Annotated in this window: 81 protein-coding genes and 1 pseudogene (1 of these 82 only partly in view); 51 read left to right on the forward strand and 31 right to left on the reverse strand. The window is 72.0% G+C overall.

From position 1 onward, the window contains the following. Both ABZ453_RS25115 and ABZ453_RS25120 read right to left on the reverse strand, forming a co-directional pair. Positions 1-778, reverse strand: partial view of a GNAT family N-acetyltransferase gene (locus ABZ453_RS25115; protein ID WP_359017893.1) — the 5' portion only. Its footprint begins 1,652 nt before the window's first position; the window shows 778 of its 2,430 coding nt (coding positions 1-778); the start codon lies at positions 776-778; the stop codon falls past the left edge of the window. 23 nt (positions 779-801) lie between these two features. Next, a complete protein-coding gene (locus ABZ453_RS25120; protein ID WP_359017895.1) occupies positions 802-1,881 on the reverse strand; it encodes an amidohydrolase family protein in 1,080 nt (359 codons plus the stop codon). 158 nt (positions 1,882-2,039) lie between these two features. Here ABZ453_RS25120 and ABZ453_RS25125 point away from each other — a divergent pair, with 158 nt between their 5' ends. The 8 genes from ABZ453_RS25125 (at position 2,040) to ABZ453_RS25160 (ending at position 9,490) form a co-directional block, all read left to right on the forward strand. After that, entirely contained in the window at positions 2,040-3,362 is a 1,323-nt protein-coding gene (locus ABZ453_RS25125; RefSeq protein ID WP_359017896.1) for a phenylacetate--CoA ligase family protein, read from the forward strand. Continuing rightward, positions 3,362-4,081, forward strand: coding sequence for a hypothetical protein (locus ABZ453_RS25130; RefSeq protein WP_359017898.1), 720 nt, complete (start codon positions 3,362-3,364; stop codon positions 4,079-4,081). Before ABZ453_RS25125 ends, ABZ453_RS25130 begins: the two co-directional genes overlap by 1 nt. A gap of 14 nt (positions 4,082-4,095) precedes the next feature. Then, positions 4,096-5,007 (forward strand): SDR family oxidoreductase, encoded by a 912-nt coding sequence (locus ABZ453_RS25135; protein ID WP_359017900.1) that lies wholly within the window; start codon positions 4,096-4,098, stop codon positions 5,005-5,007. Between the two features lies 1 nt (position 5,008). Further along, positions 5,009-5,452, forward strand: coding sequence for an OB-fold domain-containing protein (locus ABZ453_RS25140; protein ID WP_359017902.1), 444 nt, complete (start codon positions 5,009-5,011; stop codon positions 5,450-5,452). Beyond that, on the forward strand, positions 5,449-6,597 hold the full coding sequence (locus ABZ453_RS25145; protein ID WP_359017904.1) for a thiolase family protein: 1,149 nt from the start codon (positions 5,449-5,451) through the stop codon (positions 6,595-6,597). The genes ABZ453_RS25140 and ABZ453_RS25145 overlap by 4 nt, the downstream gene beginning before the upstream one ends. A gap of 16 nt (positions 6,598-6,613) precedes the next feature. After that, on the forward strand, positions 6,614-7,837 hold the full coding sequence (locus ABZ453_RS25150) for an acyl-CoA dehydrogenase family protein (RefSeq protein WP_359017906.1): 1,224 nt from the start codon (positions 6,614-6,616) through the stop codon (positions 7,835-7,837). Beyond that, the gene (locus ABZ453_RS25155; RefSeq protein ID WP_359017907.1) at positions 7,834-8,949 is read left to right on the forward strand and encodes an acyl-CoA dehydrogenase family protein; all 1,116 of its coding nucleotides are present in this window, start codon (positions 7,834-7,836) and stop codon (positions 8,947-8,949) included. The genes ABZ453_RS25150 and ABZ453_RS25155 overlap by 4 nt, the downstream gene beginning before the upstream one ends. A 103-nt stretch (positions 8,950-9,052) precedes the next feature. Further along, positions 9,053-9,490, forward strand: a complete 438-nt coding sequence (locus ABZ453_RS25160) for a glutaredoxin domain-containing protein (protein ID WP_359017909.1) — start codon at positions 9,053-9,055, stop codon at positions 9,488-9,490. Positions 9,491-10,237: 747 nt separating this feature from the next. On the opposite strand, the gene ABZ453_RS25165 is transcribed toward ABZ453_RS25160, so the two are convergent. From ABZ453_RS25165 to ABZ453_RS25190, 6 genes are read right to left on the reverse strand one after another with little or no spacing between them, the layout of a single operon-like run. After that, positions 10,238-11,395, reverse strand: a complete 1,158-nt coding sequence (locus tag ABZ453_RS25165) for an acyl-CoA dehydrogenase family protein (protein WP_359017911.1) — start codon at positions 11,393-11,395, stop codon at positions 10,238-10,240. A gap of 14 nt (positions 11,396-11,409) precedes the next feature. Beyond that, positions 11,410-11,928: a DoxX family protein gene (locus ABZ453_RS25170; RefSeq protein WP_359017913.1), complete on the reverse strand. Its 519-nt coding sequence runs from the start codon at positions 11,926-11,928 to the stop codon at positions 11,410-11,412. Further along, on the reverse strand, positions 11,925-12,836 hold the full coding sequence (locus tag ABZ453_RS25175; protein WP_359017915.1) for an SDR family NAD(P)-dependent oxidoreductase: 912 nt from the start codon (positions 12,834-12,836) through the stop codon (positions 11,925-11,927). The genes ABZ453_RS25170 and ABZ453_RS25175 overlap by 4 nt, the downstream gene beginning before the upstream one ends. Before the next feature lie 34 nt (positions 12,837-12,870). Beyond that, positions 12,871-14,025 (reverse strand): CoA transferase, encoded by a 1,155-nt coding sequence (locus tag ABZ453_RS25180; RefSeq protein WP_359017917.1) that lies wholly within the window; start codon positions 14,023-14,025, stop codon positions 12,871-12,873. 27 nt (positions 14,026-14,052) lie between these two features. Next, on the reverse strand, positions 14,053-14,832 hold the full coding sequence (locus ABZ453_RS25185) for an enoyl-CoA hydratase/isomerase family protein (RefSeq protein WP_359017919.1): 780 nt from the start codon (positions 14,830-14,832) through the stop codon (positions 14,053-14,055). 1 nt (position 14,833) lies between these two features. Then, positions 14,834-15,589: a 3-oxoacyl-ACP reductase family protein gene (locus ABZ453_RS25190; protein ID WP_208778146.1), complete on the reverse strand. Its 756-nt coding sequence runs from the start codon at positions 15,587-15,589 to the stop codon at positions 14,834-14,836. A 100-nt stretch (positions 15,590-15,689) separates the two neighbouring features. On the opposite strand from ABZ453_RS25190, the gene ABZ453_RS25195 reads away from it, so the two are divergent. The 10 genes from ABZ453_RS25195 (at position 15,690) to ABZ453_RS25240 (ending at position 26,486) form a co-directional block, all read left to right on the forward strand. After that, on the forward strand, positions 15,690-16,832 hold the full coding sequence (locus tag ABZ453_RS25195; protein WP_356766595.1) for an acyl-CoA dehydrogenase family protein: 1,143 nt from the start codon (positions 15,690-15,692) through the stop codon (positions 16,830-16,832). Positions 16,833-16,906: 74 nt separating this feature from the next. Further along, positions 16,907-18,397 carry an aldehyde dehydrogenase family protein gene (locus ABZ453_RS25200; protein ID WP_359017922.1) on the forward strand — a complete coding sequence of 497 codons (1,491 nt, stop codon included), beginning with the start codon at positions 16,907-16,909 and terminating at the stop codon, positions 18,395-18,397. Positions 18,398-18,422: 25 nt separating this feature from the next. Beyond that, positions 18,423-19,997 (forward strand): AMP-binding protein, encoded by a 1,575-nt coding sequence (locus ABZ453_RS25205; protein WP_359017924.1) that lies wholly within the window; start codon positions 18,423-18,425, stop codon positions 19,995-19,997. Next, entirely contained in the window at positions 19,994-21,154 is a 1,161-nt protein-coding gene (locus ABZ453_RS25210; RefSeq protein WP_359017926.1) for a thiolase family protein, read from the forward strand. Before ABZ453_RS25205 ends, ABZ453_RS25210 begins: the two co-directional genes overlap by 4 nt. Next, positions 21,151-21,570 (forward strand): OB-fold domain-containing protein, encoded by a 420-nt coding sequence (locus tag ABZ453_RS25215; RefSeq protein WP_359017928.1) that lies wholly within the window; start codon positions 21,151-21,153, stop codon positions 21,568-21,570. Before ABZ453_RS25210 ends, ABZ453_RS25215 begins: the two co-directional genes overlap by 4 nt. Positions 21,571-21,704: 134 nt before the next feature. Beyond that, the gene (locus tag ABZ453_RS25220) at positions 21,705-24,227 is read left to right on the forward strand and encodes a nitrate- and nitrite sensing domain-containing protein (protein ID WP_359017930.1); all 2,523 of its coding nucleotides are present in this window, start codon (positions 21,705-21,707) and stop codon (positions 24,225-24,227) included. Between the two features lie 2 nt (positions 24,228-24,229). Continuing rightward, a complete protein-coding gene (locus tag ABZ453_RS25225; protein WP_359017931.1) occupies positions 24,230-24,664 on the forward strand; it encodes a roadblock/LC7 domain-containing protein in 435 nt (144 codons plus the stop codon). A gap of 17 nt (positions 24,665-24,681) precedes the next feature. Further along, positions 24,682-25,050 (forward strand): DUF742 domain-containing protein, encoded by a 369-nt coding sequence (locus tag ABZ453_RS25230; RefSeq protein ID WP_356349086.1) that lies wholly within the window; start codon positions 24,682-24,684, stop codon positions 25,048-25,050. Further along, the gene (locus ABZ453_RS25235) at positions 25,031-25,624 is read left to right on the forward strand and encodes an ATP/GTP-binding protein (RefSeq protein WP_359017933.1); all 594 of its coding nucleotides are present in this window, start codon (positions 25,031-25,033) and stop codon (positions 25,622-25,624) included. The genes ABZ453_RS25230 and ABZ453_RS25235 overlap by 20 nt, the downstream gene beginning before the upstream one ends. 85 nt (positions 25,625-25,709) lie before the next feature. Further along, positions 25,710-26,486, forward strand: a complete 777-nt coding sequence (locus ABZ453_RS25240; protein WP_356766581.1) for an FCD domain-containing protein — start codon at positions 25,710-25,712, stop codon at positions 26,484-26,486. A gap of 3 nt (positions 26,487-26,489) precedes the next feature. Here the strand turns inward: ABZ453_RS25240 and ABZ453_RS25245 are convergent, their stop codons facing one another. From ABZ453_RS25245 to ABZ453_RS25255, 3 genes are read right to left on the reverse strand one after another with little or no spacing between them, the layout of a single operon-like run. Then, positions 26,490-27,512, reverse strand: a complete 1,023-nt coding sequence (locus ABZ453_RS25245) for an LLM class F420-dependent oxidoreductase (protein ID WP_359017936.1) — start codon at positions 27,510-27,512, stop codon at positions 26,490-26,492. Next, the gene (locus ABZ453_RS25250; protein WP_359017937.1) at positions 27,509-28,645 is read right to left on the reverse strand and encodes an acyl-CoA dehydrogenase family protein; all 1,137 of its coding nucleotides are present in this window, start codon (positions 28,643-28,645) and stop codon (positions 27,509-27,511) included. The genes ABZ453_RS25245 and ABZ453_RS25250 overlap by 4 nt, the downstream gene beginning before the upstream one ends. An 18-nt stretch (positions 28,646-28,663) precedes the next feature. After that, positions 28,664-29,431 (reverse strand): enoyl-CoA hydratase/isomerase family protein, encoded by a 768-nt coding sequence (locus tag ABZ453_RS25255; protein WP_359017939.1) that lies wholly within the window; start codon positions 29,429-29,431, stop codon positions 28,664-28,666. Between the two features lie 96 nt (positions 29,432-29,527). Between ABZ453_RS25255 and ABZ453_RS25260 the strand changes: the two genes are divergently transcribed. After that, the gene (locus tag ABZ453_RS25260) at positions 29,528-30,394 is read left to right on the forward strand and encodes a crotonase/enoyl-CoA hydratase family protein (protein WP_359017941.1); all 867 of its coding nucleotides are present in this window, start codon (positions 29,528-29,530) and stop codon (positions 30,392-30,394) included. A 132-nt stretch (positions 30,395-30,526) separates the two neighbouring features. Then, the gene (locus ABZ453_RS25265) at positions 30,527-31,927 is read left to right on the forward strand and encodes a family 1 glycosylhydrolase (RefSeq protein ID WP_359017943.1); all 1,401 of its coding nucleotides are present in this window, start codon (positions 30,527-30,529) and stop codon (positions 31,925-31,927) included. On the opposite strand, the gene ABZ453_RS25270 is transcribed toward ABZ453_RS25265, so the two are convergent. Continuing rightward, positions 31,906-32,406, reverse strand: coding sequence for a MaoC/PaaZ C-terminal domain-containing protein (locus ABZ453_RS25270; protein WP_359017945.1), 501 nt, complete (start codon positions 32,404-32,406; stop codon positions 31,906-31,908). The genes ABZ453_RS25265 and ABZ453_RS25270 overlap by 22 nt on opposite strands. Before the next feature lie 25 nt (positions 32,407-32,431). Beyond that, positions 32,432-33,253, reverse strand: coding sequence for an enoyl-CoA hydratase/isomerase family protein (locus ABZ453_RS25275; RefSeq protein WP_359017948.1), 822 nt, complete (start codon positions 33,251-33,253; stop codon positions 32,432-32,434). A 122-nt stretch (positions 33,254-33,375) separates the two neighbouring features. Here ABZ453_RS25275 and ABZ453_RS25280 point away from each other — a divergent pair, with 122 nt between their 5' ends. The 4 genes from ABZ453_RS25280 to ABZ453_RS25295 are packed head-to-tail and all read left to right on the forward strand — an operon-like array spanning position 33,376 to position 36,964. Continuing rightward, positions 33,376-34,494, forward strand: coding sequence for an acyl-CoA dehydrogenase family protein (locus ABZ453_RS25280; protein ID WP_359017950.1), 1,119 nt, complete (start codon positions 33,376-33,378; stop codon positions 34,492-34,494). A gap of 27 nt (positions 34,495-34,521) precedes the next feature. Continuing rightward, positions 34,522-35,700, forward strand: a complete 1,179-nt coding sequence (locus ABZ453_RS25285) for an acyl-CoA dehydrogenase family protein (RefSeq protein WP_359017952.1) — start codon at positions 34,522-34,524, stop codon at positions 35,698-35,700. Further along, on the forward strand, positions 35,697-36,209 hold the full coding sequence (locus tag ABZ453_RS25290; protein ID WP_359017954.1) for a nuclear transport factor 2 family protein: 513 nt from the start codon (positions 35,697-35,699) through the stop codon (positions 36,207-36,209). The genes ABZ453_RS25285 and ABZ453_RS25290 overlap by 4 nt, the downstream gene beginning before the upstream one ends. Continuing rightward, on the forward strand, positions 36,209-36,964 hold the full coding sequence (locus tag ABZ453_RS25295) for an SDR family oxidoreductase (protein WP_359017956.1): 756 nt from the start codon (positions 36,209-36,211) through the stop codon (positions 36,962-36,964). Before ABZ453_RS25290 ends, ABZ453_RS25295 begins: the two co-directional genes overlap by 1 nt. Before the next feature lie 10 nt (positions 36,965-36,974). On the opposite strand, the gene ABZ453_RS25300 is transcribed toward ABZ453_RS25295, so the two are convergent. After that, positions 36,975-38,171, reverse strand: a complete 1,197-nt coding sequence (locus ABZ453_RS25300; protein WP_359017958.1) for a CoA transferase — start codon at positions 38,169-38,171, stop codon at positions 36,975-36,977. Positions 38,172-38,316: 145 nt separating this feature from the next. Between ABZ453_RS25300 and ABZ453_RS25305 the strand changes: the two genes are divergently transcribed. From ABZ453_RS25305 to ABZ453_RS25330, 6 genes are read left to right on the forward strand one after another with little or no spacing between them, the layout of a single operon-like run. Beyond that, positions 38,317-38,853 (forward strand): PaaI family thioesterase, encoded by a 537-nt coding sequence (locus ABZ453_RS25305; RefSeq protein WP_359018041.1) that lies wholly within the window; start codon positions 38,317-38,319, stop codon positions 38,851-38,853. 4 nt (positions 38,854-38,857) lie between these two features. Beyond that, positions 38,858-39,706: an enoyl-CoA hydratase-related protein gene (locus ABZ453_RS25310; protein WP_359017960.1), complete on the forward strand. Its 849-nt coding sequence runs from the start codon at positions 38,858-38,860 to the stop codon at positions 39,704-39,706. An 18-nt stretch (positions 39,707-39,724) separates the two neighbouring features. Continuing rightward, positions 39,725-40,177: a MaoC family dehydratase N-terminal domain-containing protein gene (locus ABZ453_RS25315; protein WP_359017962.1), complete on the forward strand. Its 453-nt coding sequence runs from the start codon at positions 39,725-39,727 to the stop codon at positions 40,175-40,177. Beyond that, positions 40,174-40,596, forward strand: a complete 423-nt coding sequence (locus ABZ453_RS25320; RefSeq protein WP_359017964.1) for a MaoC/PaaZ C-terminal domain-containing protein — start codon at positions 40,174-40,176, stop codon at positions 40,594-40,596. Before ABZ453_RS25315 ends, ABZ453_RS25320 begins: the two co-directional genes overlap by 4 nt. A gap of 4 nt (positions 40,597-40,600) precedes the next feature. Further along, positions 40,601-42,091, forward strand: coding sequence for a class I adenylate-forming enzyme family protein (locus ABZ453_RS25325; protein WP_359017966.1), 1,491 nt, complete (start codon positions 40,601-40,603; stop codon positions 42,089-42,091). Next, on the forward strand, positions 42,084-43,181 hold the full coding sequence (locus ABZ453_RS25330) for a serine hydrolase domain-containing protein (RefSeq protein ID WP_359017968.1): 1,098 nt from the start codon (positions 42,084-42,086) through the stop codon (positions 43,179-43,181). The genes ABZ453_RS25325 and ABZ453_RS25330 overlap by 8 nt, the downstream gene beginning before the upstream one ends. 50 nt (positions 43,182-43,231) lie before the next feature. Here ABZ453_RS25330 and ABZ453_RS25335 read toward each other — a convergent pair whose 3' ends face one another. Together ABZ453_RS25335 and ABZ453_RS25340 are read right to left on the reverse strand one after the other, a co-directional pair. Next, positions 43,232-44,413 (reverse strand): amidohydrolase family protein, encoded by a 1,182-nt coding sequence (locus ABZ453_RS25335; RefSeq protein WP_359017970.1) that lies wholly within the window; start codon positions 44,411-44,413, stop codon positions 43,232-43,234. 127 nt (positions 44,414-44,540) lie between these two features. Beyond that, positions 44,541-45,344, reverse strand: a complete 804-nt coding sequence (locus ABZ453_RS25340) for an FCD domain-containing protein (protein WP_359017972.1) — start codon at positions 45,342-45,344, stop codon at positions 44,541-44,543. Between the two features lie 168 nt (positions 45,345-45,512). On the opposite strand from ABZ453_RS25340, the gene ABZ453_RS25345 reads away from it, so the two are divergent. Together ABZ453_RS25345 and ABZ453_RS25350 are read left to right on the forward strand one after the other, a co-directional pair. After that, the gene (locus ABZ453_RS25345) at positions 45,513-46,340 is read left to right on the forward strand and encodes an enoyl-CoA hydratase-related protein (RefSeq protein WP_359017974.1); all 828 of its coding nucleotides are present in this window, start codon (positions 45,513-45,515) and stop codon (positions 46,338-46,340) included. Continuing rightward, positions 46,337-46,909: a DUF2889 domain-containing protein gene (locus ABZ453_RS25350; protein ID WP_359017975.1), complete on the forward strand. Its 573-nt coding sequence runs from the start codon at positions 46,337-46,339 to the stop codon at positions 46,907-46,909. Before ABZ453_RS25345 ends, ABZ453_RS25350 begins: the two co-directional genes overlap by 4 nt. Here ABZ453_RS25350 and ABZ453_RS25355 read toward each other — a convergent pair. Continuing rightward, positions 46,896-48,122, reverse strand: coding sequence for an acyl-CoA dehydrogenase family protein (locus ABZ453_RS25355; RefSeq protein WP_359017976.1), 1,227 nt, complete (start codon positions 48,120-48,122; stop codon positions 46,896-46,898). The genes ABZ453_RS25350 and ABZ453_RS25355 overlap by 14 nt on opposite strands. Positions 48,123-48,246: 124 nt before the next feature. Between ABZ453_RS25355 and fabG the strand changes: the two genes are divergently transcribed. The 5 genes from fabG to ABZ453_RS25380 are packed head-to-tail and all read left to right on the forward strand — an operon-like array spanning position 48,247 to position 53,714. Then, complete coding sequence (fabG, locus tag ABZ453_RS25360) at positions 48,247-48,993, forward strand: 3-oxoacyl-ACP reductase FabG (RefSeq protein ID WP_359017978.1); 747 nt, start codon at positions 48,247-48,249, stop codon at positions 48,991-48,993. 33 nt (positions 48,994-49,026) lie between these two features. Next, positions 49,027-50,256: an acetyl-CoA C-acetyltransferase gene (locus tag ABZ453_RS25365; protein WP_359017980.1), complete on the forward strand. Its 1,230-nt coding sequence runs from the start codon at positions 49,027-49,029 to the stop codon at positions 50,254-50,256. A 1-nt stretch (position 50,257) separates the two neighbouring features. Then, positions 50,258-51,697, forward strand: a complete 1,440-nt coding sequence (locus ABZ453_RS25370; protein ID WP_359017982.1) for an OB-fold domain-containing protein — start codon at positions 50,258-50,260, stop codon at positions 51,695-51,697. Beyond that, positions 51,694-52,902: an acetyl-CoA acetyltransferase gene (locus ABZ453_RS25375; RefSeq protein ID WP_359017984.1), complete on the forward strand. Its 1,209-nt coding sequence runs from the start codon at positions 51,694-51,696 to the stop codon at positions 52,900-52,902. The genes ABZ453_RS25370 and ABZ453_RS25375 overlap by 4 nt, the downstream gene beginning before the upstream one ends. 17 nt (positions 52,903-52,919) lie before the next feature. Beyond that, positions 52,920-53,714 (forward strand): glucose 1-dehydrogenase, encoded by a 795-nt coding sequence (locus tag ABZ453_RS25380; RefSeq protein ID WP_359017985.1) that lies wholly within the window; start codon positions 52,920-52,922, stop codon positions 53,712-53,714. A 28-nt stretch (positions 53,715-53,742) separates the two neighbouring features. Here the strand turns inward: ABZ453_RS25380 and ABZ453_RS25385 are convergent, their stop codons facing one another. Further along, entirely contained in the window at positions 53,743-56,439 is a 2,697-nt protein-coding gene (locus ABZ453_RS25385; protein ID WP_359017987.1) for a branched-chain amino acid ABC transporter permease/ATP-binding protein, read from the reverse strand. Positions 56,440-56,565: 126 nt separating this feature from the next. Here ABZ453_RS25385 and ABZ453_RS25390 point away from each other — a divergent pair, with 126 nt between their 5' ends. The 4 genes from ABZ453_RS25390 to ABZ453_RS25405 are packed head-to-tail and all read left to right on the forward strand — an operon-like array spanning position 56,566 to position 61,297. After that, a complete protein-coding gene (locus ABZ453_RS25390) occupies positions 56,566-57,804 on the forward strand; it encodes an ABC transporter substrate-binding protein (protein WP_133048081.1) in 1,239 nt (412 codons plus the stop codon). Positions 57,805-57,820: 16 nt separating this feature from the next. Continuing rightward, positions 57,821-58,546, forward strand: a complete 726-nt coding sequence (locus tag ABZ453_RS25395; protein WP_359017990.1) for an ABC transporter ATP-binding protein — start codon at positions 57,821-57,823, stop codon at positions 58,544-58,546. 10 nt (positions 58,547-58,556) lie between these two features. After that, positions 58,557-59,900, forward strand: a complete 1,344-nt coding sequence (locus ABZ453_RS25400) for a hypothetical protein (RefSeq protein WP_359017992.1) — start codon at positions 58,557-58,559, stop codon at positions 59,898-59,900. Beyond that, positions 59,897-61,297, forward strand: a complete 1,401-nt coding sequence (locus ABZ453_RS25405; RefSeq protein WP_359017994.1) for an acyl-CoA reductase — start codon at positions 59,897-59,899, stop codon at positions 61,295-61,297. The genes ABZ453_RS25400 and ABZ453_RS25405 overlap by 4 nt, the downstream gene beginning before the upstream one ends. Here the strand turns inward: ABZ453_RS25405 and ABZ453_RS25410 are convergent. Both ABZ453_RS25410 and ABZ453_RS25415 read right to left on the reverse strand, forming a co-directional pair. After that, the gene (locus ABZ453_RS25410) at positions 61,272-62,357 is read right to left on the reverse strand and encodes a HAMP domain-containing sensor histidine kinase (RefSeq protein ID WP_359017996.1); all 1,086 of its coding nucleotides are present in this window, start codon (positions 62,355-62,357) and stop codon (positions 61,272-61,274) included. The genes ABZ453_RS25405 and ABZ453_RS25410 overlap by 26 nt on opposite strands. Positions 62,358-62,367: 10 nt before the next feature. Then, positions 62,368-63,063 (reverse strand): response regulator transcription factor, encoded by a 696-nt coding sequence (locus ABZ453_RS25415; protein WP_359017998.1) that lies wholly within the window; start codon positions 63,061-63,063, stop codon positions 62,368-62,370. Positions 63,064-63,150: 87 nt separating this feature from the next. Between ABZ453_RS25415 and ABZ453_RS25420 the strand changes: the two genes are divergently transcribed. Continuing rightward, a complete protein-coding gene (locus tag ABZ453_RS25420; protein WP_359018000.1) occupies positions 63,151-63,825 on the forward strand; it encodes a M15 family metallopeptidase in 675 nt (224 codons plus the stop codon). A gap of 23 nt (positions 63,826-63,848) precedes the next feature. Further along, positions 63,849-64,928: an endonuclease/exonuclease/phosphatase family protein gene (locus ABZ453_RS25425; protein ID WP_359018002.1), complete on the forward strand. Its 1,080-nt coding sequence runs from the start codon at positions 63,849-63,851 to the stop codon at positions 64,926-64,928. A gap of 130 nt (positions 64,929-65,058) precedes the next feature. On the opposite strand, the gene ABZ453_RS25430 is transcribed toward ABZ453_RS25425, so the two are convergent. Next, the gene (locus tag ABZ453_RS25430; RefSeq protein ID WP_359018004.1) at positions 65,059-66,234 is read right to left on the reverse strand and encodes an SPFH domain-containing protein; all 1,176 of its coding nucleotides are present in this window, start codon (positions 66,232-66,234) and stop codon (positions 65,059-65,061) included. Between the two features lie 11 nt (positions 66,235-66,245). After that, positions 66,246-66,494, reverse strand: coding sequence for a hypothetical protein (locus ABZ453_RS25435; protein WP_208779198.1), 249 nt, complete (start codon positions 66,492-66,494; stop codon positions 66,246-66,248). Between the two features lie 191 nt (positions 66,495-66,685). On the opposite strand from ABZ453_RS25435, the gene ABZ453_RS25440 reads away from it, so the two are divergent. After that, positions 66,686-67,867, forward strand: coding sequence for an acyltransferase (locus ABZ453_RS25440; RefSeq protein ID WP_359018007.1), 1,182 nt, complete (start codon positions 66,686-66,688; stop codon positions 67,865-67,867). 5 nt (positions 67,868-67,872) lie between these two features. Here ABZ453_RS25440 and ABZ453_RS25445 read toward each other — a convergent pair whose 3' ends face one another. Next, the gene (locus ABZ453_RS25445; protein WP_359018009.1) at positions 67,873-68,346 is read right to left on the reverse strand and encodes a helix-turn-helix domain-containing protein; all 474 of its coding nucleotides are present in this window, start codon (positions 68,344-68,346) and stop codon (positions 67,873-67,875) included. Positions 68,347-68,439: 93 nt separating this feature from the next. Between ABZ453_RS25445 and ABZ453_RS25450 the strand changes: the two genes are divergently transcribed. The 5 genes and pseudogenes from ABZ453_RS25450 to ABZ453_RS25470 all read left to right on the forward strand — a co-directional run. Next, on the forward strand, positions 68,440-68,934 hold the full coding sequence (locus ABZ453_RS25450; protein ID WP_356766496.1) for a PaaI family thioesterase: 495 nt from the start codon (positions 68,440-68,442) through the stop codon (positions 68,932-68,934). Positions 68,935-69,387: 453 nt separating this feature from the next. Beyond that, positions 69,388-72,144: a glucosidase gene (locus ABZ453_RS25455; protein WP_359018011.1), complete on the forward strand. Its 2,757-nt coding sequence runs from the start codon at positions 69,388-69,390 to the stop codon at positions 72,142-72,144. Then, a complete protein-coding gene (locus ABZ453_RS25460) occupies positions 72,141-73,589 on the forward strand; it encodes an alpha-amylase family glycosyl hydrolase (RefSeq protein ID WP_359018013.1) in 1,449 nt (482 codons plus the stop codon). Before ABZ453_RS25455 ends, ABZ453_RS25460 begins: the two co-directional genes overlap by 4 nt. A gap of 56 nt (positions 73,590-73,645) precedes the next feature. Then, the gene (locus ABZ453_RS25465; protein ID WP_359018015.1) at positions 73,646-74,311 is read left to right on the forward strand and encodes an NUDIX domain-containing protein; all 666 of its coding nucleotides are present in this window, start codon (positions 73,646-73,648) and stop codon (positions 74,309-74,311) included. Between the two features lie 74 nt (positions 74,312-74,385). Continuing rightward, positions 74,386-74,608 (forward strand): annotated as a pseudogene (locus tag ABZ453_RS25470) (aldo/keto reductase); the annotation flags it as partial. Here the strand turns inward: ABZ453_RS25470 and ABZ453_RS25475 are convergent. Then, positions 74,578-76,506 (reverse strand): hypothetical protein, encoded by a 1,929-nt coding sequence (locus ABZ453_RS25475; RefSeq protein ID WP_359018017.1) that lies wholly within the window; start codon positions 76,504-76,506, stop codon positions 74,578-74,580. The pseudogene ABZ453_RS25470 and the gene ABZ453_RS25475 overlap by 31 nt on opposite strands. 321 nt (positions 76,507-76,827) lie before the next feature. On the opposite strand from ABZ453_RS25475, the gene ABZ453_RS25480 reads away from it, so the two are divergent. Continuing rightward, the gene (locus ABZ453_RS25480; RefSeq protein ID WP_359018044.1) at positions 76,828-77,556 is read left to right on the forward strand and encodes a hypothetical protein; all 729 of its coding nucleotides are present in this window, start codon (positions 76,828-76,830) and stop codon (positions 77,554-77,556) included. A gap of 294 nt (positions 77,557-77,850) precedes the next feature. Here ABZ453_RS25480 and ABZ453_RS25485 read toward each other — a convergent pair whose 3' ends face one another. Both ABZ453_RS25485 and ABZ453_RS25490 read right to left on the reverse strand, forming a co-directional pair. Beyond that, entirely contained in the window at positions 77,851-78,408 is a 558-nt protein-coding gene (locus ABZ453_RS25485; protein ID WP_359018019.1) for a dihydrofolate reductase family protein, read from the reverse strand. Between the two features lie 55 nt (positions 78,409-78,463). Then, a complete protein-coding gene (locus ABZ453_RS25490; protein WP_359018021.1) occupies positions 78,464-79,405 on the reverse strand; it encodes a sigma-70 family RNA polymerase sigma factor in 942 nt (313 codons plus the stop codon). Between the two features lie 18 nt (positions 79,406-79,423). Here ABZ453_RS25490 and ABZ453_RS25495 point away from each other — a divergent pair, with 18 nt between their 5' ends. Beyond that, positions 79,424-80,242 (forward strand): DUF427 domain-containing protein, encoded by an 819-nt coding sequence (locus ABZ453_RS25495; RefSeq protein ID WP_359018023.1) that lies wholly within the window; start codon positions 79,424-79,426, stop codon positions 80,240-80,242. Here the strand turns inward: ABZ453_RS25495 and ABZ453_RS25500 are convergent. From ABZ453_RS25500 to ABZ453_RS25520, 5 genes are all read right to left on the reverse strand, one after another. Beyond that, entirely contained in the window at positions 80,205-80,741 is a 537-nt protein-coding gene (locus ABZ453_RS25500; protein ID WP_133048061.1) for an NUDIX hydrolase family protein, read from the reverse strand. The genes ABZ453_RS25495 and ABZ453_RS25500 overlap by 38 nt on opposite strands. A 15-nt stretch (positions 80,742-80,756) precedes the next feature. Beyond that, positions 80,757-81,893 carry an amidohydrolase family protein gene (locus tag ABZ453_RS25505; protein WP_359018025.1) on the reverse strand — a complete coding sequence of 379 codons (1,137 nt, stop codon included), beginning with the start codon at positions 81,891-81,893 and terminating at the stop codon, positions 80,757-80,759. 1 nt (position 81,894) lies between these two features. After that, positions 81,895-83,298 (reverse strand): glutamine synthetase family protein, encoded by a 1,404-nt coding sequence (locus ABZ453_RS25510; RefSeq protein ID WP_359018027.1) that lies wholly within the window; start codon positions 83,296-83,298, stop codon positions 81,895-81,897. Between the two features lie 25 nt (positions 83,299-83,323). Further along, positions 83,324-84,136: an SAM-dependent methyltransferase gene (locus ABZ453_RS25515; RefSeq protein WP_359018029.1), complete on the reverse strand. Its 813-nt coding sequence runs from the start codon at positions 84,134-84,136 to the stop codon at positions 83,324-83,326. A gap of 114 nt (positions 84,137-84,250) precedes the next feature. Then, on the reverse strand, positions 84,251-85,081 hold the full coding sequence (locus tag ABZ453_RS25520) for a hypothetical protein (RefSeq protein WP_359018031.1): 831 nt from the start codon (positions 85,079-85,081) through the stop codon (positions 84,251-84,253). Between the last annotated feature and the right edge of the window lie 388 nt (positions 85,082-85,469).

Here is an 85,469-nt window from a genome sequence, read left to right on the forward strand (position 1 = left end):
CGGGAAGGTCTCGCACGCCCGCGTAGGCCCGCACCCCGGCGATGCGCTCCGCCCGCGGGTTGACCGGGAAGACGCCGCCGTCGAAGCCGCCCCGCAGCAGGTTGGCCACGATCTCGTGGCCGATCGTCAGGGGGCGGCGGTTGGCGCCGATCACGGCGACCGAGCGTGGTTCGAGCAGGGGCCGCAGGGAGCGTCGTACGGCTGTGTGTTCGCGGCGTTCGGCGCGTGCGACGGCCTGGGCCTGCGGGTCGACGGCGATCTCGAAGTGGATGATCTGGCCGGGCGGTCCGGCCTCCACCCGGTAGCCGGAGCCGAGGAAGACGTTGATCATCCGGGTGTTGTCGGCGAGGACGTCGGCCTCCAGCACCCGGATGCCGCGGGCGCGCGCGGCGGCCGCGATGTGCTCCAGGAGCAGCCGGCCGAACCCCTCGCTCTGGTGGTCGTCCCGGATGGTGAACGTGACCTCGGCGTGCTCCGGTTCGGCGGGGTCGCGGACATAGCGGACCAGGCCGGCGATCTCGTCGCCGGCCAGGGCGACGAGGGCCAGCTCGTTGAGGTAGTCCACCTGGGCGCCGCGCCGGATGACGTCGTCGCGGGCGCGGACCACCGGGCCCAGGGAGCGGTAGGCCAGGGTCGCCCGGGAGAGGCTGCCCACGAAGGCGACCAGGCGGTCGGAGTCCTCGGGCCGGATGGGCCTCACGAAGGTCGACCGCCCGGTCCTGACCAGCCCGGGCCGCTCCAGGTCGTCCGGGTACGAGGGGTACGGGGGAGTGCTCACCGGTGTCCCGTCGCCGGCGCCGGTCAGACGGCCGCCTCCTGGGGGGTCGGGTCCGGCAGGCCGAAGAGTTCGTTGAAGGTGCCGCGCGTGACACGGTCGCGGACGTCGTCCGGCACGCCGTCGAACAGGTCGTGCAGCGTGGCCTGGGTGTGGCCGTAGGTGCCCTCCAGGTGGGGGTAGTCGTCGCCCCACATCACGTTGCGGTAGCCGGTCGACTCGACGATCTCCACCGAGCTCTTGTCGTGCTGGAAGGACGCGTACACCTGCTGCCGGATGATCTCGCTGGGCAGCCGGCTCAGCTTCGGCCGGACGAACATGCCGTGCTGGCGGTAGGCCTCGTCCATGCGGTCGCCGATGGCCGGCACCCAGCCCGCGCCGCCCTCCGCGATGAGGATCCTCAGGTCCGGGTGGCGGTCGAGGGCGCCGCCAGCGACCAGGTGGGACACCACCCGCATGCCCGGGTAGGTCGTCTCCATGTAGTTGACGACCGCGCCGCCGGGCCCGCGGAAGACGACGTTCTGGCCGCCGGTGCCGATGTGGAAGCCGAGCACGATGCCCGCCCGCTCGGCCGCGGTCCACAGCGGTTCCCAGCGGTCGAGGGCGTACTCCTCGCCCTCCCGGGTCGAGCAGGGCAGGAAGACGGCCTTGAAGCCCATCTCGGCCGCCCGCTCCAGCTCGGTGACCGCGTCGCCGATGTCCGCCGTCGAGACACAGGCGGTGGTGATCACGCGCTTGTTCTTGCTGAGGATCTCGTCGTACGCCCAGTCGTTCCAGGCGCGCACGGTCTCCCGGGCCAGCTCCCGGTCGGTGATCGACACGAGCCAGAACCCCATGGAGGGGAAGGCGAGTTGGGACCAGACGCCTTCCTGGTCGAGGTCCTTCAGCCGGACCTTCAGGTCCCAGGCGCCCGGCGGGCGCATGGCGTCCATGAAGTCGCCGAGCTGGCGGTCGATGCGCTCGCCGTCGATGTAGAGCATCTCGTACTTCTCCCCGCGCTCGCTGCGCGGGGCCCGGGCGCCGAGCCGCGCGGGCAGCCGCTCGGTCCACACGTCGGCGGGTTCCATCACATGGGAGTCCCCGGAGTTGACCCAGATCTTCGTCATGACACTCCTCGACACAATGGATGTAATCAGTTAGCGATTTTAGGTGTATGGGGCGCCGAAGGGAAGGCGGTGCCGACCTTCCGGTTGAATCCGTCGAAATAGTTGACTGATTGCGCTAATAGCTGCAAGATCTGGGCACTGAGCCGCGAGGAGGCGCCATGGCCGGTGACAGCGACACCGCTGACAGGTACTTCGAGCCCCAGGTGGAGACCATGCCCCGCGAGGAACTGCGGGCACGGCAGGAGGAACGAGTCCTGGAGCTCGTCGAGTACGCCTACGCGGGCTCGGCCTTCTACCGCGAGCTGTGGGACGAGCACGGGGTCCACCCGCGGGACGTCACGTCCCTCGAGGACTTCCGGGCACGCGTCCCGTTCATCACCAAGGACATGGTGCGCGCCTACCGGGCCCGCACCGGCGACCCCTTCGGCGGTCTGCTGTGCGTGCCGCCCGAGGAGCTGACGTCGGTGTCCTCCAGCTCGGGCACCACCGGCGACCCGGAGTTCTTCGCCGAGATCTGGCAGGACGCCCCGCCACTGGTCACCGCCCAGGTGCGGGACCTGTGGGAACTCGGCCTCCGCCCCGGCGACCGGGTGCTGAGTCCGCCCGGCACCTTCCGCAACCTCATGGACCCCGGCTACCAGGCGCTCGGCGCCGTGGTGATCGAGGTGGACACCTGGATGGGGAAGATGCACGAGGTCGTCGAGGCGCTGCGCACCTACCGGCCGGCCTATCTGCAGATGATGTATCCGCAGATGGTGGAGCTGGAACACCTGGCGGAGAAGACGGACCTGAAGGAGGCCTTCTCCTCCCTCAAGGGCGCCTCCTGCGCCGGACAGCCGCTGAGCCGGCGGATGCGCGAGCGCATCCGCAACGACTGGGGCATCGACGTCTACGAGTACACCAGCGCCGCCGACACCGGCACCGCCTGGGAGTGCCGCGAGCACGACGGCTTCCACCTCTGGGAGGACACCGTCTTCGCGGAGTGCGTCGAGGTGACCGAGGACGGCTGGCACGACGTCCCCGAGGGCGAGCTCGGCGAACTGGTCGCCACCGACCTGGACAACCGGGCCGCCCCGCTGATCCGTTACCGCAGCGAGGACCTGGTCCGGCTGTCCGGGGAGACCTGCGGCTGCGGCCGTACCCACGCCCGGATGTGGGTGGCCGGCCGACGCGGTGACGAGACGGTGGTCCGGGGGCGGTCCGTGGTGCTGCGGGACGTCTGGCAGGCGGTCGAGGACCAGCCGGAGACCGTCGCCGGGGTCTTCCAGATCGTCCGCGAGAGCCGCGAGGTCGACGAACTGCGGCTGCGCGTCGGCTACGACCCCTCGCTCACCGGCGACGTCGACGCGCTGTCCGGCCGGCTGACCGAGGCCGTGCGCGAACGCACCGGGGTCAAACCGGTGCTCGACCTGCGCCCCGAGGAGGACCTGTTGAAGACCATGACCAGCGTCGCCAAGTTCCCCCGGGTGGTGAAGAGCTGATGGCCCGCGCCGACACCCTGACCCGGGCGAGGGAGCTCGACCGCCCCGAACTCGCCTACGTGGTGCGCTTCTTGGCCGCCGGGGGCACCCGGGAGACCGAGCTGACCCGGGCCGAACTCGCCCGGGACACCGACTGGGCCACCGCCCGCCTGCGCCAGCACGGCCTCGCCCCCGGACAGCGGGCCCTGCTGACCGCGTCCGGCTTCGAGGGCTTCTGGGGCCACGCCGTGATCGGCGCCCTGCGGGCGCTGAAGGTGACGTACGGCATCGCCGAGGCGATGGGCTGGGACCACCGCCGTACCTCCGTCTTCCACCGCGAGCTGCGCCCGCACGCCGTGATCGGTCTGTCCGCCGAGACCCTGGAGGGCCTCGCCGGGGGCGCCGACATCGGCGAGATGTTCCGGGCGACACCGGTCGTGCTGGCCCGGCCGGCCGCCGTGCCGGTGCTGCGGGCGGTGGGCGTGTCCGCCTGTCTGCTCTCGCCCGTCGGACCCGCCCTCGCCCTGGAGTGCCCCGAGCGCGGCGGCGCGCATGTCAACGGCGCCGAATGGCGGGTGGGCGACCGCGACGGGGAACTGTTCGTGGCCGCGGGGGAGCAGCGCACATCGCCCCTGCCCGAGACCCCGCTCGGCATCGCGGGCAGGGTCCTCTCCGGCCGGTGCGGCTGCGGCAGCGAGGACCCGCGCGTGCTGCTCGCCGAGACCGACCGGCCTTCCTGATCGAGGAGTTGAGGATGTCCGAAGAAGTGGTCGACGGCCGAGTCGTGGTCGTCACCGGAGCCGGCAACGGCATCGGCCGGGCCCATGCCCTGGCCTTCGCCGCGCACGGGGCCAGGGTCGTGGTCAACGACCTCGGCGGCGGGCGCGACGGCGCCGGAGCCTCGGCCGGCCCCGCGCAGGCCGTGGTGGACGAGATCGTCGCGGCGGGCGGCGAGGCCGTCGCCAACACCGACGACATCTCCACCTGGGACGGCGCCGGCCACCTGGTCCGGCACGCCGTGGACACCTACGGCGGCCTGGACGTCCTGGTCAACAACGCCGGCATCCTGCGCGACCGGATGATCGTGTCGATGACCGAGCAGGACTGGGACAGCGTGCTCGCCGTCCATCTCAAGGGCAGCTTCGCCACCCTGCACCACGCGGCCGCGTACTGGCGCGAGCGTGCCAAGGCCGGTCACGCCAACGACGCCCGGGTGATCAACACGACCTCTCCGTCCGGCATCTTCGGCAACCCCGGACAGTCCAACTACGGCTCGGCCAAGGCCGGCATCGCGAGCCTCACGATCATCGCCGCCGCCGAACTCGCCCGCTACGGCGTCACGGTGAACGCCATCGCGCCGACCGCGCTCACCCGGCTGACCGAGGACATCGAGATGATGCGGCAGGCCGCCGAGAGCCAGGACCTCACCCCGGAGGCCATCTCGCCGCTCGTGGTGTGGCTGGGCTCGGCGGCCTCGCGCGAGGTCACCGGCCGGGTCTTCGGCGTCGTCGGCAACCGCATCACCGTGCTGGAGGGCTGGGTCAACGGCCCCGGCGTGAGCGCCGAGACCCGCTGGACACCCGAGGAGCTGTCCTCGGTCGTCCCGAACCTGGTCGCCAAGGCCGCGCCCAACGCCGACGCGCTCGGCAACCGGAACGGGGCGTGAGATGACGACGACGCAAACCCCGGTCGCCGAGGGCCTGTTCACCTGGCCGGCCGGCCCCGACGACCCGCCCCGGCTCATCGGCTCCGAGTGCGCGGACTGCGGCCTGGTCAGCTTCCCGGCCGCCCCGGACTGTGTGCGGTGCGCGAGCACGGAGTCGAAGCGCCGGCTGCTCGCCGACCGCGGCACGCTGTGGACGTACACCACCCAGGACTTCCGCCCGCCGTCCCCGCCGTACGACGGCCCCGAGAGCTTCGAGCCCTACGCCGTCGGTTACGTCGAACTCCCCGGCGAGCTGCTGGTGGAGGCACGCCTCACCGAACCCGACCCCGGCAAGCTGCGCATCGGGCAGCCCATGCGGCTCACGCTCGTGCCCTACACCACCCAGGACGACGGCACCGAGGTCGTCACGTTCGCGTTCGCCCCGGCCGAGGAGGAGACACCGTGACCGAGGCCGTCATCATCGGAGTCGGGCTCCACCCCTTCGGCCGCTTCCCCGGCAAGCCGGCACTCGACATGGGCGCGGACGCGGTACGGCTCGCGCTCGCCGACGCCGGCGTGAACTGGCCGCAGATCCAGGGCGGTTACATCGGCAGCTACGAGGTCGCCAACCCGGACGCCATCGTGGGCCGCCTCGGCCTGACCGGCGTCCCGCTGCGCGGGGTGTTCAACGGGTGCGCCACGGCGGGTACCGCCCTCGCGCTGGCCGCCCGCGCCATCGAGACCGGCGAGCACGACCTGACCGTCGCGATCGGCCTGGACAAGCACCCGCGCGGCGCCTTCGCGGCCGATCCCTCCGTGGCGGGCATCCCCTCCTGGTACGGGCAGACCGGGCTCTTCCTCACCACGCACTTCTTCGGCATGAAGATCAACCGCTATATGCACGAGCACGGCATATCCCACGAGACGCTGGCCCGCGTGGCCTCGAAGAACTTCCGCAACGCGGCCGCGAACGACAAAGCCTGGCGCCGCACTCCCCTCACGCCGGAGGAAGTTCTCGCCTCACCGGTCCTCAACTACCCCCTGCGCCAGTTCATGTACTGCGGCCCCAACGAGGGCGCGGCGGCACTCGTGCTGTGCCGCGCCGACCAGGCCCACAGGTACACCGGGAAGCCGGTACGGGTCCGTTCCACCTCCCTGCGCAGCCGCCGGCTCGGCGCCTTCGAGGTGCAGAGCCCGTCGTTCCCGGTCGGCGAGCCGGTCGACAGCCCGACCGTGGACGCCTCCCGGGCGGCCTACGAGCTGGCGGGCCTCGGCCCGGAGGACGTCGACGTCGCTCAACTGCAGGACACCGACGCCGGGTCGGAGATCATCCACATGGCCGAGAACGGTTTGTGCAAGGACGGGGAGCAGGAACGGCTCGTCGCCGAGGGCGCGACCGAGATCGGCGGCCGGATCCCGGTCAACACCGACGGCGGCCTGCTCGGCAACGGGGAACCGATCGGCGCGTCCGGACTGCGCCAGATCCACGAGATCGTCCTCCAACTGCGCGGCACCGCCGGGACCCGGCAGATCCCCGGCACCCCCCGCGTCGGCTACACCCACCTGTACGGCGCGCCGGGCGCGTCGGCGGTGACGATCCTGTCGACCTGACAGCGGAGCGAACGCGATGACATCCGACGACCCGCAGGACTTCGCCGCCGAGGCGCGCCGCTTCCTCGACGCGCACGCGGCGAAGGCCCCCGACCGCGCCACCGTCGCCTGGGGCGAGGGCGACGACTCGATGGCCTACTTCAGCAGCCTCCCGCCCGAGGAGGAGGCGGAACAGGTGCGGCGGGCCCGCGCCTGGCAGCGCGTCCGCCACGAGAACGGCTTCGGCTGGATCACCGGCCCGCCCGAGTACGGCGGCCGGGGCCTGACCCCCGTCCACGAACTGCTCTACGCGTCCGTCGAGTCCGAGTACGACGTCCCGGACACCGGCGTGCTCGGCGTGGTCGGACTCGGCATGATCGGACCGACGATCCTCGCCCACGCCCAGCCCCACATCAAGGAGCGCTGGTTGCCCGCGATGTACCGCGGGGACGCCATCGCCTGCCAGCTGTTCAGCGAGCCCGGCGCAGGGTCCGACCTGGCGAGCGTGGCGACCCGGGCCGTCCGTGAGGGCGGGGAGTGGGTGCTGAACGGGCAGAAGGTGTGGACCTCGGTCGCCCACCACAGCCAGATCGGCCTCGCGCTGACCCGGACCAATCCCGACGCTCCCAAGCACCGCGGCATCACCGCCTTCCTCGTCCCCATGGACGCCCCGGGCGTCGAGGTACGGCCCCTGCGGCAGATGACCGGCGGCGCCGACTTCAACGAGGTCTTCCTCACCGACGTCCGCATCCCCGACGACCACCGTCTCGGCGAGGTCGACGGCGGCTGGACGGTCGCCCTGACCACCCTGATGAACGAGCGCGACACCGTCGGCAGCGAGGGCGCAGGACCGGTGGCCGCCGCCCTGTCCCCGGACCACCTCTCGGCGCTCATGCGCGCCACCTGGACCTGGGACGACCGCGCCCTGCGCGCACGCCTCGCCGAACTCCTCGTCGACGCCATGGCCACCCGGTACCTCAACACCCGAGCCCAGCGGACCCTGCGAGCGGGCTCCGCCCCCGGCCCCGAGAGGTCCGTCGCCAAGCTGATGTACGGTCAGAACCTCACCCGCGCCGCCCACTTCGTCTCCGAGTGCCTCGGCCCGCGCATCATCGCCGACACCGGGCGCTGGGGGACGTACTCCTGGGCCGAACTCCTGCTGGCCACCCCGGCGTTGCGCATCCTCGGAGGCACCGAGGAGATCATGAAGAACATCCTCGCGGAACGTGTCCTCGGCCTGCCGAAGGAGGCACGCGCATGATCGCCGACGACAGCGGGCTGAAGGAACTGCGGTCATCCGTGAGGGAGTTCTTGGAGGCCAAGTCAGCGGAAGAGGCCGTGCGCAAGCTCATGGACAGCGAGCCGCGCTTCGACCCCGAGGTGTGGGCCCAGGCGTCCGACCAGCTACGGCTGCCGGGGCTGGCCATCCCCGAGGAGTACGGCGGCGACGGCTTCGGCCTCGTCGAACTCGGCGTGGTCCTGGAGGAGATGGGCCGCGCCCTGTTCTGCGCGCCCTTCTTCTCCACCGTCCTGCTGGCCGCCCAGGCGCTGCTGGCCTCCGGCGACCGGGACGCCTGCGCCCGCCATCTGCCGGGCATCGCCGACGGCCGCACCACGGCCACCCTCGCCGTCGCCGAGGACGACGGCTCCTGGGACCCCGCCCTGATCACCGTGCGCGCACGGCCCGACGGGGACGGCGGCTGGCGGCTGACCGGCCGCAAGTGCTTCGTGATCGACGGCACCACGGCGGACCTGGTCCTGGTCGTCGCCCGCACGGTCGCAGGTCCGTCCCTTTTCGCGCTCGACCGGTCGGCGCCGGGTCTGTCCGCGGAGCCGCTCACCACCCTGGACGCCACCAGGGCCATGGCCCGGCTGACCTTCGACGCCGTGCCCGCGGTGCTCGTGGGCACGGACGGGGCGGGCGGGCGTGTCATGGCCCGGGTCCTGGACGTGGCGTCGGTGGGGCTGGCCGCGGAGCAGGCGGGCGGGGCGCGCCGGTGCCTGGAGATGAGCGCGGAGTACGCCCGCACCCGGCACCAGTTCGGCCGGCCGATCGGCTCCTTCCAGGCGGTCAAGCACAAGTGCGCGGACATGCTGGTCCAGGTCGAACTCGCCGAGGCCGCGTCACGGGAGGCCGCGCTGCTGGCCGCCGAGGGCTCCGCCGACTTCCCCGTGGCCTCGGCGGTCGCCCACGCGAGCTGCTCCAAGGCGTACATGATTGCCGCCATGGAGAACATCCAGGTCCACGGCGGCATCGGCTTCACCTGGGAACACCCGGCGCATCTGTACTTTCGCCGGGCGAAGTCCTCCCAACTGCTCTTCGGTGGACCGGCGATCTACCACGAACGCCTCCTGGACCGGCTCGGCATCTGACGATCGAGCTGTGGAGAGGGCCCCGGGGCTTCGGACGTCCCCGGGGCCCTCTCGACGACCCCGTCCGTGGCACGTTCCGGCTCCTCGCATAGCCTTCGTTCCCATGACGCGTGTCTGGCTCCCGCCGATCCTGTTCCTGCTCTGCGGCACGGGCCTCGCGGTCGGGGCACTCCTCGAGGGAACCCCTGCTACGGCCGGCGTACTCCTGCTGGCGTTCGTCCTGCTCGCGGGGGTGAACTCGCCCCTCGTCTTCCCCAGGTCGGTCGGAGCGGTGGAGGCGCTGCGCCGGAGCGCGACCGACGGCCGGCCGGTCGTCTACTGGCGGCCGGGCTGCGCCTACTGCCTCCGGCTGCGCATGCGCCTGGGCCGCCGGGCCCGCCGGGCGCACTGGGTCGACATCTGGCGCGACCCCGAGGGCGCGGCGGCGGTGCGGGCGGTCAACGACGGCAACGAAACCGTGCCGACCGTCGTCGTGGCCGGCCGGCCCCACGTCAATCCCGACCCCGCGTGGGTACGCGAACAGCTCTCCCACCCCGCGTGACGGCGAGGCCGGATGCCCGCGAGGCCGCGGGTCCGGTTCAGCCGGGTGGCCGCGAGGCCGCGGGTCCGGGTCAGCCGGGTGCTGCGTGCCGGTGCCGGTGCCGGTGCCGGGTGGCCGCGGGTCCGGGTCAGCCGCATGTCGGGTGACCGCGTGGCCGGGTTGCCCGCGTGCCCGCGTGCCTGCGCGCCTGCCAGGCCGCAGGTCCGGTTCAGCCGGGTGCCGAGTGACCGCGAGGCTGCGGGTCCGGTTCAGCTGCGTGCTGCGTGCTGCGTGCTGCGTGCTGCGTGCTGCGTGCTGCGTGCCGGGTGCCGGGTGGCCGCGAGGCCGCGAGGCCGCGGGTCCGGTTCAGCCGGGTGCTGCGTGCCGGTGCCGGTGCCGGGTGCCGGGTGCCGAGTGGCCGCGGGTCCGGGTCAACCGCATGTCGGGTGACCGCGTGGCCGGGTTGCCCGCGTGCCCGCGTGCCCGCGTGCCTGCGCGCCTGCCAGGCCGCAGGTCCGGTTCAGCCGGGTGCCGAGTGACCGCGAGGCTGCGGGTCCGGTTCAGCTGCGTGCTGCGTGCTGCGTGCTGCGTGCTGCGTGCTGCGTGCCGGGTGCCGGGTGCCGGGTGCCGGGTGCCGGGTGGCCGCGAGGCCGCGAGGCCGCGGGTCCGGTTCAGCCAGGGGGCCGCGCGCCCGCGTGGCTGCGGGGCCGCGGGTTCGGGTCAGCCGTGTGTCGGTGACCGCGCGGCCTCGTGGCTGCCGGCGTCAGGTCAGCCGCGGGCCGCCTCGCCCAGTAGGGCCTTCGCGATGATGACCTGCTGGATCTGGCTGGTGCCCTCGTAGATGCGGAACAGGCGCGCGTCGCGGTAGAAGCGCTCCACGGCGACACCGCGCATGTAGCCCGCGCCGCCGTGGATCTGCACCGCCCGGTCGGCGACCCGCCAGACCATCTCGCTGGCGAAGTACTTCGCGCAGGACGGGCCGATCTTGGTGTCGGTCCCCGCGTCGAAGGCGCTCGCCGCCTCCAGGACCGTGGCCCGGCCGGTGTAGTAGTCGGTCTGCGAGTCGGCGATGAGGCCCTGGACGAGCTGGAAGGAGCCGATGAGCTGTCCGGACTGCCTGCGGGTGCTCGCGTACGCGACCGACTCGTCGACCAGCCGCTCCGCCATGCCGACCATCAGCGCCGAGATGTGGACGCGGCCGTGCGCGATGCAGCCCATGGCCGTGGAGAAGCCCCGGTTGAGCCCGGCCTCACCGCCGACCAGCGCGGAGGCCGGGACGCGTACGTCGTCGAAGTACACGTCCGCGGTCCAGGCCCCGAACTGGCCCATCTTGTGGTCCCGGGCGGCCACCGTCAGACCCGGCGTACCGGCGGGGACGAGGAAGGTGGAGATGCCCCGGGTGCGCGGGGCGTCGGGGTCGGTGCGGGCGAAGACCATGAAGACGTCGGCGAGCGGGGCGTTGGTGATGTACCGCTTGGCGCCGTTGATCACCCAGGTGTCTCCGTCGAGATGGGCGCGGGTGGTCAGCGTCGACGGGTCGGACCCTGCCTCGGGTTCGGTGAGCGCGAACGACGCCAGGACCTCGCCGGAGGCGATCCGCGGCAGCCACTCGGCCTTCTGTTCCTCCGTGCCGCCGACCATCAGGACGTGCCCGGCGATACCGTTGTTCGTCCCGAACATGGAGCGCAACGACGGTGTGGTGTAGCCCAGTTCGAACATCAGCCGGGCCTCTTCGTGCATCGACAGACCCAGCCCGCCGTACTCCTCGGGCAGCGCGAAGCCGAACAGCCCCATCTTCTTCGCCGCCTCGCGGATGTCCGCGGGCATCTCGTCCTTCTCGTCGATCTCCGCCTCGAGCGGCACGACGCGTTCCCGGACGAAACGCCGGACCTCGGACAGCACCGCGCTGAAGTCAGCCGCGTCCATGTCGACTCCCTTACCTAGTGATCCGTTTGTGTCTCGTCCGGCTTCCGCCGCGGCCGGTAGCAGGCCGCCAGCAGGGCCGCCGCGCTCGCCGTGCCGAGTCCGGCGGCGAGCAACGCCGGTCCCGCGCCCGCCCGTTCGCGGTGCAGCAGCCCGTCGAGGGAGTACCGGCCGTGGCCGAGTGCCGCCAGGGCGACGGCCGCGCCGCCCACCACGCCGACGTACTCCCAGCCGCCCTTGAACACGAAGAAACCCTTGCCGCGGTGGTCGGTCCGGGCCGCGACGGTCATCAGTCCGACGGCCGCCGCCGCGGGCAGGGGGCCCGCCGCGCCGAGGGCGATGCCCACGCCCGCCGCCATCTCGGTCCCGGCCGCCATCCGGGCGTGCACGGCCGCCGGCCGTAGGCCGAGCGCCTCGAACCAGCCTGTCGTGCCCTCCAGCCCGCCCGGCCCCGCGACCTTGTTCCAGCCGTGGGCGAAGAGCATGGGGCCGAGGGTGGCCCGGAGGACGAGCGCGGCGGCGTCATGGCCTTTCACTGGCCTGCCCCCGTGGCCCGGCCCGCGGGTGAGACACCGTACAACTGCGGTACGGCGTCCACGAGTTCGTCGTACGTGAGGGCCTGTCCCGACCGGCTGGGGTGGACCGCGGCGACGGTCCAGCCCGTCAGCCGGTTCAGCCGGTTGCCCTCGATGCGCAGGACCTGCCCGGTCAGCCAGGCCGCGCTGTCGGAGGCGAGGTAGACGACGACCCCGGATGCGTTGGCGGGATCGCGCGGGTCGAAACCGTCGGTGGCCGCGAGGGACGCGCCGACCTCGAGCCCGTCCGTCATCCGGGTGGCCGCGATGGGCGAGATGGCGTTCGCGGTGACGCCGTACTTGCGCATCTCCAGGGCCGTGAGCACGGTCAGCCCGGCTATCCCGGCCTTCGCGGCACCGTAGTTGGACTGCCCCTGGTTGCCGAACAGCCCTGTTCCGGACGTGGTGTTGATGATCCGGCCGGTGACGCGCTCACCCCGCTTGGACGCCTCGCGCCAGTACGCGCACGCGTGCCGGGTGAGGGCGAAGGTGCCCTTGAGATGCACCGCGATCACCGAGTCGAACTCGGCCTCGGTCATCGAGAACAGCATCCGGTCGCGCACGATGCCCGCGTTGTTGACGACGACGTCCAGCCGGCCGAACTCCGCGACCGTGTCCGCCACCATCGCCTCCGTGGCCGCCCAGTCGGTGACCGAGGCGTGGTTGGCGACCGCCCGGCCGCCCAGCTTGGTGATCTCCGCGACCACGTCGTCGGCGGGGGAGTCCCCGGTCCGCTCGCCGTGCACGCCCGAGCCGAGGTCGTTGACCACCACGGTCGCCCCGGCCTCGGCGAGCGCCAGACAGTGCGCCCGGCCCAGCCCCCGGCCACCGCCGGTCACGATGGCGACCTTGTCGTCGAGGATGCCCACGCCGTACCTCCAGAAGAAGAGCTGATGTGTCGGGTCAGTCGAGTTCGCGCAGTACGTCGTCGGTGTGCTCGCCGAGCGTGGGCGCGCCCGTGCGCGGCTTCTCGTCCACGCCCCAGAAGCGCACCGGGGTCGCCACCGTGCGCAGGGGCGGCGCGTCGCCCATGCCGGGCTGCTCGACGAACGCCCCCACGGCCTCCGCCTGCGGGTCGGCGGACACCTCGGCGAGGGTCTGCACGGGTGCCCACCACACGCCCTCGGCGTCGAACCGCGCCGCCCACTCCTCCAGCGGCCGCTTGGCGAACTCCTCGTCGAACACGGCGATCAGCTCCCGTACATGGCCCCGCCGGGCCTTGCCGGTGGCGAACCGTTCGTCCTCCGACAGGTCCTCCCGGCCGAGCGCCTTGACCACGCCGGGCCAGTGCCGGCCACCCTCCAGACCGACCAGCCAGAACCAGCGGTCGTCGGCGGCCTGGTAGCAGTTGTAGAGCGGCGACTCGTGCTCGGTGCGGGGGCGGGTGCGCCCACGCTTGCCGAAGAAGTTCTGCAGGGCGAGGTCGTTGCCGTTCGCGTACGTCCCGGACCGCAGCAGCGACACGTCCACCACGCCGCCCTCGCCGGTGCGTTCGCGGCGCAGCAGCGCGGCGAGCACACCGGCGACCAGGTTGGCGGCGGCCGTACGGTCGCCGAGGCCGGGGCGGATGCCGGGCGGCGGCTCGCCGGCCGGGTTGAGCATGGCGGCGATGCCCGGCCGGGCCCAGAAGGCGGAGACGTCGTAACCGGCCCGGTCGCGCTCGGCGCCCGCCCAGCCGTAGCCCGTCAGCGTGCCGACGACCAGTCGGCGATGGCGCTCCCGCAACTCCTCCGGGTCCAGCCCCAGCCGCTCCAGGGCACCGGGCCGGAGGTTGGTGACGAAGACGTCGGCGCGCTCCAGCAGCCGCTCCAGGACCGCTCTGCCGTCCTCGGAGCGCAGGTCGAGGACGATGCCGCGCTTGCCGCGGTTGTCGGTCTCGAACGGGGGCGCGCTGTCGATGTCCTGGCCGACGTGCCGCAGCGTGTAGCGGTTGGGGTCGCCGGTGGGTGCCTCCACCTTGATCACGTCGGCGCCCCAGTCGGCCAGCATGGTGGCGGCGGCCGGTGCGGCCACCCACATGCCGAGCTCGACGACGGAAATGCCTTCCAGTGGCCGCACGGCCCACCTCCAGGTGTGTCGGTAGGCCTACACGCCGCGGAACGCGCCGGGCCGGCGCTCGCGGAAGGCCTTGAGTCCCTCGATGCGGTCCTCGGTGCAGAAGAGCACCGAGACGGTCTCCCGCTCGTAGGCGATCGCGGTCTCGAGGCTCATGGCGAGCCCCTGGTCGATCAGCCGCTTGCCCGCGGCGAGCGCGAGCGGTGCCCCGGCCGTCAGACCGCCGGCCAGCTTCTCGGCGGCGGCGAGCGCTCCGCCGGGTTCGGCCAGCTCGTTGACCAGCCCCAGCTGCCAGGCGCGCTCCGCGTCGATCGGTTCCCCGGTGAGGATCATCTGCTTGGCGACCGCCGTCGGCAGCAGACGCGGGAGCCGCTGCGTGCCGCCCGCGCCCGGCAGCACGCCCAGCTTCATCTCGGGCAGCCCCAGACGCGTCCCGCGCTCGGCCACCCGCAGGTCGCAGGCGAGCGCCAGCTCCAGACCGCCGCCGAAGGCGAACCCGTGGACGGCCGCGACCGACGGCTTGGGGAAGTCCTCCAGGAGCGCGAACGCCCGAGTCAGCCGCCCCACGAAGGCCCGGAACTGCCCGGGGGAGGTGAAGGACTCGATCTCGCCGAGGTCGGCACCGGCCGAGAAGGCGCGGCCGGCTCCGGTCACGACGAGGGCGCGTACGTCGTCGTTGTCGCGTATCCCCTCGAGTGCGCGGGTGAGCCGGTCCACGGTCTCCGAGCCGACGGCATTGAGCCGTTCCGGCCGGTCCAGTGTCAACACGGCGATGTGGTCCCGTAGTTCGACACGCAGCACGGCGGTCACCTCAGACCATCGTCAGGCCGCCGCTGACCGAGAGCGTCTGCCCGGTCATGTAGGCGGCGTCGTCGGACGCGAGGAAGGCCACCACGCCGGCGATCTCGGCGGGCTGGGCGACGCGGCGCAGCGGAATGGCCCGCACGGTCGCGTCGTACATCTTCCGGCTGTACTCGGCGACCTGCCCGAGCAGTGCGGTGTCGGTCGGCCCGGGGCAGACGCTGTTGACGGTGATGCCGTGCCGGGCGACCTCGCGGGCCAGCGCCTTGCCGAAGGCGATGACACCGCCCTTCGTCGCGGAGTACACGACCTCGCCGGAGGAACCGACCCGGCCGGCGTCCGAGGCGATGTGCACGATCCGGCCGCCGCCGCGTTCGATCATCGAGTCGAGCACCGCCCGGGTCATGGTGATCGTCCCGCGCAGGTTGACCGCGATGATGCGGTCCCAGGTCTCCTCGTCGCTGTCCACGAACCGGCCGATGACGTCCACGGCCGCGTTGTTCACCAGCACGTCCACCGGGCCGAGTTCGGCCGCCACCCGCTCCACGGCCGCGTGCACGGCCGAGCGGTCGGAGATGTCCGCGCCGACTCCGGCCGCGCGCACCCCGTAGCGCTCCGCGAGCCGCGCCGCCACCTTGCCCGCGGCCTCGGGGTCCAGGTCGCAGACGGCGACCGCGGCTCCCCGGTCGGCGAGCCGGTCGGCGATCGCCTCGCCGATGCCACGCCCCGCTCCGGTGACGAGCGCCACCTTGTCCCGTACGCTCACGCGCCCTCCCTGTCCCGGCTCCGAAAACAGCGCTATCGTATAACTACTTCAGCTAAATAAGCGAGATGCAGGGTATGTGACACGCAGGAGTGGAGTCGAGATGCGCCGTACGATCTTCGCCGAGGAGCACGACCTGTTCCGCGAGACCGCCCGCTCCTACTACCTGCGGGAATGTGTCCCGTACAGCGCGGAGTGGGAGCGCGAGGGGCAGGTCGGCCGGGCCGCGTGGGCGGCGGCGGGCAAGGCCGGACTGATCGGCTGGGAGTTCCCGGAGGAGTACGGCGGGCAGGGCGTCCGCGACTTCCGCTACAACGCCATCATGGCGGAGGAGATGGCCGCCACCGGCGCCGTCGGCATCGGGCTCGGCCTGCAGAACGACGTCGTACCGCCCTACCTCATGAACCTCACCACCGAGGAGCAGAAGGCGCGCTGGCTGCCCGGGGTGATCGCCGGCGAGACCATCTGCGCGCTCGCCCTGTCCGAGCCGGCCGCCGGATCCGACCTCAAGGGCATCCGCACCACCGCCCGCCGGGACGGCGACGAGTGGGTGATCGACGGCTCCAAGACCTTCATCACCAACGGCATCCTCGCCGACCTCGTCATCGTCGCCTGCAAGACCGACCCCGCGGCCGGGCACAAGGGCATCAGTCTGATCGTCGTCGAGCGCGGCGCCGAGGGCTTCGAGCGCGGACGCAAGCTCGACAAGGTCGGGATGAAGGCCCAGGACACCGCCGAACTTTTCTTCCACGAGGTGCGCGTCCCCGCCGAGAACCTGATCGGGCAGGAGGGGCGCGGTTTCTACCACATGATGGGCAACCTCCCCACCGAGCGGCTCGCCATCGCCGTCGCCGCGCTCGCCTCCGCGCAACGGGCCTTCGACGTGACTCTTGAGTACGCCAGGACCCGCACCGCCTTCGGCCGGCCGATCGGCGAGTTCCAGGCCAACCGGTTCGCCCTCGCGGACATCAAGGCGAAGCTCGCCGCCGCCCGGGTCTATGTCGACGGCTGCATCATGGCCCTGGTCCAGGGCGAGTTGACGGCCGAGGAGGCCGCCGCGGCCAAGTACTGGACCACGGAGACCGGCTGGGCGGTCATCGACCGCTGCATGCAGCTCTTCGGCGGCTACGGCTACGTCAACGAGTACGAGATCGCCCGCATCTGGCGCGACAGCCGGGTGCAGCGGGTGTTCGGCGGCACCTCGGAGATCATGCAGGAGATCGTCGGCCGCTCGCTGGGTCTGTGACACCGGCACTGTCATTGACTGCCACCGATAAATAGGTTAGCTATTTAAGCGAAGTGTACGGACAGGAGGCAACTGTGGTCACCGTCGACGTAGCACTGCACCGACAGCGGGCCGAGCAGGTTCTGCCGCGCCCACGCCTCGTCATCGGCGGCAAGGAGCTGTCCGACACCAGCGGGGGGCTCTTCGAGCACGTCAATCCGGCGACCGGTCTCGTCCAGGCCGAGATCCCGCTCGCGGGCCCCGGCGAGGTGGACCAGGCCGTCGCCGCGGCCCGGACCGCGTTCGAGGTCTGGGGCGGCATGCGACCGGCCGAACGGCGCCGTCTGCTCACCCGCTTCGCCCAGCTGATCCGCGAGCACATCCCCGACTTCGCGGCGATCAGCCCGCTGGAGAACGGAGTCTGCGTCGGCGGCTGGGCCGAGAACGTCGGAACGCACATCGCCGAGTGGACCGAGTACTACGCGGGCTGGGCCGACAAGATCGAGGGCATGGTCGGCGCGGCCTACAGCCCCCACGAGAACGTCGAGTACACCCTGGCCGAGCCGTACGGCGTGATCGGCCACATCATCACCTGGAACTCGCCCGCGCTGTCCCTGGCGATGAAGATCCCGCCCTCGCTCGCCGCCGGCAACACCGTGGTGATCAAACCCGCCGAGTCCACCCCGTTCTCCGCGCTGCTCTTCGCCGACCTGGCCCGCGAGGCGGGCATCCCCGACGGCGTGATCAACGTCGTCACCGGCCTCGGCGACGCCGGATCGGCCCTGGTGACGCACCCTGGCGTGGACAAGATCTCCTTCACCGGCGGCCCGGCGACCGCGCGCCGCATCATGGCCGACGCGGCGCTCAGCCTCAAGCCCGTCCTGTTCGAACTCGGCGGCAAGTCCGCCAACCTGCTCTTCGCCGACACCGACCTCGACACCGTCGTGCCGTACTGCGCGGCCTTCGCCATGAGCAACACCGGCCAGGGCTGCGCGCTGCCCACCCGCCTGCTGGTGGAGCGGCCGATCTACGACGAGGTGGTCGCCCGGGTCACCGGGGTCGTCGCCCACCTCCCCGTGGGCGACCCGCTCGACCCGGCGACCTACATCGGGCCCCTGATCGACGCGGCCGCCCGCGACCGCGTCGAGGGCGTGATCGACAAGGCGGTGCAGGACGGCGCGGGACGGCTGGTGTACGGCGGTGAACGCCTCGACGCCGACGGCTGGTTCGTCTCCCCCACCGTCTTCGCCGACGTCGACAACAACAGCGACCTCGCCCAGCGGGAGATCTTCGGCCCGGTCCTCGCCATCACCCCGTTCGACACCGAGGACGAGGCGGTCGCCCTCGCCAACGACACCGAGTACGGCCTGTCCGCCTACGTCCAGTCCCGCGACATCGCCCGCGTGAACCGCCTGGTGCCGCGCCTGAAGGCCGGCACGGTGTACGTCAACCCCGGCCCGAACCCGATCACCTCGCCGGCCACGCCCTTCGGAGGCGTCGGCCTCAGCGGGTTCGGACGGGAGGGCGGCAGGGCCGGACTGGAGGAGTTCATCCACGTCAAGGGCGTCGGCGTCGGCCGCGTCTGACGAGATCCCACAGGAGCGAACCACCGTGAATCCCGCCCGCCGCCTGACGTTCGGCGACCTCATCCGCGAGCACCGCAGGTCCTACCCCGACGGCGTCGCCCTCGTCGACGGCGACATCCGGCTGACCTGGCCGCAGCTCGACGAGCGCACCAACCGCCTCGCGAACGCCCTCACCGAGGCGGGCGTCGGCCCCGGCGACCGCATTCTGTGGCTGGGGCAGAACTCCTTCCGCATCTGGGAGCTGCTCGGTGCCGCCGCGAAGACCGGTGCCATGGTCTGCCCCGGCTACTGGCGCTGGGCCGCCCCCGAAATGGCCTTCGCCGTCGAGGACTTCGACCCCCGGGTCGTCGTCTGGCAGGACGAGGAGATCGGCGACACCGTCGGCAAGGCGCGAGCCGAACTCGGCAGCGACCACCGGGCGTTGTGGCTGCGGCACGACACCGAGGGGCCCGACTCGTACGAGTCCTTCCTGGCCGCCGGTTCGCCCGAGGACCCGGATGTCGACGTCGATCCCGACACGGCGCTGCTCGTCATCTACACCGCGGCGATCTCCGGACGCCAGTCCGGCTCGATGCTCTCGCACCGCAACCTCCTCGCCATGGGCGCGGGCGCCGCCTGGATGGGGGACATCGGCACGGAGACCGCCTTCCTCGGCGCCGGGCCCATGTTCCACATCGGCAACTACCAGTTCTGGGGCGTCCCGGCCTTCGTCCACGGCGGCAAGAACGTCATCGTGCGCCGGGTCGTCGCCGAGGAACTGCTGCCGCTGCTGGCGGCCGAGAAGTGCACCCACGCCTATCTGATGCCACCGACCATCGCGCAGCTCGTCGCGCTGAACCGCGAGGCGGGGCACGACCTCTCGCATCTGCGGGCGAGCGTCGCCGCGCCTCTGTGGCAGGGCACCGTGCCCACCGACACCAGCCGCTTCACCCGCAACGGCGGTGGAGAGGGCCGCGGTTACGGACAGACCGAGGTGACCGGCTTCGCCGTGACGGGCGCCTACGGCGGCACGGGCACCGGCAACGCGGGACGCCCCGGCCCGGGCACCGCCGTGCGCGTCCTCGACAGCACCGGCGCGGAGTGCGCGACCGGGGTGGCCGGCGAGATCTGCGTCCGCGGGGACCTCGTGCACCTCGGCTACTGGAACCGGCCCGAGATCAACGAGGAGCGCTTCCGCTTCGGCTGGTGGCACACCACCGACCTCGGCCGCCGCGAGGCCGACGGCACGATCAGCTTCCTCGGCACGACCACCCGCATGCTCAAGTCGGCCGCCGAGAACATCTTCCCCGCCGAGGTGGAGAACTGCATCGAGTCCCATCCGGCGGTGAAGGAGGCCGCCGTGATCGGCGTGCCGAACGAGCGCTGGGCGCAGGACGTCAAGGCCGTCGTGGTGCTGCACGCCGACGCCGGACCGGTCACCGCCGAGGACGTCGTCGAGCACTGCCGGGCGCGGATCGCCTCGTACAAGAAGCCCAAGACGGTGGAGTTCGTCGACGCGCTGCCCCGCACGAAGGACTTCGCGAAGGACTACGAGGCGCTCGACGAGCGCTTCGGCGGCGGCGGTTACCCGGGCGGCGACACGCTCGGCGCGGGACGGTGAACCCCGCGGACCGCCGTCTGCCGGTCGTCGTCGGCGTGTACGCCACCGAACAGGCGCTGTCCCTCCCGGACCGGGACGCCATGGACCTCGCGCTCGAAGCGGTGAGCGGCGCGCTCGCGGACGCCGGGCTGGCGCCGTCGGACGTCGACGGCGCCCAGGTCGACTGGCCCGGCCCGGGCGGTGTGCCCGGTGAGGGCAGCTCCTGGGCGCGCGTGCTCGGCCGGGACCTGCGCTGGACCAGCGACTCGATGCTCGACAACGCGGGCTCCCGCGGCCTGCTGAAGGCGGCGGCGGCCGTGCGGGCGGGGTTCGCCGAAACCGTCGTGGTCGGCGGCTGCAAGCTGGTCTCGCGGGGGACGGGCCCCGTCGGGGCCGGGGTGGCGCTGGAGTTCGCGGACGTGTGGGGCAGTTATGTCGTCGCCCAGTTCGCCCTGGTGGCCGCCCGGCACATGCACGAGTACGGCACGACCTCCCGCCAGCTCGCGGAGGTCGCCGCCACCATCCGCAACAACGGCACCACCAACCCGGAGGCGATGATGTACGGGCGCGGCCCGTACACCGCCGACGACGTGCTCGCCTCCCGCATGGTGGCCACCCCCTTCCATCTGCTGGACTGCTGCATCGTCGGCGAGGGCGGCGCGGCGCTCGTCGTGACCACCGCCGAGCGGGCCCGGGACCTGCCGCACCCGCCCGTCGCCGTCCTCGGCGGCGGCATGCAGTACCACCAGGCCGCGTACGCCAACCCGGCGCTGTACCGGGAGGTCGGCGGGCTCGGGCGGGAGGCCGCCGAGCGCGCCTACGCGATGGCCGGCATCGGCCCGCACGACGTGGACGTGTTCTCCCTCTACGACCCCAACTCCTTCGAAGTCATCCGCCAGTTGGAGATCCTCGGTCTGTGCGGCGAGGGCGAGGGCGGCCCGCTGGCCGCGAGCGGCGCCATCGCCGTCGGCGGCAAGCACCCGGTCAACCCGGACGGCGGCTGCCTGGCGTACGCCTGGAACGGCACCCAGCAGATGACTCTCAAGGTCGTCGAAGCGGTGCGGCAGTTGCGCGGCACGGCCGTGCACCAGGTGGAGGACGCGGAGCTGGCGGTCGTCGGCAACGCCGGTTCGGGGGCGCAGCATTACGAGATGAGCGTGCTGGGGAGGATGCGATGAGCCGGCCCGTACCCGTCCCGACGCAGCTGTCCCGGCCGTTCTGGGAGGCGGCCCGGCGCGGCGAGCTGGTTGTCCCGCAGTGCCCGACCTGTGGTCTGCGCTTCTTCGTCCCCGAACCCGCCTGCCCCGGCTGCATGGCGCGCGACTGGCGGTACGCGCCCAGCGCGGGCCGGGGAACCGTCTACTCGGTGACCGTCGTCCACCGCGCCCCGGGCCCAGGCTTCGACACCCCCTTCGCACTGGCCGTGATCGACCTCGACGACGGGGCCGCCCTGCTGGCGCACGTGGACGCGGGCGACCCCGGGGACGTCGTCATCGGACTGCGCGTCCGCGTGGACTTCCGCGCCCTCACCGACGAGATCACATTGCCGTACTTCGTACCGGACGACCGACTGTCCCCGTCGATCACGGAATGACTGCCGCCTCATCATAATTTAAACACTGATTGCTCTCAGTGTATTGAGTTAGCGGTTTCCGTCGATAGCATCACCCGCATCGCGCGGGCACCGCTGGGGTGACCCGCCTCTGTGAGCATCGCTGAGGACCTGAAGTGGCAGTGCATGCGCGAGCGTCGAAGAGACAGGGCGGCAGGCGGGAACCCGGAGCCGAACGGCAGCCGGCGCTGCGTACGGTCCTGCTCGTCCTGGCCCTGGTGCCCATCGTGACCCTGGTGGCGCTGTGGGCGGTCGACTCCGCGCAGCTCTACACCGACTGGCGGCGCCAGCAGGACCGCAACGACGTGTCCACCCAGGCCGCCCGGCCGGTCCTGGGCGCCTTCTTCTCCCTGCAGGAGGAACGCCGGCTCAGCGAGGCGGCCCAGGCCGACCCCGCCGCCTTCCAGGAGCAGTTGCGCACACAGCGGGCCCGCACCGACGCGGCCGTCAAGGCCGTCGAGGCGCTGCCCGCCAGCGGGTGGAACGCGCCGGCCGACATCCGCGGCGACGTCGTCGAGCTGAGCAGGGCCCTGCGGAACCTGGCCGACTACCGCGCGGGCGTGGACGGGCGGACCTCCTCGCCGCAGCAGACCTTCGACCGCTACACGGGTCTGATCTCCCTGCACCTGAAGGTGTTCAACACACTCAGCACCGTCGGCCTGCCCGGCATCGACCACCTCGTCCGCCCGGTCATCGACGAGGACTGGGGCATGGAGATGATCTCGCGCGAGGACGCGCTGCTCACCCGCGCCTCCGTCACCGGCAGGCTCTCCGGCACCGACCGGGGACAGCTCGCCTCCTGGATCGGCGCTCAGCAGTTCATCTTCGACGACAAGGTGGTGCCGCTGGTCTCCGCCGACGAGGCGCGGCAGTTCCGCGAGCTCATGGCGGGCAGCGGGTGGAAGAAGAAGACCGCCGTCGAACAGGGCGTGCTCGCGGGCGCCGCCTCCGGAAAGGAATCGGACCCGTTCTCCAAGGGGCTCGGCCGGACCTGGCGCGACAGCGTCCAGCAGGTCACCGCGGGGCTCCAGCAGCGCAACACCACCTACGCCAAGACCCTGACGGCCGCCACGGACAAGCAGTTGCGGTCGATGGAGACCCGGCTGACCGTCACCAGCGTCAGCAACGCCGTCGCCGTGTTCGTGGTCGCCCTGATCACCCTCCTGTTCACCCGCGTGCTGCGCCGCCGGATCTCCGCCCTGCGCACCGCGGCCCTGGACCTGCAGAGCCGGCTGCCGGACGTGGTGGACCGCATGCGCCGGGGCGAGGTCGTCGACCCGGACGCCGAACTCCCGGCGATCCCGCACAGCGGCGACGAGCTCGGCCAGCTGGGCCAGGCCCTCAACCTCGCCCGTCACACCGCCCTCGACACCACGGTGGCCCAGGTGGGCCAGCTCCACGGATTCGAGAAGCTGCTGCAGCGCATCGCCCGCCGTACCCAGCTGCTCATCGGCCTGCAGATGAAGAAGCTCAGCGAACTGGAACGCAAGCACGAGGATCCCGAGGTGCTGGAGGACCTGTTCGACCTCGACCACCTCACCGCGAGGCTGCGCCGCTACGAGGAGAACCTGGTCATCCTCGGTGGCGGCCAGCCCCAACGGCGCTGGCGCAAGCCGGTGCTGGTGCTGGACGTGCTGCGCTCCGCCCAGAGCGAGGTGCAGGACTACCGGCGGATCCAGATCGAGGTGCAGGGCCGGGTCTGGCTGTCCGAGCGTGCCGTCGGTCTCGTCATCCACGTCCTGGCCGAACTCATGGAGAACGCGGTGGGCTTCTCCCGGCCGCCGACCCCGGTGGAGGTGTACGCCGCCCAAGTCGGGCGCGGTCTCGCGGTGGAGATCGAGGACCGCGGGGTGGGCATGGACGACGCGCAGTACGAGGCGGTCAACCTGATGATGGCCGACCCGCCCCGCATGGACGTGATGTCGCGGGCCGACGACGTCAGGCTCGGGCTGTACGTCGTCGCCCGGCTGGCGCAGGGCCTCGGTATCCAGGTGGAGCTGCGGCCCTCGGCGTTCGGCGGGACCCGGGTGGTCGTCCTCATCCCCGACGAACTGGTCGTCGTCGATACCTCCGGGCCCGCGGAGGAGGTCGTCGCCTCCTGGCCGCCGGTCCCCGACCTGGTCGCGGCGGCCGCGGAGGCGGGACCGGGGGAGGCGCACGATCCGGACCCGAACGCGCACCGGCCGGCCACGAACGGCGTACCGACCGGCCAGGCCGTCCCGCGGGACAGGCCGCGGACCGGCCCGCCGCCATCCGCCGCACCGGGCCCGAGCGAGGGATCGGAGGTGGTCCGCCCGCCGCGCCGCCGTCTGCCGTCCCAGCCGTTCGGCCCCCCGCCGCCCCGCACGGCACCGGACGCGGTCGGCGCGGCGCCATGGGCCGCAGCCCCCGCAACCGTGCAACCGCTGCCCAAACGGGTGCGCCAGGCCAGCCTCGTCGACGAGTTGCGCGACCCGGGCGTGGCCGCGCGGGCCCGACCCGACGAGCGGGAGGCCGGCCCCCGGCCCACGCCGGCCCGTTCCGGCGCCACCGTCGGCGCCTTCCAACGCCAGTCCCGTATGGCCAGGAGTACGAGTCCCACAGCCCACGACGCCGCAGACACCTTGCCGACCCGCAGAAGTTTCCCGACGGAAGACTGACCATGACACTGCGCACGACCGCCACTCATCAGGATCTCGACTGGCTGCTGGACGGCCTCGTCGAACAGGTCCCGGGCACCCGGCACGCCATCGTGCTGTCCGACGACGGTCTGGTGGTGAGCCAGTCCAGCACCATCGCCCGTGGCGACGCGGAGCGCCTCGCCGCCGTGGCGACCGGCCAGCAGAGCCTGGCCCGCGGGGTCGGGACACTCTTCGACGGCGGGCCGGTGCACCAGGTGATCGTCGAGCTGGCCGACCTGTGGCTGTTCGTCTCCGCCGCGGGCCGGGGCACGCACCTGGCCGTCGTGGCCTCCCAGGAGGTGGACGCCGAGCTGATGGCCGTGGCCATGCACACCCTCATGCAGCAGGTGGGCCGGCGCCTCGGCGCGGAGACACGCGTCGTCATGCCCACGGTCGAGGGCGGTGTACGTGAGTGAGCCACTGGACGGACGGCATGGAGGCGGACGACGCGGACACCCAGTCCGTCCGGCCCTACACGATCACCCAGGGCCGTACCGCCCCCGCCCGTGACGACCTGACCCTGATCACCCTCGTGACCACCGTCGAGCCGGAGGTTCCCGGCCGGTCCTCGCGCGGTCTGCAACCCGAGCACCGCGCCATCCTGCGGCAGTGCCGCGCGCCGGCGGCGGTGGCCGAGATCGCCTCCGCGCTGGACCTGCCGATCTCGGTGGCGAAGATTCTCATCGACGACCTGGTGGCCCTCGGCAGGGTGGCCACCCGTCCGCCGCTCGCAGTCGCGGCAGGAAGCACCATGGACATGAACCTACTTCGGGCGGTGAGGGATGGCCTCCGCAGACTTTGACCTCGCCCCGCGCACCCTGGGCGCGGCTCCCGCCGCCGTCAAGATCCTCGTGGCCGGCGGCTTCGGCGTCGGCAAGACGACCCTGGTCGGCGCGGTGAGTGAGGTGGCGCCGCTGCGCACCGAGGAGTACCTCACCGTGGCCAGTGTCGGCGTCGACGACGTCGAGGGCGTCGAGCGCAAGTCGACGACCACCGTCGCCATGGACTTCGGCCGCATCATGGTCAGTCCCCGGCTGGTGGTCTACCTCTTCGGCACCCCCGGCCAGGAGCGCTTCTGGTTCATGTGGAACGACCTGGTGCACGGCGCCCTGGGCGCGGTCGTCCTGGCCGACACCCGCAGACTGGAGACCAGCTTCGCCTCCATCGACTTCTTCGAGAGCCGCCGCATCCCCTTCGTGGTCGGTGTCAACTGTTTCCACGGGCGTCGGGACCGCGGTGAGCGGGAGGTACGCGAGGCGCTCGACCTCGATGACGAAGTCCCGCTGATGATGGGTGACATGCGTGAACGGTCGGTCGGCCGCGACCTGTTGGTGACGCTGGCCGATCACCTCATTCGGACGAACTCGATTACCTAGCTTAAATAGTTATCTAGTTCTAGTATGGGGCCACCGGGTTGAGGCGCGCCGCGCGCCTGCCGGCCGGACGGAGGTGGTCCCCGCGATGAGTGAGACCGGGAGACGCGGCGGGATCGGCGGCGCCCAGGTCCGGGTCCCCAAGATGGCGGAACTGGTCGCGGCACGGCTGCGCCGCATGATCGTGCGCGGTGAGCTCGTGGAGGGGGACGCGCTGCCGTCCGAGACGGCGCTGATGGAGGAGTTCGCCGTCTCCCGGCCCACCCTGCGCGAGGCGTTCCGGGTGCTGGAGTCGGAGTCGCTGATCGACGTGCGCAGGGGCGCCCGGGGCGGGGCGCGGGTCCAGGTCCCGGAGGGCACGGTGGCCGCCCGCTACGCCGGTCTGGTGCTGGAGTACCGGGGCACGACGCTGAAGGACGTGTACGACGCCCGTACGGTGATCGAGGCGCCGTGCGCGGGTCTGCTGGCCGAGCGGCGCACCGACGAGGACCTGCGCAGACTGCGGGCCGCCGTCGCCGAGGCCGAGCGGCTCATGGACGACCCCTCGGCCTTCATCCGCGCCCACATGGAGTTCCACGCCCTGGTCGTGGAACTCGCGGGCAACGAGACGCTCGGCGTCCTCAACGGCATGGTCCGCCACATCATCGACCAGGCGAACTGGTCGCACGTCGACCTCGACGCCGGCAGCCCGGAGAACATCCGGGCCAACCGCCGGGGTTTCCGCGCCCACGGCGCGCTCGTGGACCTGGTGGCCGCGCGCCGCGCCGAGGCCGCCGAGGAGCTGTGGCACCTGCATCTGCAGGAGGCGGAGGACTATCTGCTGCAGAGCAGGTCCATGACCACCGTCCTGGACCTGCTCGGCTGACGGTCAGCTCTCGCGCAGCTCCGCCACGATCGGCTCCCACACCTCGGCACGGGTCTCGTAGGCGGTGTAGAAGGACACGCGGTCGACCAGCGCCCCGTACCGGCGCCGGATCTCGCCCGCCACCCGATCCGGCTCCGCCACCACCGCGAAGGTGCCCAGGACCTCGTCGTCGACGAGCCGGGTCATCGCCTCCCACTTGTCCTCGCGCCGGGACGTCGACAACGCGTGCAGTTCGTCGCCGAGTTCGCCCCAGCCGTGCAGCTCCAGGACCCCGCGATAGGCGGGCGTGCTGCCGTAGAAGGCGACCTGGGCGCGGGTGCCGTCGATCGCGCGGGCCATCTCCTCCTGTGTCCCGCCGGTCGCGGTCAGCAGCAGATGGGAGACGGAGAAGTCGGCGCGGGTGCGGCCCGAGGACGCAAGGCCCGCCTCGACGGTCGGCAGGGTGACCTCGCGCAGATACCGCTCGGTGGTGAAGCCGTGGGCCAGCAGACCGTCGGCCACCTCGCCCGCGACCCGCGTCATCGCCTCCCCGACGGCGGCCACGAACACCTTGGGCGCGCCGCCGGTGGCGGGCGGCGGGGAGAAGAACGGGGACATCAGCGTGTGCGAGTAGAAGTCGCCGCGGAAGTCCAGCCGTTCGCCCTCGTTCCAGGCGGCCCAGATGGCGCGCAGCGCGCTGACGTACTCCCGCATGCGGGCGGCGGGCCGGCTCCACGGCATCGCGAAGCGCCGCTCGATGTGCGGCTTGATCTGGCTGCCCAGGCCGAGCGAGAAGCGCCCACCGGAGTACGTCTGCAAGTCGTGGGCGGTGTACGCCAGTTGCATGGGGGAGCGGGCGAAGGCCACCGCGATGGCGGTGCCGACCTCCAGCCGGTCGGTGTGCTCGGCGGCCAGCAGCAGGGGCAGGAACGGGTCGTGTTTGGACTCCGAGGCCCACAGCCCGTCGTATCCCGCCTTCTCGTGCTGGCGGGCCTCCTCCACGACCTCCGCCGTGCTCCACACGTTGAGCTTGCCGTCGACCTTCATGCCGCTCCTTCGCCCGCTTCCATGCCGATGCGCTGTGCGAGCAGTTCGCGGTGGTACGCGGGATCGCCGAACAGCAGCTGTGACGTCTTGGCCCGCTTCAGATAGAGGTGGGCCGGATGTTCCCAGGTGAAGCCGATACCGCCGTGGACCTGGATGTTGTCCGCCGTCGCCCGCACACACGCATCCGAGCAGAACGCCTTGGCCAGGCTCGCCACGGCGGGCAGGTCCGGGGCGTCGTTCTCGGCGGCGAGCAGGGCGTAGTGCGCGGCGGCGCGCGCCGACTCGACCTCCAGCAGGACGTCGGCCAGCAGATGCTTGACGGCCTGGAAGGAGCCGATCGCCCGGCCGAACTGATGGCGGACCTTGGCGTATTCCACGGCCATGTCGAGCGCACGGGACGCCACCCCGACCTGCTCGGCGGCAAGCTGGACGGCGGCCCGGTCGAGGACCTGGGCGACCAGGTCCCAGCCGTCGCCGTGCGTCCGCAGCCGGGTCGCCGGAACCTCGCGGTACTCCAGGCGGGCCTGCCGGCGGGTCGGGTCCAGGGTGGGCAGCGGCGCACGCGTCAGACCGGGCGCGTCACCCTCCACCACGAAGACGCCGATCCCGTCGGCGGCCCGCGCAACGGTGAGCACGACATCGGCGGCCGCCCCGTCGAGCACGAACGTCTTGTGCCCGGTCAGCAGCCAACTGCCGTCCGACTCACAGGCGGTGAGCCCGACCCCCGCCTCGTCCCAGCGTGCCGAGTCCTCGGTCAGGGCCAGTGTCGCGACGAGCTCTCCTGCCGCCAGCCCCGGCAGCAGACGCTTGCGGGCCTCCTCGTCGGCGCAGCGCAGCAGCGTGGTCGTCGCCAGGACGGTGGAGGACAGGACGGGCGCGCACAGCAGGGCGCGGCCCGTCTCCTCCATGACCACGCCCACCTCGACCGGCCCGCACCCGGCCCCGCCGTACTCCTCGGGCACGGCGAGCCCCTGCAGGCCCAGCTCCGTGCCCATCCGGCGCCACAGCGCGCGGTCGAAGCCCTCGGGGGTCTCCATCAGACGCCGTACCTCGGTCTCCGGCGAGGTGTCCGCGAGGAACGCCCTCACCGTGCGGCCGAGTTCCTCCTGCTCCTCGCTGAACGCGAAGTCCATCCCGTGCTCCTTAGCGGTTCAGCGGCGGCCGCGTGCGGCGATGATCCGCTCGACGGCGGCGATGTGGTCCGGCGCGTGCATGGTGTCCCGCTCGGCGAGCAGGGCCGGCTCCATCACCGTGTCGAGGGCCTGCTCCAGATGCCGGTTGACGGCGCGCTTGGTCTCGCGCAGCGCCTGCGCGGGCAGGGCCGCCAGCCGTCCGGCCAGGTCCATGGCCTCGTCCATGAGCTTGTCCCTGGGCACGGCGCGGTTGGCGATGCCCAGCCGGACCGCGTCCTCGGCGCTCACCCGGTCGCCCAGGAAGAGCAGCTCCTTCGCCCGGGTCAGGCCCACGAGCAGCGGCAGCACGTACGCGCCGCCGTCGCCCGCGACGAGTCCGACCTGGACGTGGGGGTCGGCGACATAGGTGTCGTCGGCGATCAGCACGAGGTCGCTGAGCAGGGCGAGGCTGCAACCGAGGCCCACGGCGGGGCCGTTGACCGCCGCGACGACGGGCAGGGGGCAGCGGACCAGGCCGGTGATGATCCCGCGCGCCTCGTCGACCTGCCGTTGCCGGAAGGCGCCGTCGCGCTGGACGCGGGTCATGGTGTCGAGGTTGCCGCCGGCGCTGAACGCCCGGCCGCGCCCCGTCAGGACGATCACCCGTGCCTCCGGATCGGCGGCGAGGTCGTCCCAGACCGACGCGAGGCCGGTGTGCAGCTCGTCGCTCATCGCGTTCAGCTGCTCGGGCCGGTTCAGCTCGACCAGCCGGATGGGCCCGACGGCCGTCACCACCAGATCCGTCATCTTCGCCGCCCTCGTCCAGGGATCCGTCCTTAGAGTTGAATGCTATAACTAATTAAGCTTTCTGGAAACCGGGTCGCGGAGTGACGGAGGACGCGCATGCCGCAGCAGGAGTACGAGACCGTACGGGCCGAGCTGGCCGACCGGATCCTCACGGTCACCCTCGACCGGCCGGAGAAGCTGAACGCCTTCAACCCGCGCATGATGCAGGACCTGCTCGACGTCCTGGACGCGGCGGACGCGGACGACGGGGTGCGGGTGATCGTGGTGACCGGCGCCGGACGCGGTTTCTGCGCGGGCGCCGACGTCAGTTCCGGCGGTTCGTCGTTCGACCACCGCAAGGCGGGCGCCTGGCACCGGGACACCGGCGGCCGGGTCGCGCTGCGGGTCTTCGCCAGCACCAAGCCGGTCATCGCCGCGATCAACGGCCCGGCGGCGGGCGTGGGGGCCAGCATGACCCTGCCCATGGACATCCGGCTGGCGTCGACCACGGCGAAGTTCGGTTTCGTGTTCGCCCGTCGCGGCATCGTGCCGGAGTCCGCCGCCAGCTGGTTCCTGCCCCGGGCGGTCGGCATGCAGCGAGCCATGGAGTGGGTGGCCACCGGCCGCGTCTTCGGCCCCGAGGAGGCGCTGGCGGCGGGGCTGGTCCGCTCCGTCCACGCGCCGGAGGAGCTGCTCCCGGCGGCGTACGCCCTGGCCCGGGAGATCGCCGAGAACACCTCGGCGGTCTCCGTCGCCCTGTCCCGCCAGATGATGTGGCGCATGCTCGGCGAGCCCCACCCCATGGCCGCCCACCGGCTCGACTCACGGATCATGAGCCAGATCGGCGGCGGCCCGGACCCCGTCGAGGGCGTCGAGTCGTTCCTCGCCAAGCGGCCGCCCGCCTTCCCCGGCCTGGTGAGCAAGGACATGCCGGCCGTTTACCCCTGGTGGGCTGAGGAGGAGTTCCGGCCCTTCGGGGAGTAGCCGGCCGACCACACCCTTTACATACCGACGAGATGTGGCCGAAACATTGTCGTGGTTTGCATGAAGTGTTAGCGTCCGGTCGGCGGACATTCAGTTGAATGCGCTAAACCATTCACCGCCTGGACGGTAACCATGAGCGATGGTTTCCTGCATGAATCGCTGCGCGGGGTCGACTGGGGGGTCGCCACCGCGGACACCGTCGCGGCTCCGGCGCCGCCCGCTCAGGAACGCGGCGGACACTTCGGGCAGTGGACCGAGGACATCCGGCAGCTGCTCGGCGTCGCCGCCGACACCCACCGCATGGTCGCGGGCTGGCCGCTGCTCCAGCCCGACGGCCCGGGCAGCTGGGACCGGCGGGCACTGGACCGCTGCGAGCGCGCGCTCGACGCCCTGCTCGCCCAGGGGAAGCGGCCCGCCCTCACCCTCGTCGACCGCACGCTGCCGCCCTGGCTGGACGGCGCAGGGGGCTGGCTCGCCCGCGACACCGCCGAGCACTTCGCCGCGTACGCCGCCGAGCTGGGCCGCCGCCTCGGCGACCGGGTGGAACGCTGGATCACCTCCACCGACCTGGCCGGGCCCACCCTCGCCGACCACGTGGCCGGAATGTACTCACCGGGTCGTGGCGCGGGCCGCGCCGGTCTCCCCGCGGTCCACCACATCCTTCTCGCCAACGGGCTCGCCACCCGGGCCCTGCGTGCCGCGGGTGCCGTCGGCCGGATCGGGACCACGGTCACCCTCGTGGGCGGCTACCCGGCCACCGACGACCCCTACGACCGGCTCGCCCTGGAGCGTCTGGAGAGCTGGACCAACCGCATCTTCCTCGACCCGCTGCTGCTCGGCGAGCACATGGTGACCGAGGACGACCTCGCGCCCGTGGCGGCCACCGGCTGCGTACGCCCCGGCGACCTGGACGTCATCACCACCGCCCAGGACCTGCTGGCCGTCTCCTGGCACACGCCGTTCCGCGTCACCGCGCCCGAGAACCTGCCCCGGGTGCTGCCGAGCGCGAAGTGCCGCAGTGCCCTCAACGAGGTCAACCGGCTGCTCGTCGGCCTCGGCTTCGCGATCGTCCCCTTCGACGAGGTGGAGTCCACCGCCTACGGCTGGCCGATCATCCCCGAGGGGCTCGCCGACGCCGTCGCGGGCCTGTGCGACCTGTACGGGGACCTGCTGCCCCCGCTGTCCGTCGTAGACAACGGCATGGGCGACCTGGACCTGGTCGACGGCACGGGCAACCGCGACGACACCCGGCGCCGGGCCCTGCTGCGCGCCCGGCTCTCCTGGCTGGCGGGGCTAGTCGACGCCGGAGTGGAGGTGTGCGGCTACGAGTACTGGTCGGTCCTGGACAACCTCGAGGCCAAGTTCCGCTACACCCGCCTGTACGCGATGGCCGTCCCCGACCACGAGGTCGCGCCCCGGCCCGCGATGCCGTCCGACTGGGTGCGCGGGGGAGCCTTCGCCGCCCCGCCCGCCGACGGCCCGCGGACCGGCCTGGCCCTGGTGACCTCCGCTCAGGGCGTCGGCGCCTCGTAGTCCCGGCCGCGGATCAGCCGTACCGGGCAGTAGACCAGCACGGCCTCGTCCCGCTGGTTGCGCACGGTGACCCGGCTGGTCACCACGCCCCGGCCGGGCTTGCTGGAGGGGCGCGAGCCGGTGGTCTCCACGACGGCGTACAGCGTGTCACCGACGTACACCGGCCCGTGCACGGTCAGTTCCATGTGCAGGAAGGCGAGACCCGTGCCGTGCAGGACGTTCGTCTGCAGGACGAGGCCCTCGGCGAGGCAGTACGTCAGACCGCCGGGAACCAGCCGGCCCGTGTAACCGCCCTCCGCCGCGTGCGTGGCGTCCCAGAACAGCGGCTCGGTGAAGCCGCCCCAGGTGACGAAGTTGACCAGGTCGGTCTCGGTGACGGTCCGGCGGGCGGTCCGGAAGACCTGCCCGACCGGCATCTCCTCGTAGGTCAGCCCCTTCACCAAGGGCGGGATGTCGGTGGTCGTGTCCTGCGCGGTCATGGGTCGGTTCCTTTCGGTGGCGTCGTCACAGGTCGAGCGGGTGCTTCTCGGCCACGGCCGCGAAGTCCGGGGCGCGCTTGTCGCGATGGGCCGCCAGGCCCTCGACGACCTCGTGGCCCGCGAAGCCGAAGAACTCAAGGCCCAGCGAGGCCTCGAAGGCGGGCTGGGCGGTGCGGTACCAGTGGTTGAGGGACCGCTTGGTCCAGCTGATCGCGCTCGCGGGACCGGCGGCCAGGACCTTCGCCACGCGCAGCGCCTCGGCGTGCACCTCCTCGTCGGCCACGCACTTCGACACCAGCCCGATCCGCTCGGCCTCCTCGCCCGTGAGGGCCTCGCAGGTCAGCAGGTAGTACTTGGCCTTGGCCATGCCGCACAGCAGGGGCCAGCAGATGGCCGCGTGGTCCCCGGCCGCCACCCCGAGGCGGGTGTGTCCGTCGACGATCTTCGCCGTCCGGGCCGCGATCGAGACGTCCGCCAGCATGCCGATGACCAGCCCCGCCCCCACGGCCGGCCCGTGGATCGCGGAGACCACCGGCTTGGAGCAGTTCATGACCCCGTACACCATGTCCCGAGCCTCGCGCATCACCCGGGCGCGCACCGCGTGGTCCTCGGTCAGGGCCTGGATCGAGTCGAAGGTCCCGCCCGCCGAGAACGCCCGGCCCGCCCCCTGGACCAGCACCGCCCGGGTCGCCTCGTCCCGGTCGATCACCGGCCAGATGTCGGCCAGTTCGCCGTGCATCCGCGGGTCCACCGCGTTGAGGTTCGGGGCGTCGAGCACGACGCGCAGCACGCCGGGCGCGGGCCGCTCGAAGGTCAGGCTCGTGAACGGGGCATAGGGATCGGTCACGTCGCGCTCCTGGCGTAATCAGTGCGGATACTATAATTATCTAACTGTATCGAGCGGAGAGCGGCAAGCGATCGGCGGCGCTCGACGCACCGACGCTTCGCAGCGAGGACGGGAAGCCCGGCATGGATCTCACCTTCAGCCAGGAACAGGACGAACTGCGCACGGTCGTACGGTCCTTCCTGGCCAAGTACTCCGACGAGGCGGCCGTGCGCCGGCTGTCCGCCGACCCGCGCGGCCACGAAGCCGTCGTCTGGCGGCGGATGGCCGGCGAGCTGGGCCTGCAAGGGCTCGCCGTACCGGAGGAGTACGGCGGCTCGGGCTTCGGCTATGTCGAACTCGGCGTCGTCTTCGAGGAGGCGGGCCGCGCGCTGCTGTGCGAGCCGTACTTCGCCACCGTCGCCCTGGCCGCCGAGACCCTGCTGCGCTGCGCCGACGACCAGGCGCGGGCCGACCTGCTGCCGGGCATCGCCTCCGGCGCGACGATCGCCACCCTGGCGCTCACCGAGGACAGCGGCCGCTGGGACGAGCCCGGTATCCGCCTCACCGCCCACGACACACCCGGCGCCTGGCGGCTGACCGGCGCCAAGACCTACGTCCCCGACGGCCTGCTCGCCGACCTGCTCCTGGTCGCCGCCCGCACTCCCGCGGGCGTCAGCCTCTTCGCGGTCGGCGCCGACGCCCCGGGCCTCACCCGCGTCCCTCTCCCCACCCTCGACCAGACCCGCAAACAGGCCCGTCTGGAGTTCGCCGACACCCCGGCCCGTCTGATCGGTGCCGAGGGCACGGCGTGGCCCGTCCTCGAACGCGCCCTCGCCACCGCCTCGGTCCTGCTCGCCGCCGAACAGGTAGGGGGAGCGGCCGCCGCGCTCGACGCCGCCGTGGACTACGCGCGCATCCGGGTGCAGTACGGGCGGCCCATCGGCTCCTTCCAGGGGATCAAGCACAAGTGCGCCGACATGCTGGTGGAGATCGAGTCCGCCCGCTCGGCCGCGTACGCCGGGCTGTGGGCGCTGGACGCCGGGGACGACACGGAGACCGCCGTCGCCGCCGCCCTGGCGCAGGCCTTCTGCTCGGAGGCGTTCACCAAGGTGGCCGGCGACAGCATCCAGGTCCACGGCGGCATCGGCTTCACCTGGGAGCACCCCGCGCACCTGTACTTCAAGCGCGCCAAGAGCTCCGAGGTGCTGCTCGGCACACCGTCGTACCACCGCGAGCTGCTGGCCGCCCGGCTCGGCATCTGAGATCTCCAGGAGAAGGGAGAAGCGGACATGGAGCTGGACTTCGGACCCGCGGTGCGTGACTTCCGCGAGGAACTGCGGGACTGGCTGGCGGACCATCTGGTGGGGGAGTTCGCCGAGCACCGGGGCGTCGGCGGCCCCACCGACGGCGCGGCCTGGGAGGTCCGTCTGGCCTGGGACCGCGAACTGTCCGCCGGCGGGTGGCTGGGCGTGGGCTGGCCGCGGGAGTACGGCGGCAGAGGGCTCGGACTCCTCGAGGAGATCGTCTTCGAGTACGAGTACGCCCGCGCGAACGCCCCCTACCGGGCCACCGGCAACGCCCTCGACCTGCTCGGCCCCATGCTGCTCAAGGTGGGCGGCGAGGAACAGAAGAAACGGTTCCTGCCGCCGATCCTCGCCGTCGAGGAACTGTGGGGCCAGGGCTTCAGCGAACCCGGCGCCGGCTCCGACCTGGCCTCGGTGCGTACCCGCGCGGAGCGGGACGGCGAGGCGTGGGTGGTGAGCGGCCAGAAGGTGTGGACGTCCTTCGGCATGCACGCCGACTGGCTCTACGTCCTCGCCCGCACCGATCCGGACTCCGTCCGGCACAAGGGACTGACCATGCTGCTCCTGCCCACCGACCAGCCCGGTGTGGAGATCCGCCCCATCCGCAACCTCGCCGGCCAGGAGGAGTTCGCGGAGGTGTTCCTCTCCGACGCGCGCACCGGTGCCGGGATGGTCGTCGGCGAGGTCGGCCAGGGCTGGCGCACCGCGATGGCCACGCTCGGCATCGAACGCGGCACCACGCTCCTGCCCCAGCAGCTCACCTTCGAGCGGGAGGCCGAGTCGCTGATCGAGCTGGCCCGGGAACGCGGCGCGCTCGACGACCCGATGCTGCGCCGCCGCATCGTCGACGCCTGGATCTCCGTGCGCGTCATGCGCACCACCAACCTGCGCACCCTCGCCGAACTCACGGCGGGCCGCACCCCGGGTGCCCAGGCCACCACGGCCAAGCTGTACGCCTCGACCCGGCACCAGCAACTCGGCCACCTGGCACAGGAGTTGGCAGGGCCGGCCGGGCAGATCGTCGGCGCGGACTACGGCCTGGACACCCGGCAGCGTTCCTTCCTGCTGTCCCTGGCGGAGACGATCTACGGCGGGTCCAGCGAGATCCAGCGCAACATCATCGGCGAGCAGATCCTGGGCCTGCCGAAGGAGCCGCGGCCATGACGCCGATCGAGGACCGCCTCGACCGCGTCGAGTCCCACCTCGCCATCCAGCAACTGCCCGTGCGGTACGCGCTCGCCGTGGACGCCCGCGACCTCGACGCCTGGACCGGCTGCTTCCGGCCCGACGTGGACATGGGGCGCCACGGCCACGGCCGGGAGGCGCTGCGGACGTACATCGAACCCCTCGTCCGGGGCTTTCGCCGGTCCGTCCACCAGGTCTGCGGCCACCGGATCGAGTTCACCGGCCGCGACACGGCCACCGGCTCCGTCTACTGCCGCGCCGAGCACGAGGTGGGGGAGCGGTGGATCGTCATGGCCATCCGCTACCTCGACGACTACGCGCGCGTGGACGGCGAGTGGTACTTCTCCCGGCGCCGCGAGCAGCACTGGTACGCGGCCGACGTGACCGAGCGCCCGCAGCAGGTGGGATTCGCCGGCTGGGAGGGCGCGGGGGAACCGGCGCTGCCGGACGCCTTCCCCTCCTGGGGAACCTTCTGGAAGGAGCCGTGATGCGGCGGCTGGTGGGGAGGGCCGCCCTGGTCACCGGCGGCGGACAGGGCGTGGGCCGGGGTATCGCGCTCGCGCTGGCGGTCGAGGGGGCGGCCGTGGTGATCACGGGCCGGACCGAGGGCAGACTCAAGGACACCGCGCGGGTGATCGCCGAGCGCGGCGGGCGGGTGCACACCGTCGTCGGGGACGTGGGCGAACGGGCCGACGTCGAGCGCATGGTGGCGGAGACGGTCCGCGAGTTCGGCGGCCTCGACGTGCTCGTCAACAACGCGCAGAGCTCCGTACAGCGCCGTCTGGCGCAGACGTCGTACGACGACGTCGAACTCGCCTACCGCAGCGGCCCGCTGGCCACCTTCCACGCGATGCAGGCGGCGCTGCCGCACCTGAAGGCGAGGCGCGGCAGCGTCGTCAACCTCGGTTCCTCGGCCGCGGTGCTGGGCGAGGCGGGGTTCGCGTCCTACGCGATGGCCAAGGAGGCCATCCGGGGGCTGAGCCGTGTCGCCGCGCGGGAGTGGGGACCGTATGGCATCCGGGTGAACGTCGTCTGCCCGGCCGCGCTGAGCCCGGCGGCCCAGGAGTACTTCGACGCCCATCCGGAGAGGGCCGAGCAGGTGGTGGCCGGCATCCCGCTGGGCCGGATGGGCGATCCGGAGACGGACATCGGGCGGGCGGTGGCCGCGCTGGTCAGCGACGACATGGCCTATCTGACCGGTGCCACGCTGATGCTGGAGGGCGGCCGGACCCTGATCGGATAGGGGCGGCGCGTCAGACGACGCCCCGACCGCGCAGCCCGCGGATCTGATCCTCCGTCAATCCTGCCACCTCGGCCAGCACTTCGGCGGTGTGCTCGCCCAACGCCGGTGGCGGGGCGTACCTCTCGACCGGTGTCGCCGCGAACCGGATCGGATTGGCGAGCAGCGGCAGCCGCCCCGCCACCGGGTCATCGACCTCGACCAGCATCTCCCGGTGCCGTATCTGCGGATCGGCGAAGACCTCGGGCATCTCGTTGAACGGCCCCGCGGGGACGTCGTGTTCGTCGAGCACGGCCAGCCACTCGTCCCGGGTCCGGGTGCGCATGACCGCCTCCAGCACCGGCAGGATCTCCTCGCGGTGGGCGATGCGTGCGGACGTGGTGGCGAACCGGGGGTCCTGGAGCAGGTCGGTGCGGTCGGCCGCCGCGCAGAAGGCGGCGAACTGCTTGTCGTTGCCGGCCACCAGGAAGAGCGGCTTGTCCGCGCACTGGAACGCCTGGGAGGGGATGCCGCCGTAGCCGCCGTTGCCGCGCCGGGCCGGTACCTCACCGGAGACCAGGTAGTTCATGGCGAAGTGGGAGAGCGAGGCCAGTCCGCAGTCCAGCAGGGAGAGGTCGATGAACTGGCCCTCGCCTGTCGCGTCCCGGTGCCGCAGGGCCGCCAGCACGGCCGTCGCGGCGTACAGGCCGGTGAGGATGTCGACCATGCTGACGCCGACCTTCATCGGTTCGTCGGGGTGTCCGGAGACGCTCATCATCCCCGACATGGCCTGGAAGATGCCGTCGTAGCCCGGGCGTCCCGCGTACGGACCGGTCTGGCCGAAGCCCGTCACCGAGAGGTAGACGAGCCGGGGGTTCAGCTCCCGCAGGCTCTCCGCGTCGAGGCCGTACTTCGCCAGCGTGCCCGTGCGGAAGTTCTCGACCAGGACGTCCGACCGGGCGGCGAGGGCACGGATCACTTCCTGCCCCTCGGCGGTGGCGTGGTTGACGGTGACCGACCGCTTGTTGCGGTTGCAGGAGAGGTAGAAGGCGGCCGTGTCCGTGCCGGGGGCGAACGGGGGCCCGTACGTACGGGAGTCGTCACCCGTACCCGGGCGTTCGACCTTGATCACCTCGGCGCCCAGGTCGGCCAGCAGTTGGGTGGCCAGGGGAGCGGCGAGGACGCGGGACAGGTCCAGGACGCGGATCCCGGCCAGGGCGGTCGACGGCATCGAGTTCCCCCTCTGTTCACAGACAGCCAATGAGTTATATAAATAATACATCTAGCGGTTGGAGTGATACCCGCTTGATTGCTCAACTATCCAATTCATGTAACTATATGGATCGGCCGACCGGCCGGGACCGGAGGGCGTGCTGATGACCGTCGCGGCGAGGACCCTCACCGAACAGGAACAGCGCGAACGCCGGGTGTGGTTCCGGGCCCGCTGGGAGCGCGGGGTCGCCTTCAACCGGCACTGCCGCATCCGGGTGACCCGCTGGGACGCGGATGCCGTGGAGATCGTGCTGCCCTACGCCGAGTCCCTCTCCGCCCACGAGGACGTCTTCCACGGCGGTGTCATCTCGGCGCTCATCGACACCGCCGGCGCCGGAGCCGTCATCGCCGGACACGACTTCACCCACGGGAGCCGGCTCAGCACCGTCTCGATGTCCGTGCAGTACCTCGCCCCCGCCCGCGGCCAGGAGGCCGTGGCCCACGCGCGCTGCGTACGGCGCGGCCGCAGGCTGCACTTCGCGGACGTCGACGTGCTGACCGACGGGCGCCTGTGCGCGCGGGGTCAGGTGGTGGTGAGCATCTCCGGGGAGCGTCCCGGCGTGGGCGGCCCGATCGATCCCCTCGATCCTCCCGATCCCCTCGACCACTTCGCCCCCATCGACTCCCTGACGGAGGAGTGACCGCATGACCGAGGAGCCCGCCCAGGACGACCTGGTGCTGTACGAGGTCGACGAGGACGGTGTCGCCACCGTCACCCTCAACCGGCCCGAGCGCAGGAACGCCTGGAGCATCCCCATGGAGCGGCGCTTCTTCGCGCTCCTCGACGAGGCCGCGCAGGACCCGGACGTCCGGGTCGTGATCGTCACCGGCGCGGGCAAGGCCTTCTGTCCCGGCATGGACGTACAGCGCCTGGAACAGAACGCCCAGCCGGGCCAGTCCCTCAACCTCCAGGCCCGCGTCCCCATGTACAGCAGGCGCACCCTGCCCAAGCCGATGATCGCCGCCGTCAACGGCGCCTGCGCGGGCATCGGACTGGTCCAGGCACTGATCTGCGACGTCCGCTTCGCCGCCCGCGGGGCCCGTTTCACCACCGCCTTCACCCGGCGCGGTCTGGCCGGCGAGTACAACCTGCCGTACGTGCTGCCGCGTGTCATCGGCCTGGAGAACGCGCTCGACCTCCTGCTGTCCGGCCGGGTCTTCGACGCCGACGAGGCCAAGGCCCTCGGCCTCGTCAGCCGCGTCGTCGAACCCGAGGACCTGCTGGACGCCGCCCGCGCCTACGCCCGGGACATCGCCCGCAACTGCTCCCCGCGCGCGATGTCCGTCGTACGCCACCAGGTGTACGGCGATCTGGACCGCACCTTCACCGAAGCGCTGGCCCGTTCCTACTCCGCCATGGAGTTCTTCGCGGGCTCGCCCGACTTCCGGGAGGGCGTGGCGAGCTTCATGGAGAAGCGGGAGCCGAAGTTCGAGGGCCTGCCGCCGGACTTCGACCCGGACGAGGCCACCCGCGACGCGTTCCTGCCGTACTGACCGAGGAGGTTTTCGAGGATGACAGGGCAGCCGTTCCCCGTCGAGGCCGGGCACATCATGATGTTCGCCCGCGCCATCGGCGACGAACACCCCGCGTACCAGGGCGAGTCGGCCCTCGCCCCGCCCACCTTCACCATGGCGAGCGCGCACTACGACCCCGACTACCACCTGCGGCCCAGAGGGGACCAGGAGTGGTTCGGCTCCGGCGGCGGACCCGGTGTGATGGCCGAGGGCGGCGGCGGACTCCACGCCGAGCAGCACTTCGAGTACCACCGCCCGGTGCGCGCCGGCGAGACGCTGTACGCGCACACCGTCCCGGGGCGCAGCTGGGAGAAGCAGGGCCGCAGCGGCCGGCTGCTGTTCAGCGAGCGCGTCACCGAGTACCGGGACGCCGACGGGCAACCGGTGGTCAGCGCCGTGACCGTGGCCGTCGTGCCCGAGGGCCCCGCCACCCCGAAGGATGCCCGATGAGCCTGAGCAGCAGCGACATCAAGGTTGGCGAGACGCGCGAGAGCGTCCTCGTCGAGGATCTGAAGCGGACCCGGATCGTGCAGTACGCGGGCGCCTCCGGGGACTTCAACCCCCTGCACACCGACGAGCGGTTCGCCGTCGAGGCGGCCGGATACCCCGGTGTCTTCGCCCACGGCATGCTCACGATGGGCATGACCGGCCGGGTCCTGACCGACTGGGTCGGCCCCGAGTCGCTGCTGCGCTACGGCGTGCGCTTCAAGGCGCAGGTCTGGCCCGGCGACACCCTGACCGCCACGGTCACCGTCGAGTCGATCGAGGACACACCGGACGCCCCGGTCGCCCACTTCTCCCTGCGCACGGTCAACCAGGACGGCGTCGAGGTGGTCACCGGCACCGCGACGGCCCGCCTGGACCCCTGATCCGGTGACCACCGCGCAGCAGTCCGGGCAGGCGGCCGCCGTACGGCAGTCCGGGCAGGAGGCCACCTGGACCGCCATGGTGAGCCGTGCCTACGACCACGATCGCCCCGCCGTCCGGTTCGGCGACCTGGTCTGGAGTGGCCGCGAGCTTCTCGATCGGGCCGGGGGCGCGGCCCACTGGCTGGACTCGCTCGGTCCGGAGCCCGGCGCTGCCCTCCCGGCGCTCGTCGCCACCTCCGCCGATGCCCTCGCGCTGGTGATCGGCGGGGCCGGTTCCGGGCACCCGCTCGCGCCGCTCGGTGTCCGTATGACCGCGCACGAGATCGCCGCCGTGGTCAAGGGGATGCCGGCCCGGGTGCTGCTGGCGCAGCCCGAGTTCGCCGACCTCGCCGGACAGGTCGCCGAGCTGTCCGGCCGACGGGTCGCCATGGTGCCCGAACTGAACAGCAGAGCACGGTCGTTGGCGGCCGAGCCCGATCAACTCGCCGCCGTACTCCACACCTCCGGCACCACCGGCCTGCCCAAACCCGTTCCCATGACCCAGCGGCGGCTGGCCGCGCGGGCCCGGGTCAACGGGCGGCTGTGCGGGCTCGACCCCGACAGCTTCTACGGCGGCAGCGCCCCCTTCCACCACATCGCGGGCCTCGGCAACATCGCCGTCGCCCTCGCCGCCGGTGCGCTGGTCACCGGCCTGCCCCGGTTCAGTGTCGAGGGCTGGACCCTGCTGCGAGCCCTCGGCACCACCCACACCAGCATGGTCCCGGCGATGCTGGAGACCCTGCTGGCCGCGGGCGAGGCACGCCACCCGAGCCTGCGGACCCTCCAGTACGGAGGTGCGCCCGTGCGTCCCGGCACCCTGCGGCGGACGTACGAGGCGATGCCCGGCGTCCGCATGCTCAACATGTTCGGACAGACGGAGGGTTCGCCGATCAGCGTGCTCACTCCCGAGGACCACCGGGAAGCGGTGGCGGGACGGGCCGAGTTGCTGCGTTCGGTCGGCAGGGCCGCCCCCGGCGTCGAGGTGAGGGTCGACCGGGCCGGGCCGGACGGTGTCGGCGAGATCCACGCCCGCGCCGGCCATTTCTTCCGCGTCGACGCCGAGGGCTGGCTGCACAGCGGGGACCTGGGCCGGATCGCCGACGACGGCTACCTCTACCTCCTCGGCCGCCGCACCGACATGATCATCCGGGGTGGTGAGAACGTCCATCCGCTGGAGGTCGAGGCGGTCCTGACCGCGCATCCCGGTGTGACGGACGCGGCGGTGACCGGCGTACCCGACGAGCGGCTCGGTCAGACGGTCGTCGCCTTCGTCGTGCCGGCCGACCCCGGCGCCCCGCCCGCACCGGCGGCCCTCAGAAGCCATACCCGGGCCCGGCTCTCCGGGTTCAAGGTCCCGGTGCGCTGGTGGTTCGTGGACGACCTGCCGCGCAACGCCAACGGCAAGGTCGTACGCCGTGACCTGCGGGAGCCGTACGAAGGAGAACCCCATGCCTGAGCCCGTCGACCCGAACCGCCTCGACACCCTCCTGGAGCGGATCCGGCGGGAGGTCGAGCACGGCCCCCTGCCGTCCGCGCAGGTCGCCGTCGCCCACGACGGGCGGCTGGTGGCCTTCGAGACCTACGGCGACGCCCACCCCGGGACCCGGTACGTCCTGCAGTCCGTCGGACGGTCGATCGTCGCAGGTGCGGTGTGGAAGCTGATCGGCGACGGGCTCCTGGACGTCGGTGAGCACGTGGCCGCGATCATCCCGGAGTTCGCGCCCAACGGGAAGGAGGCGGTCACCGTCGAGCAGGTGCTCACGCACACCGCCGGCTTCCCCTTCGCGCCCCTCGGACTCTCCAAGGCGCTGGACCGGGCGCAGCGGCTCGCCGCCTTCGGACGCTGGCGGCTCGACCACCCGCCCGGGACCCGCTTCCAGTTCCATCTCACCTCCTCCGCCTGGCTGATCGCCGAGATCGTCGAACGGCGTACGGGTCTGGCCTTCGCCGACTACCTGCGCGAACGGATCGTGGAGCCGCTGGGGTTGTCGTCGATCGAGCTCGGTGTGCCCGTGGACCGGCAGCCGGGCTCCGTGGCCCCGATGCTCGCCACCGACCGCACGGACGACACACAGGAGCCCGACCCCTGGGGGCCGTGGTACCTGTCCGACCCGAAGGTCCTGGCGGCCGGCGAGCCCAGTCACGCCCTGGTCGCCACCGCCGCCGACGTGGCCCTGTACTTCCAGGCGCTGTTCCACTCCGGCCTGTGGAAGCCGGAGGCGGTCGCGGAGGGCATCCGCATCCGGTTCACCGACCACCCGCACGGGGAGCGGATCTACGGGGGCGGCGGAGGACGTCGTACGAGCATGGGGCTGTTCGTGACCGTGGCCGGTCCCGACGCCGGCAGCAACCTGCCGTCGGCCGGCTCGCCCGCGCTCTTCGGCAGCGCCGGAGCCGCCTACCAACTGGGTTTCATGGACCCGGAGTCGGGCCTGTCCTTCGCCTGCCTGTGCAACGGCTACCCACTCGCGGGCTACGACCACTCCCCGCACGGCACCGCCCTGCTCGACGACATCGCGAACCTGGCGGCGGGCCTGGTCGGTTAGGGTCCTTCCCCTACCGACCAGGCCCGCCGCCAGGCGGGGTCCTGCGACGCTCAGCGGCTGATCAGCTGCTGAGCGTTGTTGAACATGATGTCGTCCTGCGCGGACTCGTCGAGTTCCGCGATCAGCTTGCGGAAGTCGGCCGGGACGGCGAGGCCCTCCGCGTGCGGGAAGTCGGAGCCCATGACGATGGACTCGTGGTAGCCCAGGCGCCGGACGACGTCCACGATGTCGTCCTCGGGGTAGGGCACCACCCGGACGTGCTTGCGGAAGACCTGGCTGGGGCGCTCGTCCAACTGCCCGCCGACCCAGGGGCCGTTGCGGCCCATGCCCCGGCTCTTGTCCATGTGGCGCACGAAGTGGGGCACCCACTCGGAGCCGAACTCGGAGACCAGGATGTTGATGTCCGGGAAGCGCCCGAAGAGGTTGTCGAAGATCAGCGCGGACAGCGTCTCCTCGATGGGACGCTGGCCGTAGGTGTTCTGCCACTGCCAGGCCGACATCCGGAAGTGGATCGGATTCGGGTCGAAGCCCCAGGAGGGGGCGACCTGCGAGTTGTAGTAGAACTCGCTGATGTGGTAGCAGACGCTGGCCTTGGCCTCGTTGACCAGCTTCCAGAACGGGTCGAAGTACGGGTCGCCCGGTGAGCGGCCGTAGACCGGTCCGGTGGGCAGCAGGATGAAGCGGGCGCCCTGCTCCAGGACGTACTCGAGCTCCTTGACCGCGCTGGGCAGATCGCGCAGGGAGAGCAGGGCCGGGGCGTAGATGCGGCCCTGGTGGTCGAAGCCCCACACCTCGTTCATGTAGCGGTTGAACGAGTGGTAGTTGGCGTAGAGCGGCTCGACGCCCTTGACGTACTCCTCGGCCACCAGCGCCCAGCCGCCCGGATACATGATCGTCTGGTCCAGGCCCTGCTCGTCCATGACCCGCAGCCGTGACTCACGGTTCTGGTACGACTCGTGCATCGGCTCGAACTGGTACGTCTCCTCGGGATTGCCCGAGGCCATCGCCTTGAGCATCTCCTTCAGCGAGCCGGGACGGTAGACCTGCCCGAACTCGGGCTCCAGGCACACGACGATGCGGTCCCCGGCGAGGATCACCTCCCGCCCGTCCGGCAGGGTCACCGGCGCGACCGCCGCTCCGAGGAACTCCTTGGGAAGGTAGCGGGTGAAGGAGTCCCGCTCCTCGTACATGTGCTGGTCGCAGTCGAAGATGCGCTTGCGGTGTTCGGCCATGGCCGTCGCCTCCGGACCCCAGGTTCTGTTCAATGCAGCGTATTCAGTGCTCCTTCTATAATTATCTAACTGTTTCTCGGAGGCAAGGGGTTCTTCCGGACGGGCTCGTCCGGGCGGCCCGGCGGGGTCAGTCGATGAGCTCCAGCACCGTCTTGGGTCCGGCGGCGTTCACCACGTCGTCCGCGCTGGAGATGTGCCGCTGCCAGAGCTTCTCCGCCTCGTCCGCCTTGCCGGACTCGATCAGGCCGATGAGCCTCACGTGCGCCCGGTGGCCCTTGAGGGCCTGCGCCTTCTGGGTCTCGGCGTCGGTGGCGGCCGCGGTGTAGGAGGCGTTGGCCCGGTCGATGATGTTGCGCACCATGCCGCACAGCAGGATCAGGGTCTGGTTCCCGGTCAGCTCGACCAGCAGGGCGTGGAAGGCGTCCTGTGCCTCGACCAGGGCCAGCGGGTCGTCCAGGGCCGCCTTCTCGGCGGCCACCGCCTCCCGCAGCCGGTCGATGTCGGCCGCGCTGTGCTTCGCGGCGAGCTGGCGGGCGCAGGGCGGCTCGATGAGCGCCGCCGCGCGGTAGAGGTCGCCCAGTGTGGCGCCGCGGTACTCGAGGATCAGGCCGGCGAAGCGGGCGGCGACGTCGGCGTCGGGCGCGCTCACCCGGGCGCCGCCGTGGGCGCCGCGGCGCACCGTGATCAGGGACTCCGACTCCAGGACGCGGAAGGCCTCGCGCAGGGTCGGCCGTGAGATGCCGAACTGCTCCATCAGTCCCGACTCGGGCGGCAGCGCGTCCCCCGGCTTCAGTTCGCCCCGGACGATCTGGCGGCGCAGGTGCGCGGCGACCAGTTCGGCGGTCTTCGGTACCCGCACCTGGCGTCCGACGCGGCTGCGGGCGGGGGCGGGCACGGCCGCCGTTTCACGTGCGCGGGCTGCCTCGGCCACGGTGGGCTCCTCATATAGCAAAATGAATCGTCTTAGTGCATCGAGGGTACCAGGTCAAGAGATGGTTGATCATGTTCTTGTCCGGCCCGGTCTGGCGCCGGTGCCGCTCCGTGGGATATAGATGATTCATATAGCTATTAACGTCCCCGGCCCGTGGGAGTGACCTCGATGACCGAGCAGGCGACCCCGGTGATCCTCACCGAACTCACCGACGACGGGGTCATGATCCTCACCCTGAACCGGCCGGAGCGGCACAACGCCTGGACGCTGGAGATGGAGCTGCTCTACAACGAGCTGTTCGACCGGGCGGAGACGGATCCACGGGTGCGGGCGGTGGTGCTGACCGGCGCCGGACGCAGCTTCTGTCCCGGGATGGACATGAGCGTGCTGGACGGGGCCTCCTCCGGCGCCCGGCCCTGGCCCACCGGACAGCTGCCCCCGCGCACCCGCCCCATGACCTTCCCCAAGCCCGTGGTGGCGGCCGTCAACGGTGCCTGCGCGGGCATCGGGTTCAACCAGGCGGTGATGTGCGACGTCCGGTTCGCCGTGCCGCACGCCAAGTTCGCCGCCGCCTTCAGCGCCCGCGGACTGGTGGCCGAGGACGGGGTGTCCTGGATCCTGCCCCGGCTCGTGGGGCACGGCAACGCCGCTGACCTGCTGCTGTCCTCGCGCCGGATCACCGGAACGGAGGCCCACTCGATGGGCCTGGTCAACCGCCTGGTCGAGCCCGACGACCTGCTCCCCGAGGCCCTCGCCTACGCCACCGGGCTGGCCCGCTCGGCGAGCCCCTACGCGATGTCCCTCATCAAGCGGCAGCTCGCCGACGACCAGGCGCGGACCTTCGCCGAGAGCAGCCGGCGGGCGGCGGAGCTGCTGGCGGTGGCCAAGCGCGCCCCGGACTACCGGGAGGGCGTGCTCAGCTTCATCGAGCGCCGCCCACCGGCCTTCCCGGCGCTGGGGGAGGACGCGTCGCAACTGGAGGGGACCTCGTCATGACCCGGACCGAACTGCCGTTGCACCGCCGCACGATCACCGTCACCGCCTTCGAGGAGGGTGCCGGCGAGATCTCGGTCGAGGCGGAACTGCGCGACGAGCGCCCCTGGGAGCGGCCGCCGGGCGGCACCGTCCACCGTATGGTGCTGGCGCTGCGGGTGCGGCTCGCCGACATGGTGGTCGTGGCGGCCGAGGCCGGCATGAAGGACTTCCCGCATGCCGAGTGCCCGCGGATCGCGCCCGCCTTCGACTCTCTGGTCGGGCTCAGCGTGGCCGGCGGCTACAACCGGGCCATCCAGGAGCGGTTCCGGGGCGTGTCCGGCTGCACCCACCTGTACGAACTGACCCGCGCGCTCGGGCCGGCCGTCGTCCAGGCCGCCATCTCGGCCCGCAACCGCGCGGGCGGCCCGGCCTCCCACGATCCGCGCGCCACCTCCTGGGTGCTGAACAGCTGCCACGTCTGGGCGCCGGACGGTGTGGGTCTGCGCAAGATCGAGGCGGGCTGGACGCCGGGCCCCGGTCCCCGCCCGGTCCCGGAGCTCGGCGTCTTCGAGGCGTCTAGGGACTCGTGAGCCGGGGCTCGCGCGGCAGCCCCAGCACCTTCTCCGCGAGGATGTTGCGCTGCACCTGCGAGGTGCCCGCGTAGATCGTGCCGGAGCGGGCGATCAGATACGTCGTCGACCAGGACGCCGAGGAGTTCGCCGCGCCGGGGTCGTCCGTGCGGTACGTGCGCAGCGGCGGCCGGCCGACCGGCACCTGGCCGTGCAGACCCATGATGTCCATCGCCAGATCGGTGACCTCGGTGTGGTACTCGCTCCAGTACAGCTTGGCGATCGAGGACTCGGGGCCCGGCTCGGCGCCCTTGAGCCAGCCGGTGAGGATGCGGTAGCCCAGGCAGCGCATGATCTCGACCTTGGACCAGCACCAGGCGATCCGCTGCCGGATCACCGGGTCCCGGTCCTTGCCGTACTGTCGCGCGAGTTCCACGAGGCGTTCCACCTCGGCCCGGAACAGGATCGGGTTGGTCGCCGCCTCCTCCCCGCGCTCGACGCCCAGCAGGCTCTGGGCGACCGTCCAGCCGTTGTCGACGCCGCCGATCACGAGGTCGGCGCGGGTGCGGGCGCCGTCGAAGAAGACCTCGTTGAAGTGCAGCTGCCCGCTCATCATGCGGAACGGCCGTACCTCGACGCCGGGCTGGTCGAGCGGGACCAGCAGGAAGGAGATGCCCCGGTGCTTGGGGGCCTCGGGGTTCGTCCGCGCCAGGACGAAGATCCAGTCGCTGTGGTGGGCGCCGGAGGTCCACACCTTCTGGCCGTCGATCACCCATTCGTCGCCGTCGCGCACGGCGCGGGTCTTGAGGGACGCCAGATCCGACCCCGCGTCGGGCTCGGAGTACCCCTGGCACCAGGTGTCCTCGCCGCTGAGGATGCGGGGCAGGAAACGGCTCTTGTGCTCCTCGGTGCCCCAGCGCAGCAGCGTGTTCGCCAGCATCTTCACGCCGAAGGTGTCCTGCGGCAGCCCGAACGGCACCCCCGCCAGGGCGAGTTCCTCCATCAGGACCACCTGGTGCAGCTTGGACAGCCCTCGGCCGCCGTACTCCTCGGGCCAGGTCAGGGACAGATAGCCGCGCTCGACGAGCCGGCGGCGCCAGTCGCGGGCGAAGGCCCAGGCGGCCTCCTCGTCCAGGGCGCCGATGCCATTCCAGTCGGCCGGCAGCGACGCGTCGAGGAAGGCCCTGACCTCCGCGCGGAAGGTCTCGGTCTCCGGGGGATAGCTGATGTCCACCTGCGTGCACTCCTCGTCCGGCGCCGCCCGCACAGCTGATCGCTGTATTGATTGTTTCAGCATAATAGGTTATCTATTTAACGCGGAAGTGAAGTGAAGAGGTTCGAGTCGGAAGCGGGCTGACATGGGACTGCTGGACGGCCGGAACGCGGTGATCACCGGCGGCGCACAGGGCATCGGCTTCGAGATCGCCGGCGTCCTCGGCGGCGCGGGCGCGAGCGTCGTCCTCGGCGACATCGACGAGGGCGCCGCGGCCGACGCCGCGAAACGCCTCACCGACCGGGGCGTGGCCGCCACCTCGCTGCGCTGCGACGTCACCGACGAGGACGAGGTCGCCGCCCTCGTGGCGCACTGCGCCGACACCTTCGGCCCGCTCGGCGTCATGGTCAACAACGCCGGCATCACCCGGGACGCGACCCTGCGCAAGATGCCCCTCACCGACTTCCGCGCCGTCCTCGACGTCCACCTCACCGGTGCCTGGAACGGCACCCGGTACGCCGCCGAGGCCATGCGCGCGCACGGGCGGGGCGGCAGCATCGTCAACATCTCCTCCATCGCCGGCAAGGTCGGCAACTTCGGCCAGACCAACTACAGCGCCGCCAAGGCCGGCCTGGTCGGCCTGACCAAGGCGTCCGCCAAGGAGCTCGCGAAGGCGGGCGTCCGCGTCAACGCCGTACAGCCCGGCCTGATCCGTACCGCCATGACCGAGGCGATGCCCCGGGCCGCCTGGGACGCGAAGCTCGCCGAGATCCCCCTGGGCCGCGCGGGCGAACCCGCCGAGGTCGCCCAGACCGTCCTCTTCCTCGCCTCCGACATGGCGAGCTACATCACCGGCGCCGTGGTCGAGGTGACCGGCGGCCGGTACATGTGAGCCCGCCGAACCCGCTGACGAAAGGCATGACCGATGCGTGACGCGGTGATCTGCGAACCGATCCGGACCCCGGTCGGCGGCTACGGCGGAGCCTTCCGCGACGTCACCGCGGCCGAACTCGCCGCCACCGTCGTCCGGGCCCTGCTGGACCGCACCGGAATCCCGCCCACGGCCGTCGACGACGTGCTCTTGGGCCAGTGCTACCCCAACGGCGAGGCCCCCGCCATCGGCCGCGTGGCGGCACTGGACGCCGGACTCCCCGTGGAGGTGCCCGGGCTCCAGATCGACCGCCGCTGCGGCTCCGGACTGCAGGCGGTCATCACCGCCGCGATGCAGGTGCAGACGGGCGCGAGCGACCTCGTGCTCGCCGGGGGCGTCGAGTCCATGAGCCGGGCCGAGTTCTACACCACCGACGTCCGCTGGGGGGTGCGCGGCGCGGGCACCACCCTGCACGACCGGCTGGCCCGGGGCCGGGTCACCTCCGGCGGCGTCAACCACCCCGTCCCCGGGGGGATGCTGGAGACCGCCGAGAACCTGCGCCGCGAGTACGGCATCCCGCGCGAGGAACAGGACGAACTGGCCCTGCGCTCGCACCAGAAGGCCGTCGCCGCCCAGCGGGAGGGCCGGTTCGCCGACGAGATCGTGCCGGTCGCCGTGCGGACCCGGAGGGGCGCGACGGTGGTCGACACCGACGAACACCCGCGCGCCGACTCCTCGCTCGAGAAGCTCGCCGGGCTGCGACCGGTGCTCGGCCGCCAGGACCCGGAGGCCACCGTCACGGCCGGCAACGCCAGCGGCCAGAACGACGGCGCCGCGCTGTGCGTGGTCACCCACCCCGAACGTGCCGCCGAACTCGGCCTGCGCCCGCTGGGCCGCCTGGTCTCCTGGGCCGTCGTCGGCGTGCCGCCCGAGACGATGGGCATCGGACCCGTGCCCGCCACGGCCCGGGCCTTGGAGCGTGCCGGTCTGAAGCTCGCCGACATCGACCTGATCGAACTCAACGAGGCCTTCGCCGCTCAGGTCCTCGCCTGCACCCGCGAATGGGCCCTGACCGAGCCCGACTTCGAGCGGCTGAACGTCAACGGCTCCGGCATCTCGCTGGGCCACCCCGTCGGCGCCACCGGCGGCCGCATCCTCGCCACCCTGCTGCGCGAACTCGACCGCCGCCAGGCCCGCTACGGCCTGGAGACCATGTGCCTCGGCGGCGGCCAGGGCCTGGCAGCCATCTTCGAACGCACCGGCAACGCCACTGGAGGACGCTGACATGGCCGGACTGATCGCTTACGGCGCCCATGTGCCGTACCACCGCCTGGCCCGCGCCGATGTCGCCGCCACCCTCGGGACGGCTCCCGGACGCGGCACCCGCGCGGTCGCGGGCTACGACGAGGACACCACGTCCATGGCCGTCGAGGCGGCCCGCACCGCCCTGGCCCGCGACGGGCTGCGCGCCCGCGTCGGCCAGCTCTTCCTCGCCACCGCGGCGCCCGCCTACCTCGACAAGACCAATGCGACCGCCGTGCACGCCGCGCTCCGCCTCGACGAGCACGTCCTCGCCGCCGACATGGCGGGTTCGGTCCGCTCCGGCCTGGGCGCGCTGGTCACCGCCGCCCGCTCCCCGATCCCCACCCTGGCCGTCCTGTCCGACCTGCGCACCGGCCTGCCCGGCGGCGGCGAGGAGGTCCTGGGCGGCGACGGCGCGGCGGCGTTCGTCTTCGGCGGCCACCGCAACGGAGCGCCGGTCATCGCGGAGCTGCTGGCCCACGACACCGTCAGCGACGAACTCCTCGACCGCTGGCGGCTGCCGGGCGCCCCCGCCTCCCGCGTCTGGGAGGAACGCTTCGCCGAGGAGATCTACGTCTCCCTCGCCGACAAGGCCCTGACCGCCGCCCTCGACCAGGCGGGACTGGACCGGGGCGCCGTCGACCATCTCGTCGTCTCCGGCCTGCACGCGCGAGCCTGCGCGACGGTACGGCGGAGCGCCGGCACCCGTCCCGAGGCGGTGGTCCCGGACCTCGCCGACGCCATCGGCAACGCCGGCACGGCCCAGCCCGGCCTGCTCCTCGCCGACGTCCTCGACCGTGCGGTGCCCGGCGAGGTCATCGCCCTCGTCGTGCTCGGCGACGGCGCCGGAGTCCTGCTGCTGCGCACCACCGACGCGCTGCCGGCCCACCGCAGCGGCCGCCCGGTCGCCGCGCAGATCGCCGCGGGCAGCGCCCCGATGCCGTACGCCACCTACCTCTCCTGGCGCGGTCTGCTCGACCGCGAACCGCCCCGCCGCCCGGACCCCGAGCCGCCCTACGCCCCGCCCGCGCACCGCCGCACCGCCTGGAAGTACGGCTTCGTGGCGGCCCGTTGCGAGAAGTGCGGTACCCGGCATCTGCCGCCGGACCGGGTGTGCACCGGCTGCCACAGCGTCGACGCCATGGCCGACGAGCCGATGGGACACGTACGCGGCACGGTCGCCACGTTCACCGTCGACCGGCTGGCCCACACGCCCAGCCCGCCGATGCTCGTCGTGGTCGTCGACTACGACGGCGGCGGACGCTTCCGCTGCCAGCTCACCGACGCCACCGAGGCCGACGCCGTCATCGGCGCCCGGGTGGAGATGACCTTCCGGCGCACGGTCACGGCGTCCGGCATCCACAACTACTTCTGGAAGGCCCGCCCGGTGCGCACCGGCGAGACCGAGGAGACACAGGGATGAGCTCACACGGAATCCGGGACCGGGTCGCGATCGTCGGCATGGGCTGCACGCCCTTCGGCGAGCACTGGACCCGGTCGGCCGACGACCTGCTGGTCGACGCGGTGGGGGAGGCGGTGACCTCGGCCGGGGTCACTCTCGACGACATCGACGCGTTCTGGTTCGGCACCCAGGCCTCCGGCGTCTCCGGCCTGACCCTCAGCCGCGCCTTGCGCCTGCCGAACAAGCCGGTCACCCGCGTCGAGAACATGTGCGCCACCGGTTCGGAGGCGCTGCGCAACGCGTGCTACGCCGTCGCCTCCGGCGCCTACGACGTGGCCATGGCGGTCGGCGTGGAGAAGCTCAAGGACTCCGGCATGTCCGGGCTGTCCGGGACCGCGGTCCCCGGCGCGGGAGACGACAGCCGCGGCGAGATCACCGCCCCCGCCAACTTTTCCCTCCTCGCCCCCGCCTACGCCGCCAAGTACGGCCTCGCGGAGGAGGAGTTGAAGGACGTCATCACCCGCATCGCCTGGAAGAACCACGTCAACGGCGCCCGCAACCCCCGCGCGCAGTTCCGCAAGGAGGTGCCGCTGGAACGCATCCGCTCGGCCCCGATCGTGGCGGGCATGCTCGGCGTGTTCGACTGCTCCGGAGTCTCGGACGGCTCGGCGGCGGCGATCGTCGTACGCGCCGAGGACGCCTACCGCTACACCGACAAGCCGATCTTCGTGAAGGCGCTGTCCTTCGTCGCCGGACCCGCGGACGGGCTCCTCGACCCGGAGTACGACTTCACCACCTTCCCCGAGGTCGTCGCCTCCGCCCAGGAGGCCTACCGGCAGGCGGGCGTGAGCGACCCGCGCACCGAACTCGCGCTCGCCGAGGTCCACGACTGCTTCACGCCCACGGAGCTGGTGCTGATGGAGGACCTCGGCTTCTCCGCACGCGGAGAGGCATGGAAGGACGTCAGCAGCGGGGCGTTCGACCTCGACGGCTCGCTGCCGGTCAACCCGGACGGCGGTCTCAAGGCCTTCGGCCACCCCATCGGCGCCTCCGGCCTGCGGATGATGTTCGAGGCGTGGCTGCAACTGCGGGGCGAGGCACCGCCGGAGCGCACGGTGCCGTCCGTGGCCCGCGGGCGCTCGCTGGCCCTCACCCACAACCTGGGCGGCGGGCCCGGCGAATGCGTCTCCTTCGTGTCCATCGTCGGCAGTGAACTCACCGAGTAGGAAAGGCGGTTCGGGACATGGGACGACTCGACGGCAAGGTGGCCGTCGTGACCGGGGCGGCGTCGGGCATCGGCGCCGCCTCGGCGCGTCGAGTGGCGGCCGAGGGTGCGCACACGGTGGTCGCCGACCTGGACCTCGAGGGCGCGCAGGCGGTGACCAAGGAGATCCGCGCCGCCGGCGGGTCCGCGACGGCGGTCGAGGTCGATCTCGGTGACGTCGACAGCGTACGGGCCATGGTGGCCGCCGCGGCCGACACCTACGGCGGCCTCGACGTGCTGCACAACAACGCGGCCGCCACCCGCCTGGCCGCCCATCGGGACCTCGCCGTCGCCGAGGCCGACCCGGCCGTCTGGGACGACACGATGCGGATCAACCTGCGCGGCACCATGGTCGCGATCCAGGCCGCCGTCCCGCACATGATCGCCCGGGGCGGCGGCTCCGTCATCAACACCTCGTCCGGCTCCGGCCTCTCGGGCGATCTGCGCAACCCCGCCTACGGCGCCTCCAAGGCCGCGCTCATCAATCTCACCCAGTACGTCGCCACCCAGTACGGCAAGCAGGGCGTACGCTGCAACGCCATCGCGCCCGGCTTCATCGTCACGCCCGCGAGCGCCGGTTCGGCCCACGGCGCGATCCGTGAGGCGATGCTGCGCCACCACCTCACCCCGCGCCTGGGCCGCCCGGAGGACGTCGCCGCGGCGGTCGTCTTCCTCGCCTGCGACGAGTCCGCCTTCATCACCGGGCACACCCTGCGGGTGGACGGCGGACTCCTCTCCCACCAGCCCTACGTCGCCGACCTGCGGGACGCCTGACGCCCGGGCCCGCAGCCGGAGGCGCTCCTCACGCGAGCGCCTCCGGCTCCAGGTCGCCCAGGTACGCCGCCCGCACCGCCGGGTCCCGGCGCACCTCCTCGGGCGTGCCCGCGCGGATCCGGCGTCCGAAGTCCAGCACCACGATCTCGTCGCAGACGCTCATGACCATGTCGACGTCGTGCTCGACGAGCAGGACCCCCATGCCCCAGTCCTCTGCCAGCCGCCGTACCAGATGGGCGAGTTCCCGCGTCTCGTCGTCGGACAGCCCGGCGGCCGGCTCGTCGAGGAGCAGCACGGAGGGGGAGGCCGCCACCGCGCGGGCGATGGCCAACAGCCGCCGCTCCCCGTACGACAGCTCCGCCACGGGCCGGTCGAGGCTGTCCTGGAGTCCGAACTCCCTTACCGCGACGAGCACATGACCGGGGAGCGGACGGCTGCCGGGGCGGATCAGGTCCGTGAGGTACGCCCACGGGCCGGGCCGCTCGCAGGCCGCGGCGAGGTTGTCCCGGACGGTCATGTCCTCGAACAGCTCCAGCGACTGGAAGGATCGGCTCAGTCCGGCCGAGGCCCGCCGGTGCACCGGCAGCCGGGTCACGTCCCGTTCGGCGAGGCGCACGCTGCCGGACACGGCCCGGGTGAAGCCCGTGACGGCGTCGATGGCGGAGGTCTTGCCGGCACCGTTGGGACCGATGAGCCCGACGATCCGGCCTGGCTCGACGTCCAGCGAGAGCCCGTCGACGGCGACGACACCGCCGTAGCGCACGGTCAGGTCCCGGACGTGGAGGGCCAGCGGCGCGGCGCGGGAGACCTCCGCCACGGCCGCCGGCTCGCCCTCGCCCGCCTGTGCCGTGTCCCGGCGAGGCAGGCGGTTGCGGACGCGTGCCGCGGGTCGGCCGGCGTCCTTGCCGATGCCGTCCTGGTTGCCCACCAGCGTGAGCACCAGGACGACCCCGCCGATCAGCGGCATCCACGCGCTCAGCCCGGGCAGCACCCAGTCCCCGATGCGCGCGCCGACCGTGCCGACGGCGAACATCGCCCCGAACAACGGCCCCACGAGGAAGCCGACACCGCCGATGACGGCGAGCCCGAGCGCGGTGATGGAGTCGAAGCTCGCGAAGTCGGAGAAGACCACCGAGGTGGAGCGGAAGCCGATGAGCACACCGGCGAGGGCGGCGATGGCCGCGGACAGACCGAAGGCGTAGAGCTTGGCCGCGCGGACGTCGATGCCGAGCGCGGCGGCGGCCCGCTCGTTGGCCCGTACGGCGACGAGCCGGCGGCCGGTCCTGCCGCGGCGGACGTTGGCGACCACGAGCGTGGCGGCGAGGAACAGCACCAGTACCACGGCGGCGTAGCGCTGCGGGTGGTCGACTCCGGAGATGCTGATCCCGAAGAGGGTCTGGTGGCCCACCGCGATGCCGTCGCTGCCGGGGGTGGTCGACAGGCCGGTGTTCTGGAAGACCATCGCCTCCAGGGTGGTGCCGAGGCCGAGCGTGATGATCGCCAGGTTGACGCCACGGGTGCGGACCGCCGGGAGGGCGAACAGCAGGCCGATCGGCACGGTGCCCAACACGCCTGCCACCAGGGCCAGTTCGAAGGGCCAGCCCCAGTCCGCCGCCGCGTGCCCGGCGATGAAGGCGCCGGTGCCGGCGAGGGCGTAGGCCGCGAGCGAGACCTGTCCCGCGTACCCGGTGACCACGACGATCGACAGGATGATCAGCGACAGCACCAGGGTGCTGGTGATCGCGTCGGCCCACAGCGGGGTGGACGCGCCGACCAGGACCAGCCCGGCCACGGCGGCGAACGCGAGCGGCAGGGGGCGCACCCGTCCGCTGCCCAGCGCCGGCAGCCGGTCCAGGAAGGTGCCGCGCAGCGGCAGCGCCCGGCCGCGGGCCACCAGCACCAGGGCGATGAACAGGAACGGCACCGACGAGGCGAGTCCCGTCACTCCGGAGCCGAACCGGGTGAGCTCGGACTGCACGAGGCCGATGACCAGACCGCCCGCCAGCGTGACGGGGAACGAGGAGAACCTGCCGACCAGCGCGGCGGCCAGCGCGCTCAGCAGCAGGGTGGTCAGCCCGGAGACCGACAGCCCGATGACCGGCACGATCAGGATGCCGGTGAGTCCCGCGAGCGCCGAGCCGAGGGCCCAGTTGCCGGTGGCGATCACGTCGGGGGACCAGCCGAGCGAGGCGGCGGCGTGCTCGTTCTCGGCGACGGCGGTGGTGCCCAGGCCGAACAGGGTGCGCCGGTAGAGGAGATGGAGCAGCGCGGTCACGGCGAGCGCGATGCCGAGCAGCCAGACGCGGTCCTCGGAGATGGTGGCCCCGGCGATCGTCAGCAGGCGGGTCGGCAGCTTGCCGGGCACCAGTTGCAGGCTGTCGCCGTAGCGTTTGACGGCCACGGCGGTGAGCACGATGAACACCGCGAGGGTGCCGACCAGCCGGGCCAGGGTGGACGCCCGGCGCAGCGGCCGCAGCACCAGCAGATGGGTGAGCACGCCCAGCAGCGCGGAGGTGAGCACCCCGCACGCGACGGCCGGCCAGTACGGCACGCCGTGGTTGACGGCGAGCTCCCACTGCACATAGGCGCCCGCCATCCCGATCGCGCCGTGCGCGAGGTTCAGTACACCGGAGCCCCGGTAGACCAGCACGATGCCGTGCGCGGTGAGTGCGTACAGAGCGCCGAGCCCCAGGCCGAGCAGGGCGAAACGCAGGATGTCGTCCATCGGGGAACCTCCCGGAGGTCAGCCAGACAGCGTATTTATTTAAATAATTGTGCCGAGAGTACTTCACTAACCCAAAAACGCACCCCATGCTGTTCGCCATCTCGATGACGAGCCCGCGGAGGGGCCATGAACGACTCACACCGACGCAGAAGTGCCGCAGCGACCTGTCTGGCCGTGACCGCAGCCCTGCTGGCGGCAGGCTGCGGGGGCAAGGCGTCCGGCAGCTCGACCCAGACCTCCCTGAAGGGCGCGCCCGTCAAGGTGATGGTCTGGAACCCGGAGGACACCCAGGGCAGCGCCCAGCCGGGGGTGCGGCTCACCGCCCAGGCCTACGAGAAGTGGATCAACGCCAACGGCGGGATCAAGGGCGGTCCGCTGAAGGTGCTGACCTGCAACGAGAAGAACGACCCCGACGAGGCCGAGAAGTGCGCCCAGCAGGCGGTGGCCGACAAGGTGGTCGCCGTCGTGGGCTCGTACAGCCTCGCGGGCGACCGCTACATGCCGATCCTGCAGAAGGCCGGCATCCCCTACCTCGGCGGAACCGGCGTCTCGGCCGCGGAGTTCTCCAACCCGCTGTCCTTCCCGGTCAACGGGGGCACCCCGGCGGTGTTCGCGGCGCACGGCCGGCAACTGGTGCAGGAGGGCTGCAAGAAGATCGCCGGCGTCCGCTACGACCTCGCGGCCGCCGCGATCGTCTCGCAGTTCCTCACCCTCGGGGCCACCTCCGCCGGAGGCGCCGTGCCCAAGGACATCAAGGTGCCCCTCACCGCCACCGACCTCGCCCCCCAGGTCGCCGCCGCCACCAAGGGCAGCGACTGCGTGAGCGTCATCCTGGGCACCGCCTCCGGCCTGTTCGTGAAGTCCTACGTCCAGTCCGGCGCGAAGACGAAGCTCGGCAGCGTCGTCGGTAACCTCACCCCGCAGCTGGCCGCGAGCACCGGCGGAAGCGGCGGCCCGCTGGAGGGGGCGGCCATCACCGGCTACTACCCGCCGACCTCCGACCCGGCCTGGAAGGACTTCCTCGCGGCCGCCAAGGGCGACAAGGGCATCGACACCAGCAACGGCGCCAACGAGACGACCTGGGTGGCGTTCAAGGTCTTCACCGAGGCGGTCAAGCAGCTGCCCACGATCTCGGCGGGGGCCCTGGTGAAGGAGCTGAACACCACCTCCGGCATCGACACCGGCGGTCTGACCCCCGCGCTGACCTGGAATGCCTCGACAGCCCTGCCGATCAAGGGCCTCGACCGCATCCACAACACGACCGCCACCGAACTGACCATACGGGGCGGGCAGATCGAATGGGCGAAGGCGGGGTCGACCTTCGTCGACGTCCGGAAGGTGCTGACGTCCACACCGGCCGGCTGACCGAAGGGGAACGTCCGTGCACGACAGCGAGCCCTTGATCCAAGCATGTGCCCTGAGCGCCGGTTACGGCAGCCAACCCGTCCTGCGCGACCTCGACCTGGAGGTCCGCCCCGGCGAGGTCGTCGCCCTGCTCGGACCCAACGGCGCGGGCAAGACCACCACGCTGCGGGCGCTGTCCGGGGAACTCGCCCCGATGGGCGGCGAGGTGCGCTGGCTGGGCGACACCGCCCGCGCACCCCTGCACCGCCGCGCCCGCCAGGGCCTGGCCTACGTCGGGGAGCGGGCGGTCTTCACCGGCCTCGACACCGCGGACAACCTCCGGGTCGGCCGGGTGACCCCCGAGCAGGCGCTGGAACTCTTCCCCGAACTGGAAAAACGCCTGAAGACCGGCGCGGGCATGCTCTCGGGCGGCGAGCAGCAGATGCTGTCGCTGGCCCGCGCGCTGAGCCGCTCGCCCAGGCTGCTGCTCGCGGACGAACTGTCCCTCGGGCTCGCCCCCCTCGTCGTCGACCGCCTGCTGCGCGCCGTGCGCCGGGCGGCCGACCGGGGCCTCGGGGCGCTGCTGGTGGAACAGCACGTGCGCAGGGTGCTGGACATCGCCGACCGCGTGTACGTCCTGCACCGCGGCCGCGTCGCCATGACCGGCACCCCGGCGGAACTCCGCGGCGACCTCGACGCGATCGAGTCGTCGTACCTGACCGCAGGGACGACCGCGGAAAAGACAACCTATGCAACCGATTGAGGTGGCTGCTGTGTCCGGCGCACGCGCGCAGATCCGATCCCTGGTCCTGTCCGGCGACACGTTCGACCAACCAGTCGAAGACATGAGGGAGTTGCAGCTCGAAGCCGCGCGGGAGGCCTTTACGGCCCACCGCGAACGCATCCCGCTCCTGCGCACCCGCGCGGAGGAGACCGGTGTCAGCCAGGTCACGGCCCTCGACGACCTCGTCCCCCTGCTCTTCTCGCACACCAGCTACAAGTCCTACCCCGTCTCCCTCATCACCGCCGGCCGATGGGACCGGCTGCTGCGCTGGTACACGACCGTCTCCACGGTCGAACCCGGGGAGGTCGACGTCGACGGCGTACGCGACATCGACGAGTGGACCGAGCGGATCACGGCCGCCGGCCACCGCCCGTACATCACCAGCGGCACCTCCGGGAAGGTCTCCTTCCTCAACTGCGCGGCGAGCGACCTGAGTTTCCTGCACGACATCCTGGAGCACCTCACCTGCTGGCCCGACCCCCTGCCGCCGAAACCCACCCGCCGCGGTTATCTGCTCGCCCCCGCGAGCGGCCCGATGCGCTCCATCGACGGCTTCCGGTGGCACGCCGAGGTCTTCGCCCGCCCCGGCGAGACGCGACTGCTGACCGAGGACCCGCTGCGGGTGTCGGACCTGATGAGCAGCGCGCTGCTGCGCCGCAGGATCGCCGAGGGCACCGCCACCCCGCAGGAGATCAGCTCCTACGAGACAGCCTCCGAGGCCCGCGAGGCGGAGATGGACGCGGCCGTGAGCGCCATCGTCGACGACATCGCCGCCCACCACGACGAACCGCTGCTCATCGCCGGCATGAACAACCAGCAGTTCGCCCTGATCCAGGCCCTGCGCGCGCGTGGCGTCACGGACGGCGGCCTGCACCCGGACACGCTGGTGCTCAGCGGCGGCGGCAACAAGGGCCGTGCCCTGCCGGAGGACTACCAGCAGCAGTTCGCCGCCTTCTACGACGGCGTACGCCGGGTGCGCAGCTACGGCATGACGGAACTCCAGGGCTCCTGCCCCGCCTGCGAGAAGGGCCACTACCATGTGCCGCCGTGGGTGATCCCGCTGGTCCTCGACCAGCAGGGCGAAACCCTGCTCAACCCCGAACGCGGCGTGGTGGAGGGCCGGTTCGCCTTCCTGGACGTCTCCCTGGAGGGCCGCTGGGGCGGACTGATCAGCGGCGACCGGGTCTTCGTCGACTTCTCGCCCTGCGACTGCGGCCGGCCGGGCCCTGCCGTCCTGCCGGACATCCAGCGCTACGGCGACCTCGGCGGCGACGACAAGATCACCTGCGCGGCGACACTCGACTCCTATGTGCGAGGGATGATCCACGGATGACCGGCACGACCCTCGGCAGCACCGCGGCCGCCCCGGTGGCCGTGGTCCACGTCATCCGCGGCGAGGTCGACGAAGGCCCGCACGTCACCCACGGCCGCCCCGGAGCCGCCTTCACCGCACCCGCCCTCGACCTGGACCGCCTCGTATGGCCCCGCACCGAGCCCGGGCCCGCCTTCCAGACACCCACCGCCGAGATCGTCGACCTGCTGGTGGCGACCGGCGACGCCCTCAAGGCGGACCGGGACGGGCTGCTCGCCGAAGCCCTGGAGCGGATGACAGCCATCAGCCCGCTCCCCGCCGAGGTCCTCGAACGCGCCTACGCCGTGCTGTGGCGCAGCTTCCGCCGGCCCGCCCTGTACGCCCAGATCGACCATGAACTCGGCGGCGCCGACGTCCTCGACGGCTGGCGCGAGGTGCGCCTGCCCGAGGGCCGGGTCGCGGCCACCCGCGCCTACCCGCCACGCCTGGTGCACATCATCGCGGGCAACGCGCCCGGCGTCGCCGCGATGTCCGTGGTGCGCGGCGCCCTCACCAAGGGCGTCAACCTGCTGAAGCTGCCCTCGAACGACCTGTTCACGGCGACCGCGATCCTGCGCACGATGGCCTCCGTCGCCCCCGGCCATCCCGTGGTGCGCTCGTTCTCCGCCGCCTACTGGCGCGGTGGCGACGAGGCGGTGGAGAGCGTGCTGTTCCGCCCCCAGTTCTTCGACAAACTCGTGGCCTGGGGCGGCGAGGGCACGATCCGCGGGGCGCTGCGCTACGTCGGCCCGGGCTTCGAGCTGGTCTCCTTCGACCCGAAGACCTCCATCTCGCTGATCGGCCGCGAGGCCTTCGCGTCCCCCGAGAACCTGGCCGAGGCCGCGGAGGCGGGAGCCGCCGACGCCACCTTCTTCAACCAGCAGGCGTGCGTGGCCAGCCGCTTCCAGTTCGTCGAGGGATCACCCGAGGACGCCGACCGCTATGCCGCCCTGCTGTGCGAACGCCTCGGCGTGGCAAGGGAGTTCAGCTCCGAGCGCGGCCCGCGGGTCGCCTCGGAACTGCGTGAGGAGATCGACGTACTGCGCTCCCTCGCGCCCGACTACCGGGTGTGGGGCGGTTACGACGGCACGGGTCTGGTCATCCGCTCCCCGGAACCCGTTGACTTCCACCCGGACGGAAAGATCGTCAACGTCGTCCCGGTCGCCGCGCTGACCGACGCCGTCACGCACGCGGGGGTCGCCACGCAGACGGTCGGCGTGTACCCCGACGCCCGCAAGGCGGGCCTGCGCGACGCTCTGGCCTGCGCCGGCGTCCAGCGCGTGGTGTCCCTCGGCGGGGCGGGCGGCATGCCACCGGGCCTCTCCCACGACGGCTTCTACCCGCTGCAGCGGCTCATGCGCTGGGTGAACGACGAGTGACGACCCCGGCGGAAGCCCGCGAGGGCAACTGCACGGCGACCCGGAGCCCGCCCGTGGAACGCGGGGCGAGGGTGAGGGTCCCGTCGTGGGCCTCGGCGATGGTCCTGACGATGGCCAGGCCGAGGCCCACGCCGGAGTGATCGGTGTGAACGCGCTCGGTGCCGCGCTGGAACGGCTCGGTGAGGGTCGCGGCCAACTCCGCGGTGAGCGTGTCGCCCGTGTTCTCGACCGTGAGGACCACGGCCGCGGGGCGGACATCGGTGGTGACCCACACCGTGCCCTTCTCCGGCAGGTTGTGCACGATCGCGTTGTGCACGAGATTCGTGGCCAGTTGCAGCAGCAGCGCCTGCGAGCCGGTCGTGGGGGCGATCTCACCGCGGGTCTCGATCGTGACGCCGTGTTTCTCCGCGAGAGGGAGGAGGGTTTCGGTCGCCTCCTCCGCCATGAGGGACAGATCGACCTCCTCCCGGCTGAAGGACCGCTGCTCGGCACGGCTGAGCAGCAGCAGTGCCTCGGTCAGGCCGATCGCCCGGGTGTTGACGGCGTGGAGACGGTCGATGATCTCTTCGGTGTCGTGGTCCGGATCGGTGCGGGCCACGTCGAGCAGGGTCTTGGAGATCGCCAGCGGGGTGCGCAGCTCGTGCGAGGCGTTGGATGCGAATCTGCGCTGCTCGGCCACGTGCGCCTCGAGCCGCGCGAGCATCGTGTCGAAGGCGTCGGCCAGTTCACGGAACTCGTCCGTCGGGCCCGGCAGCCGGATCCGGTGCGAGAGCGACCCGTTCGCGGCCGTACGGGTCGCGTCGGTGATCCGCGTCAGGGGGGCGAGCATCCGGCCGGCGAGAAACCACCCGCCCCCGAGACCGAACACCAGCAGGAACACCAGCACGACGGCCGCGATCGGAGCGAAAGCGCGCAGCACGGCACCCTGGTAGCCGGGATCCATGATCAGCCCGATGTGGGGCACCCGGGTCAGGAACACCCACCCGGCCATGAGCAGCAGAACGCCGGCCACCATGACGAACCCGGCGTAGCTGAGCGTGAGTTTGAGGCGGACGCTCATCCCCGGCGCCCTATCCACGGCCCGCCCTCTCGTGTCCGGCCTCCGCCTGCGTGTCGATGCGGTAGCCGACGCCCGGCACGGTGGCGATGACCCAGGGCTCGCCGAGTCGCTTGCGCAGCGCCGAGACGGTGATCCGCACGGCGTTGGTGAACGGGTCGGCGTTCGCGTCCCACGCCCGCTCCAGTAGTTCCTCCGCACTGACGATCCCGCCCTCGGCGGCGACGAGGACCTCGAGCACCGCGAACTGCTTCCTGGTCAGCGCCACATAGCGGCCGTCCCGGTAGACCTCCCTGCGGAACGGGTCCAGCCGCACACCCGCGATCTCCCGCACCGGGGGCCTGTTGTGCGCGCGCCTGCGGTCGAGTGCTCTGAGCCGGAGTGCGAGTTCCTGGAGTTCGAAGGGCTTCGTGAGGTAGTCGTCGGCGCCGAGCTCAAAACCGGAGGCCTTGTCGTCGAGACGGTCGGCCGCGGTCAGCATGAGGATCGGCATGCCGCTGCCGGAGGCCACGATGCGTTTCGCGATCTCGTCACCGGAGGGGCCGGGGATGTCCCGGTCGAGCACGGCGATGTCGTAGGAGTTGACGCCCAGCATGTCCAGCGCGGTGGCGCCGTCCCCCGCGATGTCGGCCGCGATCGCCGCCAGGCGCAGACCATCGCGGATGGCCTCCGCCAGATAGGGCTCGTCCTCCACGATCAGCACACGCATGCTCTCGATGCTAGGAGCCGGCGCATATCGCCGGCATATCGAAAACCGCATACGGGCCGGCAACACCGCGCCGCCTTGACTGACGGCATGACGCAAACCCCACGATCGACGAACCCACGCTCCACAACCCCGCGCTCGACCCGCACGCCGCCCCGCCGCGTGCACCGGCTCCTCGCCGTCGCCCTCGCGGTCGTCGCCATATCAGCGGTCATCGCGGCGCTCTGCTACCAGTTACCGAGGTCCTCCTCCTCGTTCTCCTCGCACGCCTCGCTCTCGGCTCCTCGTCGCGGTGGGCACGGCGGCGCGCTGGGCGAGGCGGACGGTGTCGTCCCTGACGGTGTGACGGTCTTCGACGACACGGTTCCCGCGGTGGCCAAGCTCGATCCGGACCTGCTCAAGGCCCTCCGCCGGGCCGCCGCGGACGCCGGGGGCGACGGGCTCGAGTTCCGTGTCAACAGCGGCTGGCGTTCGGTGGCCTACCAGAACCGGCTGCTCGGCGAGGCGGTCGCCAAGTACGGCTCCGAGGCCGAGGCCGCCCGCTGGGTCGCCACCGCGGCCACCTCCCCCCACGTCTCCGGCGACGCTGTCGACATCGGGCCCTCCGACGCGACGGCATGGCTGTCCGAGCACGGCGCCGCGTACGGGCTGTGCCGGATCTACCGCAACGAACCCTGGCACTACGAACTGCGGCCCGAGGCCGTCGACCACGGGTGCCCGCACATGTACGCCGACCCCACCCAGGACCCCAGGATGCAGAAGTGACCGACAGCGAGCGAGGACCGACGATGACGCAGGTCGACACGGCCGGGACCGGACGGACCGGCCCCGGCCACCGGGACACCGGCCCCGGTCCCCGGCGCGCGGGCGTCCGCCGGGTGATCCGCGGCTGCTCCCGGCCGGAGCCCTGGAAGCGCGGCCCGGTGCTCGCGGCGCTGGCGCTGCTGCTCGGTCTGCTCATGCTGCTGCACGGGAGGATCCCGAACCGGATCGGCCATCTCGGCAGCCTGGTGGAGACGTTCCTGCCGTGGTTCGGCCTGTTCGTCCCGGTGCTCCTCGCCGGCGCCCTCCGGCGTCGCTCCCTCTCGGCGGTGACCGCGCTGCTGCTTCCCGTCACGGTGTGGCTGAGCCTCTTCGGCGGACTGCTCACCGACAAGTCCCACCCGGGCGGCGACCTCACCGTGGTCAGCCACAACGTCGCCGCCGACAACCGCGACCCGGCCGCCACCGCCCGCGACCTGGCCGCCTCCGGCGCGGACGTGCTGGCCCTGGAGGAGATCACCGAACAGGACCGGGGCGCGTACGAGAAGGAGCTGGCGAAGGCCTACCGGTACCACACGGTGCTGGGCACGGTCGGACTGTGGAGCAGGCTGCCCCTGTCGGACACCCGGCCGGTCGACATCGCGACCGATTACGGGCCGCTGGCGGCCACCAAGCCGGCCGCCGAGAAACTGACCTACAACCGGGCACTGCGCACCACGGTCACGACGGGGCAGGGGCCGCTGGCGGTGTACGTGGCCCACCTGGGGTCCGTGCGCGTGAACCCCAGGGTCGGCTTCTGGACGGACTCGCGGGACAGAGGCGCGCAGGCGCTGGCCAAGGCCGTCGCCGCCGAGCCCATCCGGCGGGTGGTGCTGCTCGGCGACCTCAACGGCACCATGGACGACCGCGCCTTCGCGGGCCTCACCTCTCAGCTGCGTTCGGCGCAGGACGAGGCCGGAGCCGGCTTCGGCTTCAGCTGGCCGGCGAGGTTCCCGGTGGAGCGCATCGACCAGATCCTGGTCAGGGGGGTGCGGCCGGACAGCGCCTGGGTCCTCCCGGCCACCGGCAGCGACCACCTGCCGGTGGCGGCCCGGGTGAGCTGGTGACCGCGCGGCCGGGCGGCGCCGGGGGGCGCCCCGGCCGGGTAGGTCACCCTTTCCACGCACTCAGCTCCGCTTCTCGAGAGGGGGCCAGAGTACGCCGAGGTCCCCGCCGGGACGGGGACCTCGGAGCGGATCAGTCGACGTTGACCGGACCGTCGTCGGACTTGCGCTCGTTCTTCGCGCGCAGCTCCAGCACGCCGTTGCCGGCCGGGCGACTCTCGCCGTCCTGTCCGCCGCTGAGGTTCTGCCGGACGGAGTCCAGGATCGTCAGCCCCTGCGAGACCAGACCGGCGGCGATCTCACCGAGGCCGTCCGCGCCGTTGAGGACGTTGACGTTGGCGCCGGCCAGACCGCCCGCCGCCTCCTTCACGATCTGCGGCAGCTGGTCGATCAGCATCCGGTCCAGCGCCACCCTGTCGTACGACGCGGCCGCCTCGGCCTGGATCTTCATGCGCTGCGCGTCCGCCTGGGCGAGCAGCCGGATCCGCTCGGCCTCCGCCTCGGCCGGCTTCACGATCTCCGCCACCAGCTGCTGCTGGCGCAACTTGGCCTGCCGCTGCGCCAGTTCGGTCTGCGCGGCGAGCACCTCCTGCTGGGCGTGCGCCTGCGCCAGCGGTCCTGCCTGCGCGGCCTGTGCCTGCGCGCGGTCCACCTCGGCCGAGTACGCGGCCTGGACCACCGCGGTCTGCCGGGCGTACTCGGCCTGCTTGCGCGCCGCCTCCTGCTGCGCCTCGGCCGCCGTCTGGGTGGCCTGCGCCTGGGCGATCTGGGCCTGCCGCTGGATGGCCGCCCGGTGCGGCGCGGACATGGCGTCGATGTAGCCGGCGTCGCCGTCGTCGATCGACTGGATCTGCAGCGAGTCCACGATCAGACCGATCTTCGCCATCTCGGTCTTGGAGGTGTCCAGCACCTCCGCGGCGAGCTTCTGCCGCTCGGTGACGATCTCCTCGACCGTCATCGAGCCGATGATGGCCCGCAGATGACCGGCGAAGATGCGGCCGGTCAGCACCGACATCTGTTCCTGGTCCGAGAGGAAACGCTGCCCGGCGTTGATGATGCTCTCGGTGTCGTTGCCGACCTTGAACGCGATGACGGCGCGTACGTTCAACGCGATGCCCTGCCGGGTCACACAGGTCTCCGTGACCTCGGACTCGCACATCGCCAGTGTGAGGAAACGGGTCTTTCGGAAGAACGGCAGCACGAACTTCCCGTGCCCCGTCACCACCCGGAACGGCGCGCCCCCCAGTCCCCGCCTGCCACCCGAGATCAGCATCGCCTCGTCGGGAGCGGGAACGCGGTAACCGAACATTCTGTTACTCCTCAGTCCGCGTCGGCACGGTCGCCGATCGCTCCGAGTGGATCCCTCCACTCGATGACGCCGACCTCACGACACCCACGTGACTCGATCACGAGCACCGTCGCCCCCGTCGGCAAGGGTTCGTCGGACCAGGCTATGAAGGTCTCCGAGCCGCCCCGGACCGGCACCAGGACCTCACCGGGGCCCGCGGTTCCCCGGGTTCCGATGAGCACCTTCCCGATGCAGCCGATCACGGCCTCGTCCTGCGGCATCACCGGCCGACCTCCCATGCTGTGGCCCACGATTCCGACGATAGACCCACCGGTAACCGCTGCCTAACACCAGGACGGATCTCGTAACCAGCGCCATCGGTGTGACGTTGTCCACGGGACCGATTGGAAGATGACGAACAGGCAACGCTCCCTTTCATGCCCCGTACGCACATCCCCGGAAGGGCGACCCGATGACGACGGCGACCAGGGCGCCCGGGACGCCGCCCGCCACCGCCACCGAGACCACCGCCACCGAGACCACCGGCTCCAAGACCACCGGCACACCGAAGAACAGGATTCCCCGCCCCGCCGCGGCGCCCACGCTGCCGTCGCTGACCGGACTGCGCTGGATCGCCGCGCTGCTGGTCTTCGGACTGCACGTGCACAACTTCCACTACTTCGACGGCACCGGCCAGCGCGTGATGACGTGGGCCTTCGGCGCCGGAGCCAACGGAGTGTCGTTCTTCTTCGTGCTCTCCGGCTTCGTCCTGATGTGGTCCGCGCGGCCCGGCGACCGCGCGTGGCCGTTCTTCAGACGCCGCGTCGCCCGCATCCTGCCCGTCCACCTGGTCACCGCGGCCGTCGCCCTCGTCATGGCCCTCACCCTGGCCCACCAGCACAGACCGACCCTCATGGCGGGCCTGGCCAACGCCCTCCTGGTGCACTCCTGGTGGCGCCCCTGGTGGCAGACCCTCGACCCCGTCAGCTGGTCGCTGGCCTGCGAGGCGTTCTTCTACGGCACCTTCCCCCTGCTCGCCCTGCTGCTGCGCCGGCTCGGCGCCCGGGGCTCGGCGGTACTGGCCGGGCTCGCGCTGCTGGCGGTGTTCGCGCTGGCCTGGGCGGACGCGCACCACTGGGCGGACCAGCCGCTGTACTCCTTCCCGGCCGCCCGGCTGCCCGAGTTCGTGATCGGCGCCGCCGTGGCCCGGCTGGTGCAGCTCGACCGCTGGCGCGGGCCCGGTCTGGAGGCCTCGCTGGCCCTGGCGGTCATCGGCTACTTCCTGGTGCCCCAGGTCACCTCCGGCTACCCCGCCACGACCTGCACGGTCATCGGCTTCGCGCTGCTGATCCCGGCCGCGGCCGTCGCGGACCTGCGCGGTCTGCCCTCGCTGTGGCGGCGCCGGTGGCTGGTGCGGCTGGGGGAGCTGTCCTTCGCCTTCTACATGATCCACCTGCTGGTCCTGCGGGCCGCGACCAGCCTGCTCGGCACCTCGCCACGCTTCGGCGTGACCGCGGGCCTGGCCACCACGACCGTCGCGTTCACCGTGTCGCTGGGGCTGGCCTGGCTGCTGTACGAGGCGGTGGAGGTACCGGGACGACGCCTGCTGCTGAGCAAGCGGCCCGCCGTCGTTCGGCCCGCACTCGAACGGTAGGGCGCCTACGGCTGCGGCACGGGCCGGGCGGCCGGTCCCGGGTGGACGGTGACCTCGGTGGGGGCGAGGGCGGTGTGCTCCTCGGGGCACTCGACCACGACCCGCACAGGTGCGCCGCAGTCGCGGTGCCGGATCTCGATGACCGGGCCCTCCGGGTTGGCGACGTACGTCTCGCCCCACTGCCGCAGCGCGACGAGGACGGGCCACAGATCGCGGCCCTTCGGGGTGAGCCGGTACTCGTGCCGGGTCCGGCTGCCCCGCTCCTGGTAGGGCACCGTGTTGAGGATCCCGGCGCCGACCAGCTTGCGCAGCCGGTCGGAGAGGACGGCGTCCGAGAGACCGACATGGCGGCGCAGCTCGTCGAACCGGCGCACTCCGTTGAAGGCGTCCCGCAGGATCAGCAGCGTCCACTTCTCGCCGACCAGGTCGAGCGTGCGCTGGACGGTGCAGTTCTCCGTGCTCATCTCCAGCCACTTCATAGCGGCCATGGTAGGCCCCTGACTCTGTCATTGACAGTCAGCTCGACGCACGGCTAGCTTCGGGGGAAAGAGCCAGGGAGATGGTGCAGGAGCATGGAACGCACGCGGACGTACGACTGGGAGGATCCCGCGATCTCGGCGGGAGCCGTGGGGCGCGGCTCGGGGCTGGAGTTCCTCCGGGAGATCCTCGCCGGGCGCCTGCCCGCCGCGCCGATCGCCGCCACCCTGGGCATGGCCCTCGAAGAGGTGGACCACGGGCACGTGGTGTTCTCCCTGGAGCCGGGAGAGGAGCACTACAACCCCATCGGCAGCGTCCACGGCGGCGTCTACGCCACGATGCTCGACTCCGCGACCGGCTGCGCCGTGCAGTCCATCCTGCCGCAGGGCATGGCCTACACCTCGCTGGACCTGACGGTGAAGTTCCTGCGCCCGGTCACGGCCGAGACGGGCAAGGTCCGTGCCGTCGGCAGCGTCGTCAGCAGCGGCCGCCGCACCGCCCTCGCCGAGGCGAAACTCCTCGACCCGACCGACCGCCTCCTCGCCCACGCGACGAGCAGCTGCCTGCTCTTTCCCGTGCCGGCCGCCTGAAGCCCGACGGTTCCTTCCTCGGCCACGGCCAGTGTCGTCGCAACAGTTCTCGAGGCCGAGGCACTGGCCGTTCCGGCGCGAGGGCGGGTGCTGGGCGGTGCCGACCGTGGTTTTGGCGGCCGGACGCCCCAGGCGGCCGTGTGCGCTCCGGCCGACCGCCTCCTCGCCCACGCGACCAGCAGCCGCATGCCCTTCCCGCTGAGACGCAGCCCGCCTCACCCGGCTGACGACAGTGCGCGGCACCGGATGGCCACACCCGGCCGGCGTCCAGCAGTACACCGCCCTCTCCTGGCCGGCGAGACGTGTTCCGCGTACCGGCCGCCAGAGACACAGCCTCTCCACTGACCCCTCCACCAGGCCGGCGACGCTCCCCGGCACCGATCGGCAGGAGGAAGTCCCCCCTCCGCCACTCAGGCATTGCGGTGCCGCCCGGGACCGCCGAGGCTGGGTGCGTTGCCCGGCTACGAGGAGGCGGTCAAGGTGGCGGACAGCGGTGTGACGGGCGCCGAGCGGCAGCGGCTCGCGGACGCCGACGCGTCCCGGGCCGACTGGCGCCGCTGGGGGCCCTACCTCAGCGAACGCCAGTGGGGGACCGTACGGGAGGACTACAGCCCCGGCGGCGACGCCTGGTCGTACTTCACCCACGACCAGGCCCGCTCCCGCGCCTACCGCTGGGGCGAGGACGGCATCGCCGGTGTCAGCGACGACAAGCAGCGGCTCTGTTTCGCGCCGGCCCTGTGGAACGGCCGCGATCCGATCCTGAAGGAGCGGATGTTCGGCCTGACCAACCAGGAGGGCAACCACGGCGAGGACGTCAAGGAGTACTACTTCCACCTCGACTCCACGCCCACCCACTCCTACATGAAGTACCTCTACAAGTACCCGCAGGGCGAGTTCCCCTACGCCGACCTCGTGGACACCAACCGGGACCGCACCCGCCACGACTTCGAGTACGAACTGCTCGACACCGGGGTCTTCGACGAGGACCGCTACTTCGACGTCTTCGTCGAGTACGCCAAGGCCGGCCCGGAGGACCTGCTGATCGAGATCAGCGTCCACAACCGCGGCCCCGACGAGGCGACCCTGCACCTGCTGCCGACCCTCTGGTTCCGGCACACCTGGTCCTGGGCCGGCGGAACCGCCGTACCCAGCCTGACGAAGACCCCCGACGCCATCCGCGCCGACCACGAGGAACTGGGCCCGCGCTGGCTCTACCACGACGCCGACGCCACCGCCCTGTTCACCGAGAACGAGACCAACAACGAGCGCATCTTCGGCAGTCCGAGCACCACGCCCTACGTCAAGGACGGCATCGACCGCTGTGTCGTCCACGGCGACACCGCCGCCGTCAACCCGGCACAGACCGGCACCAAGGCCGCCCTGCACACCGTCCTGACCGTGCCCGCCGGTGACGGCGTGACCGTCCGGCTGCGGCTCAGCGACCGTGAACTCACCGACCCCTTCGGCGATTTCGCCGCGACGATGGACACGCGGCGGACCGAGGCCGACGCCTTCTACGACAGCGTCCTTCCCGACGGCATGGGCGAGGACGAGCGGCGGGTCGTGCGGCAGGCACTCGCCGGGATGCTGTGGAGCAAGCAGTACTACTACCTGGACGTCGAGCGCTGGCTCGCCGAGCACGGGGTGGACCCCCTGGCCGCCGACCCCCGCCTGCGCAACAGCGCCTGGTACCACATGGTCAACGACGCGGTCATCTCGATGCCGGACACCTGGGAGTACCCCTGGTTCGCGGCCTGGGACCTCGCCTTCCACACCATCGCCCTGGCCATGGTCGACATCGGCTTCGCCAAGTCCCAGCTGGAACTGCTGCTGCGCCGCCTGTACCTGCATCCCAACGGCCAGATCCCCGCGTACGAATGGAACTTCGGCGACGTCAACCCGCCCGTGCACGCCTGGGCGACCCTCTTCGTCTACGAACTGGAGAAGCACCGCACCGGGAACGCCGACCGCGCCTTCCTGGAGAACGCCTTTCAGAAGCTGACGAAGAACTTCACCTGGTGGCTCAACCGCAAGGACGCCGACGGCAACAACGTCTTCCAGGGCGGCTTCCTGGGCCTGGACAACATCGGCGTGTTCGACCGCAGCGCCCCGCTGCCCACCGGCGGCCACATCGACCAGGCCGACGGCACCGCCTGGATGGCGCTGTACTGCCAGAACCTCCTGGAGATCGCCATCGAACTCGCCGTCGACAACCCGGTCTACGTCGAGCAGGCGCAGATGCTGTTCGAGCACTTCGCCTGGATCGCCGTCGCCATGAACCGCATGGGCAAGGACAACGCCAGCCTGTGGGACGAGGAGGACGGCTTCTTCTACGACGTGCTGCGGCTGCCCGACGGCAGCGCGCAGCCGATGAAGGTGCGCTCGCTGGTCGGCCTGATCCCGCTGGCCGCGACCAGCGTGATCGGCGGCCGGGCCAACCATGTCTTCCCCGAACTGGTGGAGGGGGCGAAGGAGTTCATCAAGCGGCACCCGGCCGTCGAGGCCTTCGTCGACCAGAACGTCCACGCGGCGCCCGACGCGGACGGCCGCTACCTGTTCGCCCTGTTCGGCGAGGACCGGCTGCGCCGCATCCTGGCCCGTATGCTCGACGAGGCGGAGTTCCTCGGCCCGCACGGCATCCGGTCCCTCTCCCGCTACCACGCGGCCCACCCGTACACCTTCGACGTGCACGGCGAGACCTACGGCGTCGGCTATCTGCCCGCCGAGTCGGACTCCGGCATGTTCGGCGGCAACTCCAACTGGCGCGGCCCGGTGTGGTTCCCGATGAACCTCCTGCTGATCCGCGCCCTGCTGAACCTGCACGCCTACCACGGGCCGGACTTCACCGTGGAGTGCCCGACCGGCTCCGGGCGGCAGCTGAACCTCTACGAGGTCGCCCGTGAGATCTCCGACCGCCTCACCGCCACCTTCCTGCGCGGCGAGGACGGCCACCGGCCCGTGCACGGAGCGCAGCCCAAGTTCGCCAAGGACCCGCACTGGAAGGATCTGATCCTCTTCTACGAGTACTTCCACGGCGACAACGGCGCGGGTCTCGGCGCCTCCCACCAGACCGGCTGGACCGGGTTGGTCGCGGCCACCGCCACCGTCTTCCGCGCGATCAGCGCCGACGACTGGCGGCGCGGCGGGCGCGACTCCCTGCGGCCCCGGGACGAACGGCACATGACCGGCGAGGAGGAGCCCTTCTCATGACGGTGATCCACGAGATCAACACCCTCGTCTGGCTACGCGAGTTGAGCACCCGGTACGACCGTCCGGTCACCCTGGGCGACGTACCGGAGGAGGCCTGGGACGAGGTCGCCGTTCCGGGCGTCGACACCGTCTGGCTGATGGGCGTCTGGGAGCGCAGCCCCGCCGGACTCGCGATCGCCCTGCGCGACGAGTCCCTGCTCGCCTCCTTCCGCCAGGCCCTGCCCGACCTCACCGAGGCGGACATCGCCGGATCGCCGTACTGCGTACGGAACTACGTCGTCGACGCCTCCCTCGGCGGCCCGGAGGGCCTCGCCGAGGCGCGGGCCCGACTCGCCGCGCGCGGCCTGCGGTTGATCCTGGACTACGTCCCCAACCACGTCGCCCCCGACCACCCCTGGCTCGCCGAACGCCCCCGGTGCCTGATCCGGGGCAGCGCGGAGGACCTGGCCCGTTCGCCCGAGGCCTTCCTGGAGGCCGCCGGGCAGATCTACGCCCGCGGCCGCGACCCCTACTTCGCGCCCTGGCCGGACGTCGTCCAACTCGACGCCTTCAGCGACGACCTGCGCGCGGCGACCGTCGACACCCTCGTCGCCATCGGTGACCAGGCCGACGGCGTGCGCTGCGACATGGCGATGCTGCTGATGAACGACGTCTTCGCCAAGACCTGGGGCGAGAAGGCGGGACCGCCGCCCGCCGAGGACTTCTGGCCGTACGTCGTCCCGCGCGTCCGCGCCCGCCACCCGGACCTGCTCCTCGTCGCCGAGGCCTACTGGGGCCTCGAATGGGCCCTCCAGCAGCAGGGCTTCGACCACTGCTACGACAAGCGCCTCTACGACCGCCTCCTGCACGAGGACGCCGAGGCGGTCCGCGCCCACCTCCAGGCCGGCCTCGACTACCAGCGCGGCCTGGTCCGCTTCCTGGAGAACCACGACGAACCCCGCGCCGCCGCCACCCTCCCCGGCGACCGGGAACGCGCCGCGGCGATCACCGTCGCCACCCTGCCGGGCGCCACCCTCTGGCACGAGGGCCAGTTCGAGGGCCGCACGGTCCGCCCACCGGTGTTCCTCTCCCGCCGCCCCGAGGAGCCGGTCGACGAACAACTCCGCGCCTTCTACGGCCGGTTGCTCCCGGCGGCCGCCGCCGTGCGCGACGGCGAGTGGCGCCTGCTCCCCGTCACCGGCTGGCCCGACAACGACACCCACCGCAACCTGCTCGCCTGGGCCTGGACCGGCCCCGGCACCCGCCACCTCGTCGTCGTCAACCACTCCGACGCCCCCGCCCAGGGCCAGATCCCGCTGCCCTGGCCCGACCTGGCCGGAGCCCCGCACACGCTCACCGACCTGCTGACGGAGTTGACGTACGACCGCGACGGCGACGCGCTGCTCGCCCCGGGGCTCTTCGTCGACCTGCCCGCCTGGCACTCCCACGTCCTGAGCGCGGCCTGACGGGGGCCGTGATAGACAGCGACCATGACCTGCTCACGCACGACCGGCGGTGACCTGTGACCGCCGGCATCGACACCCCGGACCGCCGCGGCCGCACCGGCCTGGACAGAACCGGCCTCGACCTGACCGGAAACCCGCGCGTGAGGGTGCGCGAGGTGAAACTGCTCTCCAGCCACTGGTACGTGGAGCGCGCCACCACCTTCGACTTCCAGCACGCCGACGGCACCTGGAAGAGCCAGCAGCGCGAGACGCACGACCGCGGCAACGGCGCCACCATGCTCCTGTACGACACCGACCGCGAAACCGTCCTGCTCACCCGGCAGTTCCGCTTCCCCGTCTATGTCAACGGCCACCCCGACGGCATGCTGATCGAGACCCCGGGCGGACTGCTCGACGACGATGACGAGCACCCCGAACTCACCGCGCGCCGCGAGGTGGTGGAGGAGACCGGGCACACCATCGGCGAGGTCGAGCACGTCTTCGACGTCTACATGAGCCCCGGTTCGGTCACCGAGCGCGTCAGCTTCTTCGCCGCCGCCTACGGACCCGCCACCCACACCCACGAGGGCGGTGGCCTGGAGGAGGAGGGCGAGGACATCGAGATCGTCGAACTGCCCTTCCGCCGCGCCCTGGAGATGATCCGCACCGGCGAGATCAACGACGCCAAGACCATCATGCTGCTGCAGTGGGCCGCTCTCGATGGACCCTTCGCGAAGGGTTGACCTCAAGCGCACTTCAAGAGGAAGACTCCCGTTCGTAGCCGGCAAACCCGGACACGAACGGGAGGAACACCCATCCCCTGCTGAAGGGCGCCTACGTCCGCCCGGAGCGGCTGCCGCGTGGCCGAGGAGACCGGCGCGAGCGTCAACCAGGTCGTCCTCGCCTGGCAGTCGGGCTCGGACGTCCCGATCGTCCCGCTGGCCGGCGCCTCCTCGCTCGCCCAGTTGGAGGAGAACCTCACCGCCGTCGACCTGGAGCTGACGGCGGATCAGCGCTCGAGGGTGGACGCGGCGAACTGAGCTCGTGCGGCGAGGGCGTTGACGGCGTCGTTGAACCGTTCCAGGGACGTGGGGTGGTCCGGGCCCAGGACGTACTCCTTGAGCGCACGGCGGCGCGGGGCCATCGGATCGTGCCGGGGTTCGCGCACCGACCGCAGGATCTCCGGCAGCCGGGTGCACGCGCGGTCCAGGAGATGGGCACCGCCCGCGGTGGTGTAGGCGGCCCGGAACTCCTCGTCCGGCAGATCCCGGGCGTTGGTCAGCACGTACGGCTTGAGGCTCGCGACGAAGTCGGCGACCACGGAGGAGACGTCGCTGATCAGGATGTCCGCCTCGTCGAAGCAGGCGTACAGCGTGGGCAGTCGCCCGGTGACCACCTCGTGCCGGAGCGGGCCCCGGGCGGCCTGGTGGAGGCGGTGCCACTCGGTGTGCAGGGCGTGCCACTCGGCGGTGCCGTCGCGGTCGGGGAGCCGGGCCTGCCGGGTCTGCTGGGCGTGGTCGCCGGCGTCCCGCCCGGTCAGCTCGTCCAGGCGGGCGCGGATCCGCTCCAACCGCGGTTCCACGGCCGCCTGGCCGAGCGCGCGCCGCTCGTTGTCGGCGGTCAGCAGCTCCCGTACGGCCCGGTCCGCGGCCGCCGCCTCGGGTGAACGGCGGCCGGTGAGCGGGTGCGGCTTGTAGAGGACCCGTACGTCCTCGGTGAGGAGCCGCTCGACGATCCGTACGCCCATCGGGATCAGCGAGGTGTGGCAGTCGTCGTCGCTCCAGCCCTCCCAGGTGGGCGCGTACAGCACCACCGGGAGGGGACCGGGCGTGTGGTCGGCGTGCAGCCGGATCGACGACAGCTGCGGGCGCCCCACCTCGACGATCGCCTCGTCCGCTATGGCGTGCCGCACCCGCTGGTAGCGGTCGCGGCCCGCGCGTCCGGCGACCCAGATCTCGTCGTACACCTTGCTGACCCGGTTGCTGCTGGCGAGGTTGTCGCTGTCGCCGTGGCCGATGAAGACGTGCTTGGCCTCGGCGACCCGCAGCATGTGCACGTTCTTGCCGGCGTTGCCGGGATACAGCACCACGCGGACCCCGGACAGCTCCAGCTCGGCCAGGTCGTCGGCCTTGGGCACGCACACCACCGGGATCCAGGTGCGGCTGAGGTACCGGAACGAGGCGTGCTCCCGCAGGATGATCACCGGACGCCGGTCGAGGCGTTCCAGGGTCTCGATCCACATGTTCACCTGGTACATGAAGTCCTGCGAGACCGCCGCGAAGCTGAAATACAGGGCGACCTCTGGTCCGTACCCGGCCAGCTGCCGGTTCACCTCGGCGATCATCCGCTCCCGGCCCGGCGTCCGGCGGGCCCGGCGGAACTGCGCGAGCAGCGCCACGACGGCCGCCAGGGTCGAACCGGCCGTGAGCGTGTAGCCGGCGAGGGCCGTATACCAACCGCCGGTGGCCAGGGCGGCCAACAGGCCCGCGTGGGCCGGCAGGTCGAGATGGAGCAGCTTGCGCAGGAACCGCCGGTACAGGACGGCCGGCGGAGCCTTCGGGATGCCCGCCCCGCTCATGTCGAGGTTGCGCACGGCCGCCGGCAGCTCCCGCCGGCGGCGGATGGCGTGGTGCACCGCCGCATAGAACATCACCAGCGCGAAGTGGAGCGCGAACGCGGCCAGCCCGGCGATCAGCACCCGGTCCGGGGCCTCCAGCCGGTCCGCCAGGGCGAGCAGCATCAGCGTCCGGAAGGCGAAGCGCAGGGTGCGGTCGAACTGCAGCGCGGCCAGGCGGCGCACGAACGCGGGTGCCCTCACGTGCAGCGCCTCGTCGGCCGCGTAACTCACCGCCGAGGCCGCCGCGAAGCCGCCCAGGGAGGGCAGCAGCGCGAAGACCGGCAGTGCGGCGAAGCCCACGGCGAACAGGAGGACGAGCAAGAGATCGGCTCTCCTGGGTACACGCAGGACAGCACAGAGCCAACGGACCAGCACGGACAAGACGTCCCCCCAAGGACCACGCACGGCGTCATCGCCGATGTCGCCAGTTCGACGGGGACAGCCGGTCGATGGTTGTACACGTGACAGCCCCGAAAAATTCACTGAAGCTTTAGCCAAGGGTTATGAACGACCCGCGCGGATTTCCGGTCAATACGGTGGGGGCCGTGCTCGAGAGACGGGGGAATCTTGCTTATCAGGGGGACCGACCTGGTCGAACGGGGTGAGGGACAGCCCCAGGCCGTGTGGTGGTGGCGGGCTCTGCTGTTCCTGTGGCGCACACTGCGCGGCGAGTGGAACGGCATCATCGCCGATCCGGTACGGCAGCTGAGACGCCGGGGGCTGCCCGCGCTGTCGCTCGCCTTCCTCGCCGCCTTCGGCGTCATCTTCTTCCACGCGATCGCCCAGCACCCGGCCGGCGCGACCGCCGTACGGCTGCTCGGCGGGGTCTACGCCGACCTGCCGCTGTGGCTCGCGCTGCTGCGCACACCGGTGTCGCTGTACGTGCCCGCCCTCGACCTGCCGGTGTGGGCGGGCATCACCCAGCTGTTCCTGGCCTTCGCCCTGGCCGAACTCGCGCTCGGCCGCGCCAGAACGCTCCTCATCTCCTACGTCACCACCCTGGCCGGCACCCTCACGGTCCGGGCGATGCTCGCGATCGGGCCGGGCTGGCACGGCATCGGACTGCCGCCGGAGATCGGGCAGGTCCTCGACACCGGCCCGTCCGCGGCCGTGGTCGGCCTGTTCACGTACATCTCCGTCGTCCGCCGCGCCCCCATCGTGTTCACGCTGACCGGCGGCTCGATGGTCTGGGAGTCGATCGCCGTCCCCAACCTGGCGGGCCGCGAGCACCTCATCGCGGTCGCGGCCGCCATCGTCCTGGCCCTCGTCCACGAGCGCGGTCGCCGACGCACCGTCGGACCGTCCTCCCCGTCCACCCCCGCCTCCGTCCCGGCCCCATGCCCCACGGCCGGCCCCTCACTGCTGCCGTGAGGGCGCCGCGGCGCGGGGTCCGTGAGCGTGGCCGCGGACGACGGACCGTCGGGCCGTCCTTGCCGGCCACCCCCGGTTCCGTGCCGGTCCGGTGCTTTACGCGGGGTCCCTCGCTGCTGCGGTGCGGTCGTGGCCGCTGTCGTGTTGGCCTGGTCCATGAGCGTGGCCGCAGACACTGCGACGGCGGACCGTCCAGGTCGGCCGCTCCCGGTTCCCTGTCGGCGCGGTGTCCCACGGCCGATCCCTCGCTGCCGGCGTGAGGGACCGGCCGTTACGACCGCAGACGCAGCCTTCTCAGGCCGGGGTCCTCCCGTAGCGGGCGAGGACGGCGGGGCCGGCCCGTTCCACTGACAGGCACTCCAGGTGGACGGGTGAGGTGTCGGCCGGGAAGAGCCGACCGCCGGTGCCGACGAGCGTGGGGAGGGTGACGAGCCGGTACTCGTCGACCAGGTCCTCGGCCATCAGCGCGCGGGCGACGCCGAGACTGCCCATGACGACCACGTCCCGTCGCTCCCGCTTGACGGTGTCCACCAGGTCGCCCTCCAGGAGGCGGGAGTTGGACCAGGCCGAGACGTCGGTGAGGGTGCGCGAGGCGACCAGCTTCGACGCGGCGTTCATCCGCAGCGCGAAGGGGGTGTCGCGCTCCGGCCACAGCCGCGAGAACTGCTCCCATGTGGTCCGCCCCAGCAGCAGGACCCCCTCGTCCAGGCTGGTCCCCAGCTTGAACCTGTCCCCGGCGACCACCTCCGGGCCGTGTCCGAACAGCCAGCCGCCGCCCGGTGTCCCCTCGGAGCCGTCCGGGTCGGTGACGATCCCGTCCAGGGTGGTGTACGCGATGACGATGACGCTCATGTCCGATGTCCTCTCGATCGGTGTCACCGGTACGTACCGGCGACACCGGCCGGACTCATCGCTCGCCGGGAAACCCGTCGAAGAAAATCTCCCGGGGCAGGTCGAACGGCTCGAGCAGCCGCGGATCGGCGAACACCACGTTGCGGGCGACCAGACCGCCGGCCACCGTGAACACCTGCAGCGAATGCAGCCGGTGCGGCCCGCCCTCCGCCCCGGGCGCGTAGGCCGCGAGCGCCGGCTGTCCGTTCGCGGTGAGCGACCGGCTGAGCCAGCCCGTGCCGCGCATCGCGAACACCCGCTCCATGAACAGGCCGTACCGCTCGCTCCCGCGGTACCACAGCGGCACCGGCGGCATCTCCAGGATCGCGTCGTGCGTCAGCAGCCGGACCAGCCCGGGCACGTCCCCCGCCTCGAACGCCCGCGCGTACCGCCCCACGGCCTCCCGTGCCCCGGCGTCGTCGGGCTCGGTCACCTCGCCGGGATCGCCCACGCCCGCCAGCGCGACCCGGGCCCGTTGCAGCGCGCTGTTCACGGCGGCGACCGTCGTCTGCAGCTGCTCGGCCACCTCGGCGGCACTGAACTCCAGCACCTCCCGCAGCACCAGCACGGCCCGTTGCCGGGCCGGCAGCACCTGCATGGCCGCCACCAGCGCCAGCCGCAGATCGGCCCGTGCCTCGACGTCGTAGCGGCTGTCGGGGAACGGCTGCAGCCAGGGAATGTCGAAGGCCGTGGTCAGCGGGACGCCCGGATCGTCGCTCGGCGCGCCCAGTCCCGAGGGCAACGGGCGTCGCGCCCGCCCCTCCAGCGCGGTCAGACACACGTTGGTCGCGATCCGGTACAGCCAGGTCCGCACCGAGGCGCGGCCGGCGTCGTACCGGTCACGGGCCTTCCAGGCCCGCAGCAAGGTCTCCTGCACCAGGTCCTCGGCCTCGTGGAACGAGCCCACCATCCGATAGCAGTACGCCACCAACTCGCCCCGGTACGGCTCAAGGTCCATGGGGTTCATCATGGACCCATGAGTGGGCTCCCCACCGCACCGTCCGTCCGCAGCACCCCCGAGGGCCTCCTGTGGGAGCCGAGCGAGCGCCGGGTGCGAGGCCGCAAGGGCGACGTCACCGTCGTCGACAGCCGGCACCCCGTCCTCGTCTGGGAACCGTCACTGCCCGTACCGCAGTACGCCTTCCCGCGCGGCGACGTACGCGAGGACCTCCTGCGCCCCGCGAAACGCCCGCGAACCGGGTCCCACACCGGATCGACGGTCTTCTACGACCTGGAGATCGACGGCGAGCTGGTGGAGAACGCCGCCTGGACCTTCCCCTCCGCCGACCTCGCCGACCACATCGCCTTCGAGTGGTTCCGGCGCAGTGGCAAGGGCCTCGACCACTGGTACGAGGAGGAGGAAGAGATCTTCATCCACCCGCGGGACCCGCACAAACGCGTCGACGCCCTCGTGAGCAGCCGCCATGTCCAGGTCGAGGTCGACGGCATGCTCGTCGCCGACACCCACCGGCCCGTGCTGCTCTTCGAGACCGGCCTGCCGACCCGCTACTACATCCCGCGCGAGGACGTCCGCATGGACCTGCTCACCCCCACCGACCACCACACCGGCTGCCCCTACAAGGGCACCGCCGAATATTGGTCGACGCCCGGCGGGGCGAACCTCGTGTGGAGCTACCCGGATCCGCTGCCGGCCGTCGGCACGATCCAGGGGCTGCTGGCCTTCTTCAACGAGGCGGTCGACATCACCGTGGACGGGGAGCGGCTGGAGCGCCCCGTCACACCGTTCAGCGCGCTGTTCACACCGAGCAGCCCACGTGGGCCAGCGCCTGCCTGAGCAGCACCCCGTGCCCGCCCGGCATCTCGCTCTGCACCGCCTCCGACACGGCCTCCTGCGGGCTGAACCAGACCAGGTCCAGGGCGTCCTGCCGGGGTCGGCAGTCACCCGTCACCGGGACCACGTAGGCCAGCGACACCGCGTGCTGACGCGGGTCGTGGTACGGCGTGACGCCCTGGGTCGGGAAGTACTCGGCGACGGTGAAGGGCTGCAGCGAGGCCGGGATCCGGGGCAGCGCCACCGGGCCGAGGTCCTTCTCCAGGTGGCGCAGCAGGGCGTCCCGGACGCGCTCGTGGTGCAGCACCCGGCCGGAGACCAGGGTCCGGCTGACCGTCCCGTCCGGCCCGATGCGCAGCAGCAGGCCGACGCTGGTGACTTCGCCGCTGTCGTCGACGCGTACGGGCACGGCCTCGACGTACAGGATCGGCATCCTGGCACGCGCCATCTCCAGCTCGTCGGGGGAGAGCCAACCGGGCGTGGTATCGGTCATGTCAGACATTGCTTGATCATACTTTCAGGAGGCGCCGGGCAGGCGGTATACCCGGCGTGCGTTGTGTGCTCCCGCCCACTCCGCCAGGCGCAGCGCGTCGGGCAGGTCCAGTTCGTCGTCGTCCACCCGCTCCTGGAGCAGTCCGGCCAGCGCCCGGCGGAAGGACAGCGCGCCCAGACAGTGGAACTCGGCCACACCGTACGCGTCCGAGCTGTACAGGAGTTTGCGGAAGGGCGTGATCTCGAGGGCCTCTTCCAGCACGGCACGTGCCCGCACCGGGCCGACGTGGTGCAGGGCGAGGCCCACGTCCAGATACACCTGCTCGAAGACCGCCGCCAGATGGGCGGCCTGGCGCTGGTAGGGCCAGCAGTGCAGCAGCATCACCGGGATCGTGCCGGCGGTCAGGTGCAGCCAGTCGGTGAGGTGGGCGGGGTCCGAGCGGTGCAGCCGGATGTCGTTGTCGCCGAGTCCGACGTGGAGTTGGAGCGGCAGGCCCAGGTCGACGGCGGTCCACAGCAGATGCCGTACGAGCACCGGGTCCGCGAGCCGTCCGGAACCGCTCGCGAGCAGGCGCCGGGCCGCCTCGGTGACCTCCGTGTCGGAGGGGCGCGCCGGATCCAGGTCGAAGCCGGTGCGGTAGGCGGCCACCGACTTCACGCCGACCACGCCCGGCCGCCGTACCGCCTCCAGCGCGGCCACCCGGAAGCGGTCCGCGTACTCGCCGGGCTCGACCCCCCGCGCCGCCACCTCCTCGGCGACGCTCTCCAGCCGCACGATCTCGTACGCCGTCCCGCCCACGGGCTCCACCAGTTCGGCGGGTGTGGTGAGACGCTCCGGGGCGTACCCGGTGTCCACACAGAACACCTCGGTCCCCGCGGCGTCGAGGAAGCGGCGGTGCACCTCGCCGGGGCCCAACTCGGCGCGCCGGGCGAGGTATGCGTCGGGCCGCGCGTGGCGCGGGAGGTCCAGCAGGGGAGCGCAGTGGCGCCGGATCGCGACGCCCACCGGGCTGTCGAAGGTGGAGATCCCGGGCCAGGCCCCGCCCTCGGTGATCAGCGTCTCGAAGGCCTGCCGGTCCAGGTCGCCGGTGACCACACCGTGGCAGTGGTGGTCCACCAACGGCAGGGCGTCGAGCGCCTCCTGGACGGGACCGGAGGGCATCTCAGTACTTCCAGCGGTAGGCGGCCGCCACCTGTTCGTCGTCGTAGCCCTCGACCGCGGCGATCTCCCCCTGGCGTACGGCGATCACGGCGTCCGCGAGGACCGGCCCGAGCGCGGCCCGCAGCCGTTCGTCCTTGCGGAACTCCTCCACGGCCTCCGGCAGCGAGGCCGGCAGTCGGCGCACACCCCGGGCCGCCGCCTCGGCCTCGCCGAGGTGGGCCGGGTCGCCGGTGATCTCCTCGGGGAGGGGCGTGGACGAGGTCAGCCCGTCCATACCGGCCGCGATCACGCAGGTCAGGGCGAGGTAGGGGTTGGCGGCCAGATCGACCGGCTTGACCTCCAGGTTGGCGGCCCGCTCGCGCAGGCCGGCGGTGCCGGTGACGATCCGCACCGCGGCCTCGCGGGTTTCGCGTCCCCAGGCGGTGAACACCCCCGCCCACTGGGAGGGTTTGAGGCGCAGATAGCTGGCGGGGCTCGGCGCGGTGACGGCGGTGAGCGCGGAGAGGTGGGCGAGGACGCCCGCCGCGAAGGACTCGGCCTCGGCGGTCATTCCGTGGCGCTCTTCACCGCCGGAGTGCAGGTTGACTCCGTCGCGCCAGGCGGAGAGGTGGATGTGGCCGCCGTTGCCGACACCCTGCGCGAAGACCGCCGGGGCGAACGACACCACGAGTCCGTGGCGCCCGGCGACCGCCCGGATCGTCTGCCGCACCAGCACACTGCGGTCGGCGGCGGCCACCGGGTCGAGCGCGCCCACCGAGATCTCGAACTGCCCGGCCGCGTACTCGGGATGGAGCTGCTCGACCTCCACGTCCTGCGCCGCCAGCGCGGCCAGCAGATCGGCGCCGTAGTCGCTCAACTCGACCTGCCGGGCCGCCCCGTAGGCCGGTCCGTGCAGCGCCGGCACGAAGTCCCCGGTGGCGGACGGGCCTTGGCCGACGGCCCACTCGATCTCGATGCCCGCCTCGAAGGACAGCCCGTGCCGCTCGGCGGCCTCGGTGACCAGCCGGCGCAGGACCGTGCGTGAGCACCCCGGATGCGGCTCGCCCTCCTGCGTGATCCGGTCGACCGGCGCCCACGCCCACCCGGGCTGCCCGGCCAGGACGACGAGGTGGTCGAGGTCGGGGTAGAGGCGCAGATCGCCGTCGGGGGAGCCGAGGACGTCCGTGGTGACGATGGAGTCGTTCGCCAGGAAGGTGTCGAACACCGGTGACATGCCGACGCCCCAGGCCGCGGCGGAGGCGAGCTTCGCCGTGGGGATCGTCTTCACCCGGCCGACGCCGGCGGTGTCGACGTAGGACAGGACGACGCCGTGCACGCCCTGCCCGGACAGTTCACCGCGCAGGGCCCTGGCCCGGTCGACGTCGCCGGGGCGGCCGCCGGGGACGGGATCGGCGAGGGTGGTCATACGTCCTCCACGGTCGAGACGTCCGTCAGGGTTTCACGGCCACCGCGCCGTACTGCGGGACCGCGGCGGGGGAGTCCGCCTCGGCGCGCCACCGGGAGCACGACACCAGGCCCGGCTCCAGCAGTTCGAGTCCCTCGAAGAAGGCGGCGATGTCGGTGCCGCTGCGGGCGGTGATGGGCGGGGTGGCGTTCTCGTTCCAGAACTTCATCGCCGCGATCTGCCCCTCGCCGCCGAGTTCCTCGTCGGTGGTCGGGTGGGTGAGGGCCAGACAGCTGCCGGCGGGAACCGCGGCCATGATCTGGCGGGCGATCTCCCGCGCCTTCTCCGCGTCCAGCACGAAGTTGAGGATACCGAGCATCATCACCCCGACGGGCTCGGTGAAGTCCAGGGTGGCGGCGGCGCGTTCGACGATGGCGGCCGGGTCGTGGACGTCGGCCTCGATGTAGTCGGTGACGCCCTCGTGGGTGCCGGTCAGCAGGGTGCGGGCGTGCGCGAGCACGATGGGGTCGTTGTCGACGTAGACGATCCGCGCGTCCGGCGCGATGCGCTGGGCGATCTGGTGGGTGTTGTCCGCGGTCGGCAGTCCGGTGCCGATGTCCAGGAACTGCCGTACCCCGCGCTCCTCGGCGAGGAACCGCACCGCCCGGCCCAGGAACCAGCGGTCCGCCCGGGCGACCTCCCGGATGATCGGGAACATCCCGGCGACCTGCTCGCCGACCTGCCGGTCGACCTCGTAGTTGTCCTTGCCGCCGATCCAGTAGTTCCACACCCGCGCGTTGTGCGCCACACCGGTGTTCAGTCTGGCCGACCCGCCCGAAGGGGTGTGGCTCTCACTCACGACTCAGCTCCTTATCGCACCGCCCGCGGCCGTCGCCGCCATTGTGCCGCCCGGTGATCACACTGTCCCGGGAATCGGCTGATCAGGCGTGCGGAATCGGCCAGTCGCCGTCCGTCAGGGGGTGCGGCCGGGGCCGGGGGCCGGCGTCTTGCCCGCCTGGACCTGCTTGAGCCGCTGGGCACCCTCCCGAACGGCCTGTTCGAGGGAGTCGTGCGCACCGCCGGCCAGACCGCCGGCGGTGACGGTGATCGCGTCGTTGCCCACGCGGACGGCGGCCACGTCCAGGGTGAGGGTTGCGGGTTCGCCGTTCGTGGTGCCCTGCACCGTCACGTGCAGTCCCTGCCGGGCGTCGCCCTGGGCGGGAACCGAGGCGGTGGTCACCTGGACCGTCCGCTTGCCGCCCTTGGCGTCGGTCGCGGTGAACTGGTCGCACTTGACCGGCAGCGTCTTCATCCAGCCCAGTGCGGCGCTCAGACGGACGGGGTTGTACGCGGCGACCTGGTACAGCAGCCGGGAGTCGCCCTGCTGGAACCCGGCCAGTGCCGAGGCGCCCGTCGGCTTGCCCAGCAGATCGTCGTCGTAGAGGGCGTCCAGGAGCCGCTGGCAGTCGGCGGCGTTCGTCTTCGCGGTCAGGAAGGCGGCGACGTCGACCTTGCCGACGAGGAGGGTGTCGTCCCAGTGCTCGGCGCCCTTGACCGGGGTCCAGCCGCCCTCCAGGTCCGTCATGGTGATCAGCGCCGCCTGCGCGCCGGCCCGGGTGAGCCGGGCGGCCGGCGTCGAGCTGGCCGCGGACGCCCGGGCCAGGGGCGAGGCGGCGAGGTCGGTGGGCGTGGCACCCCCGCCCGCGCTGTCGCCGCCGTCCGAACAGGCCGCGGTGGTCAGCAGCGCGCCCGCGACCAGCGCCGAGGCGAGCACACGGACGGGCCGGGACGGACGTCGGATCATGGCGGAGGCCTCCTGAGCGGCGAGCGGTCCCGTCCAGCGCACCACCGGCCGCACCGGCCCACCAGCGCACCGGGCCGGACGGGTGAGTACGGCCCGCCGCCCGTCGGCGCACCGGGCTGGAGGGATGGGTGCGGGCGGTGTGGGCTGGAGGGGTGAGTGGGCCGTTGCCCGTCGGCGCGCTGGGCTGGGCGGGTGGGTGCGGCTTGCCGCCCGTCGGCGCACCGGGCTGGAGGGGTGGGTGCGGCTTGCCGCCCGTCGGCGCACCGGGCTGGAGGGGTGGGTGCGGCTTGCCGCTCAAGGGCGGTGTGGGCTGGAGGGGTGAGTGGGCCGTTGCCCGTCGGCGCGCTGGGCTGGGCGGGTGAGTACGGCCCGCCGCCCGTCGGCGCAC

Source organism: Streptomyces sp. NPDC005799 (genome assembly GCF_040630525.1).
Classification (GTDB): domain Bacteria; phylum Actinomycetota; class Actinomycetes; order Streptomycetales; family Streptomycetaceae; genus Streptomyces; species Streptomyces griseorubiginosus_B.

Excerpts from the sequence above, each read along its gene's own strand:
- ABZ453_RS25290 (WP_359017954.1), top strand. The coding sequence starts at position 35,697 with ATGACGCCGATCGAGGACCGCCTCGACCGCGTCGAGTCCCACCTCGCC.
- ABZ453_RS25255 (WP_359017939.1), bottom strand. The coding sequence starts at position 29,431 with ATGACGGATCTGGTGGTGACGGCCGTCGGGCCCATCCGGCTGGTCGAG.
- ABZ453_RS25140 (WP_359017902.1), top strand. The coding sequence starts at position 5,009 with ATGACGACGACGCAAACCCCGGTCGCCGAGGGCCTGTTCACCTGGCCG.
- ABZ453_RS25520 (WP_359018031.1), bottom strand. The coding sequence starts at position 85,081 with ATGATCCGACGTCCGTCCCGGCCCGTCCGTGTGCTCGCCTCGGCGCTG.
- ABZ453_RS25380 (WP_359017985.1), top strand. The coding sequence starts at position 52,920 with ATGGGACGACTCGACGGCAAGGTGGCCGTCGTGACCGGGGCGGCGTCG.
- ABZ453_RS25195 (WP_356766595.1), top strand. The coding sequence starts at position 15,690 with ATGCGCCGTACGATCTTCGCCGAGGAGCACGACCTGTTCCGCGAGACC.
- ABZ453_RS25120 (WP_359017895.1), bottom strand. The coding sequence starts at position 1,881 with ATGACGAAGATCTGGGTCAACTCCGGGGACTCCCATGTGATGGAACCC.
- ABZ453_RS25435 (WP_208779198.1), bottom strand. The coding sequence starts at position 66,494 with ATGCCGCAGGACGAGGCCGTGATCGGCTGCATCGGGAAGGTGCTCATC.
- ABZ453_RS25405 (WP_359017994.1), top strand. The coding sequence starts at position 59,897 with ATGACCGGCACGACCCTCGGCAGCACCGCGGCCGCCCCGGTGGCCGTG.
- ABZ453_RS25285 (WP_359017952.1), top strand. The coding sequence starts at position 34,522 with ATGGAGCTGGACTTCGGACCCGCGGTGCGTGACTTCCGCGAGGAACTG.
- ABZ453_RS25160 (WP_359017909.1), top strand. The coding sequence starts at position 9,053 with ATGACGCGTGTCTGGCTCCCGCCGATCCTGTTCCTGCTCTGCGGCACG.
- ABZ453_RS25495 (WP_359018023.1), top strand. The coding sequence starts at position 79,424 with ATGAGTGGGCTCCCCACCGCACCGTCCGTCCGCAGCACCCCCGAGGGC.
- ABZ453_RS25215 (WP_359017928.1), top strand. The coding sequence starts at position 21,151 with ATGAGCCGGCCCGTACCCGTCCCGACGCAGCTGTCCCGGCCGTTCTGG.
- ABZ453_RS25295 (WP_359017956.1), top strand. The coding sequence starts at position 36,209 with ATGCGGCGGCTGGTGGGGAGGGCCGCCCTGGTCACCGGCGGCGGACAG.
- ABZ453_RS25430 (WP_359018004.1), bottom strand. The coding sequence starts at position 66,234 with ATGTTCGGTTACCGCGTTCCCGCTCCCGACGAGGCGATGCTGATCTCG.
- ABZ453_RS25505 (WP_359018025.1), bottom strand. The coding sequence starts at position 81,893 with ATGCCCTCCGGTCCCGTCCAGGAGGCGCTCGACGCCCTGCCGTTGGTG.
- ABZ453_RS25420 (WP_359018000.1), top strand. The coding sequence starts at position 63,151 with ATGACGCAAACCCCACGATCGACGAACCCACGCTCCACAACCCCGCGC.
- ABZ453_RS25260 (WP_359017941.1), top strand. The coding sequence starts at position 29,528 with ATGCCGCAGCAGGAGTACGAGACCGTACGGGCCGAGCTGGCCGACCGG.
- ABZ453_RS25130 (WP_359017898.1), top strand. The coding sequence starts at position 3,362 with ATGGCCCGCGCCGACACCCTGACCCGGGCGAGGGAGCTCGACCGCCCC.
- ABZ453_RS25240 (WP_356766581.1), top strand. The coding sequence starts at position 25,710 with ATGAGTGAGACCGGGAGACGCGGCGGGATCGGCGGCGCCCAGGTCCGG.
- ABZ453_RS25445 (WP_359018009.1), bottom strand. The coding sequence starts at position 68,346 with ATGAAGTGGCTGGAGATGAGCACGGAGAACTGCACCGTCCAGCGCACG.
- ABZ453_RS25245 (WP_359017936.1), bottom strand. The coding sequence starts at position 27,512 with ATGAAGGTCGACGGCAAGCTCAACGTGTGGAGCACGGCGGAGGTCGTG.
- ABZ453_RS25485 (WP_359018019.1), bottom strand. The coding sequence starts at position 78,408 with ATGAGCGTCATCGTCATCGCGTACACCACCCTGGACGGGATCGTCACC.
- ABZ453_RS25155 (WP_359017907.1), top strand. The coding sequence starts at position 7,834 with ATGATCGCCGACGACAGCGGGCTGAAGGAACTGCGGTCATCCGTGAGG.
- ABZ453_RS25365 (WP_359017980.1), top strand. The coding sequence starts at position 49,027 with ATGCGTGACGCGGTGATCTGCGAACCGATCCGGACCCCGGTCGGCGGC.
- ABZ453_RS25315 (WP_359017962.1), top strand. The coding sequence starts at position 39,725 with ATGACAGGGCAGCCGTTCCCCGTCGAGGCCGGGCACATCATGATGTTC.
- ABZ453_RS25385 (WP_359017987.1), bottom strand. The coding sequence starts at position 56,439 with ATGGACGACATCCTGCGTTTCGCCCTGCTCGGCCTGGGGCTCGGCGCT.
- ABZ453_RS25150 (WP_359017906.1), top strand. The coding sequence starts at position 6,614 with ATGACATCCGACGACCCGCAGGACTTCGCCGCCGAGGCGCGCCGCTTC.
- ABZ453_RS25415 (WP_359017998.1), bottom strand. The coding sequence starts at position 63,063 with ATGCGTGTGCTGATCGTGGAGGACGAGCCCTATCTGGCGGAGGCCATC.
- ABZ453_RS25490 (WP_359018021.1), bottom strand. The coding sequence starts at position 79,405 with ATGGACCTTGAGCCGTACCGGGGCGAGTTGGTGGCGTACTGCTATCGG.
- fabG (WP_359017978.1), top strand. The coding sequence starts at position 48,247 with ATGGGACTGCTGGACGGCCGGAACGCGGTGATCACCGGCGGCGCACAG.
- ABZ453_RS25235 (WP_359017933.1), top strand. The coding sequence starts at position 25,031 with ATGGCCTCCGCAGACTTTGACCTCGCCCCGCGCACCCTGGGCGCGGCT.
- ABZ453_RS25345 (WP_359017974.1), top strand. The coding sequence starts at position 45,513 with ATGACCGAGCAGGCGACCCCGGTGATCCTCACCGAACTCACCGACGAC.
- ABZ453_RS25410 (WP_359017996.1), bottom strand. The coding sequence starts at position 62,357 with ATGAGCGTCCGCCTCAAACTCACGCTCAGCTACGCCGGGTTCGTCATG.
- ABZ453_RS25440 (WP_359018007.1), top strand. The coding sequence starts at position 66,686 with ATGACGACGGCGACCAGGGCGCCCGGGACGCCGCCCGCCACCGCCACC.
- ABZ453_RS25375 (WP_359017984.1), top strand. The coding sequence starts at position 51,694 with ATGAGCTCACACGGAATCCGGGACCGGGTCGCGATCGTCGGCATGGGC.
- ABZ453_RS25510 (WP_359018027.1), bottom strand. The coding sequence starts at position 83,298 with ATGACCACCCTCGCCGATCCCGTCCCCGGCGGCCGCCCCGGCGACGTC.
- ABZ453_RS25370 (WP_359017982.1), top strand. The coding sequence starts at position 50,258 with ATGGCCGGACTGATCGCTTACGGCGCCCATGTGCCGTACCACCGCCTG.
- ABZ453_RS25425 (WP_359018002.1), top strand. The coding sequence starts at position 63,849 with ATGACGCAGGTCGACACGGCCGGGACCGGACGGACCGGCCCCGGCCAC.
- ABZ453_RS25265 (WP_359017943.1), top strand. The coding sequence starts at position 30,527 with ATGAGCGATGGTTTCCTGCATGAATCGCTGCGCGGGGTCGACTGGGGG.
- ABZ453_RS25270 (WP_359017945.1), bottom strand. The coding sequence starts at position 32,406 with ATGACCGCGCAGGACACGACCACCGACATCCCGCCCTTGGTGAAGGGG.
- ABZ453_RS25500 (WP_133048061.1), bottom strand. The coding sequence starts at position 80,741 with ATGTCTGACATGACCGATACCACGCCCGGTTGGCTCTCCCCCGACGAG.
- ABZ453_RS25390 (WP_133048081.1), top strand. The coding sequence starts at position 56,566 with ATGAACGACTCACACCGACGCAGAAGTGCCGCAGCGACCTGTCTGGCC.
- ABZ453_RS25305 (WP_359018041.1), top strand. The coding sequence starts at position 38,317 with ATGACCGTCGCGGCGAGGACCCTCACCGAACAGGAACAGCGCGAACGC.
- ABZ453_RS25135 (WP_359017900.1), top strand. The coding sequence starts at position 4,096 with ATGTCCGAAGAAGTGGTCGACGGCCGAGTCGTGGTCGTCACCGGAGCC.
- ABZ453_RS25300 (WP_359017958.1), bottom strand. The coding sequence starts at position 38,171 with ATGCCGTCGACCGCCCTGGCCGGGATCCGCGTCCTGGACCTGTCCCGC.
- ABZ453_RS25165 (WP_359017911.1), bottom strand. The coding sequence starts at position 11,395 with ATGGACGCGGCTGACTTCAGCGCGGTGCTGTCCGAGGTCCGGCGTTTC.
- ABZ453_RS25335 (WP_359017970.1), bottom strand. The coding sequence starts at position 44,413 with ATGGCCGAACACCGCAAGCGCATCTTCGACTGCGACCAGCACATGTAC.
- ABZ453_RS25250 (WP_359017937.1), bottom strand. The coding sequence starts at position 28,645 with ATGGACTTCGCGTTCAGCGAGGAGCAGGAGGAACTCGGCCGCACGGTG.
- ABZ453_RS25125 (WP_359017896.1), top strand. The coding sequence starts at position 2,040 with ATGGCCGGTGACAGCGACACCGCTGACAGGTACTTCGAGCCCCAGGTG.
- ABZ453_RS25450 (WP_356766496.1), top strand. The coding sequence starts at position 68,440 with ATGGAACGCACGCGGACGTACGACTGGGAGGATCCCGCGATCTCGGCG.
- ABZ453_RS25320 (WP_359017964.1), top strand. The coding sequence starts at position 40,174 with ATGAGCCTGAGCAGCAGCGACATCAAGGTTGGCGAGACGCGCGAGAGC.
- ABZ453_RS25225 (WP_359017931.1), top strand. The coding sequence starts at position 24,230 with ATGACACTGCGCACGACCGCCACTCATCAGGATCTCGACTGGCTGCTG.
- ABZ453_RS25460 (WP_359018013.1), top strand. The coding sequence starts at position 72,141 with ATGACGGTGATCCACGAGATCAACACCCTCGTCTGGCTACGCGAGTTG.
- ABZ453_RS25230 (WP_356349086.1), top strand. The coding sequence starts at position 24,682 with ATGGAGGCGGACGACGCGGACACCCAGTCCGTCCGGCCCTACACGATC.
- ABZ453_RS25280 (WP_359017950.1), top strand. The coding sequence starts at position 33,376 with ATGGATCTCACCTTCAGCCAGGAACAGGACGAACTGCGCACGGTCGTA.
- ABZ453_RS25310 (WP_359017960.1), top strand. The coding sequence starts at position 38,858 with ATGACCGAGGAGCCCGCCCAGGACGACCTGGTGCTGTACGAGGTCGAC.
- ABZ453_RS25350 (WP_359017975.1), top strand. The coding sequence starts at position 46,337 with ATGACCCGGACCGAACTGCCGTTGCACCGCCGCACGATCACCGTCACC.
- ABZ453_RS25330 (WP_359017968.1), top strand. The coding sequence starts at position 42,084 with ATGCCTGAGCCCGTCGACCCGAACCGCCTCGACACCCTCCTGGAGCGG.